Below are 110,700 nucleotides of genomic sequence, written 5' to 3'. Positions count from 1 at the left end.
GGCCGGCCGCGACGCGCTCCTGGGAGACCGCGAGCAGCGGACGCACATAGCCGTCCAGCTTGTCCTTCGGGCAGTGGTCGGTGTGCAGCGCGATGTTGACCGGGTACTTCTTGGCGACGACGTGCGCGAACTCGGCGAGCGCGACCGCGCCGGACACCATGTCCTTGTCGTACTGGCCACCCAGGAACTCGGCACCACCGGTGGAGATCTGGACGATGCCGTCGCTTTCCGCCTCGGCGAAGCCCCGCAGCGCGGCGTGCAGCGTCTGCGTCGAGGTCACGTTGATCGCCGGGTAGGCGAACTTGCCTGCCTTCGCCCGGTCGAGCATCTCGTTGTAGATCTCAGGGGATGCGATGGGCATCTGTCCGCTCCTTGTGATGTGCCGGTGAGGTGTGGGTGGCCCTGACCTAGGGGGAGTCCTGCGGCGACGTCATCGTCGTGGCCATCTTCCCAGACTCCGTCGGTTGCTCCACACGGTGCACGCGCGGACCACACGGACGGGGGGTGGGTGGTTTCACGTGAAACCACCCACGCGATCACCCCAGGTCAGATTCACTGGTCAGATCCGCTGGTCGGGTCAGCTCAGGCCCAGGTCGGCGAGCGAGTACGCCGGTACGTACCGCAGCCCGGCCTCCGCGATCGCGGGCGCGGCCCCCCGTTCGACGATCGTGGCGACCGCGACGACCTCGGCGCCCGCCTCACGCGCCGCCTCGACGGCGGTCAGCGGCGAGCCGCCGGTGGTGGAGGTGTCCTCGACCACCAGCACCCGGCGGCCCGCGATGTCCGGGCCCTCGATCCGCCGCTGGAGACCGTGGGTCTTCTGCGCCTTCCGGACGACGAAGGCGTCGAGTTTGCGGCCCCGCCCGGCGGCCGCGTGCAGCATGGACGTGGCCACCGGGTCGGCGCCCAGGGTCAGGCCGCCGACCGCGTCGTAGTCCAGGTCGGCCGTGGCGTCGAGCATGACCTGCCCGACCAGGGGCGCGGCCTCGGCGTCCAGGGTGATCCGGCGCAGGTCGATGTAGTAGTCGGCCTCCTTGCCGGAGGAGAGGGTCACCTTGCCGTGGACCACGGCCTTGTCCTTGATCTGTCGCAGCAGGGCGTCACGCGCTTCGCTCATGCGGACGAGCTTAGGCGGTGTCCGCACCCGCTCCCATCGGCCCCTACGCCAGCTCGCGCCAGCTCCACGTCATGGAGATCTCCAGCGGGTCGATGGGCGTGACCAGGCGGGGAAGGGTGTTGAGACCGTTCGGCGGCCCGGACTGCGGTTCGACGCACACCGCCTCCGCCTGCTCGTCGTAGACCACGACCCATTCGCTGCGGCTGGTGACCTTGAGTTCGAGCCGCCCCGGCCAGGTCAGCGTGACGTCCACGCCGTCCGGCATGCCGAAGCAGTCGTCCCACGGGCCGGGGCGCGGCGGGATGCGGCGGCCGGTGGGGAGGTGGTTCTCGCCGCGCTCCTCCTGCCACTCGGCGGCGAAGGACAGCTCGACCTCCGAGCCGCCCTCGCCCAGGTCGCGCAGGAACCACGGGTGCCATCCGGCCTGCGCCGGGAAGGAGTCGCCCTCGGTCTCGACGCTCATGGTGACGGTCAGCGCGTCCGCGGCGAGGTCGAAGGTCTGGGTGACCCGGCCCTCGTACGGCCACGGGTCGGCGAGGTCGTAGGTGAAGGCCGCGCTGTCAGGACCGGTGCGGACCGTGCGCCAGGCGAGGTCCCGGCCGGTGCCGTGGATCGCGTGCGGCGGGGAGTTGACGGGCAGCTGATGGCTCCGGCCGCCGTCGCGGAACCGGCCCAGCTCGACCCGGCCGCACCAGGGCACCATCGGGAACGACCCGTACCGCGGGCCCTGCCGCAGCACCTCCGTGCCACCGATGCGCAGCGAGCCGATGCGGCAGCCGTTGTCGGGCGAAACGGTCAGCTCGGCGTCCCCGACGGTGAGCCGGACGTCCTTGGTCTCCGTAGTCTCTTCGGTCACGCCCCGACCCTATGCGCAGCCGCTCGACGGCGGCGAGCCATCACGGAAGCGCATCCACTCCTCAGCGGCGGCTCAGCGGCGACGGCGCAGTACGCGCCGTCCGACGACGACCGCCGACGCGATCACCACGGCCGCGGCGGGCGCCGCCCAGCGCAGCGCGGCGCCGGTGTGCCCGGCCTCGGGCGCCGGTACGGGGGCGTAGCGGCCGCGGGGCGGGGCGTGGTCGACCTCCTCGGTCGAGCGGCCGATCATGGTGCGACGGGCGTGCGCGGCCTCGGCCGGGGGCTCGTCCTCGTCCAGCCCGCCCAGCTCGGCGAGGGCGCTGACGTCGTCCAGGTCCTCCACCTGTTCGACGACGTCGTCCAGGTCGCCGATGTCGTCCACGTCGACGTCCTCGGCCTCCTGATCCGCGTGGTCGTCGTCGCGCAGCGGCAGCTCCGCCTCCGCGAGGGGGTCGTGGTCGGCGGGCGGGGTGACCGGGGCCGCTTCGAGGCCGGAGGCCAGCGCCGCCCCGAAGCGGTCCAGCAGCCGGCGGGCCACCGTCTCGACGGCCTGCGCGTCGAATTCGGCCAGCCGCCCCTCGCTGCGCACGGTCCCGGAGCAGAGCAGCCCCGTACCGCCGCCGTCCACCGCCCGGACCGTCACGGTCAGCGCGACCTTCACCGAGCCGCCGCCCCGCGCCTCGGTGCCCTCGCCCTCGACCTCCACGGCACCGCCGCGCTCGGTGACGCGCAGCGCACCGCGGTAGGTGATGGTGGATCCGCCGATGCGCAGCCGCAGCCGCCCGGCCAGCGGGCCCGCGTCCTCGTCGGCGTCCTGTTGGAGCCCGGGGACGCAACGGGCGATGCGGTCGGGCTCCGAGAGCGCCTGCCGGACGGTGTCGACGGGAAACGGAACGAACACCTCATGCTCCATAGCTCAAAACACTACCCATCGCGCGTTGGCTGAGACCCGTTCCCACGCAACTTTCGCCCGGTCACTCCTCGTCACTCCCCATAGCGCGGACGCATGAGCGTCGAGGGCGGCAGATCCGGCTCCCGGCCCCGCTCGGCCGCGCGCCGCGCCGCGTCCAGCCGGGCCTGGGTGAGCGAGCGCGGGCGGGGGCCGTGCGGAGCGAGGGTCAGCGGGACCGGGGTGCGGGCCGCGAGCAGGAACCCCCAGTCGCGCGGCCCGTCGCCGGTCGGCCCGTCCGCCGTCGGCCCGCCGCCCGACGGGCGCGTCGTCACCACGTACGGCACCGTCCGCAGCCCCACCGACCGCATCGTCGCGTCCACCGTCCAGTACGCGCGGGGCCGCGGGCCCGCCTCCCCCGCGTGCACGGCGAGGCGGCCGCCGGGGGCCAGCACCCGTTCGGCCAGGCCGTAGAACTCCTGTGAGTACAGCTTGGCGCTGGAGGTGAGACCGGGGTCGGGCAGATCGGACACCACGACGTCGTACGCGGCGCTCCGCCGCAGCCAGTCGAAGGCGTCCGCGGTGACCACCCGCACCCGCGGATCGCGGTACGCGCCCGCGTTGAGGGCGGAGAGCGCGGGGTCGCGGCGGGCGAGCCGCACCACCTCGGGATCGCGCTCGACGACGGTCACCGAGCGGACCCCTCCGTACCGCAGCACCTCGCGGGCCGCGAGCCCGTCGCCGCCGCCCAGCACCAGCACCCGGCGGTGCGGTCCGGCCGCCATCGCCGGGTGGATCAGCGCCTCGTGGTAGCGCATCTCGTCGTGCCCGCTGACCTGGAGCCGCCCGTCGAGGAACAGCGACAGCGGCCGCCCGCGGGTGCGGCCGCCGGTCAGCACGACCTCCTGCACCCCGGTGCGCAGCGCGACGCGCACCTCAGGACCGTACACGGCCTGCCGGGCGGCCCGTTCGAAGGAGGGGGTGAGGACGGCGCCCGTGGCCAGCAGGGCGAGCACCAGGGCGTTGACGACGATCAGCGCCCACCGGGACCGCGCGCTGAGGTCGCGCCGGAACAGCCACAGCACCAGCGCCCCGCCCGCCACCGCGTTGACCGCGCCCGTCACCAGCGCGCCGGTCAGCTGGCCGAACGCGGGCAGCAGCAGAAACGGAAACGCGAGCCCGCCGACCAGCGCGCCCACGTAGTCGGCGGCGAACAGATCGGCGACCGCGCCGCCCGGGTCCTGCCGCCGCACCCGCTGGATGAGCGTCATCAGCAGCGGCACCTCGGCGCCGATGAGCACGCCGATCGCGAACGAGAAGCCGACCAGCGCGGAGCGCGACTGCCCGTACCACGCGAAGCACGCGTACAGCGCCATCGCGGAGCAGCCGCCGAGGAGCGCGAGCACCGCCTCGACGGCGCCGAAGCCGACCGCGGCGCGGCAGCGCAGCCGCTTGGCGAGCAGGGAGCCGACCCCCATGGCGAAGACCATCACCGACAGGACGACGGACGCCTGGGTGACCGAATCGCCCGCCAAGTAGGAGGCGAGGGCGACGAGTTCGAGTTCGTAGACCAGCCCGCAGGCGGCGCAGACGAAGACGGTGACGAGGATCAGGAAGCGGCCGAACCCGGCCCGCACGGGCAGCCGCACCGGACTCTCGGGCTCCGGCGCGGGCATGGGGAATTCGGTCACGAACGGAACGCTACGTTACAAATCACCCACGCCTTGTCACCCACAAGGGTGCACTGACTGCCGCTCATCCGTACACCGCATCATCCGCATCATCCGCTTCATCCGCACACCGGATCGGCGGGCGGCCGGAGCTCCATGGGTATGGACGCCACCCCCAGGCAGGTGCGGGTGGTCACCAGCCGCCCCTCCTGCGGATAGGCGTGCCAGGTGCGCCAGCCCACCGTGCCCTCGTGCCACTGCGCGAGCAGCGCGGTGAACGCGTGCGGGCTGCCGGGGAACGTCCCGGCCAGGCCGTGCGGATGGTCGGCGACCAGCGCCAGTAACTCCTGGGCCCGCCCGGCGAACGCACCCTGCGACAACTCCTCGACCCGCGCCGCGAATTCGTACTCACGGCCGTCGACGAGCGTGGAATACCCCAGCGGAAGCGGGGTGCTACTGCCGGACATGCAGGCCACGGTCTCCGAACAGCGCCCGTCCTCCGCCTCGAGGAGAACCTGGTGCGAGGCCCCGAGAAGCCTCAACTGCACGGCGAAGCCGTGCAGTCGGAGGTCGAGCACGGCCAGCGCCGGAAGCGGTTCCCGCCCCAGGGCCCAGGCCAGTTCGTCGGAACGGGTGTCGGTGTAGGCAGTCTTGAGGGTCGTGAGCATGGGTCGGCTCCGCAAGCACGCAGGGGAAAGGTGGGCCGGCTCGCCCCGCGGTGGTCCAGGGGTATGCGGATACGCCGGCTCGTGCCCACGTGGGGTCCGTAGGGCGGTGGTATACGGAATCATGAAATGGTCGGCGCCACATCGTTTTTACCCACCTTCGCCGGGTTTCCACCCCCTAGGGCGGTCCCCAGCTCAAGTGTTCAACACACGTGCGCCCGGCGCACGTTGCCGCGCCGGGCGCACATCGGGAAGCCGACCCCCCCTACGGCTCCCCGGAGGGCTGCTCAGGTGCCTCCCCCGCAGGACGTGTGACTCAGGCGCCTCCCCCGCAGCCACCGCCGCCACCGCCACCGCCGCCGCAGCCACCCCCGCCGCCGCAGCCGCTGCCACCTCCGCAGCCGCCACCGCCGTGGTGGCCCCCGCCACCACCGCAGCCGCCACCGCTCGACCCCCCGCTGCCGAGCCACCAGCCACCGCCGGCCGCCCCGCCGGACGACCCCGCCCGGTACGCCCCCCGGCGACCGCCGTACCGCTTCCTGGCCTTACCGGCGCTCAGCGCCGCCACCGCCCCGATCGCGAAGACCACGACGACGAACACGATGATGAAACCCATGGGGTCCTCACTCCTTCCATCCCCCGTAGCGAGCCCCCTACGGGGGTGTCTTGCCGGTCATGCCGGGCTCCCGCCTGACCGGCAAGACACCCCCTGGCGAGGTACCGCTCTGTCGTGTCTGCGGGGCTCCTGCCCGGGTTCGTCCCCCTCAAAAGCGGAGTTGAGGAAGTCCAGAGGTTCGACGGAGGATGGGCCCATGGGACGACCGCTGCTCAATCGCCGGCTGGCCGCATTCGGCACCACGATCTTCGCCGAGATGTCCGCCCTCGCCGTGCGCACTGGTGCCATCAACCTGGGCCAGGGCTTCCCCGACACCGACGGCCCCGAAGAGGTGCGCGAGGCCGCGGTGCGCGCCCTCCGCGACGGCCGCGGCAACCAGTACCCGCCCGGCCCCGGCATCCCGGAACTGCGCACCGCCGTCGCCGAGCACCAGCGGCGCTTCTACGGCCTGGAACGCGACCCCGACACCGAGGTGCTGGTCACCGCGGGCGCCACCGAGGCCATCGCCGCCTCGTTGCTGGCCCTGCTGGAGCCGGGCGACGAGGTGATCGCGCTGGAGCCGTACTACGACTCGTACGCGGCCTGCATCGCGATGGCGGGCGGCACCCGCGTCCCCGTCACCCTCCGCCCCCACGACGGCGCCTTCCGCCTCGACCTGGACGAGCTGCGCGCCGCGGTCACCGACCGCACCCGCCTCATCCTGCTCAACACCCCGCACAACCCCACCGGCAGCGTGCTCACCCACGACGAGCTGGCCGCCGTCGCCGCCCTCGCCGTCGAGCGCGATCTGCTGGTGATCACGGACGAGGTCTACGAACACCTCGTCTTCGGCACCGCCCACACCCCGCTCGCCGCCTTCCCCGGCATGCGCGAGCGCACCGTCAGCATCAGCAGCGCGGGCAAGACGTTCTCCTTCACCGGCTGGAAGGTCGGCTGAGTCATCCCCTCTTCATACACTCCCGCCATGGCGACGAAGACAGCGAAGCGACTGCCCATCACCCCCGGCACAGAGGCAGCGATCTACTGCCGGATATCCCACACCGATGACGACGACCAGACGGGCGTAGACCGACAGGAACGCATCTGCCGTGAGATCGCCGAACGGCTGGGGCTCGTCGTCCCCCCGTCCCTGGTCTTCGTGGACAACAACCGGTCGGCTTGGCGACGGGACCGGAAGCGGCCGGGGTGGGACACCATGCTCAAGGAGATGGAAGAGGGCGAGATCCGTCATCTGATCGCCTATCACCCGGACCGGCTGATGAGGCAGCCGAGGGATCTTGAGGAACTGCTGACGATCTCCGACAGCAACCGCATCACCTTGCACGGTGAGGCCAACCGACGCGATCTGTCCGACCCGGATGACCGCTTCATCCTCCGTATCGAGGTGGCCCACGCCTGCCGCTCCTCGGACGACACCTCACGCCGGTTGAAGGACACGATGGACGACCGGGCGAGGGCAGGCACCCCGCACACCGGCCGCCGCCGCTACGGCTACACCAAGAACGGCATGGAGGTCATCGAGGAGGAGGCGGAGATCGTGCGCGAGGTCTTCCGCCGCTTCCTGGCCGGAGAGTCGCCCCGCGCCATCGCCCGCGATCTCAATGAGCGCGAGGTGACGACCGCACTCGGGAAGTCGTGGGGGCCCGACACGGTACGAGCCCTGATTGATTCACGGCACGTCGCCGGTATCCGGATGTTCCGAGGCGAGGAACACGGCATCGGCAGCTGGCCCGCGATCATCGACCGGGGGCAGTGGGACGAGGCTCAGGAGAGGCGGAAGTTCCGCGCGGAGCAGTCAGCGGAGAAGAACAAGCGGACCCGCTACTACCTGCTGCGTGGCGTCGTCATGTGCACCTGCGGCCGGACCATGAGCGGAAATTCCGGGAGCGTCTACGAGTACCGCTGCACGCGGCGGGTGGCGGTCGACGGTACGGCGTGCAAGCGTACGATCGCGGCGGAGCCCTTGGAACGATTCGCCCGGGACGTCGCGATCAACGTCCTGTCGAAGCTCGACGTCAGCGGCCGGACACCCGCCACGACCACCCGCCCGGCCGCCGACGTGGAGGCGGACGAGAGGGACGACCGGAAGCTCAAGGACCTTTACGAGATGTGGGACGCCGACGAGATGCCGACCCGGGAGTACCGGCAGAAGCGACGCGAGATCGAGGCCCGGATGAGGGAGCGGCAGAAGCAGACCCGTATCCGGCCCGTGGTCGTGCTGGAGGGAGTCGCCGGGCCGAAGGCCGCAGAGAACTGGAAGCGGCTGGAGAAGAACGAGGACTACGCCCGCATCAACGCGATCTTCCGATTCCTGTTCGGGGGCATCGTCATCGGTCCGGCGTCCGGGGTTGGCAACTTCGACACAGACCGGATCAGCATCAAGCCGAACCCGCTGGACTGAGGACGAACGCCCCTCACGGGCCGAGGAGCTGCGCGAGACGTGCGGCACTCCTCGGCCCGACTCGTGTCGGGAACTTGGCGGCCTCCCTGCGCACGGCCGCCGCCCACTTTTCATCAGTCTCAGGCGCCCGACGCCTGCATACCGCGCTCCGTACAGGCTGGCTCATACGGCACCGCCGCCCGTACCCGCGACGTGCAGTTCTTCTCGCGCGATCTCGCGATTCCGCGCGTGGTCTTCTGCGACCCCAGCAGCGAGGAGCGCGGCACCCGGCGTGTGACCGGAACCGACGTAGCGCCAGTGGGCATCCGTGATCGTGTCGGGGTCGTCCGCGAGCTGAGCCCCGCTGGATTGGTGGTCGGCTCGTTCGGCGCGCAGTGCGGTGTAGGTCGTCGAGTAGGCCCGGGACTTGGTGAGGATGTGGCCCCGGTAGCCGAGCGTGTGAGCCCAGGCGCGCAGCCTCAGCGGCTCCAATTCGGCGAGGCCGCCCAGGCGCCAGCAAGCGCGCATGAGCGTTCGGACGTGGGCCGAGACGGGAGCCGCCCCGATCTCGTGGAAGCTGGCGACCTGGTGGTCGAGTCCCGCCCCGGTGTCGGTGGCTCCCTTGGTGACGTACTTGCCGACGTACGCGGCCACGGCGTCATCGGCCAGGCCCTCACCGCTACCGAAGGCACGGAGCGGCCGGGCGTCGAGTTCGGAGCCCCAGCGCAGTTGGTGTTCTCCCAGAGCCGCGCTGTGGGGCGTGTGGAGGTGTACGGCCGCCGCCGCAGTGCGCACTGCGGACGCGAGAACGTCAGCCGTTGCCCAGGCCGGTGGCGGATCGTCCGGCCCGTGTGCGCCGTCGAGGCGCACCACAGCATGGACGTGGACAGCGGCACGCTTTTGGTACTCGGCGACCTTGGCGTAGGAGATGCGCAGGCTGCGGCGTAGTGCGGTACGGGTGCGGCCGACGCGAGCGGCGAGGTGGTTGTAGAGGTTGTCTGTGAACGCCTTCCACAGCCGTCCCGCGTGCGCGTGCCACAGGACATGCCCGGGGTAGTCGTAGCAGCCGGGGCACAGCGGTTGGCCGGTGGCCGGGTCATCGGCGTCGTGGATGGCCGGGCAGCCGAGGGAACGGCCGTGATCGCATCGCCCGGCATCACGTCGCGGTCGGCAGCGCTGCCCGTCAGCAGTGGCACGGTGGACGGGCCCGAAGCTCGGGGCCGTGAGCGTGAGGAACAGTCGAGGCCGGTCCCGTACGTCGGCGGGGACGGTCTTGCCGCCGACGAGTCCGGCGCGCACCAGGTGGAAGGTGTCGCCTGCGTGGAGGCGGGAGCAGGGGGCGCAGACGGTTGCGCGGCGGTTGCGGCAGCGGATCAGGAGCCGTTCGCCGGGTTCGTTTCGGGTGTCGTAGTGGTGGAGGACTTCGCCGGTTGCTGCGTCTCGGGTGGTGGTGGAGCCGGTCAGGTGGATCGGGTGGGCGCAGCCGCCGGTAGCGGTGATCTGCTCCAGCCAGCGGCCGAAGCCTGCGTCTTGGACGAGGCGGATCAGGTCTTGGTCAACTTCGGAGAGCTGACGCAGGCGCGCCGCGCGGTCGAGCACGGCGCGCCTGTCAGCCGAGGTGATCTCGGCGGTGATGGTGGGGACCTCCCGGGGTGGGCCGCCGCAGCGGCACGAATGGTTGCGGTTGGGTGGGTGTCGTCCATGGCGATCACTCCCTTGGTTGGCGGGGTGGGTTGGGTGGGTCAGCGGATGGTTCCGGTGCCCCGGCAGCAGCGGCAGCGCCGCCGGTGGCCGGTGCGGGTCTTGGGGAAGCGCTCCCCCTTGCAGATGGGGCAGCGGACACGGCGCATGGTCACCTGGTGGGCCTCCCGAGGGTGGTCTAGCTGTTGTGGGTGAAGCCGGAGAGGAGCCAGTTCACGAGGCCGTCTGCGGTGAAGATGACGGGTGTCTGGCCCAGGTACATGCCGAACAGACCGATCAGCACCGCTTCCCACCAGCGCACCGCGCGGGAGCGGACCAGGAGCACGGTGGCGAGCCCGAAGAGCAGCGCCAGCGGGAGAGCCGCTTGCTCGCTCATACGTCATCCCCTCCGTTCAGGTCTTCCAGGGCGCGGACGATCCCGCGCAGGCGGGGTGCGAGCCCCGCGTATTCGGCCGCCGTCAACTGGGCATCCGTGGGGGTGGTCAGGTGGGACCGCCCGCGCATCCAGCCACCCAGCTCCCCGGTGGTGACCGCGACACCTTGTTCGGCCTCTCCGATGGACTGCGCGACCGCTACCGCGTCCTTGTTCAGATCGCCCAGAACCATCTCTGCGGTACCGGGGTCGTTGACGCGGTGGCAGACACGGCCGCTCAACTGGGCCCGCAGCGCCGTTACCCCCGGCCCGAGGTCGGAGCCGAACCGCTGTCCGGCCACCACCAGGTGCATCCCCAGTGCCGCACCGAGCTGCGCCAGGCGCAGGAGGTAGGTGGAGCACTGTTCGGCCTCTGCCCGCTGTTCCTTGCTCCCGCCTGTCAGGTACAGCTCGGCTATCTCGTCGACGATCACCACCACGGGCATCGGCCGCTGTTCCTCGGGCAGTTCCCAGATCGAACGGGCCCCGGCCGCCCGGCAGGTGCGCATGCGGTCCTGCATGTCGACCACCAGGGCCCCGAGTACCGCGATGGCCTCACTGCGGCAGGTGGCCAGGGCTGAGAGCCGCCGTTCGAACAGGCCCAGTTCCATGCCGCCCTTGCAGTCGACGCCGACCAGGGCAACAGGTTGCGGAGCGAGTTCGGTGATGAGCCGGGCGATCAGGGTGGACTTGCCCGACCGTGTGGCGCCGACGATCAGCCAGTGCGGTATCCGCCGGAAGTCCATCACCCAGGCGTGGCCTGTCTCCAACGTGCCGACCACCGCCGACAGTAATGACGCCGACACCTCACCTGTAGGCCGGTCCGGATGCTCCAGCGGATCACTGGCTGACGCGGTGATCAGCACGACGCCGCGTTCGGGAGAGACGATCCGCACCGCGTGCACCCGCCAGGCATGGGCTAGCGCGTCAGCCGCAGCGAGGAACGGTTCCGGGGTCTGCCCCGGGTGCAGTCGCACCAGCACCGACAGTCCATTCGGCGTGGGTTGGGGGAAAGACAAGCGCGGCACGCGGGTGCGCAGAGGCTCGCCCTTGACCGCCAGATCCCCCAGCAGGCGCCGATTGGGTTTGTGGGAAACGGTGAGGTCATTGAGGTGAGCGACCTTGCGCCAGGTGACCATCACCCGCAGCGCGGTACGCGGGAAGCCAATCAGGTACCAGTGCCAGTCCGGCCGCTGGTCTCGCAGTTGGGGGCCGATGACCGCCATCCAGGCCACCACCAGCAGCGCGACGATGAACAGGAGCGGACCCATCACGCACCACCGCCCTTGCCCGCCGACGCCGACGAGCCCGGAGCCGGTACGGGGGTGATAGCCGCTGCGCGGAAGCTGACGCCGTGGCGGTCGCCCATGGTCCAGGCGAACGCCTCCAGGCCCGTCACCCGCACCTCCGAGCCCTCCACAACGCCCTTGGGCTCACCGGATACGGCGATCTCGATCACCGACACGCGCCGCCCGTCCTGCCGCACCGTCACGGCGACGGTGTAGATCGTGTTGCCGTCCCGGTCCTTCTTGACCTCCTTGCTTTCGAAATCCGCGATCTTCGGTTCGGGCCCGACCGCGCACCGCAGTACGCCCAGCCGGGATGTGTCCACAGGGATGGACTGCATGGGTTGTGGGCCTCCTTGGCCAGTCGAGACGCCACACGTCACGTGACGTCACTCGTGCTTACGAGTCGCCAACTATGCATGCCTTGACGGCCGGAGGCAAGTACTTATGCTTACGAGTGACATCAGGTCACGTCAGAACTACCGACGACAGGTGACGAGGAGAGCCCGGCATGGGAGAGATCCAGCGCCCCGGAGCGCTGTACCAGCAGGTTGCCGCCGAAATCCGCAGCGGCATCGCGGCAGGCGAATACAAGCCCGGGGCCCCGCTCCCCTCAGAGGCCCAGCTCATCGAGCGCTACAAGGTCAGCCGCCCCACCGTCCGCAAGGCCATCGCTGCACTCCGCGCCGAAGGACTCATCGAGGTCATCCACGGCAAGGGCAGCTACGTCCGCGCCCTGCCCGCACCCGCCGTCACCATCGAGCGGACCATCACCCGCAGCGGCAAGACCTTCCACACCGGACACCAAGCGTGGGAGCGGGTCGAGGAACCGGCCATCTACCGCACCACGACCACGGCGACCACGGCCCCGCTGCTTGGACTCGACGAGGGGGAAGCGCTCTTCGGTGTCGACCGGTTGCTAGCCGACCCCGACACCGGCGCCCGCGCGCTCCACCGCGTACTGATCCCGTTCACCACCGCCGACCAGGCCGAACAACTGGCCCAGGCACCGGACACCGAGCCCGAGCAGATCTACGCCATCCTCACCGCAGCCGGACACGAACTCACCTGGCACGAGACCGTCAGCGCCCGCATGCCACTGCCCGACGAACGCAGCACCCTGGACACCCCCGACGCGACCCCGATCCTCCACACCGCCCGCGTCACACTCGGCACCGACGACCACCCGCTACTCCTCGAAGAACTCCGCGCCAGCGCCGACCACGCTCAACTTACCTACCGAATTACCGCCAGCGCAGCCTAGAAATCATCATCCAGAGACTTTTCCCTTAATGCGTGGGTCCTCCGCCAATCTACGCGGGAGGAGTGTTGAAGCAGACAGCTCGGCTGAGGCAAGCTGGTCGACTTGCAGCCCCCTCGCTGACGATAGATCGGCGTCGCTCAGCGTTGCTCCATCAAGGTTCGCATTTCCTAAGTCAGCTCCATTTAAGCGGGCCCCATCAAGTTCAGCTCCTCTCAGTCGAGCCTCATAAAGGCTAGCTCCTTCTAAAAATGCATGGAGCAAGCTCGCTTTATCTAGTCGGGCACCATCCAAATAGGCCCCTCGAAGCTGAATGTTGTCTAGCTCAGCCCCCTCTAAATGGGTGGCGAATAGTTGAGCCGCGTGCAGCTGCGCACCGTTTAAATCGGCCCCTTGCATCTGCGCGTTGTCCATTCGAGCTTTCGTTAGCTGAGCATCGCTAAGGTTTGCCTTCTTCAGCTGAGCGAAGTCCAAGTTCGCCTCCTGAAGTTGCGCACCACTCAAGTCGGCACCGTCCAGTCGGGCATTGGTCAAGTCCGCTCCGCGCAGGTTGGCGCGGGCAAGATTGATGCGGAATGTTTCTGGTCGCCGTGGGCGTCGGCATAAAACGGTAAGTGCGGCCTGGATGTGTTGCTCTAGGTCAATATTGCAAGGTTCTTTCTCGTTCGCGTCAAGTTGGTCAGGTTTAGCGCCGGAAGGAGGGTTGCGAATGTAAGCGGCAAGGACTTCCACAATGGCGGCATGGTCTCTCTCTGAGTCCCGCATGATCCGCTCCAGGGCATAAATACCGCCGATGCGTTGGGTCGGGTTGTCGGAACCAAGTAACTTGATGGCTTCAACATACCGATCAGTAAGCTGCCCTTCTCGGGTTAACTCGACGTCTCTGGCGTCCTTTTCTCGCGTATGCCTTAGGGTCTGGTGCGTGTAGTAAAGACCGACTCCAGCAACAACTCCTGCACCCATTGCGACCATCATGGTGCGAAATCCAGTTATGACGACGCCATCAGCAGGTTCAAGAGCTCGATCTCGTAGATGGCTACCGTCGAACCACCAGGGTCCGCGCCAAAGCAGCAGAAAGAACCCCAGCATGCCGATGGCAGCAGCGCTCCACGCTAAGCTTCTCTTCATGTACTCGTTGTAGCAGCCAGCCCTATCCGCTCGTACTGTGCTTCCCACACTCGGTGGCTGAAGACGGTGTCGAAACCTGTCTTCACTTACTCAAGGGCGCGCCTTGCGGCGCGCCGGGCGGTGTGGGCGCCCCGCCGGGCTGCGGCGTGGCCGCCGGTCCCGTCGGGCGCCCACCGCCCGCACTTCCGAGCGCGCCACGATCGCTCACGAGGAGCCGACCGCCGTACGGGCTGGTGCGTCGTGGCTGGGGCCGACGGCCTACGCGACTTTTAGGCAGCCACCACGGGGCGAGCCTCTAAGAACAGGGGGCCGATCGGTCGCAAACGCGGGCAGGATCACAGACCCGCCCGATTCGCCGGGCCAGCGTAAGGCCCCCTGTTCTCTCGCCCCGTGGCAGCTCCCGCCCAAAAGCCGCTACGGCCGGCGGCGTGCCCACAGCGCACCACCCAGGCACCGCACGCCCACCACCGGCCGCCCCGATCAGCTCGCCCTGCCCAGCCGGGCCGCCGCCACCCGAGCGAGCATCGCCACCTCACGCGCGCCCGCTGCCGACAGCTCTAGCCGCACGACTCCGGAGCCGTCCGCGCCCGAAGCGGCGCGCAAGCGCATCTCCGCCGTCTCCATGCCGACCAGCCTCAGCGCGTCGCCCAGCTCGGCCGTCGCTTCCCGCGCGTCTCGCCAGCCGCTCACGTAGTCCACTCCACGTACCCATATCCCCGCGTCCAGGTCTGCCGCTTCGCCGTCGAACCCGTCATCCCCCAGGCCGCACATTCGGTCAAGTCCCCTTCTCTGCAAGCCGTCTGACCATCAACATGCAGGGACGCCGTACGAGAACACGACGACGACCCCGGTACCATCGGCACCGGGGTTCGTGATCGATCCCCAGCCGGACCACCCCGTGAGCTGTCCAGGCAAGGGGGGTGGTCCGGTGTTGCTTCTTCGGTTGTTTGTGACCGAGCCGACCTCAGTACTGCTGTCGGCCACCCGGGTAACGGACCGGCTTTCGGCACTCCGGAGCGTTTGCTGGGGCAGGCTCGTCGCCGAGCGCGTAGCACAGGGCGGCGTGCAACTGCTCTGCCTCCACCACCGTCAGCACCAGCGAATCCAGGGACGCGCGGCCAGGGCGGAGGACTTGAAGAGGCAGTTCAAGCAGGCCGTCTTTCCTGCGGTGCAGGCCACGCCCCGGTGCGGGACCGACTTGCCAGCCTTCCGACCTCTCGCTCATCCGCCCGCCTCATTCGCCTGATTCGGTTCGTCGTCCTCGTCCTCTTCGGACAGGCCGAGGCGCCTGCCGCGACTTTCAGCGATCCGGAGCGCATCACGCAGCGCCTCGATCATGCGGTTCGAGAGAAAGCGCAGCTCTTCCACCTCTGCCTTGGGGTTGCCGAGCAGTTCGAGGGCATGACCCACGAGTTCGGTGGCCATGTTGAGCTGGAACGCTTCCATCTCGTCGGCGAGCCTCGACACGTGCCCGGTGCCTTCTTCGTCGGTCACGAGATAGGCGGGCTGTCCGTTCGTGCCGTTCCAGGGCAGCAGCCGCGGTTGCGCACTCACCGGACCACCACCATCCCGTGCGGCGGGCACACCAGCGCCACGCGAGGGGAGCCCTCACCGCCACGTACCTGCCGCCGCTCATGCGCCACGACGTACGGCCGGACGAGGGCGATCTCTTCCCCGCGCAACGTCGGCCGAGTCGACACCTGGCACACACGAGGAATGCGCAAGGTCGAGGCATCCCCGCAGGTCACCGGCGAGCTTGTCTTCACCGTGCGATGGCGCCCCTGACCGGGTCGTAGCACTCTCCTCAACGGTTCGAAGATCCTGCCGATACAGTTCCGCATGTCGACCTGCTTCCTCAGGTTGGCCACGCCCCGGGGCGCATGCCCGCGTCGCCGGGGTCCTGTGGCGGGTGTAAACCGGCTGAGTATTCATGCTGGTGACATGCGAAGCCCCCAACTTTCACACTTGCGTGAAAGCCGGGGGCTACTGCGGTGAAAGTGCTAGAGACCCACCCAAGCGGCCAAGTGATCAAGGGTGTCCGGAGTACGCCGGGACAGGTGGATCAGGCTCCTGATGGTCTCTCGTGCGCCTGAGTGATACCGCGTCTGCTGCGGAGCCAGCTTGCGCGCGGTGACGATGGACTTCAAGGCCGCTTCGTTACGGCCCGCCTCCATCTGAGCCCGTGCCTGATCCACGTAGAAATGAGCGGCACGGGACGCAGGCCAGTCCTTTGGTATCCGCACCTTCGCGGCCTCTCGCAGAGCCTCGCCATAGTGATGCATCTCGACATGGGCGGATACGGCGTGCAGCCTGACGTTCGTGGGACCAAAGGACAGCCAGTGCACGTCCGTGGCCTCACCCACCCGATCCGCGTAGGACTTGGCCTCTGCAAGGTGGGTCGTCACCGCGCCTTCGTCCTCGGCGCGGGCAGCGATGATGCTTGCCCCGAGGTGAAGCTGTCCGGCGACGGCCTGACTCTCTCGTGTCTGCGGAGCTGGCCCCAACAGCCCCTGTCCGGAGGCCACGAGCCGCTGACCAATGGTGTACTCGCCCTCTCGGAAGTAGACCAGCGCGCGCATGTACTGGCGCACTGCTGACAGCAACGGATCGGAAGCCCGCGACGCGGCCCACTCCATACGGTCCAGAGCCACGGTGGACAAGTCGTAATAGCCCAGCTTCACGGCCAGGTCGTGCGCGGTGCGGTAGGTACTCGACAGAGCGGCCCACAACTCGGACGACGGAGCCTGATACGCGGCTGTGGTGATCTCCGCCATCGTGCCGGGGAGATCAAGCGCAGCGTCATGGAGCTTCGTGGCCCGGACCTGCTGACACAGAGTCTGAGCAGCGGCGATGAGCTGAGGAGTGGGACGCGGCTTGATCGCCGGATCGGCCCCCAGGTCGTAGAGGTCGAGGGCTTCACGGATCGGGCGGACCAGCGAGGCCAACCGGTCCTGCTGCAGCTCGGTGACGTAGGGCTGGCCAGTCAGCGCGGTGACGTCGATGCACAGCGCTTTCGCCACAGCGGCCACCAAGTCGGGACTGGCGGGCTTGTGCCCGGATTCGACTTGGGTGAGGAGGCTGTAGGAGTAGGGGATCTTCTGAGTCAACCCACGTTGAGTCAGCCCAGCCCGTTTCCGGTGATGTGCGATCCGAGCGCCCGTGTGCTCGTCGTCGGGGAACGGCATACATGCCTCCCTTTCGTGACTCACTCAACGGAGACGCTACCCGCTCGGCCACGGCAGAAGACGACGAACGACGATCTCAACGCCGAGCGGGCGGGGGGTTTGCGCATGGAGGGTGCCACACGGTGGACTGCCCGCATGACCGCGAACCCTGTCCTCTACCTGTTCGGAAGCGCCGCCCCGCCGGTGCTGAACATCGCTGGCGTCATCGAACGAGCGCAGGCGGCCGACTGGGATGTCTGCCTCGGATTGACCCCCACGGCCGCACGCTGGCTTGACGACGAGCTGCCAGCCTTGGAGGAACTGACCGGACACCCGGTGCGCAGCCAGTACAAGCTGCCCCAGGAGCCGGACGCCTGGCCCCCGGCGGATGTCGCGGTGCTGGCGCCCGCCACCTTCAACACGATCAACCAGTGGGCCCTGGGGATCACCGAGAAGTTCATCGTGGGATTCGTGGCCGAGGCCATCGGCAAGGGCATCCCCACCGTGACCATGCCATGCGTCAACGCCGCCTACGTCCAGCACACGCAGTTCGACACCAGCGTTGCCACGCTACGAGCGATGGGCGTGCACGTGCTGTACGGGGAAGGCGGATTCGTACCCAACAAGCCGGGCCAGGGCCGACCGGAGAACTATCCGTGGCACCTAGCCCTTGAAGCGGCGGCGTCAGCCCTCAGTACCCGCACCCCCAGGCGGGCATGAACACGGGTTGACAGAGGCGAATCCCTCAGCGCGCAGCGAGCAACTTTTCCACAGCCGTGTGGATCGAATCCTCCCGCTTGCAGAAGGAGAACCGGACGAGCCACTCCGGAGCGTCAGCGCTCTGATAGAAGGCCGAGGTCGGGATGGCCACCACGCCTGCCCGCTCGGGCAGTTCACGGCAGAACGTCACGCCGTCCGCGTAGCCCCACGGCCGTACGTCCGCTTGGAGGAAATACCCGGCATCCGCCCGGTACGGGCGCAGTCCGGCCCGCGTCAGGCCGTCGCTCAGCAAATCCCGGTTGTGCCGCAGGGTCTCGCGCAGGGTCCCGGCCCACTCCTCCACCGAGCCGAGGGCATGCGCCAGCGCTTCCTGATACGGCGTCCCCGACGCGTAGGTGAGGAACTGCTTCGCCGCAGCGACCGCAGCGACCAGCGGAGCCGGACCGGAAACCCAACCGATCTTCCACCCCGTGACGCTGAACGTCTTGCCCGCCGAGGAGATCGTCAGCGTCCGCTCCCTCATGCCGGGCAGCGAGGCAATCGGGAGGTGGTCCAGGCCGTTGTACACCAGGTGTTCGTACACCTCATCCGTGACGACCGTCAGCGAGTGCTCCCGCGCCACCTCGGCGATCAAGGCCAGCTCATCGGCCGTGAACACCTTGCCCGTGGGATTGTGCGGCGTATTGAGAAGCAGGACCCGCGTCCGCGTCGTCACAGCCTCGCGCAGCGCGTCAGCGTCAAGGGCGAAGCCGTCACCGTCGCTCACCAGCGGCACGGCTACCAACCGAGCGCCAGCCAGCCGAGCATCCGCCGCATACGCGTCGTAGCAGGGGTCAAAGGCCAGGATCTCGTCACCCGGATCGCAGAGTGCAAGCAGAGCCGCAGCGAGCGCTTCCGTCGCGCCCGTAGTGATCAGCACCTCGCCTTGCGGGCGGTAGTCGAGGCCGTACCGGCGCAGCTGATGTTCCGCGACAGCCTCACGCAGCGCCGGGAAACCGGCGGCGGGCGGGTACTGGTTGTTACCCGATATCACCGCTACGACGACGCCCTTGAGCAAGGTCTCGGGGCTGCCGAGTTCCGGCACACCCTGCCCGAGGTTCACCGCCCCCGTACGGCGCGCCAGCTCCGTCATCTCCGTGAAGATCGACGTGCCCATGTCTCGCACCCGCGCCGCAGGAGCCCAGTCCGCCGTACCCACCATGCCGCGTACGTCAGCCGTCCCGCTCGTCCCCATGCGCCCCTGCTTTCCGTGCGTCCGTCCAGGAGGTTCGCCCCTCACGATAGGCGCAGACTGCCGGGCACCGGGCCTCTGGTCGCCAGCGCCATGCCATCACCCGAGGTCAGAGCACATGCGCAAGATGTGTGCGAACAGAGGTTGACCTGGGTGACCGCCACCCCGGAGCTGGTCACCGCGGTCCGCTCCGCCAAGCAGTACCTCACCTACGTCTCCGCGGGCCCCTTCCAGTACGCCGTCGCCGAGGCCCTGCGCCTCCCGGACGCCTACTTCGACACCCTCCGCGAGGAGATGCGCACCAAGCGCGACCTGCTGGCCGACGGCCTCACCGAAGCGGGCTTCACGGTCTTCCGCCCCTCGGGCACGTACTTCATCACCACCGACATCCGCCCCCTCGGCGAGAGCGACGGCTTCGCGTTCTGCCGCTCCCTCCCCGAACGCTGCGGCGTCGTGGCCGTCCCCAACGCCGTCTTCTACGACCACCAGTCCCAGGGCGCCCCCTTCGTGCGCTTCGCCTTCTGCAAGCGCGAAGACGTCCTCACCGACGCCGCCGCCCGGCTGAAGAGCCTGGCGCCCTGAGCCGCGCGGGGTCCGGCCGCGGCGGCCGGACCCCGCGCTGCCGCATGGGCGTGCGGCTATTCGGCGTCCCGCAGTGCGTCGGTCGGCCGTTGCCGCAGCGCGATACGGGTCGTCAGCACTCCGGTGACGAGCGCGAGCGCGCCCGCGCCGCCCACGATGAGGGCGATGGTGGGGCCCGGAAGAGAGGGGTAAGGGGAGCCGGTCAGGGCCCTGCTGAACGCCGTCAGGACCATCCCCGCCACCGTCGCCCCGACCAGGAGCGCCGCGAGCACGGTCACGGCGTTCTCGGCCCGCATCATGCGGGCCACTTGAGTCCGGGTCGAGCCGACGAGCCGCAGCAACGCGAACTCGCCCACCCGCTCCATGGTCGTCATCACCAGGGTGTTGACGACCGAGATCGACGTGAACACGGTCACGACGGTCAGCAGCAGGTAGGTGGCGGTCATCGAGGTCTCCTGCTGACGACGGGCCTCGGCCCGGTGCGCGGAGCGGCCCAGGACCTGCCAGGACGGATGGTCCCTGGTCAGGGCCGTCAGTCGATCAGCCACCTCTCCCTGCCGCCCCGGCAGGGCACGTACGTACACCGTGTCCAGGATGGACGGCTCACCGGGGAGACGGTGGGCGGCGGCCATGCGCCGCGGGACGACCAGCTCCCCGAAGCCCTGGTCCCGGGTGTAGACGGCGGCCACTCGGCAGCGTTCGGTGCGGTCGTCGTCCAGGGCCAGCCACACCGTGTCGCCCACCTCGGCATGGGCCTCGCGGGCCAGGGACCGGCTCAGCGCGATGTCGTGCGGTCCGAGCCGGTCGAGGCCACCGTGGACGGGGGCCAGGTCGAGCACCTGGTGCAGCGGGCCGTCCGTGACGGCCTGGGCGATGCCATGCGGGCCATCGCCCGTGGGGTCGTCGCTGGTGAGCACGGTGGCGTGGGTGCCCATGGTGCCGATGGCCGCGGCGACGCCCGGCAGTTCACCGACCGTCCCGGCGGCCGAGTCGGACAGGTCCTCCTGCCCTGTGGTCCGCACCAGATAGTCGGCGGCCAGCCGCTCGCGGTCCTGCCGCTCTTGTTCGTGCCACTTCATCTGCGGCACGAACAGGAGTACGGCCGCGAAGGCGACGGTGAGCGCGAGCGGGGTGGCGGCCGCGCCCAGCCGACGGTGTCCGACGCTCAGGTTCGCCCGGACCAGCGATCCGGTCACCGGCAGGAGTACCAGGCACGCGATGCCGAACACCGCGCCGGCGAGTTTCCCGATCCACGGGGCGAGCAGCCCCACCGCGATCATGAACACCATGACCATGCCGGCTGCGGTATCGGCGGCGTCGGACCCTCCCGAGTCGTCGATGGCCGTCAGTCCCCAGATGCCGCCGACCAGCGCTGCCAGCCCCAGCGAGGTACGTATCACGCCCACCCGCCGGGACGGCACCGCCGCTTCCCCCAGTGCCTGCACGGGTCGCACCCGGGAGGCCCGTCTGCCACTGCCCCGGACCGCGAGCTGGGCGGTCACCCAGCAGATCGCCACCGCGATCAACAGGCTCCAGGGGCCGAAGTCCAGGGGGAAGGCGTCCGGCACCCAGCCCTGGCCGACCATCCAGGCCCGCAGCGCGGCGGCGAGCAGGATGCCCGAACCGCATCCGGGGACCGCCGCCACGGCGGCGACCACGAACGCCTCGTACGCGATCAGTCGGCGCACCTGCCCGGGGGTCGCGCCGACGACGCGCAGCAGGGCGATTTCCCGGGTGCGCTGCTGGACCGAGAGGGAGAAGGTCCCGGCCACCGCGAAGGCCGAGACGAACAAGCAGATGAAGCCGAACGGTACGGCGAAGGACGTCGCCTCTTCCCCGCCCTGCGCCGGTGCCGCCCTCGCGCCCGCGTCGAAAAGTACCGCGAACGTCGTCACCAGGGCCTGGGCGCTCGCCATCGCCACGAAGGACCCGGCGAAGGAAGCCTTTCGGGTGCGCACGGACGACCAGGCCAGCCGAAGCAGCATGTCCTCACGCCTCCAGTCCGGCGCGCTGCGGTAATCGATCCGCTTCCGTTCCGGCGTGCTCGTTCATCTGCGGCCCTTCTCGCCTCACGTAGGTGGACATGGCAAGAGCCCGGCCGGGCGCCGTCGTCCTTGCGGGCGGCGCGCCAACCGGGCTCTGCCGTCTGTTGCCTGTTGTGCCTTGTGCCTGCTGTGCCTCTTGCGTGCTGTGGCTGTTCTCCGCCGACCGGGCCGGCTCAGGCCTCGTCGTCGCCCGGCTTCTCGTCGCCGGACTCGACGTCGGTCTCCAGGCCGAGCTGCTCGACCAGCCAGCGGTCGAACTCGATCGAAGCGCGCACCCAGCTGACCGTGCTGGATACGAAGTGCTCCAGGCTGACGCCGGTGCCGATCAGCATCTGCGCCTCACCGATCAACCGGACGGTGCCGTCGTCATTGGTGTGGCTGTAGACCTTGGGCCACAGAGTGCGGCGGTTCCAGTCGTCGATCACCTCGAGCAGCTGCGGCTTCACTTCGATGCCGTGGGCCCGGTCGTAGAACGTCCGGACGGAGAAGACCTGCTGCTCCTCCTCACCACGGAACATGAAGTACGTGCGGAACTGCTCCCACGGCGCCGCGAGGTCTCCCTCCTCGTCGACGACGTACTTCAGCTCCATCTGCTCCAGCAGCTGCTTGACCAGGTCCTGGTCGGGCAGCACGGGGCCGCTCGGACCCGCCGGTTCGGGCTCGGGCTGGCCCCCGAAATTCGGAATCGAGGACGGGTCGATGCTCACCGTGGATTTCCCTTCGTATGGATACCGCCATCCTCCCTCACATCGGCCCCCGCCGTGCAACCCCGGCCGTAGCTTTGCGCGATCAAGACGGAGCGGGGCGCATCACCGCGCCGGGCCCACCAGAAGGCCGTCCCCGGCGCGGTCGACGCGGACCGTGTCGCCGTCCCGGACCTCGCCGGAAAGGATCTCCCTGGCCAGCCGGTCGCCGATCGCGGTCTGCACCAGACGGCGCAGCGGGCGCGCCCCGTACGCCGGGTCGTTGCCCTCCTCGGCGAGCCAGGCCAGCGCCTCCGGGGTGACGTCCAGGGTCAGCCGCCGCTCGGCGAGGCGGCGGGCGAGGGCGGCGATCTGGAGCTCGGCGATGCGGGCCAGCTCGTCCTGGCTGAGGGCGGAGAAGACCACCAGGTCGTCCAGCCGGTTCAGGAACTCGGGCTTGAAGGAGGCCCGCACGGTCTCCAGGACGCTCTGCTTCTTCTCCTCCTCGCCGAGCAGCGGGTCCATCAGGTACTGGCTGCCCAGGTTGGAGGTGAGGACCAGGATGGTGTTGCGGAAGTCGACCGTCCGGCCCTGGCCGTCGGTGAGCCGTCCGTCGTCGAGGACCTGGAGCAGGATGTCGAAGACCTCGGGGTGGGCCTTCTCCACCTCGTCCAGCAGCACCACGCTGTACGGGCGGCGGCGCACCGCCTCGGTGAGCTGGCCGCCCTCCTCGTAGCCGACGTAGCCGGGCGGGGCGCCGACCAGCCGGGCGACGCTGTGCTTCTCGCCGTACTCGCTCATGTCGATGCGGACCATGGCCCGCTCGTCGTCGAAGAGGAAGTCGGCGAGCGCCTTGGCCAGCTCGGTCTTGCCGACGCCGGTGGGGCCGAGGAAGAGGAAGGAACCGGTGGGCCGGTCCGGGTCGGCGATCCCGGCCCGGGTGCGGCGCACGGCGTCGGAGACCGCCCGTACGGCCTCGGTCTGGCCGATCAGCCGCTTGCCCAGCTCGTCCTCCATGCGCAGCAGCTTCTGGGTCTCGCCCTCCAGCAGCCGCCCGGCCGGGATGCCGGTCCAGGAGGCGACCACATCGGCCACGTCGTCCGGGCCGACCTCCTCCTTGACCATGGTGCCGCGGTCCTCCTGCTGCACCTCCGCCTCGGCCTCCGACGCCTCGGCCAGCTCGCGCTCCAGGGCCGGGATCTCGCCGTACAGCAGCTTGGACGCGGTGCCGAAGTCGCCGTCGCGCTGGGCGCGCTCGGCCTGGCCGCGCAGTTCGTCCAGCTTCTCCTTCAGCTCACCGACCCGGTTGAGGCCCTGCTTCTCCTTCTCCCAGCGGGCCGTCAGCCCGCGCAGCTCCTCCTCCTTGTCGGCGAGGTCGCGGCGCAGCTTCTCCAGGCGCAGCTTGCTGGCCTCGTCGGTCTCCTTGGCGAGCGCCATCTCCTCCATCTTCATGCGGTCGACGGAGCGCTGGAGCTCGTCGATCTCCACGGGTGAGGAGTCGATCTCCATGCGGAGCCGGGAGGCCGCCTCGTCCACGAGGTCGATGGCCTTGTCGGGAAGGAAGCGGGAGGTGATGTACCGGTCGGAGAGGGTCGCGGCGGCCACCAGCGCGCCGTCCGCGATCTGCACCTTGTGGTGGGCCTCGTACCGGCCCTTGAGCCCGCGCAGGATCGCCACGGTGTCCTCGACGCTCGGCTCGGAGACCAGCACCTGCTGGAAGCGGCGCTCCAGCGCGGCGTCCTTCTCGATCCGCTCGCGGTACTCGTCCAGCGTGGTGGCGCCGACCATGCGCAGCTCACCGCGGGCCAGCATGGGCTTGAGCATGTTGCCCGCGTCCATGGCCGAGTCGCCGCCCGCGCCCGCGCCGACCACGGTGTGCAGTTCGTCGATGAAGGTGATGATCTGGCCGTCGCTGGACTTGATCTCGGCGAGGACCGTCTTCAGCCGCTCCTCGAACTCACCCCGGTACTTCGCGCCCGCGACCATCGCGCCGAGGTCGAGGGCGACCAGCCGCTTGTCGCGCAGGCTCTCGGGGACGTCGCCCTTGACGATGCGCTGGGCCAGCCCCTCCACCACGGCGGTCTTGCCGACGCCCGGGTCGCCGATCAGCACCGGGTTGTTCTTGGTGCGCCGCGAGAGCACCTGCACCACGCGCCGGATCTCCTGGTCCCGGCCGATGACCGGGTCGAGCTTGCCCTCGCGCGCGGCGGCGGTGAAGTCCGTACCGAACTTCTCCAGCGCCTTGTACGTGCCCTCCGGATCGGGAGTCGTCACCCGCTGTCCACCCCTGGCCTTCTCGAACGCGGCGAGCAGCGCCTTGGCACTCGCCCCCTGCTGGTCGAGCAGCTCCCCGGTCTGGCCGCCCTTGGCGGCGGTGCCGATCAGGAGGTGCTCGGTGGAGATGTAGTCGTCGCCGAGGTCCTTGGCGCGCTGCGCGGCGTCCACGAGGACCGCCTGGAGGTCCCGGCTGGCCTGCGGCGGGGCCACGGTGGAGCCCTGCACGCTGGGCAGCGCGGCGAGCAGCCGCTCGGCCCCGTTCCGCACCAGCGCCGCGTCGGTGTCGACGGCGGCCAGCAGGTCCATCACGTTCTCGTTGTCCCGCCCCTCCAGCAGGGCGAGCAGCAGATGGGCCGGGGTCAGATCGGCGTGCCCGGCGGACACCGCCCGGTCGTTGGCCGCGCTCAGCGCCGCCCGGCTCTTGTTGGTCAGCTCGGCGTCCACGTCCTGTGCTCCTCCTCGTCACGCAGCGGCACGCAATCCTGCCCGTAATCCTGCTCTGCACAACATCCGCAAAGTTGAGTCTATTCCACTCAACTGTGTCTCCGCCAGCGTTCTGGCCATAGGTTCCCCGTCATGGCTCTCGATCCTCGCAACCCGGACCCCGCGTACCTCGCCTTCTGGCGCGAACGCCATCTCTGCACCCTCACCACCCTCCGCCCCGACGGCACCCCGCACGTCGTCCCGGTCGGCGTCACCTACGACCCCGACGCCGGGCTCGCCCGCGTCATCGCGAGCGGCCACAGCCGCAAGGTCGCCCATGTCCGCTCGGCGGGCAAAGGCGCCGCGCGGGTCGCCGTCTGCCAGATGGCGGGCAAGCGGTGGGCCACGCTGGAGGGGATCGCGCGGGTCCGCACCGAACCCGAGCTGATCGCCGACGCGGAACGCCGCTACGCCGAACGCTACGAGCGGACCCCCCGCCCCAACCCGGCGCGCGTCCTGATCGAGATCACGCTCACCCGTGCGCTCGGCCGGGGGTGACGAGCCCCGCCCTCACCGCTGCTGGTGGTGCCCCCACGGGTGACGCACCCTGATCCAGATGTCGCGTGCCCTGCGCCCGGCCTCGCTGCGGCTCTCCGCCACCGCCGTACGGGCCTCCTGCTCGGTCTCCACCATCGGGCCCGAGCCGCGCAGCGGCTTCCCGGCCGTCTCGTACAGGTACAGGGCCGAGATCAGGCCGACCACCCCGGCCGCCATCAGGTAGTACGCGGGCACCAGCGGATCACCCGTCGACTCCACCAGCGACGACGCGATCAGCGGCGTCGTCCCGCCGAACAGCGACACGGAGAGGTTGAACGAGATCGACAGCGCGCCGTAGCGCAGCCGGGTCGGGAACAGCGCCGGAAGCGTGGACGCGCTGGTGCCCGCGAACATGACCAGCAGCAGCCCGAGCACCAGACAGCCGATCGCGGGCAGCAGGATGCCGCCCTCCTGGATCAGCAGGAACGCCGGGATCGCCAGCACGATCATGGCCCCGCTGCCGGCCAGGAACATCGGACGGCGCCCCCAGCGGTCGGAGGACCGTCCGACCACGGTGATCGTCAGCGCCACGACCACCATGGTGGCGAGCACCAGCAGCTGGGCGGTGGTGGCGTCCGCGCCGAGCGTGGAGGTCATGTACGTCGGCAGATAGGACGTCACCATGTAGTTGGTGACGTTGTAGAGCAGCACCAGACCCATGCAGATCAACACGGCCTGCCAGTGCCGGGTGAAGATCTCCTTCAGCCGCCCCTTGCCGGACTGCCGCGCGTCCTCCACCGGCGCGGTGCCGCCGTGGGCCGCCGCGGCCTTCGCCGCCTCCGCCGCCCGCTCGGCCTCCTGCTGGAACGCCGGGCTCTCCTCCAGCCGCAGCCGCATGTACAGGCCGATGATCCCGAGCGGCCCGGCGACCAGGAACGGAATCCGCCAGCCCCCGTCCACCATGCCGTCGTCCCCGAGCACGGCGGTGAGCACCGTCACCAGCCCGGAACCCAGCGAATAGCCGACGAACGTGCCGAAGTCCAGCCAGCTGCCCAGGAAGCCGCGCCGCCGGTCGGGCGCGAACTCCGCGATGTACGTGGTGGCCCCCGCGTACTCACCGCCGGTCGAGAAGCCCTGCACCACCCGGCACGACAGGAGCAGCAGCGGCGCGGCGAAGCCGATCGAGCCGTACCCGGGCAGCAGCCCCACCGCGAAGGTGCTGGCCGCCATCATGATCATGGTGGTGGACAGCACCCTGCGCCGCCCGATGCGGTCCCCCAGCGGCCCGAAGACCAGCCCGCCGAGCGGACGCACCAGAAAGGCGACCGCGAAGGTGGCGAACGTCGACACCACCTGCGCGGCCGGGGAACTGGACGGGAAGAAGACCTTGCCGAGGGTGACCGCGACGTACGCGTAGACGCCGAAGTCGAACCACTCCATGGTGTTGCCGACCGCGGTCGCCGTCACCGCCCGCCGCAGCCGCGGCCGGTCGACGACGGTGACGTCCTCGTAGGCGAGCGACCGCTTGCGGCGGCGGAGCAGCGTCCGCACCATGCGGTCGGTGCGTTCGCTGCCGCCGCCTCTGGCGGGGCGGCCGCCCTTGTGCGGTGGTGTGGAGCCGGTGCTCATCTCATCCCTGCCGACGGATCCGGGCTGCTACGCGTTACCGGCACCCCACCCGGCGAAACCCCGCCGTCAGGCTTCGGTGCGCTCCAGCCGCGCATAGGCCTCGGCCATCTCGCCGCCGGTGTCGTACACCACGCACTGCTCGTCACCGACCACCCACGCGTCGTGGCCGGGCGGCACCACGTACACGTCACCGGGGCCGACCTCGCCCTCGGCACCGTCGTCCAGGCGCACCCGCATCCGGCCCTTCATCACGATCCCGGTGTGGCGGACCTGGCAGCTCTCGGTCCCGGCCAGCGGCCGGATCGACTCCCGCCAGCGCCAGCCGGGCTCGAAGGTGCCCACGGCGAGGTCGTACCCCGTCAGGTGCAGGCTCTCCAGATGGCATCCGGGGAAGTCCCGCCGCTCATCCGGCTTGTCCAGCGTCTTGATCTCCAACATGGCGTACCTCCTCCCATACCTCCATGGTGCGCCTGGGGCGGGGCAAGGGCACACGGCGCCCACGGTGATCCCTCCGAACCGCACGGCGGGCAGAAAGCAGCACGACCCGCAGCACGATCACGACCCGGCCTGCGGAACCGGCGAAGGAACTGCGCTCTGTCGCCAGCCCTCGCCCCCTAAGTCAACTGCCGCCCCCTGTAGGGAGAAACGCTCTATTATCTCTCATCGACGGTGTCAACTGTGCAACGTAGCGCTAGGGAGACAGGGGGCGCGATGGGCCCGGAGATGGCCATGGACTTGGCGCGCACAGCTGGAGCGACGCTCGTCGGCGCGATGGCGACAGACGCCTGGAACCATACGCGGGACGGATTCGTCGCGTTGTGGCGGCGCGTTCATCCCGAACGCGCCGAAACCGTCGGGGCCGCACTTGAAGCCGGGCGTGCGGACCTGCTCACTGCACGTGAGAACGGTGATGAGCTGTCCGAGGAGGAACTGCGTGCGGAATGGCAAGGGCGCATAACAGACCCGTCGTCGCCGCCGCGCTCCGTGATCTCCTGGACGAACTGAACCCGGCACCCTCGGGCAGGAACGCGGATGTCGGAGAGGTCCGTATGACCGCCCGCTCAACCGGAAAGGGCCGCGTCTACCAGGCAGGTCGCGACCAGCACATCACCGAACGATGAGCCGTCCGCAGCCAGAAGGACAAGGGAAGCACCCCGCGGGTTCGGTGCGCAGCCATGGACGCGCATCCGGACACGGGCAAGTCAATCAAGCGGGTCGCGACCAGCAAATCGACCAGCGCACCGAACATCACCATCACTACCCGGTGAATCAGATCATGGTCTTCATCGGTGTGGTGTTGGTCGCCGTCGTTGCGGTGCTGGTGGTCAAGTTCACTGGGACTTCGACGGCAGGTGACGCAGAGGGCCAGCGATCAACACGCCCCAGTGACTCCGCACAGTCCTACAGCACATCCCCGCCGACGGGCGCCGCACCACCGGCAAACGCGTCAAAGTCTGCAGAATCGCCAAGTCCGCAGGCAGATACTCCTTTGTGGTCAGGCGGGATGAGACTGACCTTCATCAACCTCGACTCGGATCCACCGTCCGTGCTGTCGAGCAACACCGGAGCCAGCTTCTGGATCAACTACGACCAGACCGGCGATATTCGCGAAGACGATATATACGGACTCGGCGGTGGATTTTTCACAACCAAACCGACTGTCGCCCGCTGGGACAGTACCGAGAAGCCCACTCGGCAGCGGTGCTCGGATCTGATCACAACACAAGGCTCGGAGACCTTGCCGATCACCACTGGCAAGCGATATTGCGTCAAGTCCAGGAAGGGACGCATCGCCGCGGTCACCGCAGGAGCGTTCGACGAGGACAGCGGGAACTACGCCGGCAACATTACGGTGTGGGACGCTGCCCGCTGACAGCGGAGGCACTCCCTGAGCATGGTGAGAGGACTGGTGCGGTGGCCGACGCTCCGTTTTCGGGCCCCGATCCTGCCTAAGGGAGTGTCGGACGGCTGGAGTTGATGGGCGTGCCAGCTACGAAGCGGGCTGAACGCCGGCGAGCTGTGCCAGGGCGCCCCGGATGTCGCGGATCATCGCTCCGGGGCGCCGATACACGTCCCTCGCCGTGAACCGCAGAATCCGGCGCACTTCCCCGCACGACATCAGGTCGTTGAAGCGGGCCGTATCCCGCTGGTGCTGCGCCCTGCTGCCGTGCCACCGATAGCCCTCGATCTCCACCACCAGTCCCTGCTCCCGGAAGAAGAAGTCCGGGTACGCCCGGCGTCCCGTCGGGGTGGTGAGCAGCACCTGCGACTCGGGGCGTCGTACATCCGCAGTCGGGCAATCGTCTCCGCCGGTGACCCCGCCTTGGGGTCCGCCAGCGCCAGCCACTCCCGCGCCGCCCCCAGCCTCGCCAGCGGAACCGCGTCCCCCGTCCCCGTCATTCCCCCACAGCGCCGCAGGGGCCTGCTCCCGCGCTGAGCCTGTGGATAACGCGGATTGCGGTGGGTTCGCGCCGCCGGTGCGCCAACGGGATGGCGTATCGACGGCGCGAACCGACCGCAAACCCCCTGCTCACCCAGCCAGACCGTCCAACCTCCCCGCCTTGGCGGCCCGGATGAAGGCCGCGAGGGAGGGCGGGGTGGTGGCGAGGACGGTCCGGGGTGCGTCGCTCTCGCGCAGGCGTATGGCGCCATCGGTAGCGGCGAGTTCGACGCACTCGTTGCCCTGCGTTCCAGCGGAGTACGAGCTCTTCCGCCATGTCCCGGACGTCTGCACTTCTTCACAGCTCCTCTGCGATGCGGTGAATGAGGTCACGTGACTCTCTCACCGGCAGGGCAGCGGTCTCCATCATGGCGAAGACCCTCCGGTAGTCGTCCAACTGCTTCTCCTCGCCGGAGAAGACGCTGCCGTTCACCGTGTCGAACTGCACCGTGTCCAGCTGTCGCACCGGGCCCTCCGCGTACAGCATCGGCAGACCGGCACCGGCGAATCCCTCCTTCTCGAAGGAGATCACCCGCAGGCTCACACACGGTCGTGTGGATGCTTCCAGCAGCTGGTCAAGCTGTCCGCGCGCAACCTTGCGATCACCGACTTTGATGCGGAGAGCGGCTTCATGTACGACGGCGCGCGTCTCGGGTGGAGCATCACGGTCCAGGACTTGCTGTCGGCTCAGGCGAAAATCCACAGTCGCCTCAAGGAGCTCCGGCGACAACTCGTAGGGCGCGTTCACATGCAGTGCCCGCATGTAGTCCTCGGTCTGGAAGAGGCCCGGCACATGCACCATCTGGAACAGCTTGAGGCCCCGTGCATGATGCTCCAGCTCTGCGAGATCCAGCAGCACCGGGACGAGACGGCCCTGATACTTCGCCCACCACCCGCGCACCCGCTCAGCCGCCATCGCGGCAAGGGCATCGACCAAGGAGATGTCCGAGACGCCGTAGTGCGAGGTCAACAGCCGCACACGCTTCTCACCCGCCGCGACGCGCCCTGCCTCAAGGTGCGACATCGTGGCCTGGTCCATGCCGACGACGTCGGCCGCCTCACGCGCGGGTACGCCCGCCCGCTCGCGCAACTTCCTCAGCTCCGCGCCCAGTCGCTCCTGCCGAGCAGTTACGTGGTTTCTCCGCGGCATGAACCCCTCTTCCTCCTCAGGCTCTGCGGCGCCACTGTGTCACGGCTTGTCCCAATCGGGCGAACCTTCACGACACGGTTGCGCGGGACCATACTTGGACCCTACGTTACGTATCGCATCGCTCACCCAGCGAAGCATCCGGCCAACCGGAAGCGCACCGCCATGCCACGTCCAAGCGCGCCTCGGCGGCATGACACCGGTCGGCTCGCTCCATCACGCCCGCAGGAGGCCCGAATGCCCCTCACCACGCCACCCGTCGCCCCGTTCGAGTACTGCCTCCACATCCCCCACGACCCCCGGGCCGTCGGCGTGGCCAGAGCCTCCCTCCGTAGCGCGCTCACCGCCCACGAGCTGTCCGAACTCGTCGACCGGGCCGAGCTGTTGGCGAGCGAGATGCTCACCAACGCCATCGTGCACGCGGGCGGGGAGGCCGATCTGCGGCTGAAGTGGTCCGCCGAGACGTTGCGGATGACCGTCTGGGACTCCAGCGTGACCCCACCCGGCCTCCGGCCGCTCACGGCGGGGAGCGAGAGCGGCCGAGGGTTGCACCTGCTGCGGATGCTGGCCGACCGGTGGCACTACTACCCGCTGACGGGGGAGCTGTGGGGGCCCGCGTCCAAGGTCGTCTGGTGCGAGATCACCAGGAAGCCGCCCGCCGCGTGGGAGTAGGGCGCGGGGCTACGGGGCACTGAGGGCGACGCGGCGGAACTCGACGGACTCGATGGTGACGCCGGGGGCCGAGGCGCCGAGCAGCGGGGCGGCCGCGCGGGCGCACTGCTCGTCATCGAACGTCAGGATCGACATGCCGCGGCCGTCCACGGGCTCCAGCCACTGGCCGGAGACGAAGCCCGGCGCCGCGGTGAGCTGCGGCAGGATCTCGTTCATGAGCGCGGCGGCGGCCGCGGGTGCCTGGGCCGGGTCGATCGTGAGGGTGACGAGGACTGCGTACATCGGGGTCTCCTGCCGTGGAATGCTCCGTTCAGCAGATAGGACGGTCCGGCGGCCCGGAACTCATCGCGTGGCCAGGCGGCCGGAGACCGGTCGCCGGGCTGCGCGGTCAGGCGATCAGGTGCTCAGCGGTCGGACGAGCGGTACTCCGCCACTTCCCGGGCCTTCTCGGCGCGCGTCTTCGCCTCGCGCTCTGTCATCTTCGTGATGGCCCCGGCCCTGGCCTTCCGTGCGCGGGCCCGCTCCTGGGCCCGGGCTTCGGCACCGTTCTTGCCCGCCGCCACGGCCCTCGCCCGCTGCGCGCGGGCCTGCTTCTCAGCCGTCGAGGCGGTCCTCTTCCGCTGCGCGAGGGCCCGCTTCTGGGCCTCGGTGAGCGAGGGCGTGCGCGACTCGGCGGCGGCCTTGGCCTTCCGTGCCTCCGACCGCTTCGCCACGTCCTGGGTGGAGTGGGAGGTCGGGGCGGCGTTGGCCTGCGACTCCACTGCCAGGAGCAGGCCGCCGAGCGCGAGGGCACTGACCGTGGCGGTCTTGAGCTTCGTGGCTGTCTTGCTCGCCTTGCGGCGTCCGGCGTGGCGCATGGGGTTTCCTTCGCTGTGGGTCCGACTGGGACATGGCGAATACGCCGCACGGCGCCCCCGCGGCGACAGCCGATCCCGGTGATACAGGTCACAGCGGGGCGCTGTAGCGCGGAGCGGGCGCCGGTGCGTCGTCCCTTGCGGGGATTCGACGGGAAGAGGGGCGATGGGTGGGGCGGGAAGAGGAGTTCGACGTTTTCTACGCACGGGCCTATCCCAGGCTCGTCCGGCAGCTCTACGCGATGACCGGAGATCTCCCTGAGGCCCAGGACGTCGTCCAAGAGGCGTTCATCAGGGCCTGGGGCCGGTGGGAGCGGTTCTCGGGCGCCGCTTCACAGGAGGCGTGGATCCGCACCACTGCCCGGCGGCTCGCCGTATCCCGGTTCCGCCGCGTGCGGCGCGGCGTACAACTGCTGCAACGCCATCACGAACACCGGAACGTGGAAGGCCCCTCCCCCGAGCACGTCGCCCTCATGGACGCGCTCAAAACGCTTCCGAACAAGCAGAGAACCGTGATCGTTCTCTACCATCTGTGCGATCTGAGCGTCGAGCAGATCAGCGCCGAGACGGGCTGGCCGACGGGCAGCGTCAGGACGTGGCTGGTCCGTGGCCGGACGTCGCTCGCTCACTACCTTTCCCCCCTGCCGGACAAAGAGGTAGACCATGTCGGATGAGCGCCGGATCGAAGCCTGGTTCACCGAGAACGCGACGGCACTCGACGAGGTCCGGATCGAGCGGGCCCTTTCCGGGCGGGAAGTGCGGCGGCGAAGCGCCGGGCGGCGCAGGCGGCGCGTGCTCACCGCCGCTGTCGCGGCCGTCGCCGTGACGTCACTGGCGGGAGTCGTCGGCTGGAAGGCCATGCGGCCGGCACCCTCAGCGGTGGAGCCGGCCCGTCCGGGGGAAAGCCCTGACATGGAACGAGCCCAGGAGAAACTGCGCTCGTACTACGCCGCCCTGCCGGACGCCCTGGCCTCCCGGGAGCCGGCCTCGCGCGCGAAGCTGTCGAAGCTGATGGCCACGCACTTCACGCCGACCGCGCTGAGAGCCGAGGTGATCCGCAAGCGTACGGCGACGGCCAGCCCGGCGGCCACCTGCGGGCCGGTGGACGCGGACACCACCTTCACCGTCGGCGGCCTGCGCCGTACGGGCGCGGACACCATCCGTGCGCGCGTCACCAGCAGCGGCGGACCGGAAGCGATCGACGTCTCCTTCGACCTGCGCGTCATGAAGATCTCGAAGTGGAGTTGCCCGGACAAGTAGAACGGCCCGGCGACCGAAGAACGGTCGCCGGGCCTGTCACGCCGAAGATCAGGAGACGCTAGTCCCTGCGCTTGGGCTTGGGACGCCACACGACCAGCGCGCTGCCCTGGTGGACGTCCTGGTAGGGGACGAGGTCACGGCGGTACGAGGCGTGGACCTGGGCCTCACGCTGCTGCATCGCCGCGGCCGCGCCCTCGACGGCCGACTGGAGCTCGGCGACGCGCGACTGGAGCGCGGCGACCTGGTTCTCCAGTTCGATGATGCGCTTGATCCCGGCGAGGTTGATGCCCTCGTCCTGGGACAGCTGCTGCACCTGGCGCAGCAGCTCGATGTCGCGCGCGGAATACCGCCGGCCGCGGCCGGCGGTGCGGTCCGGGGAGACCAGACCCAGGCGGTCGTACTGACGCAGGGTCTGCGGATGCAGGCCGGAGAGCTGAGCGGCGACCGAGATGACGTACACCGGCGATTCGTCGGTCAGCTCGTACGGATTGCGGGATCGGCCGGGTCCCCTGCCTCCGAGGCCCCCTCGGCCGTGCGTCTCCATCGGGTCATGCTCCCTTCGCGGCCTGGAACAGCTCCGCCCGCGGGTCGTCGCCCGCGGTCGCCTCCCGGTAGGACTCCAGCGCCTCGCGAGCCGATTCGCTGAGGTCCTTCGGCACCGTCACCTCGACGGTGACCAGCAGGTCGCCGCGGGTGCCGTCCTTGCGCACCGCGCCCTTGCCGCGGGCGCGCATCGTCCGGCCGCCCGGCGTACCGGCCGGCAGCTTCAGGGTGACCGGCGGGCCGCCCAGCGTCGGGACCTTGATCTCGCCGCCGAGCGCCGCCTCCGGAAGGGTGACGGGGACGGTGACGGTCAGGTTGTCGCCGCGTCGGCCGAAGACCGGATGCGGGTCCACATGGACGATGACGTAGAGGTCACCGGCCGGACCGCCGGTCTCGCCCGGGGCGCCCTTGCCGCGCAGCCGGATCCGCTGCCCGTCGCTGACACCCGCGGGGATGCGGACCTGCATGGTGCGGGCGGAACGGGCCCGTCCGCTGCCCTTGCAGGTCTCGCACGGGTCCTGCGCGATCAGGCCGCGGCCCCGGCACTCCACGCACGGGTCGGTGAGCGAGAAGCCGCCCCCGCCGCCCCGGCTGACCTGACCGGTGCCGACGCAGGTCGGGCAGACCCGCGGGGTGCCGTTCTTGTCGCCGGTGCCGGAGCACGTCTTGCACGGGGCCTGGCTGGACATCCGCAGCGGAACGGTGGCCCCTTCGACGGCCTCGGTGAAGCTGAGCGTCACCTCGGACTCGATGTCCTGGCCGCGCCGCGGCTGGGTACGGGTGGCCCCACCGCGGTTGAAGAGACCGCCGAACACATCGCCGAGCCCGCCGCCGAAGCCGCCCGCGCCCGCCCCACCGGGGCCGCCCTGGGCGCCGCCGAAGAGGTCGCCCAGGTCGAAGTTGAAGCTTCCGGTGGAGCCCGCCCCGCCCGGCCCGGGGCGGAAGCCCCCGTTGCCGAACAGGGAGCGGGCCTCGTCGTACTCCTTGCGCCGCTTGGGGTCGCCGAGGATGTCGTTCGCCTCGGAGATCTCCTTGAAGCGCTCCTCGGCCTTGGCGTCGCCCTTGTTGGCGTCCGGATGGTACTCGCGGGCGAGCTTCCGGTACGCCTTCTTGATCTCCGCCTCGGTCGCGTCCTTGGGGACGCCGAGAACCTTGTAGTAGTCCTTCTCCACGAAGTCCTTGGTGCTCATCCCCGACGTCCCTCCTCTCCTGATGGTCCTGCAGTCACCGTCGCGTCAGCCCTCTTCCGGGCCACCGCTCTCCTCGTCCGGCGCCGTGCCGTCACCTTCGCCCGGGCCCTTGGGCGAGGCACCCGGCTGGGGCTCGGCGACCGCGACCCGCGCCGGGCGGATCGTTCGTTCGCCGATTCGATACCCCGGCTGGAGAATCTGCACGCACGTCGTCTCGGTGACGTCCGGTGCGTACGAGTGCATCAGCGCCTCGTGCACCAGCGGGTCGAAGGGCTCGCCCTCCTTGCCGAACTGCTGCAGGCCCAGCTTCGCCGCCACCGTCTCCAGCGATTCGGCGACGGACTTGAAGCCGCCGACGAGCTCGCCGTGCTCCCGCGCCCGGCCGATGTCGTCGAGCACGGGAAGCAGCTCGGTCAGGAGGTTCGCTACGGCGACCTCCTTGACCTGCACCCGGTCCCGCTCGACCCGGCGCCGGTAGTTCTGGTACTCGGCCTGAAGTCGCTGGAGGTCGGCGGTCCGCTCGTTGAGGGCGGTACGCACCTGGTCCAGCTGCGCCTGAATGGCTACCTGCTCGAGGTCCCCGGCCGGGGCACCCGGGCCCGCCTTGTCGGCGGACCCGGCGCCCTTCGCCGCGTCGTCGGGGGTCTGCGCGGCTTCGGAGGGGACGTCGGGCTGCTCCTCGAAGCCCGGGGTCTCCTCCGTCACGCGGCACCACCCTGGCCCTTGTCGGCCTTCTCGTCGTCGACGATCTCGGCGTCCACCACATCGTCGTCGGCCTTGGCCTGAGCGCCCTCGGCACCCGCCGCACCGGCGGCACCGGCCTCGCCCGCACCGGCCTCGGTGTTGGCGTACATGGCCTGGCCCAGCTTCTGGCTGACCGCGGCGACCTTCTCGGTCGCGGTGCGGATCTCGGCGGTGTCCTCGCCCTTGAGCTTCTCCTTGAGGTCGGTGACCGCTTCCTCGACCTCGGTCTTGACCTCGCCCGGGACCTTGTCCTCGTTGTCCTTGAGGAACTTCTCGGTCTGGTAGACCAGCTGCTCGGCCTGGTTGCGGGTCTCTGCGGCCTCGCGGCGCTTGTGGTCCTCCTCCGCGTACTGCTCGGCCTCGCGCATCATGCGGTCGATGTCGTCCTTCGGCAGCGCGGAGCCGCCGGTGACGGTCATCTTCTGCTCCTTGCCGGTGCCCAGGTCCTTCGCCGCGACGTGCATGATGCCGTTCGCGTCGATGTCGAAGGTGACCTCGATCTGCGGCACCCCGCGCGGGGCCGGCGGCAGCCCCGTCAGCTCGAACATCCCGAGCTTCTTGTTGTACGCGGCGATCTCGCGCTCGCCCTGGTAGACCTGGATCTGCACGGACGGCTGGTTGTCCTCGGCCGTCGTGAAGATCTCCGAGCGCTTGGTCGGAATGGTCGTGTTGCGCTCGATCAGCTTGGTCATGATGCCGCCCTTGGTCTCGATACCGAGGGACAGCGGGGTGACGTCCAGCAGCAGGACGTCCTTGACCTCACCCTTGAGCACACCGGCCTGGAGGGACGCGCCGATGGCGACGACCTCGTCCGGGTTGACGCCCTTGTTGGCGTCCTTGCCGCCGGTCAGCTCCTTGACGAGCTCCGCGACGGCGGGCATCCGGGTCGAGCCGCCGACCAGGACCACGTGGTCGATCTCGGACAGCGAGATGCCCGCGTCCTTGATGACGTTGTGGAACGGGGTCTTGCAGCGCTCCAGCAGGTCCGAGGTCAGCTGCTGGAACTGCGAGCGGCTGAGCTTCTCGTCCAGGTGCAGCGGGCCCTCGGCGGAGGCCGTGATGTAGGGCAGGTTGATGGTGGTCTCGGTCGAGCTGGACAGCTCGATCTTCGCCTTCTCAGCGGCCTCGCGGAGGCGCTGGAGAGCCATCTTGTCCTTGGACAGGTCCACGCCGTTGGCGTTGTTGAACTGCTTCACCAGGTAGTCGACGACGCGCTGGTCCCAGTCGTCACCACCGAGGTGGTTGTCACCGTTGGTGGCCTTGACCTCCACCACGCCGTCGCCGATCTCCAGCAGCGAGACGTCGAAGGTGCCGCCACCGAGGTCGAAGACCAGGATGGTCTGGTCGTCCTTCTCCAGCCCGTAGGCGAGCGCGGCGGCGGTAGGCTCGTTGACGATACGCAGGACGTTGAGGCCCGCGATCTCACCGGCTTCCTTGGTCGCCTGGCGCTCGGCGTCGTTGAAGTACGCCGGGACGGTGATGACCGCGTCAGCGACCTTCTCTCCCAGGTACGCCTCGGCATCCCGCTTCAGCTTCTGCAGGATGAAGGCGCTCATCTGCTGCGGGTTGAAGTCCTTGCCGTCGAGGTTGACCTTCCAGTCAGTGCCCATGTGGCGCTTGACCGACCGGATGGTCCTGTCGACGTTGGTCACCGCCTGGCGCTTGGCCACCTCGCCGACGAGTACCTCGCCGTTCTTGGCGAAGGCGACGACGGAAGGCGTGGTCCTGGCGCCCTCGGCGTTGGTGATGACGGTGGGCTCACCGCCTTCGAGAACACTGACGACGGAGTTCGTCGTACCCAGGTCGATGCCGACCGCACGTGCCATTTCGCAATCCTCCAGCTACAGCATTGAGTGGAACAGACTCAAGCGTGCATGATCAATTTTTCGCTGTCAACAGACCTGAGTCGTGACGACTCAACTTTTATATGAGCCTTACGCCCAAGGGGGCTCGTCAGGGGGTCGTCAGGGGGTCGCCAGGGGCCCGCCGGGCGATGCAAATCACCGGCCGGTCGACTACATGGGGGTGCACCCGGACGGGTAATGTCAGTCAAGACAAATTAAGTTACTGCTTAGTAATACCCACACTCGCAGGTTCGAGGAGCCTCCATGCAACTCGCCGCGATCATCGTGTCGCTGGTCCTCACCGCGGTCGGCGTTGCCCTGCTCGGCCGGGCCGTCGCGCAATTCGTACGGTTCTTCAGGCTCGGCGCGCCGGTCCCGGCGGGCACCCGGACCGACAACCCCTGGCAGCGCAGCGTGACGCTGGTCCGGGAGTTCCTCGCGCACACGCGGATGAACAAGTGGGGTGTCATCGGCATCGCCCACTGGTTCGTAGCGGTGGGCTTCCTGACCCTGCCGCCGACCATCATCAACGCCTACGGCCAGCTCTTCCAGGCGGACTGGACGCTGCCGATCGTCGGCGGCTTCCTCCCGTACGAGCTCTACATCGAGTTCATCGGCACGATGACCACGCTCGGCATCGCGACCCTGATGGTGATCCGGCTGCTGAACCTGCCCAGCCGGGCGGGCCGCAAGTCACGGTTCGCGGGGTCCACGGCCTGGCAGGCGTACTTCGTCGAGTACGTCATCCTCGTCATCGGCCTGGCCATCATGGCGCTGCGCGGCCTCGAGGGCGCCCTGCACGGCGTCGACCACTACGAAGCGGCGTACTTCGCCTCGTATCCGCTGGTGGCGCTCTTCAAGGGCCTCAGCCTGGGCACGCTCCAGAACCTGACCTACCTCTTCGCGATGATCAAGCTCGGCACGACCATGATCTGGATGATCGTGGTCAGCACGAACATCGACATGAGCATCGCCTGGCACCGCTTCCTCGCCTTCCCCAACATCTGGTTCAAGCGCGAGGCCGACGGGGACGTGGCGCTCGGCGCGCTCCAGCCGATGACCTCCGAGGGTCAGCCCATCGACTTCGAGGACCCGGACGAGGACGCCCAGTTCGGTGTCTCGCAGGTCGAGCACTTCTCCTGGAAGGGCATCCTCGACTTCTCCACCTGCACCGAATGCGGCCGCTGCCAGTCGCAGTGCCCCGCCTGGAACACCGGCAAGCCGCTCTCGCCGAAGCTGCTGGTCATGGCGCTGCGCGACCACAGCCACGCCAAGGCCCCGTACCTGCTCGCGGGCGGCGGCAAGGACGCCGAGGGCGAGGAGAAGGCGACCGAGGAGCAGCTCAAGGACGTACCCGCGAGCGCGCTGGCCGAGGCCGAGCGCCCGCTGATCGGCACCCTCGAGGAGAACGGGGTCATCGACCCGGACGTGCTGTGGTCCTGCACCACCTGCGGCGCCTGCGTCGAGCAGTGCCCGGTCGACATCGAGCACGTCGACCACATCGTCGACATGCGCCGCTACCAGGTCATGATCGAGTCGTCCTTCCCCAGCGAGGCCGGGACGATGCTGAAGAACCTGGAGAAGAAGGGCAACCCCTGGGGGCTGGCCAAGAAGCAGCGGCTGGCATGGACCAAGGAGGTCGAGTTCGAGGTCCCGGTCGTCGGCAAGGACGTCGAGGACCTGACCGAGGTCGACTACCTGTACTGGGTCGGCTGCGCCGGAGCCCTGGAGGACCGCGCCAAGAAGACCACCAAGGCCTTCGCGGAGCTGCTGCACATCGCGGGCGTCAAGTTCGCGATCATGGGTGGCGACGAGGCGTGCACCGGTGACTCGGCCCGCCGTCTGGGCAACGAGTTCCTGTTCCAGCAGCTCGCTCAGCAGAACGTCGAGATGCTGAACATGGCCTTCGGCGAGGATGCTGACGAGGGCGTCGTGGTCGAGAAGGCGAAGAAGAAGATCGTCGCGACCTGCCCCCACTGCTTCAACACCATCGCCAACGAATACCCCCAGCTGGGCGGCCACTTCGAGGTCATCCACCACACCCAGCTGCTCCAGCACCTCATCGACGAGGGCAAGCTCGTCCCCGTCACCCCGGTCGAGGGTCTGATCACCTACCACGACCCCTGCTACCTGGGCCGCCACAACAAGGTCTACACCCCGCCGCGCGAGATCATCGCCAAGGTGCCGGGCCTGCGGAACGAGGAGATGCACCGCCACAAGGAGCGCGGCTTCTGCTGCGGCGCGGGCGGCGCGCGCATGTGGATGGAGGAGCGGATCGGCAAGCGCATCAACAACGAGCGCGTCGACGAGGCCCTGTCGCTCAACCCCGACATCGTCTCCACAGCCTGCCCGTTCTGCCTGGTCATGCTGACGGACTCGGTCAACGGCAAGAAGAACGACGGCAAGGTCAGCGAGGCGCTCCAGGTCGTGGACGTGGCGCAGCTGCTGCTCGACTCGGTGAAGACCCCCGCCGAGCCGGAAGGCGACGGTGAGTCGGAGGAGGCCCCGGAGCCCGCACCGGTGAAGTAACCCGCTGAGCTGCGAACCGAGGCCCGCCCGCGCACCGCGCGGGCGGGCCTCGCGTTGTACTACTGCCGCTTGCCGTTCTTCGGCAGCGTCTGCTCCGTCCAGATGACCTTGCCCTCCGCCGTGTACCGGGTGCCCCACCGGTCGGCGAACTGCGAGACCAGGAACAGCCCGCGGCCGCCCTCGTCCGTCGTCGCCGCGTACCGCAGATGCGGTGAGGTGCTGCTGTTGTCGGACACCTCGCAGATCAGGCTGCGGTCGCACAGCAGCCGCACCCGGATCGGGCCGGTCGCGTAGCGGATCGCGTTGGTGATCAGCTCGCTGAGGATCAGCTCGGTCGTGAACGCCACGTCCCCCAGCTCCCACTGCGCGAGCTTCCCCGCCACCGCCGCCCGCATCCCGGAGACCTGCGAGGGGTCGGCCGGCACCTCCCAGTCGGCGATCCGCCCCGGCTCCAGCACCCTCGTACGGGCGACGATGAGCGCGATGTCGTCGCTGGGGCGCTCGGGCAGCAGCGCGTCCAGCACCGCCGTACAGGTCTCCTCCGGGGTGCGCCCGGGGTGGGTCAGGGCGTCGCCCAGCATCTCCAGCCCCGTCTCGATGTCCCGGTCGCGCTTCTCGATCAGCCCGTCCGTGTAGAGCACCAGATGGCTGCCCTCGGGCAGCTCCAGCTCCTCCGTCTCGAACGGCAGCCCGCCCAGGCCCAGCGGCGGGCCCGCGGGCAGATCCAGGAACTCCACCGTGCCGTCCGGGCTCACCACCGCGGGCGGCGGATGCCCTGCCCGGGCCATGGAGCAGCGCCGGGTCACCGGGTCGTAGATCGCGTACAGACAGGTGGCCCCGATGATCACCTCACCGCCGCCGTCGCCGTCCGCGAGGGCGCTGTGGCCCTCGTCCTGGTCGATGCGGGCGATCAGATCGTCCAGATGGGACAGGATCTCGTCGGGCGGCAGATCGAGGGTGGAGAAGTTGTGCACCGCGGTCCGCAGCCGCCCCATCGTGGCCGCCGCGTGCAGCCCGTGGCCGACGACGTCGCCGACCACGAGCGCCACCCGGGCGCCCGGGAGCGGGATGACGTCGAACCAGTCGCCGCCGACGCCCGATTCGGCGGGCAGATAGCGGTACGCCACGTCCAGCGCGTTCTGCTCGGGCAGCACCCGCGGCAGCAGGCTGCGCTGAAGGGTGACGGCCATGGTGTGCTCGCGGGTGTAGCGCCGGGCGTTGTCGATGCTGACGGCGGCCCGGGTGACCAGCTCCTCGGCGAGCGAGACGTCGTCATCCTCGAACGGCTCGGGCTTCTCCGCGCGCAGGAAGCTGGCCACGCCCAGCACCACGCCCCGGGCCCGCAGCGGGACCGTGATCATCGAGTGGATGCCACAGTCGACGATCTTCCGCGCCTGGTCGGGGTCCTGCTCCTGCCAGCCGCCGTGGTCGCTCAGCACCGGGACGACCGTGACGGCGCCGGTGCGGAAGCCATGGGCCTGCGGCGCGTTCGGCGTGAAGCGGATCAGCTTGCCGAGCGGGTAGAACGGCACGTCGTCGCGGATGCCGCTGAGCGCCGTACGCCGCAGGGGCGTGGGGCCGCCGTCCGCGCTCCCCCCGCCCCCCATGCCCTCGTGCGGCTCCTCGCCGCGCAGGACCGAGTCCGCGAGGTCGACGGAGACGTAGTCGGCGAAGCGGGCCACCGCGTACTCCGCGAGCTCCTGTGCGGTGCGCACCACGTCCAGGCTGGTGCCGATGGACACGCCCGCGTCGTACAGCAGCTTCAGGCGGTTGCGCGCCAGGTCGACCTTGCCGGTCAGCGCGCGCAGCTCGGTGGTGTCGCGCAGGGTCGCGACGCTGCCGGGCGGGCCGCCGTTGCGGTCGGTGGGGCGGTGGCTGACCGACAGCAGCCGCTCCCCTGCCGTGTGCACCTCGTCGGTGGCGGGGCGCCCGGAGACCAGCAGCTCGGCCGTGTACGGATCGAAGCCCAGCTCGGCGACGAGGCGGCCCTCGGCGTCCGGGGGCAGGGCGAAGAGACGGCGCGCCTCGTCGTTGGCCAGCACCAGGCGGCCGTCGCCGCTGACGATCAGCACGCCCTCGCGCACGGCGTGCAGCACCGCGTCGTGATGCTCGTACATCCGGGTCATCTCGGCCGGGTCCAGGCCGTGGGTCTGCCGCCGCAGCCGCCCGGTGACCAGCGCCGTGCCCACCGTGGCCAGGATGAGCGCGGCCGCGGCGGCGCCGAAGAGCAGCGGCAGCTGGTGGTTGGCAGCGCCGCTCACCTTCTTGATCGTGATCCCGGCCGAGACCAGGCCCACGACCTTCCCGCGGCTGTCGAAGACGGGCACCACGGAGCGCACGGAGAGGCCGAGGGTGCCGGTGAAGGTCTCCGTGACCGTGCGGCCCTTCACCGCGCCCTCGATGCTGCCCATGAAGTGCTTCCCGATCCGGTTCGGATTGGGGTGGGTGTAGCGGATCCCGTGGGGCGACATGGCCACGACGAAGTCGACGCCGGCACCCTTGCGGGCCCGCTCGGCGAGCGGCTGGAGCGCGGCGGTCGGATCGGGGCCGCGCATGGCGGCGGCGATGCCGGGCGCGTTCGCGAAGCTCTCGGCGACGGCCATCGAGCGGTTACGGGCCTCGCGCTCGCTGTCGTACCGGGACTGGAGGACGAGCGCCACCACGGCGGCCACGACCAGCAGCACCACGACGACCACTTGGAGGACGAAGACCTGGCCCGCGACCGTACGGAAGCCACGGACCGGACGGCGGCGCGAACGGCGGCCCCTGCGGCCCAGGAGCCCGCGCCCCTCGTACCGCTCGCGCGCCCGCCGCGCCGGGTCCATCCGGCGCCCCTCGCCCTCGTGCGGCGTGCCGTCGCGCCCGTTCCCCTCGCGCGCATTCCGCTGGCGGCGGGGGCCCTGATGGCCGCGCTGATTCCGCCAGTCGGTCATGGTCCGGGCCAAGGGGATCCGTGATCGACCGAAAAGTCCGGCCATGTCGTTATTTCTAGCACCCTCGTGCTGTGGCGGGCGAGCGGCATTCGCCGCTGCCGGCCGGCGACTCCCGTCCGACATCGCGCCTACACCCCGCTCGCACCCTCCAAGGGTCTCGGTACCTCACCCGTCACTGCTGCATCGTGCGATACGCACATGGCTGCCCCCGGTCGCCCGCTTCGAACATGTACCGATCCTGGCCGTGAAGTATCCCTTCTCACAACAAGGTTGCGGATCCCCGTGGATCCCTGTCGATCCCCTGTGGATGCCTACAGGATCATGCCCCACCCATGGGCAGGTAAATGTCCTGGACGGCCCTTGTACACCAAAGGTCATCTTTACAGTCAAGCGGACTGATCACTCCCGGAACCTCCCGAACCCCTCCGGACTCCGATCGGGTTGCCGCGAACACGCCCCATGGGTTAGGGGTGACCGATGACGCCCGCGCCTCGCCCCACGAGACCCCTCGGCCGCACCGCCCTCACGACCTTCGGGGTCTGGGCCGGTGTGCTCGCCCTGCTCAGCGGATGCGGAGCGGGCGCCTCCGACGACGGGCCACGGGAGCGGCGCGCGTCCTCGTCCGCGGCCTCGCCCTCATCCGCGACCGCCCCCGTCCCGCGCGGCAAGGGCAGCAAGCTGCCCGACGACGTCAACGGCGACGGCTACCCGGACCTCCAGCTTCCGGTCCCGCCCCGCAAGCGGGGCCTGCCCAGCCGGATCGCGTTCGTCCACGGCTCGGCCGACGGCCTCCGCCCCACCACCCGCACCGTCCTGCGCCGGGCCGACCTGGGCCTGCCCGCCGACGACGTCGCCGTCGCGGGCGCGACCGAGGTGGCCACCGCCGACCTCGACGGCGACGGCTACGCCGACGTCACCACCACCGGCGGCGAGCGGCTGAGTGCCGCCGAGGCCGAGCGCACCCGCGCCACGGTGCGGACCGCCCCGTACATCGCCTGGGGCAGCGCCGGCGGCCCGCCGCACGCCCGCTCCGCCGCCCGCGTGCAGCTCACCGGCCCCACCGACTCCGTCGACCCGGCGCGCCCCACCGTCGGCGACTTCAACGGCGACGGCCACCACGACCTGGCGGTGGTCCGCGCGGACCGCCGCTCGTTCCTCGTCCTGTACGGGCCGTTCGACCGCGCGGGACAGGCCGCCAGGACCGTGCCGTACCGCAGCCCGTTCCGCGGCGGGCACGCCGAGATCGGCGACCTCGTCGCCGACCGGATCCACGGCGACCGCCCCACCGACCTGGTCGTGCACGGGCTCAGCGCCGCCACCCAGTCCGGCTCCACCCTGCTGGACGCGGGCCCGCGGGGGCTGCGCCACACCGGCCGTACGCTGCGCAAGGGCAACTCGATCACCTTCGGCGACTTCAACGGCGACGGCCGCCGCGACCTCGCGGTCGGCGCCAGCGGCACCCGCGCCGACGAGGGCGGCGACGCGACCGAGAAGCCGGACATCGGCCGCACGGTCAGCGTCTACTACGGCACCGCCACCGGCCGCGTCGTCCGCTCCTCCCCCTCCCTCCCGGTGCCGGGCATGTCGGGGACGATGGTGGCCGCCGACACCGACGGCGACGGCTCCGACGAGCTGGCCGTCCCGCTCGGCTCCGGCGGCGCCGCGCTGCTGGCCCCGCGCCCCGGCCGTACCGCCGCCACCGCCCGTCCCACCCTCACCCGCACCGTCCCGGCCCGGATGGACGGCAAGGCCGTACGCCCCGACGAGCGCGCCGCCCGGCTCTACGGCGCGGCGGACTTCGATCACGACGGCAAGGACGAGATCGTGCTCGCCTGGGGCCCCGGCATCGCCTTCTCCCTGTACGGCGAGCGGCCCGAGCGCTGGTGGATCACCAACGGCGCCTCCGACAAGATCACCTTCTCCAGCAGGCCCTTCGCGGCGGCCCTCTAGCACCAACCCCCGTCGCAGCGGGGGGATAACCCCCCGGGGTCCCCCTAAGGGATGTCACAGCTCGGCAGCAATGCCGGGCCTGTCCCCCCGCTCCGGCACCCCACCCTCCGCGACCGGGTACGTTCGAATGGTGGCTGGATTCAGGATCGGACGCGGACGGGACTCCCACTCCGCGCAACAAGGGCAGCAGCAGCGACCGCAGCAGCCGCCGCACGGGTCGCAGGACCCGTACGGCCGCACGCAGCCGCAGTGGCAGCAGCCCGCTACCCAGGGAGAGCCGGAGTACTTCGGCAGCCAGGACCCGTACTACGGACCCGGCGGTGGCCAGGCCCCCGACCAGGGCTATGGCGACGGTGGCGGATACAGACCGGGCCCCGGCGGCCCTGGCGCGTACGCCGACAACAACTCCGGGCATACGCAGGCGTTCAGCGTGGGCGAGGCGCCCGACGCGTACGACCCGTACGGCCAGGGCCCCGGTTCGTACGACGACGGCGCCACCTACCGCGCCGGCTCCTCCACCGCCCCGCCCGCCGGGCCCCGGCTGCACTGGAAGCAGCTGCTCAGCGGCATCGTGCTGCGCCCTGCGCCCACGTTCTGGCAGATGCGCGACTACACGGTGTGGGGCCCGGCCCTCATCGTGACGTTCATCTACGGCCTGCTCGCGGTCTTCGGCTTCGACGACGCCCGCAAGGACGTCCTGAACGCCCCGATGGCCAACAGCATCCCGTGGATCCTCAGCGCGGGCGTCGCCGTCGTGATCAGCGCCCTGGTGCTCGGCGCGGTCACCCACACCGTCGCCCGCCAGCTCGGCGGCGACGGCACCTGGGGACCGACGATCGGCCTCTCCATGCTGATCATGTCGATCACCGACGCGCCGCGGCTGCTGTTCGCGCTCTTCCTGGGCGGCGACAGCCCCCTGGTGAAGGTGCTGGGCTGGGTGACCTGGCTGGCGGCGGGCGCGCTGTTCACGTCCATGGTCAGCAAGTCGCACGACCTGCCGTGGCAGAAGGCGCTGGGGGCGTCGGCGATCCAGCTGATCGCGCTGCTGTCGCTGCTGAAGCTGGGAACGCTGTAAGCAAGGGGCCCGTCACCGGGCCCCTCCGATTCTTCCCTTCTACGCGTCGAGAACCTGCCCGTCACGCCGCACGACGGGCGGCTCGACGCTCCAGGGGAAGTTGATCCACTGCTCGGTGCGCTTCCACACGTACTCGCACCGCACCAGCGACTGCGACTTCTCGTAGATCACGGCGCTGCGCACCTCCGCGACGGTCCCGAGGCAGAAGTCGCGGACCAGCTTCAGCGTCTTGCCGGTGTCGGCGACGTCGTCGGCGATCAGCACCTTCTTGTCGGAGAAGTCGATCGCGTTGGGGACGGGCGCGAGCATCACCGGCATGTCGAGCGTGGTGCCGACGCCCGTGTAGAACTCCACGTTCACCAGGTGGATGTTCTTGCAGTCCAGCGCGTACGCCAGCCCGCCCGCGACGAAGACGCCGCCGCGGGCTATGGACAGCACGATGTCCGGCTCGTACCCGTCGTCCGCGATGGCCTGCGCCAGCTCGCGGACGGCCTCGCCGAAGCGCCCGTACGAAAGATTCTCGCGCTCCTCAGCCACCGCTGATCACACCTTCGTCCGATGGAAGTTCTGGAACGAACGCGAAGGCGTGGGCCCGCGCTGCCCCTGGTAGCGCGAGCCGTACCGCGCCGAGCCGTACGGATGCTCGGCGGGCGAGGTCAGCCGGAACATGCACAGCTGCCCGATCTTCATCCCCGGCCACAGCTTTATCGGCAGCGTCGCCACGTTCGACAGCTCGAGCGTCACATGCCCCGAGAACCCCGGGTCGATGAAACCGGCCGTCGAGTGCGTCAGCAGCCCAAGCCGACCGAGGCTCGACTTCCCCTCCAGCCGCGAGGCGATGTCCACCGGAAGCGTGACCACCTCGTACGTGGAGGCGAGCACGAACTCCCCCGGATGCAGGATGAACGCCTCATCCCCCTCCGGCTCCACCAGCCGCGTCAGATCCGGCTGCTCGACCGCCGGGTCGATATGCGGATAGCGGTGGTTCTCGAACACCCGGAAGAACCGGTCCAACCTCACGTCGATGCTCGACGGCTGCACCATCGACGGGTCATACGGATCGATCCGCACCCGTCCGGCGTCGATCTCCGTCCGGATGTCCTTGTCTGAGAGAAGCACGGAACGAGGATACGCAAACCACCCCCACCGCATGGCGCGGGCCCGGTCCGATGGACCGGGCCCGCGCCCACGATCTTCGTTCGACTACCCCAACTACCCGCTGTTCCTACCGCTCCTCGCGCGCCACCGGCACCGACTGCCGGAGCCTGGCGCAACGCGGACACCGCAGCAGCCGCCCAGGACCGATGCGGTCGACCGTGAGGTGCCGCATCGGGAACGAAGCGGTGCTGAACACATGCCCTTCGGCACAACGGACGACGGTGCGCTCCATTGAGTCCCTTCCCCAAAAACGTGGACGACGCGGACGACAAAAGCCACATTAGGGGATCAACCGCACGCCGTTCCAAGCGGCACTCCGCACCCCCACGGTACGCCCCAACTCCCGCACCCCCACAGCACCTTCCCCCACTCCAGCCACCTGACATCACCCCCGAAAAGCGCGAAAACCCCACAGCGCATGCACTGGGGGTCAACCATGGGGTAAGGTGAGCGACGATGCGGCACCGAGAGATCGGGCCTCACGCGCGGGTGTAGTTTAATGGTAGAACATGAGCTTCCCAAGCTCAGAGCGCGAGTTCGATTCTCGTCACCCGCTCCATAACGAAGGCCCAGGTCACAGACCCGGGCCTTCTTTGTTGTCTAGACCTCTCGGAGGCCGCCGTGCCCTCCGCGTGCCCTAACTGGCGCGCAAAACACCGCCGAAGGGCACGGCGCGACCCTCCACAGGGTGACGCATGCATGCCAATCTCACAGAGTGAGATGCATTTTCTGTGACCTGCGCCACCCCCTGCCGCATCGGCGTGCTGTTGCGCCCGCAAAGCGCCAGTCGTTCCGCGCTCCGTGGTCAGGCGACCCGATGACGCAGCCCCTTACCCACCGAAACACCATCAACGATCACCCTGACAGGCCTAGCGTGACGGTCCATGACCGCTGCTGCACCGGCCGGAGCCGCTCTCCTGCCATCCCTCCATCGCCTGCAACTGCGCTTCAACTCCAGCGCCTCGCTCGTCGCGATGGACGCTGACGACGACCCCGCGACGCTTGAGTGGAGCTGCCGCGCCGTGCTGCCCCTGTGGAACGCCGACGACGAAGAAGAGGCGGCCGCCAACCAACGGCTTTTGGCTCAGGACGTGTCGCTGTCTCGCACCGCTCACGACGACAGTACGGAGTTGACCGTCTTCTCCATGTCCGGCCTCACACTGGACCTCTGGCGCATCGGCCGCATCTACGACTCGCTGGACTCACGCGACGCCGACTACGAGCATTTCGCCGGGCTCTTCGACTCGTCAGGGGACTTGGGTCTTCACCCGGATCTGGACGAGTGCTTGGTCACAGGCACACAGGTGGTCATCATCGACCGAGCCCGGATCGCGCCGGCGTGGCGCGGTCTCGGCGGAGTCGGGCGCCTGCTTATCGCTCGTATGCTCCGCTGGACATCCGTGCACGCCGCCCTCGTGGCAACTCACCCCTTCCCCATCGACATCCCCGTTGACGAACGCGACGACGAGGCCCGGGTGCTTCGGGGGAAGGCTGCAGTTCAGCGCACGTGGGAATCGTTGGGCTTCGAACCGTTTCGCGAGGACCTGTGGATCATGAAGCCACATCTACGAGACCACGAAGACGCAGTGCAACGGCTGGAGGCCACACTCACACCCCACCTCAGCCCCTTCAGAGTCTGAGGGCAATTGAACGAGGGGCCTGCGGCGGACAATCGGCTCTACCCCACTCGACACCGCGTCCACCAAGTGCGCGCCAAGGCCCTGCGCCTCTTACGCGGGCGACGAAGACACGTATCAGCAGTTGGACCGACAACTCACGGCGCACTCTTGAGACGGCAGAGGACCCCCGCTTGATGGCAAGGGGTCCTCTGCTCTGGTGGATGATCGTCAGTGGTTGGCTGTGAGCTCGCCGCTGAGTTTGCCGTGGAGGTGGGCGCTGGGGTCGTTCAGGCCGGTGATCTCGACGGTCTTGCCACGCTGGGCGTACTTGGTCTCGATGGCGTCGAGGGCGGCGACGGAGGAAGCGTCCCAGATGTGGGCGGCGGACAGGTCGATGACGACCTTCTTCGGGTCGGTGGCGTAGTCGAACTGTCCGACGAGGTCGTTGGAGGAGGCGAAGAACAGCTCGCCGGTGACCCGGTACACCACCGCGGTGTGGTCGGGGTCGGTGACGGCGGTGACCTCGGCGAGGTGGGCGACGCGCTTGGCGAAGACGACGATGGCGGTGATCGAGCCGACGACGACGCCGATGGCCAGGTTGTGGGTGGCGACGACGACCGCGACGGTGATCGCCATGACGGCGATCTCCCCGCCGGGCATCCGCTTGAGGGTCTTGGGGGCGATGGAATGCCAGTCGAAGGTGGTGAACGACACCATGACCATGACGGCGACCAGAGCTGCCATGGGGATGTCGGAGACGACGGGTCCGAAGACGATGCACAGCACCATCAGGAAGGAGCCCGCCAGGAACGTCGACAGGCGGGTGCGGGCGCCGGAGACCTTCACGTTGATCATCGTCTGGCCGATCATGGCGCAGCCGCCCATGCCGCCGAGGAAGCCGGTGACGATGTTGGCGATGCCCTGGCCGATGGACTCGCGGGTCTTGTTGGAGTGGGTGTCGGTGATGTCGTCGACCAGCTTGGCCGTCATCAGCGACTCCATCAGACCGACCAGCGCCATCGCGAAGGCGTAGGGCGCGATGGTGGTCAGCGTGTCCAGGGTGAACGGCACGTCGGGCAGGCCGGGCACTGGCAGAGAGGAGGGCAGGTCTCCCTTGTCTCCGACGGTGGGGACCGCGATCGCGGCGGCCACTGTGATGACGGTGAGGATCACGATCGACACCAGCGGGGCCGGGATCACCGTGGTGACCTTCGGGAAGAACACCATCAGTACCAGCCCGGCCGCGATCAGCGGGTAGACGGCCCAGGGCACATCCGTCATCTCCGGCACCTGGGCCATGAAGATCAGGATGGCGAGAGAGTTGACGAAGCCGACCATCACCGAGCGGGGCACGAACCGCATCAGCTTCGCCACCCCCAGCGCACCCAGCGCGATCTGGAAGACACCGGCGAGGATCACCGTGGCGACCAGGTAGCCCAGGCCGTGTTCACGGTTCATCGGCGCGATCACGAGAGCTACGGCGCCGGTCGCGGCGGAGATCATCGCCCGGCGCCCGCCGACCAGCGAGATGGTGACGGCCATGGTGAAGGAGGCGAACAGACCGATGGCCGGGTCGACCCCTGCGATGATCGAGAACGAGATCGCCTCGGGGATCAGCGCGAGCGCGACCACCAGGCCGCCCAGGACCTCGGTACGCCAGACCTTCGGATCGGTCAGCCAATCGGGCTTCAGACCACGCAGGCGCGCGGCGGGGGACACAGTGGAACCAGACAAGGGGTAAGAACCTCGTGCTCGGGCACGCCCCTTTTTCAGCAAGGCTGGGCGTGCGGGGAACGGTGCGGAGAGCCGGGCCGGCCTCCGCGCACGACCGCGTGCAGGCGCGGGCCGGAAGTCGGAGAGGGGAGCGGGGCCGTGGCGCGATGGTGCGGCGGGGCTCACGTCCAGCGGCGGGGCGTCATCACGGCGGGCAGGGCGCGGCGGCGGGCGTCATGGGCTCGCACACGCGGTTCTCCTGCAAGAATCCGATCTCCGCCGGGGGCGCCATCGGCCCCGGCACGGCAACAGCGGGGCAGCCAGGGGCCGCCCGCGCCGCCAGTAACTCTACCCTAACGTTAGGGTAGAGATTGGGAGGGGGTCGCGACCGGATGCGGCCCGCGGAGTTGAGAAGGGCCAGAGGATCACAGGCGTGGACGGCAAGCACATGCAGATCGGTGAGGTCGCCGCGCGGACGGAGTTGTCCCTGCGCACCATCCGGCACTACGAGGAGACCGGTCTCGTGGTTCCCTCCGCCCGCTCCCAGGGCGGCTTCCGCCTCTACACCGAGGCCGACGTCGCCCGCCTGATGGTCATCCGGCGCATGAAGCCGCTCGGCTTCACCCTGGATCAGATGCGCGACCTGCTGGAGGCCACCGACCGCCTCGACTCCGGTGCGCAGTTGCCGCCCGGTGAGCGGGAGGATCTGCTGGAGCGGGTGAACGGTTTCCACGAGGCCGCGCAGCAGCGGGTGGCTGACCTGCGGACCCAGCTGTCGCGGGCGGAGGACTTCGCCGCCACACTGAGCGAGCGCCTCACCTCGGCACAGCATTCCCGGTGATGAGGCTTCAACGCGTTGCCAAGGCGCGGTGGCATCCACCCTCGGTCTCACCTCTCGGCGGGTAGGCCGAACAGCCCGGCGAGGTGATGGCGCAGCACGGCTTCCGCCGCCTCCGGGGCGCGTTGGCCGACCAGCACGCTGGTGCCCAGACCATGGCTCATGACCAGCAGACGCGCTGCCTCGACAGATACGTCCAAATCGGCGGCCAACTCGCCGTCACGCTGGGCTTGCCGCAGGACGTCCGTGAGTTGCCGCTCCAGGCGGTTGGGACCTTCGATGAACGGCTGCGCGGCCAGGTCCGGATCGGTCATCGCCAGTACCGCGTACGAGGTCCACACCAGGTGGAAGGCACGGCTGGGTTCGTCAGTGGGCAGGGCCTCGGCGCAGAAGGCCGCGATGAAGGCGTGCGCGGTCGTCGGCTGCGGCAGGTCGGCCAGCCGGGCCGACCATCGTTCGTGACTCTGCTGTTCCAGCCGTTCCAGTGCCGCGTGCATCAGCTTCGCCTTGGAGTCGAAGTAGTACTGCACCAGGTTCAGCGACATACCCGCCTCCGCCGCGACGGCCCGCATCGTCACCGCATGCAGCCCCTCGGCCGCGGCCACCCGGACCAGCGCATCGGTGATCTGCGCGCGGCGCTCGGCGTGATCGACCCGCTTCGGCACCCCGCCCTCCTTCCTGTCTCCGCCCCAGATTTTCATAGTACCGCTGTACGATAAAAAATCGCGACGGCGGTGACGACGGGAGGGTCATGGGATTCCGTGCGACACATGGAGGCAGTGGCACACCGGACACCGCGCCCCAACCAGCTACGGGCCACGGGAACTCAGCGGTGCTGTGGCTCGCGTGCGCGGCCCAGTTCATGGTGGTGCTGGACGTCTCGGTGGTGAACGTAGCGCTGCCCTCGATCCAGGACGCCCTGGGGTTCGACGCGGTGGGGTTGCAGTGGGTCGTCGGCGGCTACGCGCTGGTCTTCGCCGGATTCCTGCTGCTCGGCGGGCGCCTGGCGGACCTATACGGCCGCCGCCGGGTCTTCCTGTGGGGGCTGGCACTGTTCGCCACCTCCAGCCTGGTGGGCGGAGTGGCCACCACACCAGGGCTGTTGATCGCGATGCGGGCCGTGCAAGGGCTGGGTGCCGCGGTGCTGGCTCCGGCCACGCTGACAATCCTGACCACTACCTTCGCCGAAGGGCCGTACCGCACCCGGGCGCTGGCCACCTGGACCGCGGTCAGCTCCGCCGGAGGAGCCGCGGGCAATCTGATCGGCGGCGTCCTGACCGACACCCTCACCTGGCGGTCGATCCTGCTGATCAACGTCCCCATCGGCGCGGTGGCCCTGTTCGCCGCAGCGCGGTTGCTGCCCGCCGACCGCGCCCGCGGCGAGGCCGGGAAGCTCGACCTGCCGGGGGCGGTGCTGGCGACGCTCGGCGTGGGCGCGCTCGTCCACGGCGTCACCCAGGCCGGCATGCACGGCTGGGATGCGCCGACAGCCCTGATCGGCCTCGCCGTCGGCGTTGCCGCACTGGCCGCGTTCGTGGCGGTCGAAGACCGTTACGCGACAGCTCCGTTGCTACCGCCGCGCCTGGTGCAGATGCGCCCCGTCTGGGCGGGCAACGCGGTGATGCTGCTGGCCGGAGCCTGCTTCATCCCCATGTGGTACTTCCTGTCGCTCTACATGCAGGACGAGCAGTACTACGGCGCGCTGACCACGGGGGCGGGATTCCTGCCACACACCTTGGTCGGCATCGCCGCCGCCCGCCTGGCCCCCGCCGTCATGCGGCGCATCGGCGCTCGGACGCTGATCGTGGGCAGCGCGCTGCTGTCCGCGGCCGGGTTCCTGTGGCAAAGCCGGATCGAAACGGGCAGCGGCTACCTGGACGGCATGCTCGGGCCCGCGGTCATCATGTCCGCCGGGATGGGCCTGCTGATCACCCCCATCACCACCATCGTCACCTCCGGCATCCCCGCGCAGGACGCCGGGGCGGCCTCGGGGCTGATGAACGCGACCCGACAGATCGGCGGCGCCCTCGGCCTGGCCACCCTGGTCACCCTCGCCTCAACCACTGCCGATACGACCGCCTCCTACCGGGCAGTGTTCCTGGCCATCACGGCCATGTGCGCGGGCGTCGCCGCACTGGCATTAACGCTGCCCGCCCCACACGACCAAGACGAGCGGTGACCCGAAAACAAGCTAACGCTTCACAAACAGGCGCCCTTCCAAGGGTTGATGTTCTTGAATACCAAGGCTTAGCTTTCTATTTGTGGATAGTGACGCAGGCAGTCAAGCGAACACAGATCTCCTGCTGGCCGAGTCGTTGAGGTGGGGGGTCTCCCGACTGGCGTCCCGGCTCCGCGCCGAGCAGCCGGGAAGCAGCCGGACGCTGACACGGCTGGCGGCTTCGGTGCTGGCCAACCTTCGGCACAGCGGCGCGTTGACGCCCTCCGAACTGGCCGCCATCGAAGGTATGCAGGTGCAGTCCCTGACCCGAGTGCTCAACGAGTTGGAGGAGCAGGGTCGTATCCACCGCTCGCGCAGCGAGGTGGATGCGCGCCGCCAGAACATCGCGATCACGGATGCGGGGCGGGAAGCGCTGAAAGAGCACGTCCGAGACGGCAATAGATGGCTGGCGGAGGCGCTGAGGCAGACGCTGTCGCCTGCCGAGCGCGGCGTGTTGCAGATCGCCGCCGGACTGCTGGAGCAGGTGGCCGCGGCCGAAGTCGCCACTGAACCGCGTGACAGGCTGGCGCACGCATCCGCGGACGCGGAGGGGGCGGCTCCCCCGCTATGACCGTTCACCGCACCGAGAACGCGGCCCGACCTCGTCACACTCCTGGCGTCGCGGCCCCACAACGGGCACGGCTGCTCCTGGTATTGGCCGGGCTGAGTGCGGCCAGTCCGCTGGCGACCGACATGTACGTTCCCGGGCTTCCGGACCTGGCCCGTTCACTGGGGGCCGACGCCTCGGGCGCGCAGATGTCCCTGACCGGCTTCCTGGCGGGCATCATCGCCGGACAGCTCGTCCTGGGACCGCTCAGTGACGCGGTAGGGCGCCGCCCGGTCCTCGTCTCGGGGACCGCGCTGTTCACCCTCTTCTCCGTCGTGTGCGCCGTGGCCCCGACCTTGGCCGTACTGAACGCGGCGCGGGTCGGGCAGGGCTTCTCGGGAGCGGCCGGGATCGTCATCGCCCGCGCGGTCGTCGCCGACCTGTTCGACGACGGTGAACTCGCCACAGTCTTCTCCCGGTTAGGAGCGATCAGCGCCACGGCCCCGGTCCTGGCCCCGCTGGCCGGGGGAGCCATCCTGCTGATGGTGTCCTGGCGTTACGTCTTCGCGGCGCTCGCCCTCATCGGCCTGCTCCTCGTCCTGGGCGTACTGCGCTGGGTCCCGGAATCCCATCCGCCACACGCGCGCCTGACCGGAGGACTGGCCGCCAGCCTTCGCACCATCGGACAGGTCGCCGCCCAGCGAACCGTCATCGCCCCGGTACTGACTCTGGCCTTCGGCGGGGCATCGGTCTTCGCCTACATCGCCGGGACCACCTTCGTCTTCCAGGACATCTACCACCTCGCGCCGGCCCTCGCCAGCCTCGTCTACGGCGTCAACGCCATCGGCAACATGGCCGGCAGCCTGGCCTGCGGGCGGTTGGCCAAACGCTGGTCCGCCGAAACCCTCCTCATCGCCAGCGCCGTGCTGGCGATGGCAGGCCCAGCAGCCCTGCTGCTCGTCCAGGTGACCGTCGGCAGCACCATGCCCGTGACGTGGTTGTGTCTCCTGCTCTCCCTCACCGCGTTCGGGGTCTTCTTCCCCACCGTGGTCACCATCGCCCAACGCCGCGGGCGCACAGCGCCCGGAGCCACTTCCGCCCTCCTGGGCGGCGGCCAGTTCCTCTTCGGGGCGGCCGCCTCCCCGCTGGTCGGGCTGTTCGGCACCCACAGCCCCGCACCGATGGCAGCAGTGATGACCGTCTGCCTCGCCCTGGCCACCCTCGCGGCCACTGCCACCCGGCTGACGCACCAGCCCTGAGCGAAGGGCAGGCGAGCTGGGGCGCATCGACTCGCCCCAGCCCCGCACTTAGCCGTCAGGCTTCCCGCGCCTGCGGTGGCCGGGACAACGCCCTGTCGCGCGCCGCGCGCACCCTCGCGTCGATGCCCTCCGCGACCTCCTGCTGCCGCTCGTCGTCGGAGTGCTGGTAGATCAGCGCGGCCTTCTCCGACGACTGCCCCGCCCGGACCATCGTGTCCTTGAGCGTTGCCCCGGACTGGGTGGAGAGGGTGTGGCCGGTGTGGCGGAGGTCGTAGAAGCGGAAGTCCTCCGGCAGCCCAACCTTGGCACGGGCCCTGCGCCACTTGCGGCCGAAGGAGGAGCGCCGGAACGGGGCGCCCTTCTCGCCGACGAACAGCAGGCCGTTGAACTCCTTCTCGGCGAACCAGTCGAGGTGGCGCTTCACCTCGATGGAGAGGAAGCCGGGCAGGTAGATGGTGCGCACACCAGCGTCCGACTTCGTGTCGCCCTCGACCCGGCGGCCGGTGGTCAGCTCAGGTGCCGCTTCCCGTACCCGCGCGGCGAGAGGGTCGAGCGTGACGTCGGGCCGCCGGAGGGCCGCCTGCTCCTCCGGGCGCATGGGGCCGTAGGCGCCGAAGTACACCATCAGCCGCCATCGCGGCCCCACGGCGTCGGCGAGCGCGTCGACCTGCTCGACGGTTGCGGTCGGCCGTTCCTTGGCCTTCTCGGTACCGGCGCCCCTGATCCGGCAGGGGTTGCGGCGGATCAGCTCGTCGTCGGCCGCGGTCTCCATGATGGCCTTGAGTAGCCGGTAGGACTTGGCGACCGTCGTCGCACCCGTCACCGTGAGCCGCTCGGCTCGCCAGCTCCGGACACCAGGCGGCGTGATCTCGTCCAGGTCCATGTCCCCGAAGGCGGGCAGGACGTGCAGCCGCAGGAGCCTGCGGTACAGCTCATCCGTGGTGTCGGAGAGGCCGCGCTCCTCCACCCACGTCAGCGCGTACGCCTCGAAGTTCACGGCCCCGACATCCGGATCGACCCAGAGATTGCGCTCGATGTCGGCCTGGGTCAGCGTGAGCCAGGTCTGCGCGTCGGTCTTGGAGGCGAAAGTCTCCGGCGCCTTCCGCCGGGCCCCGTCCGGCGCCCAGTACCGGGCCTGCCATCGGCCCGAGGGCAGTTGGCGCACCGTGCCGAATTCGCGCCGTCGCTGCGGCTTGCGTCCCGCCATCAGGCCACCCTCCGGTAGCGCGAGCGCATGTCGCGGCGGGATGCGACGGTGTGGGCCTCGATGTACTCGGCCAGAACGCTCTCGGGGATGCGGACGGGCTTGCCCATCTTGACGTAGCGGATACGCCGCTCGGCGATGAGCCGCCGCACGAAGCGCACGCCGGTGCCGAGCCGCTCGGCCGTCTCTTCCACGGTGAGCAGGCGGTCAGATGTGTTCACCTCCGTTCCGGTGCGCCCGGTCTGCTGGGAGGCATGGGGTATTGCGTGTCGGCGCAAGGGGAGTGAGTCCTCTCATGGCAGGCGTGGGTGCGGCAACACCGGCCTGCCGGTTCGGTCGATCGTGAGGGATGGCGGTTGCGAGGGGAGCCGGGGCTAGGACTGAGGAGCGGAGTCGTCCTGCTCGGCCTCGTGTTCGTGGACCGGGGGCCCGTAGGTCTCCATCAGGTGGCTGGCGCTGGCCTGGGCGATGGCGTTGGACACCATGACTTCCGCTTCCTCGCGGATGTCGGGGTGCTCGGCGAGGTAGGCGTCCAGGGCATCACGTGCGCGCGCGTGCTCGGCGTTGGCGCGCTGGCTCTCGCGGAAGGTGTCGGCCACGGCATCGATCAGTTCCATGGCGCGTGCCTTGGCGGCGAGTTGCGGGGGCCCGACGAAGTTGCGCAGTTCGAGGCCGAAGACCTCCGCGAATCCGATGGCCTCGTCGAGGTTGATGCGGCGCTTGCGGTTCTCGATGCGCCAGACCGCGGACGGGTTCATCTCGAAGCCGGCCTCCGGTGAGCAACGAGCTGCCTGACGTACCAGCGCTCTTCCGCACCTGGTGCGACGACGAGGTGCAGCAGGAAGCCGCGCTCCCTCAACTTGCCACAGGCAGGCCCTTCAGGCTCACTGCCGCCGACCACACCGGGCACTACTCGCTGACCGTCTGGCCCGTAACGCTCCCGGCTCCGCAGGAGGACACGCTCGGTGCCACGGCAGCGAACCCCATATGCCCCCGCTCCGGCCGCCGACGCCACCGGAAGCCTCGCCATGCGGCGAGGAAGGCACGTTGGTGGCCGGGGCGGGTCACGGGTCCCGTCTCCGCTGTGTGAACTGGAGGCTCCCCCGACCTCGCAAGGGCAGGTCGACAGCGCGAGGCGGGACCCGCACGAAATCACCCCTAGGAGAGGCGCGTTGGCAGGCCCCCTGGATGACAGCGACGAGGTGTTCGACCTGGTCGGCGCCATCACCACCAGCGCCAGCACCAGCGATGACCAGCGCGTCCGCGCGCCCAACGAAACGAGGGACAGATGACCGTTACTGCGACGCCACCAGCACGAAGTCGCAGCACTACGAACCCGCTTCGAAGCCGTCCGGCCGTCCGCCGCTTCCTGGAAGGCCCGGCACTCACCCCCTCGGACCTGTCCATGGTGCTGCTCGTCACCGAGCAGCAGGCCGACCGCCCCATGCCGACCGTCACGGTCCCGCAGATCCCCGCAGCGATGCGCGAGGCGCGATTACACGGCATCCGATCGGTCAAGATCTTCGCCGAATCCACCCGACGCGACGCCACAGGCAAGATCTCGCTCGTACCCGACGCGCTCATGGCCCGGGCCGTCCGCACCGCGAAGGACGCGGAACCGGACCTCGCGGTCATGACAGAGACGTGTCTCTGCTCGTACACCGACTCCGGACTCTGCTACGTCACCGACGTACACGGCCGCCCGGACATCCCCGCCACCATCGACGTCACCGCCCGGCAAGCCGTCGCACACGCGGCGGCAGGAGCCGACATCGTAGGCCCGGCCTCCATGGTGCTCGGCACTACGCAAGGCGCCCGCACCGCGCTGAACGACGAAGGCTTCAGCAGCGTTTCCGTCATGCCACACGTGATCTTCTGGAGCAGCCTCTACGACGGCTTCCGCCGCACCATGGGCGCCACACCCAAGGCAGGCATCGACCGGGAGTTCCAGATCAACCCCGGCAAGCCCGAGCAGTTCATCGACGCGGCACTCCAGCTCGTCCAGGACGGTGCCGACATGCTCCTGCTGGAGCCCGCCATGTTCACCGCCGACGTGCTGACCCGCCTGAAGCAGCACACCCGGGCACCGCTCTTCCCGTTCTCGGTGTCCGGCGAGTACACCGCGCTCTCGTCCCTCGACCCCAAGACCGGCAAACGAGACGTGCGCAGGCTCATCGAACTCTTCACCATGCTCAAGCGAGCCGGAGCCGACGCCAGCGTGACGTACGCGGCGCTGGACATCGCCCGGCAGCTCAGCGGCTAAACCGCAGTCTCGGCCCGTATCTCGCCGAGGATAGAACGCGCGCCCTGGCCGATCAGCTCTCCGGCCAGGGCCTCCCCGAGCTTTTCCGGCTCGCCGAACGGTCCGGAAAGCGAGCCGGAAACCTGCCGTGTCCCGTCGAGCGACGTCACCTGCGCATAAAGCGAAAGAGATCCATCCGTGCGGACCTCCGCATATGCTCCCACAGGCACACTGCATCCACCGTGCAATTCGGCAAGCAATGCGCGCTCGGCCCGCACCTGGGCGTAAACCACGAGATCCCCCGACGTGGACAGGATCTCTTGAATCGCTGCGTTGCCCTCGCGCACCTGAACCCCCAGGGCCCCTTGCCCGGGCGACGGCGGAAAGAGATCGATTGGCAGAATCTCTCCGATAGCGTCATCCAACCCGAGACGACGAAGTCCCGCGACCGCCAGAACCACAGCGTCAAGCCCCATGGTCTCGATCTTCTTCAGTCGCGGCGGGACATTACCCCGAATCGGCACGACCTCAATATCCGGCCGCACCGCCAGCAGCTGGGCGATACGCCGCGGAGCGCCCGTACCTACCCGCGCACCCTTGCGCAGCCCGACGAGCGTGGACCCACACAACGCGTCACGGGCATCTTCCCGTCGCGGCGGGGGCATCAGAATGAGGCCCGTCGGATTCGCCGTAGGAAGGTCCTTCAGAGAGTGGATGACCACATCCACGTCTCCGCGAGCCAACGCGGCTTCCTGCTTCGTACTGAATGCGCTGCCACCGCTAACAGCAGAGACATCCGAGAGCAGCGACTTCCGGTCCCTGTCGCCGCCTTCGAGGATCACTCGGTGGGTGAAGGTAACCTCAGGGAAACGCTCGCGCAGGGGAGCAAGATATTCACGTACCTGCACCTTGGCCAGATTACTTGCACGCGAGCCTACGAAGTACGTATCCACGACGATCAACTCCCGACAAGCGATAGACCGTCAAGTCATCGTACTCGCTGAGAGCACACCATTATGCCGACCCATTGTCGGGACCATCGACGCTGACTTCTTTCCTGAAACTTCCCGACGCTGGCCACCGAAGCCAACGAAACCGAGTTCTACAACGCCGCCACACCCCGGCCTCCCGCTCTTTCCGCTGTTGCTTCACATCGCGTCATCCGGGGACTGCTCACGCAGGTGCTGCTGGAACAGCAGGCCGTAGCGATCGATCCGCCACAGCTGGGCGAACACGACCATGACGGTGCCCAAGGTGAGCGGCCACATGTTCAAGGCCACCAGCCCCCAGGCGATCAACGCGAAGCCGACGAGGCCAGATGCGATCAGCCAGTTGAGGGTCGTCTGGTGCTCGGCGGGAACCTTGCCGTCGACGTGCAGCCGCTCACCGTAGATGCCCCTGGCGGCCCAGCCGGTGGGCTCCACCGGCTCGAACAGCCGCACGTTGAGCCAGAGCCAGACAACGACCGCGACGACAGCGGTCAGGCACCACCAGCCGAGCCATTGCCGACTCCACACAGCCAGCTCGAAGGCCGGGATGGCGGCGAAACGCGTCCACACGCTCCACGGGTTGGCGTGCCTCTTCCAGGTCTCGTCGGACATCCCGTGGACGGCGGCTGCGGCATTCTTACCGGTCACGTGTGAGTCCTTTCCGCTCGGCGCTTTCGGCGTCTTCGGGACGCGACCCTCGGACCGCGCTCGTGGCCGCGACTATATGAAACTTTCAGAGAACTTTGAACACTCTGAGCATGAGGAGGTGCCGGTTAAGGTGTTGGCATGGGCGACAACGAGCAGCTGCGGGACATCGCGGAGAAGCTGGCGCTGATCCTCGCGCAGGGCGGGATGCAGAAGACCACCGCGCGGGTGATGACCTCCCTGCTGTTCAGTCGGCAGGAGACGATGACCGCCGCCGACCTGTGCGAGGAGTTGCAGGTCAGCTCCGGATCGGTGTCCGGCGCGGTGAAGCAGCTCACCCAGAGCGGCCTGTTGGAGCGGGTCCCGGCGCCAGGCAGCCGTCGGGACCATTACCGCTTCCCGGACGGCGCCTGGGCGCGGCTGATGTCGCAGCAGAACCAGCTGCTGGCCACCATGGGCGAAGTCGCCGAGCAGGGCCTCGCAGCGGCCGGTGACCCGGCCACCCCGGCCGGGCGGCGGCTGGCGGAGATGCGGGACTTCTACGCGTTCATGCTGCGCGAACTGCCCCCGCTGATCGACCGGTGGCGTACGGACTTCACAGCGCGTCGATCGGCCGGGTGAGTACCCACTGGGGCCGTGAACGCCCACTCACAGTCCGAAGTTCGTGTCCCCGCTCATCAACGCTGCCACCATCGTCACGATCGTCTCCGGGTGTTCTTCCACCACGAGGTGCCCCGCACCGGGCACGGATTTCACCACGACGCCGAGGTGGCGGGAAGCGGGCGGAGCCAGCCGGGACGGCGGCAGGAAAACATCATGCTCGCCGGTGGCCACCACGTTGGTAACCCGCTGGGCTCGGGCCAGTACCCGAGCGGAGAGGGGCGCGGGCGCCAGGCTGGAGCGGCAGGACCGGGCCAGGAGAGTCATCCAGCTGACGAGTTCGGCCGACGGTTGCCGGCCTGCACCATGCATCTGCCGCAGTAGCGCCGCGCTGCGGGCTTCAGTGGGGCGCGCGAGCCAGGGCAGGCTGGCCGCCAGGACCCGACCGGTGACCTTGAGCCGGGTCAGGCCGGCAGGAGAGACCACGACCCGCCCGATGAGCTGCGGGACGTCGCAGGCCATCGCGATGGCGCCACCAAGTGAATGGCCCACCAGGACAGTCGGCCCCGGGCTGATCTCGTCCAGCACCTCCTGGAGCCACTGCCCGTACCGGGGCAGCCGGTGCCGCCCGGGACGGTCGCCGGTGCTGAGTCCCGGCTGACCGGGAACATCGACGACGCAGATGGGCCAACGCGCCGCCAGCGCGGTCACCAGCGGCAGACTGGTGGCCGCGTTGAAGTTGGTACCGGGGACTACCACCACGCGGGGTGTGGACTGCTGCGGACCGGCGTCCTCTCCCGTGGTGGCGACATGGGTCCGGCCGACGCGGGTGGCCAACACCATGGTTCTGTGGGGTACCGGCCACTGTGAGAGCCGATCGGCACACCACCTCTCGACGTCCCGATGAGCAGCAGCACTTTTATAGATGGCCGTCACCCCAGCACTGTCTCAGACGACCGACACTCCCCAGCGGAACGGGCTCATCGCTTCCGGTCGCTCACGGCCGCAGCGACCGTCACCGCGGTGCCGACGAGGAGCGGCAGGGGCATCGCCACGAGGAGCCATGCGGGCACGTCCGGGTCCGGCGTGGAACGCCAGAGCATTCCGCAACCCGCGAGGAACGAGATACCGACGCAGGTATTGAGCAGCAACAGGGCTCGTGCGATCCGGCGTGCCGAGTCCCGGCTGCCGGGACTGTTGAGCAGGGACGATGTCGCCTGTGCGGCAGCGAATGGTTCGGCGGTGGCGTGCGACAACTCATCGCGCGGTGTCAGTCGCAGGGTCAGCTCCGCAGAGCCGGCCATCAGCACCGTCACTCCCGCATACACGAAGACCAGCACGAACGCGCTGCCGATCGACTTGTCCGTCCAGGCGTCCACTCCATCGACCCCGATGTGTTTCGGTATCCGCCCCGGTAGGTGTGGGTAGCGGAGCGCGCCCCACGTCGACAGCACGACGAGCAGGACGGCGTTGGGAAGCAACCACAGCCGGACAGACGAGGAAAAGAGCACCATAAGACCGATCATCTGATGGGGGCTTGAGGGTGGAAAGGGCGCCCAGCACGGTGACGGCCTGCGGGTGCTTGTGGCCTGAAGGCGATGATGGGGGGATGTCCGCCAGCCCACGTGCCCAGTCGTTCGATGGGGCCGCTGCCCAGTACGCGGCGAGTCGACCGTCCTATCCGGCCGCGCTCTTCGACCACGTCGAGGAATTCGTGGGCCATCGCCTGGCCGGTGCCCGGGTCGCCGATGTCGGAGCGGGCACCGGAATCGCCACCGCGCTGCTGCGGGAGCGGGGCGCCGATGTGATCGCTGTCGAGCCCGGCGAGGCCATGGCCGCCACGTTCCGCCAAGCGCTTCCGGACGTGCCGATCGTGAGAGGGGACGGCAACGCCCTGCCGCTTGCCGAGGCTTCCCGCGACCTCATCGCGTACGCACAGTCCTGGCAGTGGACCGATACCGCCCGTTCCGTCCCGGAAGCGTTGCGGGTCCTGCGTCCGGGCGGGGCGCTCGCGATCTGGTGGAACACCACGGCCTTCGACGTTCCGTGGATCCGCGAGCAGCACGAGCGCATCGCCCACCACTGCGGGGTGAAACCGAGATCCACGGTGCGCCCCACCGACAGTGACGCCATCCGGCTGGCGGGCCTGACGGGACTGCGGGTCGCTCGCTGCCAAGTGCGCTGGAACCGCACGGTCTTCCTGGACCTGCATCTCGCCAATATCGGCAGCCGTTCGGCGTTCCTCGTCCTTGATCGGGCCGACCGTCATGCCTTTTTCGCCGATGAGCGTGAGCGGCTGAGCCGGGCTTTCCCCGACGAGGCGGTGGAAGAGACCTACGTGGTTGATCTCCTGGTGGCGGCCCGCCCCTGACGTTGCGCGGCGGAAGCGGGACGGCATGAGTGGCGCCCGATGAACGGCGGGCACGCGGCGTCGGGACCGGGACGATAGAAAGGGCGTATGTCCCACCCTTCTCCAGCCTCCGAATCCGATGCCGAGGCGATGGTCACCGCCCTGCTGACCGCGTCCCGGTTGCTCGTCGCCGTCTCCGCCCGGTCCTTGGCCGCGGTAGAGGAAACCCTGACGTTGCCGCAGTTCCGGATGCTGGTCGTTCTCGACGGCCGGGGACCGCTGAGCCTCTCCGGGCTGGCCGGGGAGCTGGGAGTGCAGCCGTCGACGGCCATGCGCATGATCGACCGGCTGGCCGCGGCAGGCATGGTCGCGCGGGGTGTCTCCGCCGAAGACCGGCGCACCAGTGTGATCTCGCTCACCAAGGAGGGTCGGCGGATCGTGAACGAGGCCACGGGCCGACGGCGGCGGGAGATCGCGCGCATCGTCGATGAGATGCCGCCCGGCAAGCGGCGCCATCTCATCGAAGCGCTGCGGGCGTTCACGGAAGCGGGCGGCGAGCCCTCGGTGGAGGGCGGCCCGCAGGCACACGCGAGCTGGTGATCCCCCGGGGGCGGTTCCAGCGCGCGTACGGCACGCTTCGCAGCCGCCCTTCGCTCCTGACCCGGCCGGTGCCGTCTGTGCGGCACACCCATTCTTTTGCATAATGCAAAGATGGGTAGTGAAACGATCGGTCTCCGGCGAACGCCGTCCCCTTCCGCGCGAGCAGGTGCCCGGCTGCTGAGCAGCGCGGGCCAGAGGCAGGGAGGGGTGATCGCGCTCGCGCTGATGGTGGGGTGCGGTGCCGGGCTGGGAGCGATCGCCTTCCGGTGGCTGATCCAGACCTTCACCCGGCTGCTGTCGGGCCACGCCGACTACTCGGCCGCCGGTCACGCCGCCCATCCCGGACTGCCGTGGCTCGGCCCGTGGTTCGTGGTGCTGGCGCCGGTGGTCGGCGGGCTGCTGTACGGGCCGCTGGTGCAGCGCTTCGCCAAGGAGGCGCGCGGGCACGGCGTACCGGAGGTGATGTACGCCGTCGCCCATCGCGGGGGACGGATCGCCCCGCAGGTCGCGGTGGTCAAGGCGCTGGCCTCGGCGCTGTGCATGGGGTCGGGCGGCTCGGTGGGCCGGGAGGGGCCGATCGTGCAGATCGGCTCGGCGCTGGGCTCGACCGTCGGGGGCCTGCTGCGGATGCCGGAGGACCGTCGGCGGCTGCTGGTCGCCTGCGGCGCGGCGGGCGGGATCGCCGCCACCTTCAACGCCCCGCTGGCCGGGGTGTTCTTCGCCATGGAGCTGATCCTGCGGGACTTCGCCGTGGAGTCCTTCGGCGCCGTGGTCCTCTCCAGCGTCACCGCGAGCGTCATCGGCCGGGCGGCGCTGGGGGACGAGGCGTTCCTGACACTGCCCGCCTTCCACGTCGCCCACCCCGCGCAGTACCTGCTGTTCGCCCTGCTCGGAGTGGTCGCGGGCGCGGTCGGCGTGGCGTTCACCCGGGTGCTGTACCTGATCGAGGACGCCTGCGACTGGGCCTGGCGCGGCCCGGAGTGGCTGCGCCCGGCGGTCGGCGGGCTGCTGCTGGGCGGTCTGCTGCTGGCGCTGCCCCAGATGTACGGGGTGGGGTACCCGGTACTGGAGAACGCCATCGAGGGAAAGTACGCCGTCGGTCTCCTGGTGCTCCTGCTGGTCGGCAAGGTCGTCGCGACCAGCCTGACCATCGGCATCGGCGGATCGGGCGGGGTGTTCGCGCCCAGCCTCTTCCTCGGCGCGATGGCCGGGACCGCGTTCGGCGCCACGGCCCACCAGCTGCTGCCCGGCACCGCGGGCGCGGTGGGCGCCTACGGGCTGGTCGGCATGGGCGCGGCCTTCGCCGGCTCGGCCCGGGCCCCGATCACGGCGGTGATCGTGCTGTTCGAGCTGACCGGAGAGTACTCCATCATCCTGCCGATGATGCTCGCCATCGTCCTGGCCACGCTCACCAGCCGCCTGCTGTCACGCGACACCATCTACACCCTCAAACTGCGCCGCCGCGGCATCGACCTGGACGGCGCGCGGCTGGGCTCCCCGCTGGCCGGTGCGAGCGTCCGCGACGTGATGGAGGAACTCCCCGCCACGTTGTCCGGCGACCTGCCGCTGGAGGACGCCACCGACGTGATCGCCCGCTCCGGACACGGGGTCCTGCCCGTCACCGGCCGGAACGGGCGGTACGCGGGTGTGGTCACCGCCCGCGCCGTGGCCGAAGCGCTCACCGAGCGGGACCCGTCCCTGGACGCGCACGCTACCCCGCGCACCATCGCCGGCCTCGCCGAACAGCCCCCTGCGGTGACCGCCGGTGCCCCGCTGAGCGGGGCTTTGCACACCCTGGTCACCGCCGACGGCGCCGGGCTTCCCGTCCTGGACGCGGACACCGGCGAACCGGTCGGCTGGCTCACCCACCAGACGGTGCTGAGCGCCCTCCACGCACCCGCCCACCCGGCCGGGTCGCCTCGCTGACCGCCCTCAGCGCCGCGCGGGCGGGGGGTCGGGGAGGACTCGGACGAAGGGGATGTGGGTGCGTCCGATGCGGTGGTAGTCCTCCGCGCTGCCGTCGGTCTCCAGACCGCACATGCGCATCAGGCCGCGGGCCAGGCGCGGATGCCGCAGGGCGTAGGTGGCCATCAGGCGCCCGGATTCCTCCGGCCCCAGCGGCTCGGCGACCGCGGACATCCGGCGCCGACCGACCTGGACGGTGACGTACGGCGTGCGCTGGATGTTGCGGTACCACTGCGCTCCCGGGCCGAACCCGGAGGCGAGGTGATAGGCGCCGGTCTTCGGATCACGGCCGGTCACCTCCAGGACGACCTGCCGCGGCAGACCACTGGTGCGGCCCGTATGGGTGAGCAGCAGCATCCGGCCGCCCAGCAGCCACCCCAGGTGCCAGCGGTAGAGCAGGACCGGCGCCCGGAACACCACCCTGCGCAGCCCGGAGGGCGGGGGCACCCGCGTGCGTCGGACTGCCATCGATCGGCCTCCTCCCGTACGCGGCCGAGCCGACGACCGCCCCGCGCCGCCGCCAGGGAAGCGGGGAGCGTAGTGGATCGGAGAGGCCCCGGCCATCGGTTTCGCGCACCTTGGCAAAGTGCAATTTTTGCACTGTCTAAAGACTAGCGTTCTGCGTGCCCACGACACAGGCGTCCGTCTCCCATGAACGGACGCTCCCCGATCCAGGAGGCACCATGACCGCGCACGCCCGGTCGGCACACGGCCGCTCACGCAACCTCACCCTCGCGGGCGTCCTGCTCGTCGCCCTGGCCGTCGTGGCCGGAGCGATCGTATGGGGCACCCGGAGCGAAGCGAACGCCACCGAGAACGCCTCGGCGAACTTCCCCAGCGCCCAGCCGGCCGCCCCCGGCGACGTGGTCACCACGGCCGGTCCCGTGAGCAAGCTGGACATGGAGTTCCTGATGAAGGTGCGGCAGGCCAACCTGTGGGAGGCCCCGGCCGGCCGGCTCGCCCAGACCCACGCCACCAGCGAGGCCGTCAAACGGGCCGGGATGCACGTCATGGACGGGCACTCCAAGCTCGACGAGTTCGTCCGCAACACCGCCGAGGCGCTGAACGTCTCCCTCCCGGACGAGGCCAGCGCCGAGCAGCAGGGCTTCGTCCGCACCCTGGAGAACGCCCAGGGCGAGGACTTCGACAAGAAGTTCGCCAACATCCTCCGCGGCACCCACGGCAAGATCTTCGTCACCATCGCCCAGGTCCGCGCCAGCACCAAGAACTCCCTGATGCGCCGCTTCGCCTCCGAGGTCAACCTCACCGTCCTGGACCACCAGAACGTCCTTGACGACTCCGGCCTGATCGACGACGCGACGTACGACGACATCGCCTCCAGCTTCTGACGCCCGAGCAGGCCCACCCCACGGCTGTCTCGTCAGGTGCCGAGGTCTTCGATGACCTCCCTCACCTGGCGATTCAGCGAGAGGGCCCACCGCGTCGACAACGGCGCCAGCCGGGCGACAGCCGCTCCCAGCCACTCCGGGTCCCCCAGGCGGTGCAGCGCCCTCGCTTCGGACGTCTTCCGGAACAGTTCTTTCACCAGGTAGACGTGGTTGCCCGTGTACGGGCGCTCGTGATGGGTGTAGTTCACCGACCAGGGCTCGTACGGACGGCGGACGAGCCCGCCAACGGAGCAGCCGCTGGGGCCGGTATCCATGTGGTGGCTGCCGCCGAGCACGCCCAGCACGCCCATGGTGCGGGTGGCGTGCCACGACTTGAAGGCGGCTCGGATATGCAGCTCCATGAACCTGGCCCACGGGATGGTGGAGAGTGGTTCCGGCACTCCGGGCTCGTGGTGCTCCATGCCCTCGGGGGTGAGGACCAGGTACGAGCCGCCCTCCCGCTTCGGGTCGCCGATGATCCAGCGGTCCCCGACCAGTTCCAGTGGGCCCAGGTACTCCGTCATGATCCCCCATTGGTCGTGTGTTCGCCCGAGCGGCGCCGGTCCGCGGGTGTTCCCACGGGGGCCGCGCACCTCGGGAAGGCGGTCCGAGGGCGACGGCCCACGACCTGTTCGCGGAGGGGCCCGGCGGGCTGGAGGCGGTGGTTCAGCCGCCGCTGGAGCCTGACGCCGACCCAGCCCGCCCCCGCCACCGCCGGCAGCACGGCGATGCGCAGCCAGGGCCGGTCGGGCAGCGCGTCCCCGGCGAGCGCGACGCCCCAGGCCAGCGCGATACCGGTCACGACCACGGCGGTGAACGGTGGACCGGCGGTGTCGGCGCGGGCTCCGTCTCCCCCGCGAGCCCCGACGCCGACACCGCCGGTCCACCGCACCAGCCGGTATCCGGCAACGACGAGGAGCGCGACGCCGAACAGGACGGCCAGCAGCCCAGGCGCGGTACGCAAGAACTCAGCCACAGCGCCTCCCCCGATGCCCCGTCTTTCCGTCTCCCCGTCTCGGTGCGGGCTCATCGTGGCACCGCGGCTCCGAGCCGCGCATTGCCGGAACCCGGCAATCTTTACGCGTTGCTGACGGCCTGGAAACGCCGGAACCGAACGGGCCGGGCGGCACCTACAGGGGGTTCGCCGGCCACCCCAGCAGCCGGGCCCCCATCGCCGCCGTCTCCAGGGTGAAGCGCTGCAACGCGTCGCCCGGGTCGTAACCGGTCAGGTCCTTGATGCGCGCCAGCCGGTAGGAAAGCGTGCGGACACCGATGTTCAGCCGCCTGGCCGCCTCGGCGTTGACGTAGGCCGCCGCCGCGCACGCGGTGAGCGTCTCCACGAGCGGCCCGGCTCCGCCCCGGGCCTGCGCGAGCGGGCCGAGCACCGTACGCACCAGGTCGGACATGGCAGCACGGTCCCGCAGGAGCACCGGAAAGACCAGCAGGTCGGCGGCGCGCAGAACGGGACCGGGCAGCTCAAGACGGTCGGCGAGTTCCAAGGCGTCCAGGGCCTCCTCGTAACTGCGCACCACGCCACCGGCCCCCGGGTGCTCACGGCCGACGGCCACCCGCCGCGCCCCTGCCTGCCCGCTGCCGGGACCGTGCACCCAGCCGATGAAGGCGTCCAGGATCGCGCGCTCACGCTCACCGCCGGCCGCGACGCACACCAGCCGCCCGTCCTTCGTCGTCAGCAGCACATCGTGCTCGCCGAACCGGGCGATCACCTCCCGCTCGACCCGCCGCACGACCGGATGGACGACGTCATACGGCTCCTCGCCCTCGGCGACCGCCACGGCATGGCTCCGTGCCAGCCGCAGTCCGAACCGCTTCGCCCGCTCGGCCAGCCGCCCCAGGTCGCTGCGCCCGTACAGCAGATCGTCGACGAACTCCCGGCGCGCCGCCTCCTCCTGCCGCACCGCCAGGCGCTGCGCCCGCTCGTGCCCCTCGCCGAGGGCGGCGACGGCGGTGTCCACCGCGCCGAGCAACGCGTCGGCGGTACGGACCCTCACCGCCGCGTCGGCCCCCCGGACCGCACCGGGCAGCGAACCCCACAGCCTGCGGGTCTCGCCCAGGTACAGCGTGATCAGTTGCCGCAGGCCGTATCCGGCCTCGGCCGCCCGCTCCCCCAGTTCGCGCAGTTCGTCCAGCTCGGAGCGGCGCAGCAGCCGACCGGTATCGGAGACATCGACGAGCATCCGCTCGTAGCCGCCGAGGAAGTCGGCGGGCATCCGGTCCTGTCTCATCGGTCCGCTCCCTGTGGTTCGTGGGTTCCGGTGGGTCCGTGACGCGTACGGTCAGCTCAGGGCGAAGTACCGCAGCCACAGGTATCCGGCGCACAGGGTCACGGTCACGGCGGTGACGACCAGGCCGTACCGGGTGAACTGCCAGAAGGAGATGGGCTGCCGGTTGCGTTCGGCGATGCCCAGCACGACGACGTTGGCGGAGGCGCCGATGGCGGTGGCGTTGCCGCCCAGGTCGGCGCCCAGCGCGAGGGCCCACCACAGCACGTGGACCCCGTCGCCACCGAAGCCGTGGGCCAGGTCGGCGGTGATGGGGGCCATGGTGGCGACGTACGGGATGTTGTCGACGACCCCCGACAGCACGGCCGAGCCGAACAGCAGCAGCATCGTGGCGCCGAGTTCGCTGCCGCCGGTGGCGTCGGCCAGCGCGCGGGATACCTCCCCGATGACGCCGGTCTCGATGAGCGAGCCGACCATGATGAACAGCCCGGCGAAGAACGCCAGCGTCGGCCACTCCACCTCCTTCAGTGCCTCGCCGGTCTCCACCTTCGAGATGGCGATCAGCAGCCCGGCGCCGAGCAGGGCGACCACGCTCGGCGCGTAGTGCAGCACCGGATGCGCCACGAACCCGAGGACGACCAGGACCAGGACCCCCAGGCCCTGGTACAGCAGCCGGTGGTCGCGGATGGCCTCGCGCTCCTCCAGCGCCATCACCTCGGCGGCGCGCTCCTCGTCGTACACCAGCGCCTTGCGGAACATCACCCGGCACAGCAGCACGAGCACGACGGTCAGCAGCGCGGCGATCGGTGCCAGGTGAACCAGGAAGTCGTTGAAGGTCAGCCCGCCCCGGCTGGCGATGATGATGTTCGGCGGGTCACCGACGAGCGTCGCGGTGCCACCGATGTTGGACGCCAGCACCTCCGCGATCAGGAACGGCGCCGCGGGCAGCGCGAGGCGTTCGCACACCAGCAGGGTGACCGGGGCGACCAGGAGGACGGTGGTGACGTTGTCCAGCAGTGCGGAGGCGGAGGCGGTGATGACTATCAGCATGGTCATCACGCGGAAGGGCTTGCCGCGGGCGCGCTTGGCCGCCCAGATCGCCAGGTATTCGAACAGACCGGTCTGCCGCAGGACTCCGACGATCGCCATCATGCCGAGCAGCAGGAAGACGACGTTCCAGTCGATCCCGGAGTGCTCGTCGAAGAAGGCGGCCTTGTCGTCGGTGGCACCGATGGCGAGCATGGCCGCCGCCCCGGCCAGGGCGGCGGCCGTGCGGTGCACGCGCTCGCTGATGATCGCCACGTAGGCGACGACGAAAACGGCGATCGCCGCCCAGCTGTGCCAGTCACTCATGGGGCTCCGCAGGTCCGAGGAGTCGATGGAGGAGCTGCGAGGCGGTGATCACCCCGAGCAGGTACAGGCCCGCCTTGTCCCGGTCGGCCACCGCCACCAGCGGGCTGCGCACGCGTGCCATCAACGCGGCCACCTCCAGCGCGGTGTCGTCGGGGGCGGCGATCGGTGGCCGGGCCGCGTCGTCGGACAGCAGGTCACTCACCCGGCGGCCGCGCAGTGCCTCACACAGCCGGTCGGCGTGGTTCTCGTCGACGACCGCCGCCAGCGCCGGATCCTCGACCACATAGGCCGGGACCAGCGCCTTCACCACCTGGGAGGCGGGCAGGATCGCCTTCGGCTCCCCGTCCCCGTCCAGGACCAGCAGCCCCGGCAGTTGGCGCTCGGCCAGGAGGCGGGCGGCCTCCAGCGCGTCGTCGTCGACGCGGACCGACTCGTACTCCACGGCCAGATCACGTGCGCGCATCGCCGTCCTCCTTCACCCGGGGCGCCGACGGGACGCCCTCGACCGTGCGCTTCTCCCTCTCCACATCGTCGTCGTCCGGGATGCCCACGAGGTCCTCGACGTCGAAGAGGCGGGCGACCGGCACATCCGTACTGCTGTGAGCGGCGATCGAGAACGCGATGCACACCGCGATCAGGGTGTACGCCTCCGCACCCTGCGGGATGCCGGACTGGAGCACGAGCAGGCCGTAGACGACGGAGGCGAAGCCCTTGGGGCCGAACCAGGCCGCGGCCAGCTTCTCCCGCCGCGTGAAGCGGGTACCGATCAGCGAGACCAGCAACGACGCCGGGCGCACCAGAACGATGGCCAGCACCACGGCCACGTACCCGCCGACCGGCAGATCCCCGAACAACCGAGGCGTCAGCAGCGCCCCGAACACCAGCAGCGCCGCGAACTTGCTCAGCTCCGCCACCGCCTCGCCCAGCGACTCGAACGCACGGCCGGAGTCCGGCGCGACGGAGGCGAGCACCGCTCCCGCCGAGAAAGCGGCCAGATAGGGGTTGGCGTGGGTCAGATGGCATGCGGCGTAAAGGATCACACCGGTCGCCAGCGGCAGCAGCGGCTGGAGCTTCGGCTCGGCGCCGAGCACCGGGAGCCGTACCAGTCCGTTCACCAGCAGCGGCAGCGCGGCGCCCAGCGCCAGGCCGCCGACCAGCTCCGCGGCGATCACCGACGGCGACGCCTGCGCCTCCCCCGAGGTCGGACCGGCAGCGGCGATCAGCAACAGGACGACCGGCAGCGCCAGCCCGTCGTTGATCCCGCTCTCCACGTTCAGCAGCTGCCGCAGCCGCGCCGGGACCTCCTTGCGCCCCACGATCGCCGAGGCGAACACCGGGTCGGTCGGCGCCAGCACCGCGCCGACCAGGAACGACGTCGTCCAGTCCAGCCCCACCAGAAAGTGGGTGATCAGCGACATCCCCACGAACGCCAGCGGCATGCCAAGACCCAGCGCACGCGCCGGATTCCGCCAGGCGCCGCGCAACGCCGGGAACGAGACATGCATGCCGTCGGTGAACAGCACCGCGAACAGCGCCAGATCGGCCGTGATCGCCACGATCGGGCTGTCCGCCGTGATGTGGATGAGGCCCAACGCCCCGTCGCCGACGAGCGCGCCCGCGACGAGGAAGAGCAGCGAGGTGGAGAGAACCGAGCGGGCCGCCAGCCCCGAAACCAGGACCGCGATGAGAAGCGCCACGCCGAACACCGCGATGAGCACCATGAGTACCGTCCCCGATCGGTGAAGAGAGCTATCCCCTACCGCCGACCAGGCTTCCCGGCACACCGCACGGCACCTTACACGATCTTTACGCGCCCCCTACGGAACGTTGATGCCCGCTGTCCGCACCACGCGGCCACCCGCGCGGGATCCCGCCGCCTGCCTCGCAATGTCTCGCGCGCGCCTTGGAGTAACGAGTGGGGTCAGGGTGGTGTGAGGGTGTCGAGTTGTGCGGCGAGGTCGGGGTGGGCGGCCAGGTGAGGGCGGGTGGCGTTGAGGGGACGGATGAGTTCGGCGGGGTCGTCGTGGGCGAGGGCGGCGTGGAGCTGGCTGAGCGGGAGGCGGGCCGTGGTGGGCAGGTCGGTGAGGGCGGTGATCTGGCCGGCGATGCGGCGCAGGTCGGCCGCGTTGCGGCGGGCCCAGGTAGTGGTGGTGCGTTCGGCGGCGCGGCGTTCGCGGGTGGCCTGGACGCGTTGTTCGCCGGTGGTTCCGGCGGGACCGGGCCGGTTGCGCAGGTAGCGGCGTTCGGCGGCCTGGCGGCTGGCGACGCCGAGGGGGTGGGCGAGGTCCGCCCAGCTGGCACCCGCCTCTCGAGCGGTTTCGATCAGGCCGGATTCCCATCCGGCGAGCTGCTCGCGTACCTGCCGCAGCAGCAGAAGCGAGGCCAGGGCCTGCTCGGGGCCGACGTCGTGAGTGTCGGCAGTGCCGGGGACCTCGTGGCGGGCGGCGTGCAGGGCGTCGTCTATGGCATGCAGGGCCGCCGCGGCGGTGAGGAACGACGCCGGGCTCTGTGTGCCGGCGCTGGACGATGCCGGCTGGTCGGCCGGGGTCATGGGCACCTCCCTCAGGTAGTCATCCTCTGGACGACACCAGGTTTGTCATCCATTGGATGACATGCTACAACAGAAGCAGTGAGGCGCATTGGCAGCAACTGCCCGAACCTTCCTGGAGGTGTTTTCCGATGTTGATGCGCACCGACCCCTTCCGTGAGCTCGACCGGCTGACGCAGCAGCTGATGGGACCGGCCACCTGGTCCCGGCCGTCCCCGATGCCGATGGACGCCTACCGCGAGGGCGACCAGTACGTGGTGGCCTTCGACATCCCCGGCGTCAGCGCGGACGCGATCGACATCGACGTCGAACGCAACATGCTGACCGTCAAGGCCGAGCGCCGGCCCGTGACAAAGACCGACGACGTGCAGATGGAGCTGTCCGAGCGGCCGCTGGGCGCCTTCTCCCGCCAGATCGCGCTCGCCGACACCCTCGACACCGAGCACATCCAGGCCGACTACGACGCGGGCGTGCTCACCCTGCGCATCCCGATCGCCGAGCGCGCCAAGCCCCGCAAGGTCACCGTCGGCGTCGGTGCCGGCCGCAAGGAGATCTCCGGCTGAACCGGACGGACAAGGGCTGAACAGCGGCGGAGGACGGGTATCTGATCTCCCCCCTCGCCCGTCCTCCGCGCCCCATGGGCCGAGGAAGGGGGTGACGGCCGAAGTGGCTGTGCGACGCGAAGCGTTCCTCGACCATGTGAAGGAACGCGGCGAATACGGCACTCGGCAGGAGACCGAACGCGCGGCCCGCGTGGTGCTGGCCCTGCTGGGCGCACACCTGGTCGGCGAGGTACGCGCCCAGCTGGCGGCGCGTCTGCCGGAAGACTTCGCCCTGATCCTCCTCAACCCGCTGCAGAGCGCCGAGCCGCTCCCCCCGGAGCGGTTCGTGCGGGCGACCGCGGCCTGGATCGAAGGGGCCACCGAACAGACCGCGGCCTGGGACGTCAGCGCTGTCCTGTCCACGGTCGCCGACAGCGCCGACGACGACCTCCTCGGCGAGATCCTGCTCCAGCTCCCCGCAGGCTACGACCTCCTCTTCGGCCGCCCCCGACCCATCTGACCACCCACCCCGGTGACCACACACGGGCCACCACGACCCTGGTGACAGAAAGGCAACCACCGCAGTGATGTCCGACCAGAGCGCACCGCTCCAGCAGCCCTGCACAAGGGCGTACGCGCACATGCTGGAAAAGGTCCGCTACGACGGCGCCTACCCCACCCGCGAGAAGGCCGAGGAAGCCGTCCGCCTCGTCCTCGCGGGACTGGGACGTCAGCTGACCGGCGACGAACGCGTCGAACTGGCCGCCCGCCTCCCCCTCGAAGCCGCACGCATCCTCACCGCCCAGATCCCCGACACCCAGCCCCTGGGTGGCTGGGCCTTCGTCAAGGACCTCGCCACCCGCACCGGCGCCTCCCTGGCCACCACCCGCTGGGACACCGGAACCGTCTTCTCCGCCGTCGCGGCCTACGCCGGCCCCGAACTCATCACCCGCATCCTGCGCCAGCTCACCTCCGGCTACGCGCTGCTGTTCGGCCGCGCCGAACTCACCCCCGCCGCGTAGACGAGGACATGCGTGCTCGGGGCGGGCGCGCGACGACCGCCGCGTCGCCGTCCGCCCCGCGCACCGGACCATGCGAGGTGACCGCCGTTGCCTGCCCGACCGCCCGCATCGACCTGCTGGCAGGCACGGTCGAGCGCATCGGGGCGCCGGTAAATAAGGGACCCCGGCTGATCTACCGGCACCGGCCTCGCTCGCACCCCACCATGACCAACCACGCTTTCAAGCTCAGCAGTCATGCCCCAGCCGTGCCCTTCAAGGCGGTGCACAGAGGTCGATGAAGGCACGATCAGACCCACCCACTGAGGCACAGAGGCCGCGTTTTACCTGATCAGCGGCCTACAACCATGGTCAGCACCGGTGATTCCCAAGCTCAGAGCGCGAGTTCGATTCTCGTCACCCGCTCCACCACAAAGCCCCAGGCCAGCGGCCCGGGGCTTCTTTGTTGCCCCGACTGCCCTACACGCCGTGCACCGGATTCGCACCAGAACATGTGGTGCTCCTCAGGGAACGCTCACCGCACCCGGGGTGTGAGAAGCTCCACCGCTTGCTCCCACCGGAACCGGTCGCGGCCTCGTCCCGCCTTCGGCTGGTGTGGTTCGTAGTCGGCGATGAGTACTCCCATCTCGCGCAGCCGTTCCAGGCTCTGCCGGTAGGCGGGGTGTGCGGCCTGGGCGGCGTTGAGGTAAGGCAGGGCGGCGATTGGGGTGCCCATGCCGTACGCCTCGCACAGGATGCCCACGGCCAGGGTGTCCGCGATCCCGGCAGCCCACTTGTTGATCGTGTTGAACGTTGCCGGGGCGACGGCGATCGCGTCCGGAGGCGGGAGGGGCCGCGGGGCGCCGGGGGAGCGCCAAGCGGAGCGGATCGGATAGCCGGTCCGGACCTCGACCGCTTGGGCGTCGATGAAGCCGAGGCCCTGCGGCGTGGCGATCACGCCCACGTCCCAGCCCCGCTCCTGCGCCGCGTTGATCAGCTTGCCGACGTCATCGGCGATCTCGGCTGCACAGACGACGACGTACAGGAACGGCTTTTTCCGCTCACTCACGCAGGGACTCCCAGTCTTCGGCTGAAGTGGTGCAGTTCGGGCAAGGTTCGACGGCGGTCACGGGCCACATCGTTGGCTTCGCTCGGCCGCTCCTGCGTGGCCGCAGTCAGGAGGAAGTGAACTCGTACTGCAACTCGTAGAGGTGACCGGCCTTGGCCATCACCGTGGCTTCGATGGGGCGTTCGTCGTCGCTGTACACCACCCGCAACGTACGCAGCACCGGCAGGTTCCCGGGCAGACCAAGCACCGTGTACTGCTCCTGGGTCGGCACGCGGGCGGAGACCTTGTCGACGCTGAGGCGGGGCGGGTAGCCCAGTTCCGCGAGGAGGGCCGGGGTGCCGCCCTTGATCTTGCGGCGGTCCATCATCGCCGTCCCGCGCGCCAGTTCCAGCGGGTAGTAGGACTTCACCAGCTCCACCGGCTCGTCATCCATGAGCAGCACCTGCGTCCGCAACAGCGCCGTGCCGTCCTCTGGGAGCCGCAGCGCCTCGGCGACATCGGCGGGCGGCCGAGCCTCGGTGACGTCGAGGAGCCGGCTGCTCCCGCGCGTCTGGTGACTGGCGGCCTCGCTGATCCACCGATACGGCTGACCGGGCGCGGCCGGGGCCATGTACGAGGCGGGGCGCATGGTGCGCTGCCGATGTTCCCGTACGGTGACGGCCGCTCCGGCGCGGCCGACCGCCAGGCCCTCGTCCTTCAGCAGCTGAAGCGCCTTCTGGACGGTCGCATTCGACGCGCTGAACCGCTCCTTGAGCTGCGCGGTCGAGGGCAGGTTCGCGCCGGGGCGGAGGTCGCCCGACATGATTTCGTCCCGTAGGTCGGCGGCGATCCGCTCGTGCAGCGACCGCCGGTCGACGGCGTCGTGTTCGGCCTTGGGCACGGTCATCCCATCGTGAGTTCGTAGCGCAGACGCTGCCGGTGGGCGGGCATGGTGATCAGGTCGGCCTGGATGGCTCGCTCGTCCCCGTCGAGGACCACTCGCTCCAGCCGCAGCACGGGCTCGTCGGCGGCCGTCCGCAAAAGCTCGCGCTCTTCCTCATCCGGCATCAGGGCCGTCACATCCTCCTGCACCCGCCGCCCCACGTACCCGAGTTCAGTGAGCAGGGCCACGGCCCCGCCACGGATCTTCGCGGTGCCCGCGAGCGCGGTCCCTGCCGCGATATCGGCCGGGTAGTACGAGTCGGTCAGCTCGCACGGCTGCTCGTCCAGGTACATGATCCGTCGCCGCACGACGACCCGATCCCCCTCCGCAAGCCCCAGCAGCCGGGCCACCGCCTCGGGAGCGGGCACTTTCCCCGCCCCCACGATCCGCTGCGTGCCCCGACGCCCTCGCGCCGCGGTCTCCTGCTCCCACACATCCCCCTGCCCTCCGGCAGCCGGCCGCAGATAAGGCATCGAGGAACTGATCCACGCGTCGCCAGGCACCGAACCCCTCCTCAAGCTTGATCGGACTCGCCAACTTTGCCGCTTTACACAGTAAGCGACCCCATGGCCACCGCCTTGAGACTACCTTGCCATCTTTCGCGAATAGCAATAAAGTTACCTCAATCTCACAGTACGCTCTGAGGCGGTGACCGGCCGTGCACTTGACGGGCCAACAGTTGTTCACGCGGCGTAAGCCCTCCATCCAGGCAAGCCGACAGTTCGTGACCCGAACACTCTCCGAGTGGGGCTACGTCGATCGCTTAGACGAGATCGAGCTGTGCGTCTCGGAACTCGCGACCAACGCCCTCCTACACGGCGTCCCGCCCGGCCGGCTGTTCCGGGTGCGCATCGAGGCCACCGAGGAGGAGGTACGCATCGAGGTACGCGACTCCGGCTCCGGCCGCCCCATTTCCCAAGCCCCGCACCTCGACAGCGAACACGGCCGCGGCCTGCTCCTCGTCGCCGAACTCGCCGACGCCTGGGGCGACATCGAACACACCGTGGGCAAGACGGTCTGGTTCACCGTGAAGTCGACGCCGACCACAGGTCACGCCGAATGACACCGCGCCCTGACGACAACAACAGCCGGGACCTGGACCAGCTCCACCGCGCCGAGATCACCGTGGCCATGAACTGGGTGATCCGCACCTGCCTGGACATAGTCCGCGAGTGCAGCCACAAGACGTTCTGGTCCCCCACGGGCACCACACCGACCACGGACGACCTCATCCACTCGGCCCGCACCGACGTGCTCAGCAGGCTCCGCCACCAGATCGACGGGGCCGAGTCCATCATCACCAAGGCCGAGCACGAACGCGCCAAGCGCAAGCTGTCGGATCCCAGCTGATGGTTGACGTTCTGGTCTCGGGTGATGCTTGACGGTGGGCCTAGACAACATAGGGAGCCCTATGGGGCTTGTTCGCTTTCACGTTACGGACCGGGACGTCGGTCGTGCGCCGGATGACCCGGATCTGGCTGTCCAGCTCAACGGTGATCGTCGTGTCCGACACGTGCACGGTCACGGTCTGGCCTGCGTAGGGGCGGCCGAGCGAAATCGTCTGGCGGCAGACCATGACCGTGCCCACCTTGCTGACCCGCCGCTGCACACGCACGGGCTCGATGCCCGGACGCGGCGGCGGTCCGGCCGGACGCAGGCCCCGCAGTCGGCGGACTTCCTCGCTGGTCAGCGGGTTGGGCCGCACCCGCAGCAGTTCCCGCGAGGACGGATCGAAGAACGACAGTGTCTCGTCGTCGATCCGGATACCCACCTGGCGTCCTCCAAGGATCTCCGCCGCCAGCACCTGGTGCCCGCCCAGGCCCACCAGGCCACTGTTGTTCACGACCCGGTCCACCTCGAACGCAGCCCCGTCGCCGGCAGGCAGCGGGGCCGGTCCGGCCGCACGTCCGCCCCGGGCGGCCAGCCACCCCAGATCCGCCACCGACAGGTGGGCAGGTCCACAGACTGCCCGACGCGCCGCAAGCTTACGGGGCCATGATCACTCGCCCCAAAGCAGCTCCAGCCCAAAGTCGCTCCACCGACCTTCAGGTGAGCGGAAAGCCCCAACGGAGGGCCTCATTCTCGATTTCTATTTGCTCCTGATCCAATTCGGCCTTTCGGGCGGGATCTAGGTTTTGCACATTAAGCATGGCTTGTACGGAGGCGTAGCGGATTTTAGCCTTCTTGCGCCGGCTCACGAGTTCTAGAGTCACGAGAATCCACTCGAAGAGCGCCGAGAGCAGGACTGCAATCAGTGGAGCCAGGTACAGAAATACTTTGCCCGCTATCTTATCTTGGTAGCTTTCGCCAACAAAAGCGGCTAGGCCGACGCCAGCACCAGCCCCGGCGAGCGACGCCTTGAGTGCGTCAGCGTTAAACGGCGTTGGAACGGCTGGTCCAGTCTGAGTGATGCCGTTCCGTTGCGGGGGAATCGTCACGAATCACGTCCCGCAGGCCTACTGTCGTACTCATTCAGGAATTCGTCAAACCGGGCCGCCTCGCTTGCGTTGGCTAGATCGAGGTTCACAGAATGAGCATCGCGTCCTTTCGCTTCGAAGGTTACTTTGTGGCTAGCGATATCGACCTGCACAGAGTTCAATCGGCGCAATTGCAGCAGTTGCCTAAATGCGCGCCAACCGACTGGAATGAACGAGGCAATAACACCGGCCAACACGCCAGCAATTTCGGCTTCCATCGACCGACCTCCCCCCCCCTGATTCAGCGTGGCTCCCGTGTTCGCGTAAGCGTCAACTAATCATCATACCTACCCAGTTGCCCAGTGGCAGACACTTCCAAGTGATCGTTTAACGCGTCTCTACGACAGGCGTTGCCACGGGATATCGATGGGGACCGAGCAGTCCGCCGGTCAGCCAGTGCGACTGGGGAAGCTGGTCGAGGGCTACGGTGATGTGACTAAGGGTGGTCCCGCAATGGATCTCCAGCGGACCTAGTAGCACGCGAGTCGCCTGCAACAACCAGACCTCCTGGGCCGTCCCTGGGCCGCCCGAAGCCGACCAACGCTGACAGTCGGCACCCGAGGGTGACCACCCCCACCCCGCTCTGACCTGGGCCCCCGCCGATGATCTGCCACACTGGACGTGTTATGCCTGCACCCGGAGAACTGCCTTAGGTCAGACCCTAGCTGCACTGAAATGGGTCGTTTGGTACGCGAAGCGGGCTGAACCTCGCTACGTTCGTCGCATGCACGCAGAGAACGCGATGCCCCAAGACCACGACTGCACCGAACGTGGTTGCATGATCGACCACAGCAACCCCCAGGTGAAGGTCGAATGGCACGTGTCCGACGATCCGAACCCGGCGGCCTACCACAGGCTGCTAGAGCTCCTCTTCGCGCCGAGGCCCGACGATGAGGACAGCACCACCGAGCGACATCACACGTAATACTCGGTTGATCAACGCGGCAACACTGGTAGTCACCGCGCGAGGAGCCGTGCCAGATACGTGCCAGAACGAGCGGTAGACCACGGTCAACAGCGGACACCAGGAGCCCTTACCCAAGATCGCTAAAGGTATCGTTTACTCAGGTCAGCGGGATGATCAACCGTAATGGGCCGGTGATTCCCAAGCTCAGAGCGCGAGTTCGATTCTCGTCACCCGCTCCACCTCAAAGCCCCAGGTCACAGACCCGGACCTTGTTTGCTGCCCAGGACGATCAACGGCCACCTTGCCCGCTCCATGCCAGGTAGCTGCCGCGCATGTCCGGCGGCCGCGTTCACTCCCCCGTGCCCCGACGGGCGCTGCCGATGCACTCGACAGTGCCGATCGGGCATGCCGGACCCATGAGCAGGTATGCAGCGGCGAAGCCCTACGTGCTGCCGGAGTCGCTCGACGAGCTGGGCGGACCGACGGCCTGCAGTGTCACGCTGCCGCGCTGCTCGTGGCGCGGAAGCTCGCTCCCGACGCGTCGGTACCGCACAGGAGTCGTCGGCTTTGATCTCGAAGATGTTCTCGTCAAGGACGGCATCGGTCAGGTCTGCCCCCTCATATCGGTGTCGATCAGCGAGGCAGTCGAAATCCCCCAGCTAGGCGCCTTTTCGGAGCCGATCCGCCCACTTCGCACATGTCTCCGCATCAATAGCAAAAAACAGCTCAGGGGTAGAAATCTCAAAAAGGAATTGAAGCAGCAGGTCTTCATATTCCTCGTCGACACCAATCGGATCCAGTGAATGGATGGCTTCCGCCCATTCCGTAAATTCTGGCCCCGTAATTTCACCGGAAATACATTTCCGGACGGCATTGATTGCACTGGCGCGGCCGAAAATCACAACCTCATCGATATGACCTCGACTTACCGAGCGCGCGGCCGGAATGAGGTCGTCGACGCGACCCTCCAAGTTAACCAGATCCAGAAGGGCCTGGACTTCCTCGCGATTCACCTACCACACCTTCCTCACTTAGGCTTCACATGGACCACATTCCCATCAGGGTCCCACGTTGTCTTATAGGCGTCGATCGTCTCTCCGCCCACATCTACAACCTTCGTATATACAGCGTAAGAACCCGGAACTATACCTGGCACCTTGTAGTTGAACTCGGCAGACCCATCTGAGGATTTCTTGACAGTTGGAATCTCGGCACCAGCAGGGGCCCCCTTAACGAACCTCTTGAGATTTTTCAACTGGGCTTCATTCAAATCCCCCTTATCTTGAATTCTGTCAAACTTTTGACCGCGAGTTAGCTTGGGGCATTCTGACTCCAAGCCCAGTGCGTCGATCCAAGTGTACGGGTTTTCGATATAAGCGTGATGATTGAAAGCCGGCTCGAGCCCCAGCGGGTCCGGCGTGACGTACCTGGCTGTTTCCGGGTCGTAGTGGCGGAAGTAGTTGTAGTGGAGTCCGGTTTCGGGATCGGCGTATTGGCCGGGGAAGCGGAGGGGGCAGTCGGTGGCGGAGGGTGGGGTGGGGAGGGGGATGCCCCAGAGGGTGGTGCGGGATTGCCAGGCCAGTTCGCCGTCTGGGGTGACCAGTTCGGTGGGGGTGCCGACCAAGTCGGTGATGACGGCGTGGAAGCGGGGGGTGCCCAGGTCACGGTTGGTCTGGGTGAGGGGACGGTGGGTGCCTGGGGTGTAGTCCCAGGTTGTGTGGGTGCCGTCCGGGGTGGACTGTTCCGCCAGGCGGGTGTCCTCCCAGGTGAAGTGCAGGGCGTCGGCCGCTGTGCCGTCGTCGGTGAGGCGGTGTTTGGATATGCGGCGGCCCAGGGGGTCGTACGTGTAGTGCCAGTGCTCGCCCTCGGGAGTGGTCGCGTCGGTGAGGCGGTCCTCGGTGTTCCAGGTATAGGTCCAGGTGCGGGTCTGGCCGTTGAGGAGCTTGCGGGTGCGGCGGGTGAGGCGGCCTTGGGCGTCGTGTTCGTAGGTGGTGCGCCCGGCGCGGTGGAGGATCGTGCCGGCGAACGTCCGGTCGCCGGGGGCTTCGTGGTCCGGGGCCGTGGCGTGGGTGAGGTTGCCCGCCGCGTCGTAGGCGTAGGTCTCGGTCCAGCCGTGGGCGTGGACGGCGGTGACCCGGCCGACCGGGTCGAGGTCGAAGCGGCGGGTGCCGGAGGTGAGTTCGCGGATCTCGGTGAGGTAGCCGTCCGCGCGGTACGCGTACGAGCGGTGCTGGAGGAGGCGGTCGGCGGCTTCCGGGGCGCGGGTGAGGGTCTGGGCGGTGAGGCGGTCGGAGGTGTCCCAGGTCTGGGTGAGGGTGACGTCGTTGCCCAGGTGGCGTTCGGTTTCTCGGCCTGCCGCGTCGTAGGTGAAGGACAGGGCGCCTGCGCCGTTGTCGAGGTGGGTGGGGCGGCCTGCGGGGTCGTAGGTCCAACGGGAGAGAAGTCCGCCCGGGGTGGTGCGGTCGGTGCGGCGGCCGACAGCGTCGTAGGCGTAGGTCGTGGTGCGGCCGTTGACCGTTTCTGACAGGACGCGGCCCAGGGCGTCCCGCTCGATGCTCAGCTCGGCGTCCGCGTTGGTCGCTTCAAGGAGGTGGCCTGCGGCGTTGTGCGCATACCTCGTGATCTCGCCCGCGTCGCTGCGTTGTTCGGTGGTGCGGCCGAGGTCGTCACGGGTGAAGTGCAGGGTTTCGCCGACGCCGTTGGTGCGGGAGAGCAGGTTTCCGGCCGCGTCGTGAGTGTAGGCGAGGGTACGGCCGTTGAAGTCGGTCTCGGCGGTGAGGCGGCCCGCCGCGTCATAGGTGTAGTCCCAGGTCAGGCCCTGGGGGTTGGTCACGGTGGTGAGGCGTAGCTCGGTGTCGTAGGTGAAGGCGTAGTGGGCGCCGTCGGGGTCGGTGCGGGTGGCGAGGAGGTCGAAGTGGGTGTGGGTGTGGGAGGTGGTGTGGCCCGCGGCGTCGGTGTGGGTGACGAGGTTGCCCTCGCCGTCCCACTCCCAGGTTTCGCGGGTGCCGTCGGGGTTCTCGCGCCAGGCGGGCTGGCCTTCGATGGTCCAGCCGTGGCGGGTGGTGTTGCCGAGGGGGTCGGTGAGTGCGGTGGGGCGACCGTGGGGGCCCCGCTGGACGTGGGTGGTGTGGCCGAGGGGGTCGGTGAGGGCGGTCGGGAGGCCGGCCGGGTTCGGCGTGACGGTCGTCGTGTGACCCAGAGGGTCGGTGATCCCGGTGAGGTGTCCCGCGTCGTTGTAGGTGTAGCGGGTTACCGCGCCTGTGGGGTCCGTGGTGGAGGTGCGGTTGCCCCGGTCGTCATAGGTGTGGCGCCACACGCCGCCGTTCGGGTCGCGGATCTCCAGCGGGAGGCAGTCGTCGTCGTGGACGGCGGTGAGGGCGGTGCCGTCCGCGCGTTCGATCCGGGTGGGATTGCCGAGGTCGTCGTAGGTGTAACGGGTGGTGTGGCCCAGGGGGTCGGTGACGGCCACGGGGTGGCGGTTGGTCTCGTCCCACTCGGTTCGGGTCGTGTGGCCGAGGTTGTCCGTCTCCGAGACGATCTTGTACGCCTCGTTGTAGACGTACACCGACTCGTGGCCAAGGGAGTCGGTGTAGCGGGTGGTGCGCGCTGCCTCGTCGTAGCGGAAGCGTCCCGAGAAGGTGCCGTCGGGGCCGACGGTGCGCAGGACCCGGCCTCGATGGTCGTAGACGTAGCCGAACGCGGTGCCGTTACGGTCTTCCCAAGCGGTGATGCGGTGCTGGTCGTCGTAGCGGAAGCGGAGCGGGTCGCCCGTGGAATTGATGATCTGCGCGAGATTGCCCGCCGCATCGTAGGCGTACGAGACGAGAGTGGTGCTGCGCTCTCCGTCCTGGCCGTGAAGCAGACGAAGGCGGGTGATGCGCAGCAGCTCGGGATCGGTGTCCACGGCTATGCGATAGCCGCCCGAGTGCGTGACCTCGTGCGGTGCGCCCTTCGCGTCGTAGGCGAAGGTGATGCGGTTGCCCGCCCGGTCGGTGATCGCTGAGAGGGCCAGCTCCGATCCGCCGGTGGGCAGCGGGGTGAAGTGCAGCGTGCGGTTGCGCTCGGGGGCGCTGATCGTCATGGTGCTGTCCGGCTTGCCGTCCCAGGACAGCGGCCAGCGGGGTCCGCTGGTGGGGAGGGTGGGCACGTCGGGTTCGGGGACGGGGTAGGTCAGAACCATGCCGTCGTCGGCGATGTAGACGACGCCCTTGTCGTCCAGCTCCAGCCGTTGGTCCAACGTCCCGGCCCAGGTGGGGCCGAACCAGCCGCCGCACGGGTGCCCCGATACGTAGTGCCGCTCCAGCACGAGCGGGAGGGCACCGGGCAGTTCGACGTCCGTCGCCGAGGTGAACATTTCCCCTGTGGCGGCGTCCACCGGCTCGTTGAGGCCGCACTTCTCGCCTTTGCACTTGTCGTGCTTGTGCGGCTCGCTGTCCGCGCGTTCGCGCCCGCTGCCGTCCCGGCGCAGTGCCCGCTCGCGGCCGGCCAGTCGTTTGGCGGCGTCCTTGGCGGCAGAGGCGCCCTTGCGCGCGACGGACCCGCCGCCGGTGGCCAGTGCGAGCAGCAGGTCGGGGGTCAGCTGGCCGGCGGCGCGGGCGGGATTGCGCTGCCATTCGTCCCAGTTGACGGCGGCTTTGGCGAACTCCTTGGGATGTTCCTGCGCGTAGACGACGCCGTCGGCCATTCCGGCAAGTTGCATGGACCAGCCGCCGAAACCGTCTTCGACCAGGTATTCGCCATGCTTGTACAAGCCGCGCGCGGTGTCCCACGCCCCGTAGAGGTAGTTCTGTCCCTTTTCATAGACGCGGTCCCAGCCCTTGGGCGCGTCAGGGGCTTTCTCCGCCGCCGCCTCCAGCTTCTTCTTGGAGGTGTCGACGACGTCTTGAAGTTCCTTCTCCAGGATGTCCAGACGGCGATAGCAGTCCTGGAGCGCGGTGGAGCCGGGGTCTTCGGTTGGTGGCTTGTCCGGAAGGTTGTCGTCCTTGCGGTCCACGGCCGCGTTGTATTTCTCAACCTGATCGGCGTGCTTTGTGGACGCGGCACGGGCGGCGTCCGCATCCGCGATGATCGGTTTGAGCCGCTTATGGACGGACCGCAGCTTGTCGGCATAGGCGTCCAGGGCACTGGCTGCGGATTTGAAGTACTTGCGTGCCGCCTTCAGCTCCCTTGGGAGCGCTTTGACGGCGCCTTCAAAGCTCTCGGCGGCTTCGCCCGTCCACGGCATACGGACGAGGACAGCCAGCTTGTCGTTGCCGTCACCGAACGCTTCCGCATAGGCGCGGAGCTTGACGACGAGGTCATCGATCTTGCTGGGGCTGCCGATGATGACATCGCTGGGCTTGGCGTTCGGCGGTATGCGCTCGGTGGCACCGGGTGAGGCGCCCTCTGTCGCGTCCTTCGAGGTCATGCAATGGGCCCCCGATTGTCATCGCTCTCCCAATCGATGACATGGTCCTTCCCGACGCGGTGGATCCGAGGCGTCTTCTCCGGCTTCGGCTCTTCGTCCCACTGCTGCTGGAGGCTCTTCGGCGCGGAGTCGAATTCGCCCCGGTACCCTTCATCCCAAACCTGCAGACCGTGGTCGCCGACGGGAAGTTTGGCCATGTTGTCCTCGGTCGGGGAGAAGTCCTTGATGTGCAGCAAGTCGGCCATGACGTAGGCGGAGAGAACCTGCCGCAAGGTCTCAAGGATCTCGTCAGTGTGCTGGGCGATGCGGCCCATACCGTAGCCCCACTTGGAGAGCACCTCCTTGGCGGGCTTCTCGATATCGATCGTGGCCGCGAAGTCGATATCCCCGGCCATCGCCTTCCAGTCGTCCTTGATCTTGCGGGCCGCTACGACGGACTCCTCCAGCGGCTTCATGACCTTGCGGACCCCGGATATCTCCACCGCGTACCCCGCACCGGGCGCCGGGTCATTCCCGCCGGGTGTGCCCTTGCCGCTTCCGTCATCCCCCGCCACGTCTACTCGCCCCGTGTCTCGGCTGTCTCGTGTGCCGCTCCAGCGGCATCCGCCGACACGTCGGCCATTACCGCGTCCAGCACGAATGGACGCGGACCCAGCGGATCGACCAGCGCTCTGACCCCCTCCGGCAGCTGCTCCATCAGGTCCTCGGCGGTGGTGGATGCCCACTCACATGCGCCCGCGAACAGGGCAAGCCCCTCCCAGGAAGTGAAGACCGCCACCACCGGCCCCTCCACCGTCTCCGAGACGAAGAAGCCGGGTTGCTCGGGCCGCCGGAAATAGAGCCGCGCGGAGCGCAGTTGCGCGAGGCGTTCCGCTGGAGTCATATGCGCGACGGCCTCTTGGCGTACCAGGTCACGCAGCGACATGCCATCCCCCCTTCCCATCGCGCCACCGTACGCATTGCAGCCAACATGCTGGCACAGCCGTGTGACCTTTTCGGCCAACACCCTGGGACACCGCTACATGACGAAGTTCAGCAACGGGGCTCAGTTGCCAGTGAGGTGAGGTTCCAGACTTCGGGCCGGTGATGTGGTCCGGCGTGGCGAAGATCGTCGTCCCGCTGCAGAGCGGCAGGACCTCCGCGACCTACTAACTCGTCACCGCCCCCAGAGTCTCCGAACCACCCCAAAATAGCTACTCATCGTGACCAAAGCCGTGGAGCCCCAGCAGATGCACGACACATCAACATGCGGGCATACCAGTTCCAAGGCCGGGCTCAAAAGCTCCGAGCTGCTGATGGGAGGCTCGTCAACACACGACACCACCCCCGCCACGGCGGACGCGGCATGTCCGGTTGCGTGTGCACGGTCAGCCTGTGGCCATGAACGGCGCGCATGCGCAGACCGCTGTCATCAGGCGAAACCGGCGACGATCAGCGATACCGAATCCCGTCGTGCCCCATCCGTGCCCTACGGGGCGGTAAGCAGCGGTAAATGCAGGCGCGGCCATGCCCGCCCTTCAGGATCCTGCTGGTGCATTTTTGCTGGTCAGCAGCATACAGCCACCACAAGCATCGGTGATTCCCAAGCTCAGAGCGCGAGTTCGATTCTCGTCACCCGCTCCACAGCAAAGGCCCAGGTCACAGACCCGGGCCTTGTTTGTCACTCAGTCCAACCCCCTCTTCACCGACGGCACATTGCCCTATACGTGCCCTGCTGATGGGGCACGTATAGGGCGCGAACCCTGGAGCACGCACCGAGAACGGCATCTCGGCAGAGTCACCCGCGGCCTCGTGACCTGCTCTTCGGCGGTAGCTCCGGCATCGACAGCGGCGAGGTGCCCTGAGCCTGGCGTTTCCTTTCCGTCATGGGCCAATGCGGCGGCGGTCTGGAAAAGTTCGCGGGCGGCCGTTCATCAGGGGGGACGGCGGTGCCTTACGGGGCGTCAGGCGGCCGAGGCCGGGTGCACCGTAAAGAGGCGTCAGGACGTGCCGCGGCGTTCCGGGCCTGTCTGCGGGTCTTCCTCGGCGGTCGGGCGGGCCCGGCCGGTGCCGGTGTCGATGAGGATCTGCTTGGCCGGTGCGAGGTTGTCGGCGCGGACGGACCGGGCCATCGCGGTGCGCGCCGCGTCGGGCGTCGCGTGCGGAGGGATCACCAGCAGGGAGAAGAGATCTTGATCGTTTCGGGTGATGAGGATGGTGTCGTCACCCACGGGGAACGAGTCGATGTGCACGATGCGGTCGTCGATGATCAGTCGTGTCGGCAGTTCTTCCCAGGCGTCGGAGTCCAGGCCGACCCGCACGACGGGCCCGAGGTACTCGGTCAGCGCGGTGACCAGGGCGGGAAGCTCGGCGCCGATGTCGCGCGAACGCGGCCACCACGCACCATCGAGGATGCCCTCACGGGTATGTGTCGTCGCCAACCGCAGCAGGGCTGTTCCCGGTCTCACAGCATGCTGGATCGCGTCCGGCAGAAGACTCACTTCACGTGGGGTGTCGGCGTCGGACATGGTCTGCTCACCCTCTACGGGGTTCGGTGGACCCCGGGTTTCACCGTACTCCGGGAGCCCACTCACAGGCTCGGCCGCGCCCTGCGGATCCGGACCCGGATCACTCGGGGGCTCGGCGGGGCCACGCCCCGGAGTAGGGTGAAAACACCGGGAGCATTTCGTACACCCGCCTCCACGCAGGTGTCGTTTTCGGCGAGCAACAACACCGGGACGTCAAGACGCGCCCGGGGACGGGTCCGCGCCATGACCATGGCCATCGACCGTACGACCACCAATGAGCGCGTGCCCTCGCCACCGGTTCGCTTGTCGCTGACCCCGTCCAGCCCGGTTCCAGGTGCTCTGGACGGTGCGTGGTGGCCTCGCTCCCGCGATCTCCACCGCGAGCTGCCGGCCCTGACGGACGTGCTGGACGCACACTGGGGCCGGGTCACTCGCGTCTCCGTGAACCCGGCCCATTGGCCCGCGCTCCCGCGCAAGGTGCCTGTGACCGGGCACACGGTGAAGGTGGGCTGGTTCACCGATGAGCAGGACCCGCACAAGTTGATTCTGCTCTCCTACACCGCAGGCCGCTGGGACCTTCTGGTGATCCCGCCGGAGACGAGTGCGGCAGCCGCCGCCCGGCTGATGGCCTCCGCAGCCACCGTCGGCAGCCTCGTCACCGCCAGCGGTCTGATGGCGAGCGAGACCGCCATCCGCGACGCCCGGGACGATCTCAGCCGGGAGGAGGAGTGGGAGACCGATGGCGGGCCGCCTCAGTGGCGGCCGGAGGCCGAACCCGACCGGAGCCCTGAGCTTCACCGGACTCCTGAGCTCCAAGGGAGGTGAGGATGTGGAGACCGTCATCACGGTGTCCGTGATCATCGGCATGATCATGCTCGGAGTGCTGCTGATCCACCTGCTCAACGGCCAGCACAGCGAGCGGATCGCAGCCTTCCACTACAGCGATGCCCTGCCGGGGGTCGGCCGACGGAGCCGGAAGAGCCGACGGCCGGCAAGTCCGGCCGGAGGGCGCGAAGCGAGGCCCCACGCCCAGCGGCACGTCTTCCTGATGAACGGGGTCACCACGCAGCCACCGGAATCACCCCCGGCAGGGCGCGCCGAGGTGCGTATCGTCGCCGCGTCCCCCGAGGTCGCCCGTCAGGTCGCAGAGGTACTCCGTCGTTGTTTCGACGGCACCGAACAGCGGAGCTACCCCGCCGGCGCGGAAGGCGGCACCCGCCTCCATCTCACCGTGGACACCACGCACACGGCAGAGCCGGCGCGGTCCTGGCTGGTAGCAAGCCGGTCCTCCGGGCAGGACGCCACGCAGACGGACGAAGTCTGAAGGGATGCCCGCCGGCAGGCCCAAAAAGTCCCTCGTGCCGGAAAGATGCACCTGGCATAGCATGGTGAATGGGCCGGTTCACTCTCACGTGCAACCGACCCGAAAGGGCGGCCTCGGTGTTTCTGCGCCGGGGCCGTTGTGGGGAGAGCCTCGACTCCGGGGTGGCGGAGACAGCACGATCACAGTGCGGCAAGGAGCACAAATGCTCACCTCTGTGTGAGGGCGGTGCGGCGAAACGAGGTCGCCATGACAGAAGGTGAAGAGGACTTCCGCAAAGTCACGGTGGATCGGTCGGAGGGATTCGGTGAGCGGCTGCTGGGCGTGCTGCTGGACCGGGCTCACGAGATGCCGCCCCAGCTGATCGCGCCGCTGGTCGCGGAGGAAGTGGGCAGGATCGGCGGACGGGACGTCTCGATCCTCCTTCAGGACTACGACCAGCTGATACTGGCTCCCCTGCCGGGCATGAGACTCGTGGTCGGGGAGCCCGAGCGGATCGACGATTCCCAGGCCGGCAGGGCCTTTCTGAGCGCGACGACGGTGGAACAGCCACAGGCCGATGGCGTACGGGTGTTCCTGCCGCTGCTGGACGGCAGCGACGAGGTGGGGTACTGGCCGTCACCCTGAGCAGCGTCGATGACGACGACCGGCGGTTGCTGCGGCGCCTCGCCGGCCTGGTCGCCGACATGCTGGTCACCAAGAACAGCTATACCGATCAGTTCTTCCGGGCACGGCGCCGTGAGTCGATGAGCCTGGCCGCGGAGATCCAATGGTCACTGCTGTCCCCGCTGACCATGATCACACCGCAGGTCGCGGTGGCCGGAATCCTCGAGCCCGCCTACGACGTCGCGGGGGACAGCTTCGACTACGCCCTGAACGACAACATCCTGCACATGGCCGTCATCGATGCCATGGGCCACGGGCTGGACGCCGCCGTACTGGCCACCGTCGCCATCGGCGCCTACCGGCACGCCAGACGCGCCGATGTCGGGCTCGCCGAGCTGTACATGTTCATGGACAAGGCCATCGACGAGCAGTTCGGGCCCGACCACTTCGTCACGGCACAGATGATGCGCCTCGATATCGGAACCGGCCACCTGCAATGGGTCAACGCCGGTCACCCGGCGCCGCTGCTGATCCGCGACCACCGCGTCCTCCAGCCGCTGGAGAGCCCGGGCACCCTGCCCGTCGGCTTCGGCGGCGCCAACCCGCAGATCAGCGAGCAGGCGCTGGCCCGGGGCGACCGGATCCTCTTCTTCACCGACGGTCTCGTCGAGGAGCACCGCACCGGCGAAGAGCAGTTCGGCGAGGAGCGCCTGCGCGACTTCGTGGACCGCGCGGGGTGCGTGGGCGAAGGCGTACAAGAGATGGTGCGCGGCCTGTCCCACGCCCTGATGCGAGAACGGGGCGGGGTCACCACCGACGACGCGACCCTCTTCCTGGTCGAGTGGTGCGGGGGCTCCGCCGACCAGCTCGTCACGGTAGAGGTATGACCAGCATGTTCGCCCCTGGTGCTCGGGCTTGCGTCTGCAAGGCCGGCCTCGGACCGGGGTGGCCTCGCAGGCGACGCAGCCGCTGAACCGGCGGAAATGAAGAACGTGCCGCCATCCGCCGGCCTCGTGCCCTCTCCATGCCCTTCGCAGCGGTCAGCAGCGGTCATGGACGGGGCGATCAAGTCCACCCCCACACGCCCTGCCGGACACGTTTCACCTGGTCATCCGCACCACAGCCGCGAGAGCGTCGTTGATTCCCAAGCTCAGAGCGCGAGTTCGATTCTCGTCACCCGCTCCAGCACAAAGCCCCAGGCCAGCGGCCCGGGGCTTCTTTGCTGTCCGGCCCCCAAGCACCTCGCACCAGATCCGCACCAGAAGCCACCCCGGAACACCATCACACGGACACGCATACTGAAGTATGCTTGCTACATGTCCAGCACGACGCGCATCACCGTCACCCTGCCTACCGAGCAGGTCGACGAGTTGAGGAAGCTGACTGACAACGTCTCCGGCTACGTGGCCGAGGCAGTGGCCCGCCAGATCAGGCACCAGCTCCTCGGTGAGGACTTGCGCCGCCACCAGGAGGAGCACGGCGCCTTCACCGACGAGGAACTGGCCGAGGCCCGCGCCAAGATCCTCGGGCCCACCGGCCAGGCCCACCACACGGACGCCGCGTGACCCATATCGAGACGGTCGTCCTGGATTCACAAGGACTGTCCGCGTGGATCGCGCAGGACCGCGAACTCCTCGCGATGCTCCAGGTCTTCCACGAGATGGGGGCCGACACGGTGGTCGGCGCGAACACCATCGTGGAGGTCAGCCACAAGCGGATGAACTTCCCACGCCTGAACTGGACACTGTCACGCGTCAAAGTGGAACCGGTCACCACACACACAGCCAGAGCAGCAGCCGAACTCCTCAAGACGGCAGGACTGCACGGCCACAAATACGCGATCGACGCAACCGTCGCAGAAGCAGCCCTCCGCCAACCGGCCCCGGTAGCGCTCCTCACTTCCGACACGGACGACATGGCCAAACTCTGCGGCGACCGCGTACGTCTCATCGCACTGTAACGACGTCCGGGCACCAGCCCCTGACCGCGTCCCCGCCTACCAGGCATCAGCCATCAACTGATCCAGGACACACGTCAAGCGCCAGCGGTGAGTTACCACCTTCTCCACAGGTTGGACGGCGAGCCGCACGTGTTGAAAGTCGCGGTGGGGACGGCGGCGGTCGGGCTCGCGCACACGGTGCAAGCGCGCGCCGCCCGGCGCTGAGCCTGGGCCGCGACGACGACGTGTTCGACCTGATCGGCGCCATGTGAGCGTGCTGCGCCGGCGTCGGATACGCGGGCTCCCGCCGGCCGCACCGGCGGGTGTACTGCCCGTGCGGCCTTGCGGGGCGGGACGGTGTGGTCAGTGGCCGGCTGTGAGTTCGCCGCTGAGTTTGGCGTGGAGGTGGGCGCTGGGTTCGTTCAGGCCGGTGATCTCGACGGTCTTGCCACGCTGGGCGTACTTGGTCTCGATCGCGTCGAGGGCCGCGACGGAGGAGGCGTCCCACACGTGGGCGGCGGACAGGTCGATCACGACCTTGTCGGGGTCGGTGGCGTAATCGAACTGTCCCACCAGGTCGTTGGAGGAGGCGAAGAACAACTCGCCGGTGACCCGGTACACCACCGTGGCGTGGTCGGGGTCGGTCACGGCGGTGACCTCGGCGAGGCGGGCGACGCGCCTGGCGAAGACGACCATGGCGGTGACCGAGCCGACGACGACACCGATGGCCAGGTTGTGGGTGGCCACGACGACCGCGACGGTGACGGCCATGACGGCGATCTCCCCGGCGGGCATCCGCTTGAGGGTCTTCGGGGCGATGGAGTGCCAGTCGAAGGTGGTGAACGACACCATGACCATGACGGCGACCAGGGCGGCCATGGGGATGCCGGAGACGACCGGGCCGAAGACGACGCACAGCACCATCAGGAAGGAGCCCGCCAGGAACGTGGACAGGCGGGTGCGGGCGCCGGAGACCTTCACGTTGATCATCGTCTGGCCGATCATGGCGCAGCCGCCCATGCCGCCGAAGAGGCCGGTGACGATGTTGGCGATGCCCTGACCGATGGACTCGCGGGTCTTGCTGGAGCGGGTGTCGGTGATCTCGTCGACCAGTTTGGCGGTCATCAGCGACTCCATCAGGCCGACCAGCGCCATCGCGAAGGCGTACGGGGCGATGGTGGTGAGGGTGTCCAGGGTGAAGGGGACGTCGGGCAGGCCGGGCACCGGCAGGGAGGACGGTAGGTCTCCCTTGTCTCCGACGGTGGGGACCGCGATCCCGGCCCCGACCGTGACGACGGTGAGGATGACGATCGACACCAGCGGGGCCGGGACCACGGTGGTGACCTTCGGGAAGAACACCATCAGCACCAGACCGCCGACGAGCAGCGGATAGACGGCCCAGGGCACATCGGTCAGCTCGGGGAGCTGGGCCATGAAGATCAGGACGGCGAGGGAGTTGACGAAGCCGACCATCACCGAGCGGGGGACGAACCGCATCAGCTTCGCCACCCCCAGCGCGCCCAGCGCGATCTGGAACACCCCGGCGAGGATCACGGTGGCGACCAGGTAGCCCAGCCCGTGTTCGCGGTTCATCGGCGCGGTCACGAGCGCGACGGCGCCGGTCGCGGCGGAGATCATCGCCCGGCGCCCGCCGACGATCGAGATGGTGACGGCCATGGTGAAGGAGGCGAACAGGCCGATGGCCGGGTCCACTCCGGCGATGACCGAGAACGAGATCGCCTCGGGGATCAGCGCGAGCCCGACCACCAGCCCGCCCAGGATCTCGGTGCGCCAGACCGTCGGATCGTTCAGCCAGTCGGGCTTGAGGGCGCGCAGGCGGGCGGCCGGGGACACAGCGGAACCAGACAAGGGGAGTAAGAACCTCGTGCTCAGGCACGCCGCCTTTTCAGCAAGGCCGGGGCGTGCGGGGACGGCGCGGAGGCCGGACCGGCACCCGCGGACGGTCGCGTGCAGACGCGGACCGGTAGTCGAAGACGGGACGGATCGGAAGCGCGGATGCGGCCGGCCTCACGTCCAGGGGCAAGGCGTCACGGCGGGCAGGCCGCGGCGGCGGGCGGCATGGGCTCGCGCACGCGGTTCTCCTGCAAGAATCGAATCTTCGCCGGAGGCGCCATCGGCCCCGGCACGGCAACGGCAGGGCAGCACTGCGCGGCCCTTGCCACCAGAAACCCTACCCTAACGTTAGGGTAGGGATCAGCCGGGGACGAGAAGGGCCAAGGGATCACGGGCGTGGACGGCAAGCACATGCAGATCGGCGAAGTCGCCGCGCGGACCGAGCTGTCCCTGCGCACCATCCGGCACTACGAGGAGACCGGGCTCGTCGTCCCCTCCGCCCGCTCCCAGGGCGGCTTCCGCCTCTACACCGAGGCCGATGTCGCCCGTCTGATGGTCATCCGCCGCATGAAACCGCTCGGCTTCACCCTGGATCAGATGCGCGACCTGCTGGAGGCCACCGACCGCCTCGACTCCGGCGCCGAGCTGCCGCCCGGCGAACGGGAGGAACTGCTGGGCCGCGTACGCGGCTTCGAGGAGGCCGCGCAGCAGCGGGTGGCCGACCTGCGGACCCAACTGGCGCGCGCGGAAGAGTTCGCCGCAACGCTGGGCAAGCGCCTCACCTCGGCGCAGCGATCCTGACGACAGGGCTTCAGCCCGTCGATCGAGATCAAGGACAGCATGGAGTCGGCCACGCCAGCCCGGTCCGGCAGGTGGCGCATCATGCTGATACTTCGGCGGACAGACCGAAAAGCCCGGTGAGGTGATGGCGCCCCCTCCAGCCGCGGCCACGCGGACCAGCGCATCGGTGCCCGGTCGGCCGCCCGGCCATGCCGCTCACCGCCGCGTTCCAGGGACTGACCGCCCTGGCATTGAGCGGGGCGTTCTCCACCGAGCAAATCGAGGAGGGCCTGGCTGAGACGACCGCGGTCCTCGCGCTCGTCTCCTCCCTGGTGATGTCCTACCTTCTGAGCGGGCAGCGACTGCCGGAGAACCACCTGGCCGACCGTCCCGGATACGCCGAGTACACCGCCCGGGCCAGCGGCTTCTTCCCGCTGCCACCGCGCCGGGACGCACGCGAGGGAAGGACGGGACGATGACCAGGGCGTACGCACCCCACCGGCCGCTGGTCGTGCACACCGATCCCGCCGGGCCACGGGCCGCGGTGGTGCTGCTGCACGGAGGGAGGGCGGACGGCGTCGCCCCGCCCCCGCCGCTCAACCTGCCGGCCCTGCGGATGCGTCCCTTCCGCTCGGTGCTGTCCCGGGCACTGGGCGAAGACGGGCTGTTGCTCGCCTCCGTGCGCTACCGGTGCCAGGGATGGAACGGGCACCGCGCGGACGCCGCGCATGACGCCCGCGACGCCCTCGAAGAACTCGCTCGGCTCGCCCCCGACGTCCCGGTCGTCCTCGTCGGCCACTCCATGGGCGGACGCGCGGCGCTCCTGGCCGGAGGGCACCCCTCGGTGCTGGGCGTCGTCGCCCTCGCGCCGTGGTGTCCCCCGGGTGAGCCCGTCGCCCAGCTGCGCGGCAGGACCGTCGCCCTCCTGCACGACGAGCGGGACCGGATCACCGAGGCCGAAGGCTCCTGGCAGCTGGCCGGGCGGGCCCGCTCCGAAGGAGCCGAGGCCCACACGGTCACGATGCGACGCGGCGGCCACACCATGCTCCGCGACGCCCGCCGCTGGCACCGGCTCACCGCGGACCTCACCGCGGCCATCCTGGGCCGGACCCCGCTGCCGCCCCACGGCACCACGTGCGGCTGCCTCGCGGGTCTTCCCACCCGCGAGGCAGCCACCGGCCCCGGCGCAGACCCGCCGGGCAAGGCACCCTGAGCTGTTCGTCACTGGCGCCCGTCGCTCCGCAACAGAGGATCACTTCGCGCGGGCAGCGCGTCGGCGGACCCGCCGCTCATGCGCAGCCGCTCGGCCAGGAGGGGCAGCCCGACGACGACGATCAGCCAGACCTGCACGTAAAGCCTGTCGCCCTCCATCGCCAGCGGGTGGGCCGCGGCCGTCAGCAGGCCCGTACCGCCCACGGCGAGCAGGCAGAGCGCGATGGGCACCGACCGGCTCATCACGCCCCAGGCACCCAGCACCAGGAGGAAGAGCAGGGAGGGAGCCAACGCCTCTCTCTGCAGCCACTGCCACCAGTAGTTGACGTCGAGCCGGATCAGCAGCCGCCAGGGGTGGGTGACTTCGGAATACGTCCAGTGGAGGGAGAAGGTGTCCTGGAGCGAAGCCTCCAGTCCGGGCAACCGGAGCACCCTGCTCATCGCGAAGGCGACCAGGGACTCGAAGAGCGAGACGACGAGCAGGCAGCGCGTGCCCTTGTGCCGGGCCTGTGGAACGAACATCAGCGCCATGGCGCTCGCCGCCACCAGGCACGGCCCCACCAGGGCGAAGCTCGAGTACTTGACCGCGAAACCCAGCGCGAAGGCCCCCGCGGACAGCAGGGCCCCCGCCGCCCACCGCCCCTGGTACAGCCACACCGCACCGAGCAGCATGGCCACCATGAGGGCAAGCACCGGCCCCTCCGTCATGGGCCGGCTGCCCCAAAGCCCGATGGGCGTGACGTAGTACAGGCACTGACCGAGCCATGCCGCCGAGGGCGGTGCGCGCAGCGCGCGCAGGAGCACCAGGACCAACAGCCCTCCGAGCGCCGTGAACCCCAGGGCGACGATCGTCAGCCCCGCCTTGGCCCCCAGGAGCCAGACGAACGGCGCGGCCATCAGCGGATAGGCGGGACGGGCGTGAAAGAGCGCCTCGTACCGCGGATCGCTGGGGTTGAGACCCTTCGCATACTGAGCCAGGCACTCCTGGAAGTCCTGGCGGCGCACCGGGGACCGGAACGCGATCTGGTGCAGCATGCGGTTTCGCTGAAGCATGGCCGCGGTGTCCGCGCAGTAGGCCCGCAACGCCTTGTCCTGGGCTTCCCGGTGGGGAGCGCCCAAGAACTCGTACGCCGAGCGGGCGTAGCGGTATGAGTCGTTGGCGAAGCGCGTGCCGGGATAAGCGAAGACGTGCAACAACACGAAGACGGCGACCGTCAGTAACGGGACGATCTTGTGTATTCGACCCATGACGCCACCCTAAATGCACACAAACAGGGCAACATCTTCGGATCGTCCACCAGGGTCTTCCTGCGGATCATGGCGGCGACCGCGCTCGTGTCACCCGGCAGGCATGATGGCCCTGTGGGGCATCTTCCTGTCGACGTGCGTGCATCGCTCCGGTTGTTCGCCTTCTACCTCGCGAACGGCACGATTGACGTCGACCTCCTCGACGGCATCGATTACCGGCCCGCGCTCTTCCGGTTCGGCTCTGCCCTGGAGCAGGTTTTCGCGATCTACGGCAACGTACTGGAGGTCGACGAGAACGGGTGTGTGCTCAACGACGGAGAGGCGCAGTACCGCGCCGCCCAGTGGATCCGCGCCCATTGCGACCCGAGCTACCAGGTCGAGCCACCGTTCCAGGCATGGGAAACCGAACTCCACGGGCCTTGAACGGCCGGCTCACGAGGTCGTCACCCGCTCCGCCCCGCCGCTTGGCGGGCAGGGGGCGGTGCGGCCTGGGCCAGGTCGTGTTCGAGGGCGTCCAGGGCGCGGCGGGCTGCCGTGATGCGCTCCAGCAGCACGCGTTGGTCCTCCGGTTCGGGAGGGGTCCGCGGGCCTGGCGCGGGGTCCTCCTGGGCAGGGGCGGTATGGCGGTCGTCTGGTCGTGCTGCTCCGGCATCCTGCTGCCCTGCTCCTCGGCTCATACGGCGCTTCGCGACCAACCCGGCTGGAAGGAGACCTTGTTGGGCGATGACTCTTCAGGAGAGACTTCTACAGCACTGTAGATTGTCATGCGGAGGGCAGATCCGATGTTCGGCTTGAGCGAGCTGGCCGTGTTCCTCGTCGTCGCCATCGTGCTTCTCGGGATCAAGAAGCTGCCCGAGCTGACGCGTTCGGCGGGCAAGGCGGCCCGCATCTTCCGGAGCGAGACCAAGACGCTCACGAAGCGGGACTCCCAGGACGCGGCCCCCGGGCACGTGGTTTCCGGCACCGTCGTCGACCGGGACGAGCCCTCGCCGCGCTCCTGAGGCATCGGGAGCGGTGCGGTCGACGCCACCCGCGGGCGTCAATTGCGCAACCTTTAAACTGTCGGCATGGAGACGACCGGCATGACGGAATGGGAGACCGCGGTGCTCACCGGCGGCCCCGCGGACGGGCTGCGGATGAAGGTCGCCGGCCGCCCGCGCGTGATCCAGGTGACCCACCCCTGTGAGGTGGAGGCCGCGCCGCACGGTGTGCGCGCGGAAGCGGTGTACGTCTACCGCCGCCACCACGACGTGACCAGCGAACCGCTGCGTTACGGCTTCGACATCGCCAGCCCCTGAAGCTCAGGGGCTCAGGGGAGCGGGTCACCCTTGGCGGGAGGCGCCGGTTCGGCCTGCGCGCCGGCGCCGTCGTCCCTCATGGCCCTGGCCTCGTTCTTGAGGATGCGCATCGACCTGCCCAGCCCGCGGGCGACGTCGGGCAGCTTCTTCGAGCCGAACAGCACGATGATCGCGATGGCCACGATCAGCAGGTGCCAGGGCTCCAGTCCGTTGCGGAGCATTCCGTCCAACCCTTCTCTGCAATCTTTGCTAGATTGCGCAACTGTACAACTACGGGACGGGGTCAGGCGTCCCCTCCGCATGAGCCGGACGGATGAGGGCCCACGACGGATGAGGGCCTACGGATGACCACCACCAGCAAGCAGGCCGTCCCCTCACGCGCCCGACGCCGCCGCAAGCACGGCCCGCTGCGGATGGTGCTGCTCATCGTCCTGGCGGTGGCGGTACTCGGGACGGCCGGGCTGGGCTGGATCTACCTCAAGCTGAACGGCGACATCGATGTCTTCGACGGGGACGGCCTGTCCAAGAATCGCCCCGAGGCCGGTTCGTCCAAGGGCACGAACGTCCTGGTCATCGGCTCGGACGCGCGCACCGGCGGGAACAGCGCACTGGGCGGCGGCAGCAAGGACGACATAGGCCGCTCCGACACGGCGTTCCTGCTGCACGTCTACGCCGACCACGAGCACGCGATCGCGGTGTCCATCCCGCGCGACATGCTCGTCACCATCCCGTCGTGCAAGCTGCCCGACGGCACCTGGACCAAGCCCCAGGCCGACACGATGTTCAACGCGGCCTTCTCGGTCGGGCAGACGGAGAAGGGCAACCCGGCCTGCACGCAGAACACCGTGGAGGAGCTCACCGGCCTGCGCGTCGACCACACGGTCGTCGTCGACTTCAAGGGGTTCGCCAGCCTCACGGACGTGGTGGGCGGGGTGAAGGTGTGCCTGCCGGGCGACGTCTACGAGAAGGATCTCAGCCCCAGCCGCACCACCCGCGGCAGCCTGCTGTTCAAGAAGGGCGAGCAGAACGTCTCGGGGCAGAGGGCCCTGGACTACGTCCGCCTCCGGCACGGCATCGGCGACGGCTCCGACATAGGGCGGATCAAGCGCCAGCAGGCGTTCGTCTCCAGCCTCCTCAAGAAGATCAAGAGCGACGGGTTCACGCCGACGAAACTGCTGCCGCTCGCCGACGCCGCCACCAAGTCCATGACGGTCGACCCGGGCCTGGGCTCGGCGCAGAAGCTGATCTCGTTCGCGATGTCACTCAAGGACGTCGACCTGCACAACACCAAGTTCGTCACCCTCCCCTGGCGTTACCAGGGCTCGCGCGTCGCGCTCCGCGAGCCGGACGCGTCCGACCTGTGGGCCGCCCTCAAGGCCGACCGCACGGTCGACGGTCACGACGCCAGCGGCAAGAAGCGCACCGGCGCGGCGTCCGCCTCCGCATCCGCCTCCGCGTCGCCGAGCCCCGGCGAGAACGTCTCCGGGGACGGTATCGATGTCGCGGTCTACAACGGCACGACCACCGGCGGCCTGGCATCCACGGCTGCCGCCACCCTCACCGACCACGGCTTCACGGTCACCGGCACCGCCAACGCGAGCAGCCAGGAGCACGCCACCACAGTCGTCCAGTACGGCGTGGGCAAGCAGAGCCAGGCCGAGACGGTCGCCGAGCTCTTCCCCGGCGCCCGGCTGGAGTCGATCGGCGGATCAGGCATCAACGTGGTCGTGGGTGCTTCCTACGCCGACAAGGGTCCCTCGGCCACGTCGACCGCCGTCCCCGGTTCCGTGGCGGACGACGCCCGCTCCGCCGACGACGACCCGTGCTCCGACCTGTCGTACGGGGCCGGTGGCTGACGGGCCCCGGGCTACGCACACCGTCGTTCGTGACGCGCCCTCGCCGCCAGCAGCGCGGCGGCATACAGCACCAGGACCGCCGCGAGCAGCGGGTAGTACACGCCCGGCAGCGCGGTCAGGCCGAGCAGCGGGCCGAGCGGGGAAGGCGGGAGCAGCACGCCGATGACGGCCAGCGCCGCCGCGGCGCAGGCGATCGGGCCTGGTCCGCGCCCCTCGGCGCCGCGGCGGCCGAGGGGCAGAAGCAGCATCACCAGGGCCTGGGTGAGCAGGTTCTCGGTGAACCAGCCCGAGTGGAACACCGCCTTGTCGTCCCCCGTGCCCGGTCCGTGCAGGGCGAGCGCGAGGACGCCGAAGGTGGCGAGGTCGGCGACGGCGTTGAGCACCCCGAACCCGGTGATGAACGGCAGCAGGTCGCGCGGGCGCAGCACGGTCGGGCGGCGCAGCACCGAGGGGTGCGGGCGGTCGTGGGCGAAGGCGAGCTGGGCCGCGTCGAAGCACAGGTTCTGGGTCAGGACCTGGGTCGGCAGCATCGGCAGGAAGGGCAGGAGCAGTCCCGCGGCGAGCATCGCGATGACGTTGCCGAGGTTCGAGGACAGCGTGACGCGCAGATACGTGGCGATGTTGCCGCTCGCGTGCCGTCCCGCGCCGATGGCGTGGGCGATCGCGGTCAGGTCCTTGTCGGCGAGCACCACGTCGGCGCCCTCGCGGGCCACGTCGGCGGCGTTGCGCGGGGCGATGCCGACGTCGGCGGTGCGCAGGGCGGGCAGGTCGTTCACCCCGTCGCCGAGGAAGCCCACGGTGTGCCCGGCGGCCCGCAGGGCACGCGCGATGCGGGCCTTGTGCTCGGGGGTGCAGCGGGCGAAGACGGTCGTACGGACGGCGAGGTCGCGGAGTTCGGCGTCGGTGAGGCCGTCGAGGCGGTCGGCGGTGAGCACCCCGTCCTCGGTGACGGGAATGCCGAGGTCGCGGCAGGCCCGGACGGCGGTGCCCGGGTGGTCGCCGGTGAGGATCTTGACGCTGACGCCCTGCCCCGTGAGGACTTCCAGCGCGTCGGCGGCGGTGGGAGCGAGCGCGTCCCGCAGGGTGATCAGGCCGCGGAAGCCGAGGCCGCGTTCGTCGGCCGGGGTGTAGTCACGGGCGCGCGCCGGGCGTTCGGCGGTGGCGACCGCCAGGACGCGCAGACCGTCGTCGGCCTGCCGGTCGGCGAGGCCTCGGAGCCGCTCGCGCTCGTCCTCGGACAGGGCGCAGCGCTGGAGGACGGCCTCGACGTCCCCCTTGACGACCAGGGTGTCGCGGCCGAGGCGGCCGGGGGTGCGGACAACGGCGGTGGCGAGACGGCGGAGCGGGTCGAAGGGGAGGGCCGCGGTCCCGTCGTACGCCATGAGCGCGTCCTCGTCGGCCGCGTCCAGGATCGCCTCGTCGAGGGCGTCGGGTGTCGGCAGGTCGGCGAGTTGCAGGGTCCACCAGGCGTTCACGGCGGCCCAGCGCAGGACCTCGGGGTCGTCCCGGCCGTCCGGGCCGAGCGAGCGGTGGACGACCGACCGGTCCTGGGTGAGGGTGCCGGTCTTGTCCAGACACAGCACGTCCACGGCGCCGATGTCGTGCAGCGCGGGCAGCCGCTTGACGATCACCCCGTGGGCCCGGGCCAGGAGCGACGCGCCGCGCGCCAGGCAGGTGGTGACGAGGACCGGCAGCATCTCGGGCGTCAGCCCGACGGCCACCGCGACCGCGAACGGCAGCGTCTCCAGACCGCGCCCGCGCAACGCCGCGTTGGCCATGAGGACCAGCGGCGGCGTGAGCAGCATGAACCGGATCAGGGCCCAGGAGATGCCGTGTACGGAACGGTCGAAGTCGCTCGTCTCCCGCCGGCCGGCGGAGCGGCCGTGTGCGGCGGCGAACCGCGTGTGCGCCCCGGTCGCGGTGACGATCGCGACGGCGCTGCCGGAGGCGACGCTGCTGCCCTGGAAGCACATCTGCGGCTGCTCGAACACCTCCCGGCCGGTCCCGCGGGGAAGGTCGTCCGCGCACTTCGCGACGGGGGCCGACTCGCCCGTCAGCGCGGCCTGGTGCACGGTCAGGCCGCTCGCCCGCAGCAGACGTACGTCCGCGAGGACCAGGTCCCCCGGGCCGAGGCGCACCACGTCGCCGGGTACCAGCTCGTCCGCCGGGACCTCGCGCGCGGTCGGCGCGCCGTCCTCGTCGGTGCGCCGCAGCACGGTGGCGGTGGTGGCGACCAGCTCGCGCAGCGCGACCATGGACCGGTCGGCCCGGTGCTCCCCGGAAGCCCTCAGTACGCAGCTCACCACGACCAGCAGGAGGATCACCGCGGCGGTGCCCCAGGCGAAGACGGCCGCCGAGACCAGCCCGAGGCACCCCAGCACCGCCGTGAACGGGTCGCGCAGGCTGCGGACGAACAGCCGCGGCCACGAGGGGTCGTGCCGGTCCGGGAGCGTGTTCTCCCCGAACCGGGCCAGGCGCTCCTCGGCCCGCGCTTCCGTCAGGCCGCGCGGTCCGCTGTCGAGGCTGCGCAGCACCTCGAGCATGGTCGGCGCGGAGGATTCCCCGCGATGTCCGTCGACGACACCCTGGTCGCTCCCGGGCGCCGGCGCGGCCACGGGATCAGGGTGCTCTGCGGCGTTCTGCTCCGAAGCCGCGGCAGTGTCAGTCACCGGTCCCGCGCAGTCGGTGTACCGGTGCGGAGGCTTGCTGGGAGCGTGCGGTGAGCTGCCCGACCATCACGCGCACCACGGTCACGATGTCGGGGTCGTCGACGTAATAGACCTGCCGTCGGCCCTCACGGCGGGAGCGCACGAGCCCGGCGAGCTTCAGCTTGGCCAGGTGCTGGCTGACCGCGGGCAGCGCACCGCCCACCCGGTCGGCGAGATGGGACACATCGCTCTCGCCCTGGGACAGGGTCCACATCAGGTGCAGCCGGGCCGACGAGGCGAGCAGCCCGAACGCGGCGGCCGCCTCCGCCAGAACCTCGGCGGACGGGTCCGCGTAGCCACCCACGTTCTCCGCCACAGTCTCTCCCGTCCCGCCCACATCACAGCCGACGCACATGCGCCCACCAAGTGTAGGTGCCCGGCCCCTCCGTCCCTGCGCTGCCGACGGTTCCAGTTCCCGGATTGCGCAATGCCGCCGCTGACCGCGCACCTGCTCGACCACGTGCCCACCGACCGTGCGGGCGTCGCCGGCGGAATCCTCAACACCGCGCGCCAGATCGGCGGTGCGCTGGCCGTCGCCGTCTTCGGCGCCCTGCTGGCGGACCACGCGAGCTTCCTGCACGGCCTGCGCACCAGCCTGATCATCACCGCCGTCGTGCTGGTGGCGGCCACCGCGGCCACCCCGCTGCTGGGGCGGCGGCACGGCATCGCCCCCTGACGGAGACGTGGCCGCGGTGCGTCCGGCCCGACGAGCCGGAACCGTTTGGCGGCACCCAGAGTGAGATTGTGATCACCTGTCGTTACAAATGAATCGTCATATGCCGCTTCACTTCAGCATTGAGGAAGGCGTAGCAATGAAGATCATTTTGCGCACCGGTGGCGTGATATCCGCGGTCGGCGTGGGACTGACCCTCGCGGCGGTACCGACCGGACCGGCCAGTGCCGCCCCGGAGACCCAGGTGCGGTGCAACGACATTCCCGGCCTGATCAGCGCGATCAACGACGCCAACACCAGCGGTGGCCGGATCAGACTGGCGTCGCACTGCACGTACACGCTGACCGCCGCCGACAACCCGGACGACGGCCTTCCGGAGATCACCGGCAATGTGACCATCTCCGGCCGCGACACCACCATTCGCCGCGACCCGGATGCGACGGACTCTTTCCGCATCTTCCATGTGGTGGACGGCGGCGTCCTCACCCTGAAGTCGCTCACGGTCAGCGGCGGCATCAGCCTGACCTTCGGCGGCGGCATCGCGAACGAGGGGGGCACGCTGAACCTGGACGACTCGGCCGTCAAGGGCAATCGCGCCGTCACCGGTGGCGGCATCGAAAACGACGGCGGAGAGCTCAACCTCGACCGCACCACCGTCGAGCGCAACACCGCGGCCAACTTCGGCGGCGGAATCAACAACGACGTAAACGGCACGATGACGATGAAGAGCGGGGCCCTGCTCAACAACCGGGCAGTCACCAACAACGGTGGCGGGCTGGAGAACAGAGTGGGCACCGCGACCCTGGAGTCCGTGTCGATCAGGGGCAACTCCGCCATTTTCGGCGGCGGCCTCCGCAATGTGAACCTCTCCACCCTGAACCTGAAGTCGACCACGGTCAGGGACAACATCGCCGAGCGGGGCGCGGGCCTGGCCAACAACGCCAGTACCGCCACGCTGGTCAGAAGCCTGGTCACCCGGAACATCGCGATCACCGCCGGTGGCGGCATCTACATCGAGGGAGACGCCGACACCACGCTCACCGACACCAGGGTCGTCAACAACAGGCCGGACAACTGCGCGCCCGAGGGCAGCGTCCCCGGCTGCACCAACCCCACCACCACCGTCGCCCCGCCGGCGTCGCACGACTCCCTCGTACCCGACCCCGACGCCGACCTCGAACAGCCCAAGTGAGCCACCGGGGCTGAAACGCACCACCTGCCCGACGGACAAGGCCCGGATCACCGACCCGGGCCTTGTTTCGTGCCCTATGCTTCTACACGCGTGTAGAAATACGGCATCACGCGCGCACTCACCCATTCTCCACACTCGCGCCCCGGGAGGGCAGGCATGGCTTCCATCGACCTCGACAAGGTGCTGGACAAGGCATGGGCCGACAAGGAGTTGGCGGAAATTCTCGCCGCTCCCGTATCGGCGCTCAAGGGCGTCTCCGACCGGCAGGGCGGCCTGTTGGAGGAGGCGTTCGGGATCACGACGGTCAAGGATCTGGCCGATCTGAAGTTCGCCCGCTGGGCCTCGGCCCTGGCCGCGCTCGACACCACCAGCAAGTAACCACAGGCGCACACAAGCAACCACAGGCGCATACGCACATAAGGAGTGGACGCCACCATGGTGTTCAAACGACTGCTCGGCTCACTCGGCGTCGGCGGGCCCACCGTGGACACCGTGCTGGAGGCGGGTCCGGTACGTCCCGGTGGGCCGCTGAGCGGGCAGGTCCACCTTCAGGGCGGCAAGGCGGATTTCGAGATCGAGGCCATCACCCTGGATCTCGTCGCGCGGGTCGAGGCCGAGCACGGGGACGAGGAGCGCGAAGGCGTCGTCGTCTTCGACCACTTCACGGTGGGCGGCGGATTCCGGCTCGGCGAGGGCGAGCAGCGCAGCCTGCCGTTCACCATCCACCTGCCGTGGGAGACGCCCGTCACCGAGCTGTACGGGCAGCCGCTGGGCATCGTGCTCGGGGTGCGTACCGGTCTCGAGGTGGCGGGCGCGAAGGACAAGGGCGACCTGGACCAGCTGACGGTGGGTCCGCTGCCCGCCCAGGAGGCCGTCCTGGAGGCGCTGGGGCAGCTCGGCTTCGGCTTCAAGTCCGCCGATCTGGAGCTGGGCCACGTCGGCGGTACGGGGCAGCGGTTGCCGTTCTACCAGGAGATCGAGCTCTCGCCCGCCCCGCAGTTCGCCCACGCCCTCAACGAGCTGGAGGTGACCTTCCTCGCGAACCCCGGCGGTCTCGACGTCGTCCTGGAGGCCGACAAGCGCGGCGGACTGTTCTCCGGAGGGCATGACGTCCTCACCCGCTTCACCGTCGGGCACGACGGCGTAGAGCAGCGCGACTGGAACGCGGAGGTCGACGCCTGGGTCCGGCAACTCGTCGAGCACCACGGCTCACATGGGTCCCACGGGTCCTACGGGTCCCATGGTTACGAGGGGACCTACGACCACGGCCACCACGACCACGGCCACAGCCACGGCCACGGGGAGCGGCGGTCCGGGCCCAGCACGGGGGCCATCGTCGGCGGTGTCGCGGCGGGCGTCGCGGTCGGCGTCGTCGGCGGCATGGTCGCGGCGGAGGTCGTCGACGAGATCGGCGACGCCTTCGAGGACGAAGACGAGGACTGAACCCCTCGGCCCACGGCCACTCTGCTAACTTCTACAGTGTTGTAGAAATAAGCCTGGGCCGGAACACGTCCGGCCCGGGCCCCTGACGACACGTTCGGAGTTGGTCATGGCCCTGTGGGACCGCATCAAGGAATCCGCATCGACGATGCAGAGCCAGCTGCTCGCCAAGAAGAACGACCTCAAGAGCGGCGCGTTCCGCGACGCCAGCATGGCGATGTGCGCCCTGGTGGCGGCGGCGGACGGCTCGATCGACCCGTCCGAGCGGCAGCGCGTCGCCCAGCTGATCGCCACCAACGAGGTGTTGCAGAACTTCCCCGCCGACGAACTGCGGTCGCGGTTCGACGACTACCTCGACAAGCTCACGGCGGACTTCGACTTCGGCAAGGTCAGCGTCCTCCAGGAGGTGGCCAAGGCGAAGAAGAAGCCCGCCGAGGCCCGCGCCGTCGTCCAGATCGGCATCGTCATCGGCGGCGCCGACGGCGACTTCGACAAGACCGAGCGGGCCGTGGTCCGCGAAGCCTGCTTCACCCTGGACCTGGACCCCGCCGAATTCGACGTGTAGAGCGCGGCAGCCCCATGGGGCCCGTCACAGCGGGGTCGCGGACTGGAGGACCCGGATCAGGGCGATCGCCGCGTTCGCCGAGGACAGCGCGGACGCGGCCGATCCGCCGGCGGCGACCCAGGCGGCCACGCCCGCCGCCGTGGCGGCCGGCGGCCAGTGACGGGCGGACGGCACCGGGCCCAGCAGCGCGGCCACCCGGCGCGGTACGGGTCCTGGCGCGGCGAAACCGGCCAGCGTCGGGGCGGGACTGCCACGGGAGACCAGCGCGGCCTTGCCGACCGCCCGGGCCACGACCCTACGGTCCGCCACCGCACCCGCCGCCTCCTCGTCCGCCCACCGCTCGGCGCAGTAGGCGACCGTGCCCCGCAGCGGGCGCAGCAGGGGGTTGGCCCGCGCCGCCAACTGGGCGGCCAGCAGATAGCGGTGGTGCCGTCCGGCGAGATGGGCCTGCTCATGGGCGATCAGGGCACGCCGCTCGGAGGCGTTCAGACAGGCGAGCATCGCGGTGGAGACGACGATCCGGCCGGGCCTGCCGGACGCGGCGGGCAGCGCGTACGCGTACGCCTCGTCGTCGGGCAGGGTGGTGACCGGCTCGTCGGGCAGCCCGGCGACCGCGTCCTGGGCGAGCCGCCGCGCCCGGCGGTGCCGCCGTACCGTAGCGGCGCAGCCGACGGCCACGGGGACGAGCGCGACGATGGCCGCCTTCCCGGCCACCTCGTCGAACGGCACCGCGGCCCGCACCTCGGGATCCGACCAGCCGTCCGGCAGCGGGTTGCCCGGCAGCTGGGCCGTGCCGACGACCACCAGCAGCACCAGGCACAGCGTGGAGGACACCGCGAGGACGCCTCCCACCAGCGACAACAGGCGGGTGGCGCTGCGCGGATGGAGATAGTGCTCGGCAAGCCGGGTGATCGGCAGTGCCGTTAAGGGCAGGACAAGGGGGAGAAAGACGAACACACCCAACGCGCTCAGTCTCCCTCCGCTTCGTTCAACAGGTCTTCGTTCAACAGGTCTTCGTTCAACACGTCGGTCAGCAGGTCACGCAGCAGCCGCTCGTCGTCGGCCGTCAGGCTTGTGACGAAGCTGGCCAGCACCGCGCCCCGGTCGTCCTGGCCGTCCAGGACCCGGCGCATGCGCAGCGCCGCGAGCCCCGCCTCGTCCGACTGGGCCTGCCAGACGAACGACCGGCCCACCCGCTCCCGGGTCACGGCCTGCTTCGCCTGGAGCCGGGACAGGATGGTCATGACGGTGGTGTAGGCGAGGTCGCCGTCCAGCCGCTCCTGCACCCAGGCGGCCGTCACGGGGCCCTCGGCCTGCTGGAGCACGGCCAGCACCTGCGCCTCCAGCTCGCCCTGCCCGCGCCGGCGCGGATGCGGGTCGCCCTTGCCCTGGTCTCCGCCCCGGTCTTCGTCCGGGTCTCTGTCCTGGTCTCTCAATGCCATCTCCCTCCGCCACGCCGCTCACAACCAGCCGTCTGGTGACGGTACAGGGTCGGCGACGCCCCTCCGCCCACCCACTTACTTCTACAGTGCTGTAGATTTTCTCTCGTCCGGACCCAATCGCTTCAGATCGCTTCAGATCGCTTCAGGAGGATGTCGTGGGAGTTTCCCTGTCCAAAGGCGGCAACGTCTCGCTCAGCAAGGAGGCGCCGGGCCTGACCGCGGTCCTGGTCGGCCTGGGCTGGGACGTACGGACGACCACCGGCGCCGACTACGACCTCGACGCCAGCGCCCTGCTGTGCGACGAGGCCGGGAAGGTCGTCTCCGACCGGCACTTCGTCTTCTACAACAACCTCACCAGCCCCGACGGTTCGGTCGAGCACACCGGCGACAACCTCACCGGTGAGGGCGAGGGCGACGACGAGTCGGTCAAGGTGAACCTCGCGTCGGTGCCCGCCGACGTCACCCGGATCGTCTTTCCCGTCTCCATCCACGACGCCCAGAGCCGTGGCCAGAGCTTCGGCCAGGTCCGTAACGCCTTCATCCGGGTGGTCAACCAGGCCGACAACGCCGAACTCGCCCGCTACGACCTCAGCGAGGACGCCGCGACCGAGACCGCGATGGTCTTCGGCGAGCTGTACCGCAACGGCGCGGAGTGGAAGTTCCGCGCGGTCGGCCAGGGGTACGCCTCGGGCCTCGCGGGCATCGCCTCCGACTTCGGCGTCAACCTCTGACCACCGACATGGACGGCACCTCGCCCGCGTTACGGCCGGAGGACGAACCCGACTTCGAGCGGGTGCTGCGGCAGGCGCTGCACACCCCGGAGATCCGCGCCGCGCTGCGGCGGCACGGCGGCTCCGCCGGGGGTGTGGCGGCCGAGCGGCTACGGGCCCGGGCGCGCGCCGAGCGCCCGGCCATCGCCGCGGCAGCCGCCCCGGAGTACCGCGCCTTTCTGCGGCTGCGCGCGGCGGGGGCGGCCGACACGCCTACCGGCGGGGTGCCGTCCGCCGCGCCGTCCGCAGTGGCTTCCGCAGTGGCGGGCGTGCGCGGGCTGCTGCCCGCGTTCGCGGTCCTGGTGCCCGTGCTGGCCGCGGCCGCGACCGCCGTCTTCCTGCTCCTCGGCTACGTGCTGGGGCTCGGCCGCTCGGGGAGCGAGCTGGGCGACGCGCTGCTGACCGCGGGGCAGACCGCCGCCGTGATCACGGCGGTGACGACGGCGGGCGGGGTGGCCTGGCTGCTCATCACCGCCGCCCGCCACCGCACCCCGGCGCCCGGCCCGCGTGATGGCGTCGCGGGCGCGGGCGGCGCGGCCGAGGCCCGCGAGACATGGCGGCGGACCCTCCTCGAACGCGGCGTCCTGCCCTTCCTGCGCGAGCAGCTCCACCAGGCCGCCGCGCCGAGCCCCCGCCCACGTCTCGGCTACTCCAGCCCGGACTACGCGGGCCCCGAATACACCGGCCCCGGCTTCACCGGGCCGACGTCCCCATCGAAGCGCTGAGAGAGGAAGCAGATGACCGTGAATCTGGCCAAGGGCCAGCAGATCAGCCTGAGCAAGCCCGACGGTGGAGCGCTCAGCGCGGTGCGCATGGGCCTGGGATGGCAGGCCGCGCCCCGCAAGGGCTTCTTCGCGCGCATGACCGCCCGCGACATCGACCTCGACGCCTCGGCGGTGCTGTTCTCCGGGCGGGGCGCCGTCGACGTGGTCTTCTTCCAGCACCTGACCAGCGACGACGGCTCCGTACGCCACACCGGCGACAACCTGGTCGGCGGCAGCGGCAAGGGCGCCGACGACGAGTCGATCCTGCTCGA

General features: G+C 69.4%; 116 protein-coding genes, 1 tRNA gene and 4 pseudogenes (2 of these 121 only partly in view). 52 read left to right on the top strand and 69 right to left on the bottom strand.

Features of this window, described 5'->3' with window-relative positions; translation table 11 throughout:
• From fbaA to ACH4TL_RS16850, 7 genes are all read right to left on the bottom strand, one after another.
• Positions 1–361, bottom strand: the 5' portion of a protein-coding gene (gene fbaA, locus ACH4TL_RS16880; RefSeq protein ID WP_398314665.1) for a class II fructose-bisphosphate aldolase. The gene continues 662 nt to the left of window position 1, outside the view; only the first 361 of its 1,023 coding nucleotides appear in the window; its start codon is at positions 359–361; its stop codon lies beyond the left edge, outside the window.
• Positions 362–577: 216 nt separating this feature from the next.
• A complete protein-coding gene (gene pyrE, locus ACH4TL_RS16875; RefSeq protein ID WP_398314664.1) occupies positions 578–1,117 on the bottom strand; it encodes an orotate phosphoribosyltransferase in 540 nt (179 codons plus the stop codon).
• A gap of 43 nt (positions 1,118–1,160) precedes the next feature.
• Positions 1,161–1,973, bottom strand: a complete 813-nt coding sequence (locus ACH4TL_RS16870) for an aldose 1-epimerase (RefSeq protein ID WP_398314663.1) — start codon at positions 1,971–1,973, stop codon at positions 1,161–1,163.
• Between the two features lie 72 nt (positions 1,974–2,045).
• Entirely contained in the window at positions 2,046–2,888 is an 843-nt protein-coding gene (locus ACH4TL_RS16865) for an SRPBCC domain-containing protein (protein ID WP_398314662.1), read from the bottom strand.
• Positions 2,889–2,959: 71 nt separating this feature from the next.
• Positions 2,960–4,540 carry a polyamine aminopropyltransferase gene (locus tag ACH4TL_RS16860; protein ID WP_398314935.1) on the bottom strand — a complete coding sequence of 527 codons (1,581 nt, stop codon included), beginning with the start codon at positions 4,538–4,540 and terminating at the stop codon, positions 2,960–2,962.
• A gap of 113 nt (positions 4,541–4,653) precedes the next feature.
• Entirely contained in the window at positions 4,654–5,202 is a 549-nt protein-coding gene (locus tag ACH4TL_RS16855) for a DUF2617 family protein (protein WP_398314661.1), read from the bottom strand.
• Positions 5,203–5,515: 313 nt separating this feature from the next.
• Complete coding sequence (locus ACH4TL_RS16850; RefSeq protein WP_398314660.1) at positions 5,516–5,815, bottom strand: hypothetical protein; 300 nt, start codon at positions 5,813–5,815, stop codon at positions 5,516–5,518.
• Between the two features lie 196 nt (positions 5,816–6,011).
• Here ACH4TL_RS16850 and ACH4TL_RS16845 point away from each other — a divergent pair.
• Positions 6,012–6,749: pseudogene (locus ACH4TL_RS16845) on the top strand (aminotransferase class I/II-fold pyridoxal phosphate-dependent enzyme); the annotation flags it as partial.
• Between the two features lie 30 nt (positions 6,750–6,779).
• The gene (locus ACH4TL_RS16840) at positions 6,780–8,216 is read left to right on the top strand and encodes a recombinase family protein (protein ID WP_398314659.1); all 1,437 of its coding nucleotides are present in this window, start codon (positions 6,780–6,782) and stop codon (positions 8,214–8,216) included.
• A gap of 162 nt (positions 8,217–8,378) precedes the next feature.
• Here the strand turns inward: ACH4TL_RS16840 and ACH4TL_RS16835 are convergent, their stop codons facing one another.
• From ACH4TL_RS16835 to ACH4TL_RS16820, 4 genes are all read right to left on the bottom strand, one after another.
• The gene (locus ACH4TL_RS16835) at positions 8,379–9,794 is read right to left on the bottom strand and encodes a replication initiator (RefSeq protein WP_398314658.1); all 1,416 of its coding nucleotides are present in this window, start codon (positions 9,792–9,794) and stop codon (positions 8,379–8,381) included.
• Between the two features lie 280 nt (positions 9,795–10,074).
• The gene (locus ACH4TL_RS16830) at positions 10,075–10,272 is read right to left on the bottom strand and encodes a hypothetical protein (RefSeq protein WP_361486214.1); all 198 of its coding nucleotides are present in this window, start codon (positions 10,270–10,272) and stop codon (positions 10,075–10,077) included.
• The gene (locus tag ACH4TL_RS16825) at positions 10,269–11,579 is read right to left on the bottom strand and encodes an FtsK/SpoIIIE domain-containing protein (RefSeq protein ID WP_398314657.1); all 1,311 of its coding nucleotides are present in this window, start codon (positions 11,577–11,579) and stop codon (positions 10,269–10,271) included. Before ACH4TL_RS16825 ends, ACH4TL_RS16830 begins: the two co-directional genes overlap by 4 nt.
• Positions 11,579–11,935, bottom strand: a complete 357-nt coding sequence (locus tag ACH4TL_RS16820; RefSeq protein ID WP_398314656.1) for a hypothetical protein — start codon at positions 11,933–11,935, stop codon at positions 11,579–11,581. Before ACH4TL_RS16820 ends, ACH4TL_RS16825 begins: the two co-directional genes overlap by 1 nt.
• A 170-nt stretch (positions 11,936–12,105) precedes the next feature.
• Here ACH4TL_RS16820 and ACH4TL_RS16815 point away from each other — a divergent pair, with 170 nt between their 5' ends.
• On the top strand, positions 12,106–12,858 hold the full coding sequence (locus ACH4TL_RS16815) for a GntR family transcriptional regulator (RefSeq protein ID WP_398314655.1): 753 nt from the start codon (positions 12,106–12,108) through the stop codon (positions 12,856–12,858).
• A gap of 6 nt (positions 12,859–12,864) precedes the next feature.
• On the opposite strand, the gene ACH4TL_RS16810 is transcribed toward ACH4TL_RS16815, so the two are convergent.
• The 4 genes from ACH4TL_RS16810 to ACH4TL_RS16795 all read right to left on the bottom strand — a co-directional run bounded on the left by ACH4TL_RS16810 (position 12,865) and on the right by ACH4TL_RS16795 (position 17,168).
• Entirely contained in the window at positions 12,865–13,983 is a 1,119-nt protein-coding gene (locus ACH4TL_RS16810) for a pentapeptide repeat-containing protein (RefSeq protein WP_398314654.1), read from the bottom strand.
• A 480-nt stretch (positions 13,984–14,463) separates the two neighbouring features.
• Positions 14,464–14,673, bottom strand: coding sequence for a hypothetical protein (locus ACH4TL_RS16805; RefSeq protein WP_398314653.1), 210 nt, complete (start codon positions 14,671–14,673; stop codon positions 14,464–14,466).
• Between the two features lie 531 nt (positions 14,674–15,204).
• A complete protein-coding gene (locus ACH4TL_RS16800) occupies positions 15,205–15,537 on the bottom strand; it encodes a hypothetical protein (protein ID WP_398314652.1) in 333 nt (110 codons plus the stop codon).
• Positions 15,538–15,983: 446 nt separating this feature from the next.
• A complete protein-coding gene (locus ACH4TL_RS16795; protein ID WP_398314651.1) occupies positions 15,984–17,168 on the bottom strand; it encodes a helix-turn-helix domain-containing protein in 1,185 nt (394 codons plus the stop codon).
• 135 nt (positions 17,169–17,303) lie between these two features.
• Here ACH4TL_RS16795 and ACH4TL_RS16790 point away from each other — a divergent pair, with 135 nt between their 5' ends.
• A complete protein-coding gene (locus ACH4TL_RS16790; RefSeq protein WP_398314650.1) occupies positions 17,304–17,867 on the top strand; it encodes a flavoprotein in 564 nt (187 codons plus the stop codon).
• Positions 17,868–17,892: 25 nt separating this feature from the next.
• Here the strand turns inward: ACH4TL_RS16790 and ACH4TL_RS16785 are convergent, their stop codons facing one another.
• The gene (locus ACH4TL_RS16785; RefSeq protein WP_398314649.1) at positions 17,893–19,023 is read right to left on the bottom strand and encodes an aminotransferase class I/II-fold pyridoxal phosphate-dependent enzyme; all 1,131 of its coding nucleotides are present in this window, start codon (positions 19,021–19,023) and stop codon (positions 17,893–17,895) included.
• A gap of 216 nt (positions 19,024–19,239) precedes the next feature.
• Here ACH4TL_RS16785 and ACH4TL_RS16780 point away from each other — a divergent pair.
• Positions 19,240–19,680 (top strand): annotated as a pseudogene (locus ACH4TL_RS16780) (aminotransferase class I/II-fold pyridoxal phosphate-dependent enzyme); the annotation flags it as partial.
• A gap of 56 nt (positions 19,681–19,736) precedes the next feature.
• On the opposite strand, the gene ACH4TL_RS16775 reads toward ACH4TL_RS16780, so the two are convergent.
• The 3 genes from ACH4TL_RS16775 to clpB all read right to left on the bottom strand — a co-directional run bounded on the left by ACH4TL_RS16775 (position 19,737) and on the right by clpB (position 25,129).
• Entirely contained in the window at positions 19,737–21,665 is a 1,929-nt protein-coding gene (locus tag ACH4TL_RS16775; protein ID WP_398314648.1) for an FtsX-like permease family protein, read from the bottom strand.
• A 233-nt stretch (positions 21,666–21,898) separates the two neighbouring features.
• Positions 21,899–22,432, bottom strand: a complete 534-nt coding sequence (locus tag ACH4TL_RS16770; protein WP_398314647.1) for a YbjN domain-containing protein — start codon at positions 22,430–22,432, stop codon at positions 21,899–21,901.
• 102 nt (positions 22,433–22,534) lie between these two features.
• Positions 22,535–25,129, bottom strand: a complete 2,595-nt coding sequence (clpB, locus tag ACH4TL_RS16765; RefSeq protein WP_398314646.1) for an ATP-dependent chaperone ClpB — start codon at positions 25,127–25,129, stop codon at positions 22,535–22,537.
• Between the two features lie 132 nt (positions 25,130–25,261).
• Here clpB and ACH4TL_RS16760 point away from each other — a divergent pair, with 132 nt between their 5' ends.
• Positions 25,262–25,666: a pyridoxamine 5'-phosphate oxidase family protein gene (locus tag ACH4TL_RS16760; protein ID WP_398314645.1), complete on the top strand. Its 405-nt coding sequence runs from the start codon at positions 25,262–25,264 to the stop codon at positions 25,664–25,666.
• A 12-nt stretch (positions 25,667–25,678) separates the two neighbouring features.
• On the opposite strand, the gene proP is transcribed toward ACH4TL_RS16760, so the two are convergent.
• Both proP and ACH4TL_RS16750 read right to left on the bottom strand, forming a co-directional pair.
• A complete protein-coding gene (gene proP, locus ACH4TL_RS16755) occupies positions 25,679–27,199 on the bottom strand; it encodes a glycine betaine/L-proline transporter ProP (protein ID WP_398314933.1) in 1,521 nt (506 codons plus the stop codon).
• 141 nt (positions 27,200–27,340) lie between these two features.
• On the bottom strand, positions 27,341–27,712 hold the full coding sequence (locus ACH4TL_RS16750) for a cupin domain-containing protein (RefSeq protein ID WP_398314644.1): 372 nt from the start codon (positions 27,710–27,712) through the stop codon (positions 27,341–27,343).
• A 273-nt stretch (positions 27,713–27,985) separates the two neighbouring features.
• On the opposite strand from ACH4TL_RS16750, the gene ACH4TL_RS16745 reads away from it, so the two are divergent.
• Positions 27,986–28,279, top strand: a complete 294-nt coding sequence (locus ACH4TL_RS16745; protein WP_398314643.1) for a hypothetical protein — start codon at positions 27,986–27,988, stop codon at positions 28,277–28,279.
• 112 nt (positions 28,280–28,391) lie between these two features.
• A complete protein-coding gene (locus ACH4TL_RS16740) occupies positions 28,392–29,147 on the top strand; it encodes a hypothetical protein (protein ID WP_398314642.1) in 756 nt (251 codons plus the stop codon).
• 117 nt (positions 29,148–29,264) lie between these two features.
• Here the strand turns inward: ACH4TL_RS16740 and ACH4TL_RS16735 are convergent, their stop codons facing one another.
• The 3 genes from ACH4TL_RS16735 to ACH4TL_RS16725 form a co-directional block, all read right to left on the bottom strand.
• Entirely contained in the window at positions 29,265–29,537 is a 273-nt protein-coding gene (locus ACH4TL_RS16735; protein WP_398314641.1) for a DUF559 domain-containing protein, read from the bottom strand.
• Between the two features lie 267 nt (positions 29,538–29,804).
• Complete coding sequence (locus tag ACH4TL_RS16730) at positions 29,805–30,008, bottom strand: DUF397 domain-containing protein (protein WP_398314640.1); 204 nt, start codon at positions 30,006–30,008, stop codon at positions 29,805–29,807.
• Positions 30,009–30,012: 4 nt separating this feature from the next.
• Positions 30,013–30,864, bottom strand: a complete 852-nt coding sequence (locus ACH4TL_RS16725) for a helix-turn-helix domain-containing protein (protein WP_398314639.1) — start codon at positions 30,862–30,864, stop codon at positions 30,013–30,015.
• 234 nt (positions 30,865–31,098) lie between these two features.
• Here ACH4TL_RS16725 and ACH4TL_RS16720 point away from each other — a divergent pair, with 234 nt between their 5' ends.
• Complete coding sequence (locus ACH4TL_RS16720) at positions 31,099–31,533, top strand: ATP-binding protein (RefSeq protein WP_398314638.1); 435 nt, start codon at positions 31,099–31,101, stop codon at positions 31,531–31,533.
• 9 nt (positions 31,534–31,542) lie between these two features.
• Here ACH4TL_RS16720 and ACH4TL_RS16715 read toward each other — a convergent pair whose 3' ends face one another.
• Both ACH4TL_RS16715 and ACH4TL_RS16710 read right to left on the bottom strand, forming a co-directional pair.
• Complete coding sequence (locus ACH4TL_RS16715) at positions 31,543–31,815, bottom strand: hypothetical protein (protein ID WP_398314637.1); 273 nt, start codon at positions 31,813–31,815, stop codon at positions 31,543–31,545.
• Between the two features lie 122 nt (positions 31,816–31,937).
• Positions 31,938–32,390, bottom strand: a complete 453-nt coding sequence (locus tag ACH4TL_RS16710; protein WP_398314636.1) for a hypothetical protein — start codon at positions 32,388–32,390, stop codon at positions 31,938–31,940.
• Between the two features lie 167 nt (positions 32,391–32,557).
• Between ACH4TL_RS16710 and ACH4TL_RS16705 the strand changes: the two genes are divergently transcribed.
• Both ACH4TL_RS16705 and ACH4TL_RS16700 read left to right on the top strand, forming a co-directional pair.
• Positions 32,558–33,061 (top strand): SigE family RNA polymerase sigma factor, encoded by a 504-nt coding sequence (locus tag ACH4TL_RS16705; RefSeq protein ID WP_398314635.1) that lies wholly within the window; start codon positions 32,558–32,560, stop codon positions 33,059–33,061.
• Positions 33,051–33,647, top strand: a complete 597-nt coding sequence (locus tag ACH4TL_RS16700; protein WP_398314634.1) for a hypothetical protein — start codon at positions 33,051–33,053, stop codon at positions 33,645–33,647. Before ACH4TL_RS16705 ends, ACH4TL_RS16700 begins: the two co-directional genes overlap by 11 nt.
• 58 nt (positions 33,648–33,705) lie before the next feature.
• On the opposite strand, the gene ACH4TL_RS16695 is transcribed toward ACH4TL_RS16700, so the two are convergent.
• The 4 genes from ACH4TL_RS16695 to dnaK are packed head-to-tail and all read right to left on the bottom strand — an operon-like array spanning position 33,706 to position 37,950.
• Positions 33,706–34,191 carry a heat shock protein transcriptional repressor HspR gene (locus tag ACH4TL_RS16695; RefSeq protein ID WP_398314633.1) on the bottom strand — a complete coding sequence of 162 codons (486 nt, stop codon included), beginning with the start codon at positions 34,189–34,191 and terminating at the stop codon, positions 33,706–33,708.
• Between the two features lie 4 nt (positions 34,192–34,195).
• Positions 34,196–35,380, bottom strand: coding sequence for a molecular chaperone DnaJ (dnaJ, locus tag ACH4TL_RS16690; protein WP_398314632.1), 1,185 nt, complete (start codon positions 35,378–35,380; stop codon positions 34,196–34,198).
• A gap of 45 nt (positions 35,381–35,425) precedes the next feature.
• Complete coding sequence (grpE, locus tag ACH4TL_RS16685; protein WP_398314631.1) at positions 35,426–36,085, bottom strand: nucleotide exchange factor GrpE; 660 nt, start codon at positions 36,083–36,085, stop codon at positions 35,426–35,428.
• Entirely contained in the window at positions 36,082–37,950 is a 1,869-nt protein-coding gene (gene dnaK / locus ACH4TL_RS16680) for a molecular chaperone DnaK (RefSeq protein WP_398314630.1), read from the bottom strand. The genes grpE and dnaK overlap by 4 nt, the downstream gene beginning before the upstream one ends.
• 282 nt (positions 37,951–38,232) lie before the next feature.
• Here dnaK and ACH4TL_RS16675 point away from each other — a divergent pair, with 282 nt between their 5' ends.
• On the top strand, positions 38,233–40,497 hold the full coding sequence (locus tag ACH4TL_RS16675; protein ID WP_398314629.1) for a (Fe-S)-binding protein: 2,265 nt from the start codon (positions 38,233–38,235) through the stop codon (positions 40,495–40,497).
• 59 nt (positions 40,498–40,556) lie between these two features.
• Here the strand turns inward: ACH4TL_RS16675 and ACH4TL_RS16670 are convergent, their stop codons facing one another.
• Positions 40,557–43,322: a SpoIIE family protein phosphatase gene (locus ACH4TL_RS16670; protein WP_398314931.1), complete on the bottom strand. Its 2,766-nt coding sequence runs from the start codon at positions 43,320–43,322 to the stop codon at positions 40,557–40,559.
• 585 nt (positions 43,323–43,907) lie between these two features.
• On the opposite strand from ACH4TL_RS16670, the gene ACH4TL_RS16665 reads away from it, so the two are divergent.
• Entirely contained in the window at positions 43,908–45,380 is a 1,473-nt protein-coding gene (locus ACH4TL_RS16665; protein ID WP_398314628.1) for an FG-GAP repeat domain-containing protein, read from the top strand.
• Between the two features lie 127 nt (positions 45,381–45,507).
• Entirely contained in the window at positions 45,508–46,455 is a 948-nt protein-coding gene (locus ACH4TL_RS16660; RefSeq protein ID WP_398314627.1) for a Yip1 family protein, read from the top strand.
• Between the two features lie 39 nt (positions 46,456–46,494).
• Here ACH4TL_RS16660 and ACH4TL_RS16655 read toward each other — a convergent pair whose 3' ends face one another.
• The 3 genes from ACH4TL_RS16655 to ACH4TL_RS16645 all read right to left on the bottom strand — a co-directional run bounded on the left by ACH4TL_RS16655 (position 46,495) and on the right by ACH4TL_RS16645 (position 47,845).
• Entirely contained in the window at positions 46,495–46,992 is a 498-nt protein-coding gene (locus ACH4TL_RS16655) for a phosphoribosyltransferase (RefSeq protein ID WP_398314626.1), read from the bottom strand.
• A gap of 6 nt (positions 46,993–46,998) precedes the next feature.
• Positions 46,999–47,574: a dCTP deaminase gene (gene dcd, locus ACH4TL_RS16650; protein WP_398314625.1), complete on the bottom strand. Its 576-nt coding sequence runs from the start codon at positions 47,572–47,574 to the stop codon at positions 46,999–47,001.
• Between the two features lie 106 nt (positions 47,575–47,680).
• Positions 47,681–47,845, bottom strand: coding sequence for a hypothetical protein (locus tag ACH4TL_RS16645; protein ID WP_398314624.1), 165 nt, complete (start codon positions 47,843–47,845; stop codon positions 47,681–47,683).
• Between the two features lie 253 nt (positions 47,846–48,098).
• Here ACH4TL_RS16645 and ACH4TL_RS16640 point away from each other — a divergent pair.
• A tRNA-Gly gene (locus ACH4TL_RS16640) sits at positions 48,099–48,172 on the top strand.
• Between the two features lie 325 nt (positions 48,173–48,497).
• A complete protein-coding gene (locus ACH4TL_RS16635) occupies positions 48,498–49,253 on the top strand; it encodes a hypothetical protein (RefSeq protein WP_398314623.1) in 756 nt (251 codons plus the stop codon).
• A gap of 207 nt (positions 49,254–49,460) precedes the next feature.
• On the opposite strand, the gene ACH4TL_RS16630 is transcribed toward ACH4TL_RS16635, so the two are convergent.
• Positions 49,461–50,951, bottom strand: coding sequence for a SulP family inorganic anion transporter (locus tag ACH4TL_RS16630; protein ID WP_398314929.1), 1,491 nt, complete (start codon positions 50,949–50,951; stop codon positions 49,461–49,463).
• 427 nt (positions 50,952–51,378) lie between these two features.
• Here ACH4TL_RS16630 and ACH4TL_RS16625 point away from each other — a divergent pair, with 427 nt between their 5' ends.
• The gene (locus ACH4TL_RS16625; protein ID WP_398314622.1) at positions 51,379–51,786 is read left to right on the top strand and encodes a MerR family transcriptional regulator; all 408 of its coding nucleotides are present in this window, start codon (positions 51,379–51,381) and stop codon (positions 51,784–51,786) included.
• A 47-nt stretch (positions 51,787–51,833) separates the two neighbouring features.
• Here ACH4TL_RS16625 and ACH4TL_RS16620 read toward each other — a convergent pair whose 3' ends face one another.
• Positions 51,834–52,448, bottom strand: a complete 615-nt coding sequence (locus ACH4TL_RS16620) for a TetR/AcrR family transcriptional regulator (RefSeq protein WP_398314621.1) — start codon at positions 52,446–52,448, stop codon at positions 51,834–51,836.
• A 167-nt stretch (positions 52,449–52,615) separates the two neighbouring features.
• Between ACH4TL_RS16620 and ACH4TL_RS16615 the strand changes: the two genes are divergently transcribed.
• The 3 genes from ACH4TL_RS16615 to ACH4TL_RS16605 all read left to right on the top strand — a co-directional run bounded on the left by ACH4TL_RS16615 (position 52,616) and on the right by ACH4TL_RS16605 (position 55,807).
• Positions 52,616–53,962, top strand: a complete 1,347-nt coding sequence (locus ACH4TL_RS16615) for an MFS transporter (RefSeq protein ID WP_398314620.1) — start codon at positions 52,616–52,618, stop codon at positions 53,960–53,962.
• A gap of 82 nt (positions 53,963–54,044) precedes the next feature.
• Positions 54,045–54,572 carry a MarR family winged helix-turn-helix transcriptional regulator gene (locus ACH4TL_RS16610; protein ID WP_385448497.1) on the top strand — a complete coding sequence of 176 codons (528 nt, stop codon included), beginning with the start codon at positions 54,045–54,047 and terminating at the stop codon, positions 54,570–54,572.
• On the top strand, positions 54,569–55,807 hold the full coding sequence (locus tag ACH4TL_RS16605) for a multidrug effflux MFS transporter (protein WP_398314619.1): 1,239 nt from the start codon (positions 54,569–54,571) through the stop codon (positions 55,805–55,807). The genes ACH4TL_RS16610 and ACH4TL_RS16605 overlap by 4 nt, the downstream gene beginning before the upstream one ends.
• 55 nt (positions 55,808–55,862) lie before the next feature.
• Here the strand turns inward: ACH4TL_RS16605 and ACH4TL_RS16600 are convergent, their stop codons facing one another.
• The 3 genes and pseudogenes from ACH4TL_RS16600 to ACH4TL_RS16590 form a co-directional block, all read right to left on the bottom strand.
• Positions 55,863–57,014 (bottom strand): tyrosine-type recombinase/integrase, encoded by a 1,152-nt coding sequence (locus ACH4TL_RS16600; protein WP_398314618.1) that lies wholly within the window; start codon positions 57,012–57,014, stop codon positions 55,863–55,865.
• Positions 57,014–57,232, bottom strand: a complete 219-nt coding sequence (locus tag ACH4TL_RS16595; RefSeq protein WP_037954151.1) for a helix-turn-helix domain-containing protein — start codon at positions 57,230–57,232, stop codon at positions 57,014–57,016. The genes ACH4TL_RS16600 and ACH4TL_RS16595 overlap by 1 nt, the downstream gene beginning before the upstream one ends.
• 153 nt (positions 57,233–57,385) lie before the next feature.
• Positions 57,386–57,784: pseudogene (locus ACH4TL_RS16590) on the bottom strand (transcriptional regulator); the annotation flags it as partial.
• Positions 57,785–58,299: 515 nt separating this feature from the next.
• On the opposite strand from ACH4TL_RS16590, the gene ACH4TL_RS16585 reads away from it, so the two are divergent.
• On the top strand, positions 58,300–59,274 hold the full coding sequence (locus ACH4TL_RS16585; protein ID WP_398314617.1) for a hypothetical protein: 975 nt from the start codon (positions 58,300–58,302) through the stop codon (positions 59,272–59,274).
• Here ACH4TL_RS16585 and hemC read toward each other — a convergent pair.
• Together hemC and ACH4TL_RS16575 are read right to left on the bottom strand one after the other, a co-directional pair.
• Positions 59,271–60,206: a hydroxymethylbilane synthase gene (gene hemC, locus ACH4TL_RS16580; RefSeq protein WP_398314616.1), complete on the bottom strand. Its 936-nt coding sequence runs from the start codon at positions 60,204–60,206 to the stop codon at positions 59,271–59,273. The genes ACH4TL_RS16585 and hemC overlap by 4 nt on opposite strands.
• A 195-nt stretch (positions 60,207–60,401) precedes the next feature.
• Positions 60,402–60,890: a DUF6653 family protein gene (locus ACH4TL_RS16575; RefSeq protein WP_398314615.1), complete on the bottom strand. Its 489-nt coding sequence runs from the start codon at positions 60,888–60,890 to the stop codon at positions 60,402–60,404.
• Positions 60,891–61,028: 138 nt separating this feature from the next.
• Here ACH4TL_RS16575 and ACH4TL_RS16570 point away from each other — a divergent pair, with 138 nt between their 5' ends.
• Positions 61,029–61,508, top strand: a complete 480-nt coding sequence (locus ACH4TL_RS16570; protein ID WP_398314614.1) for a GbsR/MarR family transcriptional regulator — start codon at positions 61,029–61,031, stop codon at positions 61,506–61,508.
• A 27-nt stretch (positions 61,509–61,535) separates the two neighbouring features.
• Here ACH4TL_RS16570 and ACH4TL_RS16565 read toward each other — a convergent pair whose 3' ends face one another.
• Complete coding sequence (locus ACH4TL_RS16565; protein ID WP_398314613.1) at positions 61,536–62,330, bottom strand: alpha/beta fold hydrolase; 795 nt, start codon at positions 62,328–62,330, stop codon at positions 61,536–61,538.
• 137 nt (positions 62,331–62,467) lie between these two features.
• Positions 62,468–62,998, bottom strand: coding sequence for a DUF1648 domain-containing protein (locus tag ACH4TL_RS16560; RefSeq protein ID WP_398314927.1), 531 nt, complete (start codon positions 62,996–62,998; stop codon positions 62,468–62,470).
• 98 nt (positions 62,999–63,096) lie between these two features.
• On the opposite strand from ACH4TL_RS16560, the gene ACH4TL_RS16555 reads away from it, so the two are divergent.
• The 3 genes from ACH4TL_RS16555 to ACH4TL_RS16545 all read left to right on the top strand — a co-directional run bounded on the left by ACH4TL_RS16555 (position 63,097) and on the right by ACH4TL_RS16545 (position 66,363).
• The gene (locus tag ACH4TL_RS16555) at positions 63,097–63,858 is read left to right on the top strand and encodes a class I SAM-dependent methyltransferase (RefSeq protein WP_398314612.1); all 762 of its coding nucleotides are present in this window, start codon (positions 63,097–63,099) and stop codon (positions 63,856–63,858) included.
• 87 nt (positions 63,859–63,945) lie between these two features.
• Positions 63,946–64,437: a MarR family winged helix-turn-helix transcriptional regulator gene (locus ACH4TL_RS16550; protein WP_398314611.1), complete on the top strand. Its 492-nt coding sequence runs from the start codon at positions 63,946–63,948 to the stop codon at positions 64,435–64,437.
• Positions 64,438–64,647: 210 nt separating this feature from the next.
• Positions 64,648–66,363, top strand: a complete 1,716-nt coding sequence (locus ACH4TL_RS16545) for a chloride channel protein (RefSeq protein WP_398314925.1) — start codon at positions 64,648–64,650, stop codon at positions 66,361–66,363.
• Positions 66,364–66,369: 6 nt separating this feature from the next.
• On the opposite strand, the gene ACH4TL_RS16540 is transcribed toward ACH4TL_RS16545, so the two are convergent.
• Positions 66,370–66,870, bottom strand: a complete 501-nt coding sequence (locus ACH4TL_RS16540; protein WP_398314610.1) for a nitroreductase family deazaflavin-dependent oxidoreductase — start codon at positions 66,868–66,870, stop codon at positions 66,370–66,372.
• Between the two features lie 215 nt (positions 66,871–67,085).
• Here ACH4TL_RS16540 and ACH4TL_RS16535 point away from each other — a divergent pair, with 215 nt between their 5' ends.
• A complete protein-coding gene (locus ACH4TL_RS16535) occupies positions 67,086–67,751 on the top strand; it encodes a DUF4142 domain-containing protein (RefSeq protein ID WP_398314609.1) in 666 nt (221 codons plus the stop codon).
• A gap of 32 nt (positions 67,752–67,783) precedes the next feature.
• On the opposite strand, the gene ACH4TL_RS16530 is transcribed toward ACH4TL_RS16535, so the two are convergent.
• The 7 genes from ACH4TL_RS16530 to ACH4TL_RS16500 form a co-directional block, all read right to left on the bottom strand.
• Entirely contained in the window at positions 67,784–68,314 is a 531-nt protein-coding gene (locus ACH4TL_RS16530) for a hypothetical protein (RefSeq protein ID WP_398314608.1), read from the bottom strand.
• Complete coding sequence (locus ACH4TL_RS16525) at positions 68,311–68,766, bottom strand: hypothetical protein (protein WP_398314607.1); 456 nt, start codon at positions 68,764–68,766, stop codon at positions 68,311–68,313. Before ACH4TL_RS16525 ends, ACH4TL_RS16530 begins: the two co-directional genes overlap by 4 nt.
• 154 nt (positions 68,767–68,920) lie before the next feature.
• Positions 68,921–70,033, bottom strand: a complete 1,113-nt coding sequence (locus tag ACH4TL_RS16520) for a PucR family transcriptional regulator (protein ID WP_398314606.1) — start codon at positions 70,031–70,033, stop codon at positions 68,921–68,923.
• Between the two features lie 51 nt (positions 70,034–70,084).
• The gene (locus ACH4TL_RS16515) at positions 70,085–71,383 is read right to left on the bottom strand and encodes an ArsB/NhaD family transporter (protein WP_398314605.1); all 1,299 of its coding nucleotides are present in this window, start codon (positions 71,381–71,383) and stop codon (positions 70,085–70,087) included.
• Entirely contained in the window at positions 71,376–71,846 is a 471-nt protein-coding gene (locus ACH4TL_RS16510) for a CBS domain-containing protein (RefSeq protein WP_398314604.1), read from the bottom strand. The genes ACH4TL_RS16515 and ACH4TL_RS16510 overlap by 8 nt, the downstream gene beginning before the upstream one ends.
• Complete coding sequence (locus tag ACH4TL_RS16505) at positions 71,833–73,104, bottom strand: cation:proton antiporter (RefSeq protein WP_398314603.1); 1,272 nt, start codon at positions 73,102–73,104, stop codon at positions 71,833–71,835. Before ACH4TL_RS16505 ends, ACH4TL_RS16510 begins: the two co-directional genes overlap by 14 nt.
• Positions 73,105–73,304: 200 nt before the next feature.
• On the bottom strand, positions 73,305–73,934 hold the full coding sequence (locus ACH4TL_RS16500) for a type III effector protein (protein WP_398314602.1): 630 nt from the start codon (positions 73,932–73,934) through the stop codon (positions 73,305–73,307).
• A 128-nt stretch (positions 73,935–74,062) separates the two neighbouring features.
• Here ACH4TL_RS16500 and ACH4TL_RS16495 point away from each other — a divergent pair, with 128 nt between their 5' ends.
• From ACH4TL_RS16495 to ACH4TL_RS16485, 3 genes are all read left to right on the top strand, one after another.
• Positions 74,063–74,494: an Hsp20/alpha crystallin family protein gene (locus ACH4TL_RS16495; protein ID WP_398314601.1), complete on the top strand. Its 432-nt coding sequence runs from the start codon at positions 74,063–74,065 to the stop codon at positions 74,492–74,494.
• A 103-nt stretch (positions 74,495–74,597) separates the two neighbouring features.
• Positions 74,598–74,993, top strand: coding sequence for a DUF2267 domain-containing protein (locus ACH4TL_RS16490; RefSeq protein ID WP_398314600.1), 396 nt, complete (start codon positions 74,598–74,600; stop codon positions 74,991–74,993).
• Between the two features lie 67 nt (positions 74,994–75,060).
• The gene (locus tag ACH4TL_RS16485; RefSeq protein ID WP_398314599.1) at positions 75,061–75,495 is read left to right on the top strand and encodes a DUF2267 domain-containing protein; all 435 of its coding nucleotides are present in this window, start codon (positions 75,061–75,063) and stop codon (positions 75,493–75,495) included.
• 511 nt (positions 75,496–76,006) lie between these two features.
• Here ACH4TL_RS16485 and ACH4TL_RS16480 read toward each other — a convergent pair.
• From ACH4TL_RS16480 to ACH4TL_RS16470, 3 genes are all read right to left on the bottom strand, one after another.
• Positions 76,007–76,540 carry a flavoprotein gene (locus ACH4TL_RS16480; protein WP_398314598.1) on the bottom strand — a complete coding sequence of 178 codons (534 nt, stop codon included), beginning with the start codon at positions 76,538–76,540 and terminating at the stop codon, positions 76,007–76,009.
• A 106-nt stretch (positions 76,541–76,646) separates the two neighbouring features.
• A complete protein-coding gene (locus ACH4TL_RS16475) occupies positions 76,647–77,426 on the bottom strand; it encodes a GntR family transcriptional regulator (protein ID WP_398314597.1) in 780 nt (259 codons plus the stop codon).
• Positions 77,423–77,965, bottom strand: a complete 543-nt coding sequence (locus tag ACH4TL_RS16470; protein WP_398314596.1) for a GntR family transcriptional regulator — start codon at positions 77,963–77,965, stop codon at positions 77,423–77,425. The genes ACH4TL_RS16475 and ACH4TL_RS16470 overlap by 4 nt, the downstream gene beginning before the upstream one ends.
• Positions 77,966–78,126: 161 nt before the next feature.
• On the opposite strand from ACH4TL_RS16470, the gene ACH4TL_RS16465 reads away from it, so the two are divergent.
• Positions 78,127–78,525 carry an ATP-binding protein gene (locus ACH4TL_RS16465; RefSeq protein ID WP_398314923.1) on the top strand — a complete coding sequence of 133 codons (399 nt, stop codon included), beginning with the start codon at positions 78,127–78,129 and terminating at the stop codon, positions 78,523–78,525.
• Positions 78,522–78,812 (top strand): hypothetical protein, encoded by a 291-nt coding sequence (locus tag ACH4TL_RS16460; RefSeq protein ID WP_398314594.1) that lies wholly within the window; start codon positions 78,522–78,524, stop codon positions 78,810–78,812. Before ACH4TL_RS16465 ends, ACH4TL_RS16460 begins: the two co-directional genes overlap by 4 nt.
• 40 nt (positions 78,813–78,852) lie before the next feature.
• On the opposite strand, the gene ACH4TL_RS16455 is transcribed toward ACH4TL_RS16460, so the two are convergent.
• The 3 genes from ACH4TL_RS16455 to ACH4TL_RS16445 all read right to left on the bottom strand — a co-directional run bounded on the left by ACH4TL_RS16455 (position 78,853) and on the right by ACH4TL_RS16445 (position 80,157).
• Complete coding sequence (locus ACH4TL_RS16455) at positions 78,853–79,305, bottom strand: hypothetical protein (protein ID WP_398314592.1); 453 nt, start codon at positions 79,303–79,305, stop codon at positions 78,853–78,855.
• Positions 79,306–79,507: 202 nt separating this feature from the next.
• Entirely contained in the window at positions 79,508–79,900 is a 393-nt protein-coding gene (locus tag ACH4TL_RS16450) for a hypothetical protein (RefSeq protein WP_398314590.1), read from the bottom strand.
• Positions 79,897–80,157 (bottom strand): hypothetical protein, encoded by a 261-nt coding sequence (locus ACH4TL_RS16445; protein WP_398314588.1) that lies wholly within the window; start codon positions 80,155–80,157, stop codon positions 79,897–79,899. The genes ACH4TL_RS16450 and ACH4TL_RS16445 overlap by 4 nt, the downstream gene beginning before the upstream one ends.
• 506 nt (positions 80,158–80,663) lie before the next feature.
• On the opposite strand from ACH4TL_RS16445, the gene ACH4TL_RS16440 reads away from it, so the two are divergent.
• The gene (locus ACH4TL_RS16440; protein ID WP_398314586.1) at positions 80,664–80,864 is read left to right on the top strand and encodes a hypothetical protein; all 201 of its coding nucleotides are present in this window, start codon (positions 80,664–80,666) and stop codon (positions 80,862–80,864) included.
• A gap of 641 nt (positions 80,865–81,505) precedes the next feature.
• On the opposite strand, the gene ACH4TL_RS16435 is transcribed toward ACH4TL_RS16440, so the two are convergent.
• From ACH4TL_RS16435 to ACH4TL_RS16415, 5 genes are all read right to left on the bottom strand, one after another.
• Entirely contained in the window at positions 81,506–81,859 is a 354-nt protein-coding gene (locus ACH4TL_RS16435; RefSeq protein ID WP_398314585.1) for a hypothetical protein, read from the bottom strand.
• Positions 81,860–81,873: 14 nt separating this feature from the next.
• Complete coding sequence (locus ACH4TL_RS16430) at positions 81,874–86,253, bottom strand: DUF6531 domain-containing protein (RefSeq protein WP_398314583.1); 4,380 nt, start codon at positions 86,251–86,253, stop codon at positions 81,874–81,876.
• Entirely contained in the window at positions 86,250–86,807 is a 558-nt protein-coding gene (locus ACH4TL_RS16425) for a hypothetical protein (protein WP_398314581.1), read from the bottom strand. The genes ACH4TL_RS16430 and ACH4TL_RS16425 overlap by 4 nt, the downstream gene beginning before the upstream one ends.
• A gap of 2 nt (positions 86,808–86,809) precedes the next feature.
• Positions 86,810–87,178, bottom strand: a complete 369-nt coding sequence (locus ACH4TL_RS16420) for an SseB family protein (protein WP_398314579.1) — start codon at positions 87,176–87,178, stop codon at positions 86,810–86,812.
• A 1,054-nt stretch (positions 87,179–88,232) separates the two neighbouring features.
• Positions 88,233–88,760 carry a DUF5994 family protein gene (locus tag ACH4TL_RS16415; protein WP_398314577.1) on the bottom strand — a complete coding sequence of 176 codons (528 nt, stop codon included), beginning with the start codon at positions 88,758–88,760 and terminating at the stop codon, positions 88,233–88,235.
• Between ACH4TL_RS16415 and ACH4TL_RS16410 the strand changes: the two genes are divergently transcribed.
• The 5 genes and pseudogenes from ACH4TL_RS16410 to ACH4TL_RS16390 all read left to right on the top strand — a co-directional run bounded on the left by ACH4TL_RS16410 (position 88,659) and on the right by ACH4TL_RS16390 (position 92,647).
• Positions 88,659–89,585, top strand: a complete 927-nt coding sequence (locus ACH4TL_RS16410; RefSeq protein WP_398425261.1) for a DUF5994 family protein — start codon at positions 88,659–88,661, stop codon at positions 89,583–89,585. The two genes, ACH4TL_RS16415 and ACH4TL_RS16410, sit on opposite strands and share 102 nt — an antisense overlap.
• Positions 89,586–89,808: 223 nt before the next feature.
• Positions 89,809–90,084, top strand: a complete 276-nt coding sequence (locus ACH4TL_RS16405; protein WP_398314921.1) for a hypothetical protein — start codon at positions 89,809–89,811, stop codon at positions 90,082–90,084.
• Positions 90,085–90,330: 246 nt separating this feature from the next.
• Positions 90,331–91,574, top strand: a pseudogene (locus tag ACH4TL_RS16400) (PP2C family protein-serine/threonine phosphatase).
• A 429-nt stretch (positions 91,575–92,003) separates the two neighbouring features.
• Complete coding sequence (locus ACH4TL_RS16395) at positions 92,004–92,252, top strand: hypothetical protein (RefSeq protein WP_398314573.1); 249 nt, start codon at positions 92,004–92,006, stop codon at positions 92,250–92,252.
• Positions 92,249–92,647 carry a DNA-binding protein gene (locus ACH4TL_RS16390; protein WP_398314571.1) on the top strand — a complete coding sequence of 133 codons (399 nt, stop codon included), beginning with the start codon at positions 92,249–92,251 and terminating at the stop codon, positions 92,645–92,647. The genes ACH4TL_RS16395 and ACH4TL_RS16390 overlap by 4 nt, the downstream gene beginning before the upstream one ends.
• A gap of 342 nt (positions 92,648–92,989) precedes the next feature.
• Here ACH4TL_RS16390 and ACH4TL_RS16385 read toward each other — a convergent pair whose 3' ends face one another.
• Positions 92,990–94,480 (bottom strand): SulP family inorganic anion transporter, encoded by a 1,491-nt coding sequence (locus ACH4TL_RS16385; protein WP_398314919.1) that lies wholly within the window; start codon positions 94,478–94,480, stop codon positions 92,990–92,992.
• A 396-nt stretch (positions 94,481–94,876) separates the two neighbouring features.
• Here ACH4TL_RS16385 and ACH4TL_RS16380 point away from each other — a divergent pair, with 396 nt between their 5' ends.
• The 3 genes from ACH4TL_RS16380 (at position 94,877) to ACH4TL_RS16370 (ending at position 96,473) form a co-directional block, all read left to right on the top strand.
• A complete protein-coding gene (locus tag ACH4TL_RS16380; RefSeq protein ID WP_398314569.1) occupies positions 94,877–95,281 on the top strand; it encodes a MerR family transcriptional regulator in 405 nt (134 codons plus the stop codon).
• 188 nt (positions 95,282–95,469) lie between these two features.
• Positions 95,470–95,739: a hypothetical protein gene (locus ACH4TL_RS16375; RefSeq protein WP_398314567.1), complete on the top strand. Its 270-nt coding sequence runs from the start codon at positions 95,470–95,472 to the stop codon at positions 95,737–95,739.
• On the top strand, positions 95,736–96,473 hold the full coding sequence (locus tag ACH4TL_RS16370; RefSeq protein WP_398314565.1) for an alpha/beta hydrolase: 738 nt from the start codon (positions 95,736–95,738) through the stop codon (positions 96,471–96,473). The genes ACH4TL_RS16375 and ACH4TL_RS16370 overlap by 4 nt, the downstream gene beginning before the upstream one ends.
• Positions 96,474–96,481: 8 nt before the next feature.
• Here the strand turns inward: ACH4TL_RS16370 and ACH4TL_RS16365 are convergent, their stop codons facing one another.
• A complete protein-coding gene (locus ACH4TL_RS16365) occupies positions 96,482–97,720 on the bottom strand; it encodes a hypothetical protein (protein ID WP_398314563.1) in 1,239 nt (412 codons plus the stop codon).
• Between the two features lie 69 nt (positions 97,721–97,789).
• Between ACH4TL_RS16365 and ACH4TL_RS16360 the strand changes: the two genes are divergently transcribed.
• The 3 genes from ACH4TL_RS16360 (at position 97,790) to ACH4TL_RS16350 (ending at position 99,018) form a co-directional block, all read left to right on the top strand.
• Positions 97,790–98,143, top strand: a complete 354-nt coding sequence (locus tag ACH4TL_RS16360) for a hypothetical protein (protein ID WP_398314561.1) — start codon at positions 97,790–97,792, stop codon at positions 98,141–98,143.
• 359 nt (positions 98,144–98,502) lie between these two features.
• Positions 98,503–98,721 (top strand): twin-arginine translocase TatA/TatE family subunit, encoded by a 219-nt coding sequence (locus ACH4TL_RS16355; protein WP_398314559.1) that lies wholly within the window; start codon positions 98,503–98,505, stop codon positions 98,719–98,721.
• Positions 98,722–98,787: 66 nt separating this feature from the next.
• On the top strand, positions 98,788–99,018 hold the full coding sequence (locus tag ACH4TL_RS16350; RefSeq protein ID WP_398314557.1) for a hypothetical protein: 231 nt from the start codon (positions 98,788–98,790) through the stop codon (positions 99,016–99,018).
• 11 nt (positions 99,019–99,029) lie between these two features.
• On the opposite strand, the gene tatA is transcribed toward ACH4TL_RS16350, so the two are convergent.
• Positions 99,030–99,239, bottom strand: coding sequence for a Sec-independent protein translocase subunit TatA (gene tatA / locus ACH4TL_RS16345; protein ID WP_398314555.1), 210 nt, complete (start codon positions 99,237–99,239; stop codon positions 99,030–99,032).
• Positions 99,240–99,362: 123 nt separating this feature from the next.
• On the opposite strand from tatA, the gene ACH4TL_RS16340 reads away from it, so the two are divergent.
• Positions 99,363–100,874 (top strand): LCP family protein, encoded by a 1,512-nt coding sequence (locus tag ACH4TL_RS16340; RefSeq protein WP_398314553.1) that lies wholly within the window; start codon positions 99,363–99,365, stop codon positions 100,872–100,874.
• 11 nt (positions 100,875–100,885) lie between these two features.
• Here ACH4TL_RS16340 and mgtA read toward each other — a convergent pair whose 3' ends face one another.
• Positions 100,886–103,543, bottom strand: a complete 2,658-nt coding sequence (gene mgtA, locus ACH4TL_RS16335; protein ID WP_398314551.1) for a magnesium-translocating P-type ATPase — start codon at positions 103,541–103,543, stop codon at positions 100,886–100,888.
• A complete protein-coding gene (locus ACH4TL_RS16330; protein ID WP_398314549.1) occupies positions 103,536–103,898 on the bottom strand; it encodes an ArsR/SmtB family transcription factor in 363 nt (120 codons plus the stop codon). The genes mgtA and ACH4TL_RS16330 overlap by 8 nt, the downstream gene beginning before the upstream one ends.
• A 111-nt stretch (positions 103,899–104,009) precedes the next feature.
• On the opposite strand from ACH4TL_RS16330, the gene ACH4TL_RS16325 reads away from it, so the two are divergent.
• The 5 genes from ACH4TL_RS16325 to ACH4TL_RS16305 all read left to right on the top strand — a co-directional run bounded on the left by ACH4TL_RS16325 (position 104,010) and on the right by ACH4TL_RS16305 (position 107,452).
• Positions 104,010–104,258, top strand: coding sequence for a hypothetical protein (locus ACH4TL_RS16325; RefSeq protein WP_398314547.1), 249 nt, complete (start codon positions 104,010–104,012; stop codon positions 104,256–104,258).
• A 136-nt stretch (positions 104,259–104,394) separates the two neighbouring features.
• Positions 104,395–105,447, top strand: coding sequence for a right-handed parallel beta-helix repeat-containing protein (locus ACH4TL_RS16320; protein WP_398314545.1), 1,053 nt, complete (start codon positions 104,395–104,397; stop codon positions 105,445–105,447).
• Positions 105,448–105,603: 156 nt separating this feature from the next.
• The gene (locus ACH4TL_RS16315) at positions 105,604–105,825 is read left to right on the top strand and encodes a hypothetical protein (protein ID WP_398314543.1); all 222 of its coding nucleotides are present in this window, start codon (positions 105,604–105,606) and stop codon (positions 105,823–105,825) included.
• Positions 105,826–105,882: 57 nt separating this feature from the next.
• On the top strand, positions 105,883–106,890 hold the full coding sequence (locus ACH4TL_RS16310; protein WP_398314542.1) for a sporulation protein: 1,008 nt from the start codon (positions 105,883–105,885) through the stop codon (positions 106,888–106,890).
• Positions 106,891–106,996: 106 nt separating this feature from the next.
• Positions 106,997–107,452 carry a tellurite resistance TerB family protein gene (locus ACH4TL_RS16305; RefSeq protein ID WP_398314540.1) on the top strand — a complete coding sequence of 152 codons (456 nt, stop codon included), beginning with the start codon at positions 106,997–106,999 and terminating at the stop codon, positions 107,450–107,452.
• Between the two features lie 24 nt (positions 107,453–107,476).
• On the opposite strand, the gene ACH4TL_RS16300 is transcribed toward ACH4TL_RS16305, so the two are convergent.
• Both ACH4TL_RS16300 and ACH4TL_RS16295 read right to left on the bottom strand, forming a co-directional pair.
• A complete protein-coding gene (locus ACH4TL_RS16300) occupies positions 107,477–108,415 on the bottom strand; it encodes a M56 family metallopeptidase (RefSeq protein ID WP_398314538.1) in 939 nt (312 codons plus the stop codon).
• A 5-nt stretch (positions 108,416–108,420) separates the two neighbouring features.
• Positions 108,421–108,894 carry a BlaI/MecI/CopY family transcriptional regulator gene (locus tag ACH4TL_RS16295; RefSeq protein ID WP_398314536.1) on the bottom strand — a complete coding sequence of 158 codons (474 nt, stop codon included), beginning with the start codon at positions 108,892–108,894 and terminating at the stop codon, positions 108,421–108,423.
• Positions 108,895–109,049: 155 nt separating this feature from the next.
• Here ACH4TL_RS16295 and ACH4TL_RS16290 point away from each other — a divergent pair, with 155 nt between their 5' ends.
• The 3 genes in view from ACH4TL_RS16290 to ACH4TL_RS16280 are tightly spaced (at most 12 nt apart) and all read left to right on the top strand, a layout consistent with a single transcriptional unit that may run on beyond the window.
• The gene (locus ACH4TL_RS16290; RefSeq protein ID WP_398314534.1) at positions 109,050–109,625 is read left to right on the top strand and encodes a TerD family protein; all 576 of its coding nucleotides are present in this window, start codon (positions 109,050–109,052) and stop codon (positions 109,623–109,625) included.
• A gap of 8 nt (positions 109,626–109,633) precedes the next feature.
• The gene (locus ACH4TL_RS16285) at positions 109,634–110,389 is read left to right on the top strand and encodes a hypothetical protein (RefSeq protein WP_398314532.1); all 756 of its coding nucleotides are present in this window, start codon (positions 109,634–109,636) and stop codon (positions 110,387–110,389) included.
• A 12-nt stretch (positions 110,390–110,401) separates the two neighbouring features.
• Positions 110,402–110,700 carry the 5' portion of a TerD family protein gene (locus ACH4TL_RS16280; RefSeq protein ID WP_398314530.1) on the top strand. Its footprint extends 283 nt past the window's final position, so 299 of the gene's 582 nt are visible here — the first part of the coding sequence; the start codon lies at positions 110,402–110,404; its stop codon lies off the right edge, out of view.

The sequence above is a fragment of the Streptomyces sp. NPDC021115 genome (assembly GCF_044333065.1).
Lineage (GTDB): Bacteria > Actinomycetota > Actinomycetes > Streptomycetales > Streptomycetaceae > Streptomyces.
The sequence above is the reverse complement of the archived record's forward strand: the minus strand, read 5'-3'. Positions and strand labels throughout refer to the sequence as shown.

Coding starts and splice junctions, on each gene's coding strand:
- pyrE (WP_398314664.1), bottom strand. CDS start 1,117: ATGAGCGAAGCGCGTGACGCCCTGCTGCGACAGATCAAGGACAAGGCC.
- ACH4TL_RS16865 (WP_398314662.1), bottom strand. CDS start 2,888: ATGGAGCATGAGGTGTTCGTTCCGTTTCCCGTCGACACCGTCCGGCAG.
- ACH4TL_RS16860 (WP_398314935.1), bottom strand. CDS start 4,540: ATGCCCGCGCCGGAGCCCGAGAGTCCGGTGCGGCTGCCCGTGCGGGCC.
- ACH4TL_RS16855 (WP_398314661.1), bottom strand. CDS start 5,202: ATGCTCACGACCCTCAAGACTGCCTACACCGACACCCGTTCCGACGAA.
- ACH4TL_RS16850 (WP_398314660.1), bottom strand. CDS start 5,815: ATGGGTTTCATCATCGTGTTCGTCGTCGTGGTCTTCGCGATCGGGGCG.
- ACH4TL_RS16840 (WP_398314659.1), top strand. CDS start 6,780: ATGGCGACGAAGACAGCGAAGCGACTGCCCATCACCCCCGGCACAGAG.
- ACH4TL_RS16830 (WP_361486214.1), bottom strand. CDS start 10,272: ATGAGCGAGCAAGCGGCTCTCCCGCTGGCGCTGCTCTTCGGGCTCGCC.
- ACH4TL_RS16825 (WP_398314657.1), bottom strand. CDS start 11,579: ATGGGTCCGCTCCTGTTCATCGTCGCGCTGCTGGTGGTGGCCTGGATG.
- ACH4TL_RS16820 (WP_398314656.1), bottom strand. CDS start 11,935: ATGCAGTCCATCCCTGTGGACACATCCCGGCTGGGCGTACTGCGGTGC.
- ACH4TL_RS16815 (WP_398314655.1), top strand. CDS start 12,106: ATGGGAGAGATCCAGCGCCCCGGAGCGCTGTACCAGCAGGTTGCCGCC.
- ACH4TL_RS16810 (WP_398314654.1), bottom strand. CDS start 13,983: ATGAAGAGAAGCTTAGCGTGGAGCGCTGCTGCCATCGGCATGCTGGGG.
- ACH4TL_RS16795 (WP_398314651.1), bottom strand. CDS start 17,168: ATGCCGTTCCCCGACGACGAGCACACGGGCGCTCGGATCGCACATCAC.
- ACH4TL_RS16790 (WP_398314650.1), top strand. CDS start 17,304: ATGACCGCGAACCCTGTCCTCTACCTGTTCGGAAGCGCCGCCCCGCCG.
- ACH4TL_RS16785 (WP_398314649.1), bottom strand. CDS start 19,023: ATGGGCACGTCGATCTTCACGGAGATGACGGAGCTGGCGCGCCGTACG.
- ACH4TL_RS16775 (WP_398314648.1), bottom strand. CDS start 21,665: ATGCTGCTTCGGCTGGCCTGGTCGTCCGTGCGCACCCGAAAGGCTTCC.
- ACH4TL_RS16760 (WP_398314645.1), top strand. CDS start 25,262: ATGGCTCTCGATCCTCGCAACCCGGACCCCGCGTACCTCGCCTTCTGG.
- proP (WP_398314933.1), bottom strand. CDS start 27,199: ATGGTGCGGACGCTGCTCCGCCGCCGCAAGCGGTCGCTCGCCTACGAG.
- ACH4TL_RS16750 (WP_398314644.1), bottom strand. CDS start 27,712: ATGTTGGAGATCAAGACGCTGGACAAGCCGGATGAGCGGCGGGACTTC.
- ACH4TL_RS16745 (WP_398314643.1), top strand. CDS start 27,986: ATGGGCCCGGAGATGGCCATGGACTTGGCGCGCACAGCTGGAGCGACG.
- ACH4TL_RS16740 (WP_398314642.1), top strand. CDS start 28,392: ATGAGCCGTCCGCAGCCAGAAGGACAAGGGAAGCACCCCGCGGGTTCG.
- ACH4TL_RS16725 (WP_398314639.1), bottom strand. CDS start 30,864: ATGCCGCGGAGAAACCACGTAACTGCTCGGCAGGAGCGACTGGGCGCG.
- ACH4TL_RS16720 (WP_398314638.1), top strand. CDS start 31,099: ATGCCCCTCACCACGCCACCCGTCGCCCCGTTCGAGTACTGCCTCCAC.
- ACH4TL_RS16715 (WP_398314637.1), bottom strand. CDS start 31,815: ATGTACGCAGTCCTCGTCACCCTCACGATCGACCCGGCCCAGGCACCC.
- ACH4TL_RS16710 (WP_398314636.1), bottom strand. CDS start 32,390: ATGCGCCACGCCGGACGCCGCAAGGCGAGCAAGACAGCCACGAAGCTC.
- ACH4TL_RS16700 (WP_398314634.1), top strand. CDS start 33,051: ATGTCGGATGAGCGCCGGATCGAAGCCTGGTTCACCGAGAACGCGACG.
- ACH4TL_RS16695 (WP_398314633.1), bottom strand. CDS start 34,191: ATGGAGACGCACGGCCGAGGGGGCCTCGGAGGCAGGGGACCCGGCCGA.
- dnaJ (WP_398314632.1), bottom strand. CDS start 35,380: ATGAGCACCAAGGACTTCGTGGAGAAGGACTACTACAAGGTTCTCGGC.
- dnaK (WP_398314630.1), bottom strand. CDS start 37,950: ATGGCACGTGCGGTCGGCATCGACCTGGGTACGACGAACTCCGTCGTC.
- ACH4TL_RS16675 (WP_398314629.1), top strand. CDS start 38,233: ATGCAACTCGCCGCGATCATCGTGTCGCTGGTCCTCACCGCGGTCGGC.
- ACH4TL_RS16670 (WP_398314931.1), bottom strand. CDS start 43,322: ATGGACCCGGCGCGGCGGGCGCGCGAGCGGTACGAGGGGCGCGGGCTC.
- ACH4TL_RS16665 (WP_398314628.1), top strand. CDS start 43,908: ATGACGCCCGCGCCTCGCCCCACGAGACCCCTCGGCCGCACCGCCCTC.
- ACH4TL_RS16660 (WP_398314627.1), top strand. CDS start 45,508: ATGGTGGCTGGATTCAGGATCGGACGCGGACGGGACTCCCACTCCGCG.
- ACH4TL_RS16645 (WP_398314624.1), bottom strand. CDS start 47,845: ATGGAGCGCACCGTCGTCCGTTGTGCCGAAGGGCATGTGTTCAGCACC.
- ACH4TL_RS16635 (WP_398314623.1), top strand. CDS start 48,498: ATGACCGCTGCTGCACCGGCCGGAGCCGCTCTCCTGCCATCCCTCCAT.
- ACH4TL_RS16605 (WP_398314619.1), top strand. CDS start 54,569: ATGACCGTTCACCGCACCGAGAACGCGGCCCGACCTCGTCACACTCCT.
- ACH4TL_RS16600 (WP_398314618.1), bottom strand. CDS start 57,014: ATGGCGGGACGCAAGCCGCAGCGACGGCGCGAATTCGGCACGGTGCGC.
- ACH4TL_RS16585 (WP_398314617.1), top strand. CDS start 58,300: ATGACCGTTACTGCGACGCCACCAGCACGAAGTCGCAGCACTACGAAC.
- ACH4TL_RS16570 (WP_398314614.1), top strand. CDS start 61,029: ATGGGCGACAACGAGCAGCTGCGGGACATCGCGGAGAAGCTGGCGCTG.
- ACH4TL_RS16565 (WP_398314613.1), bottom strand. CDS start 62,330: ATGGTGTTGGCCACCCGCGTCGGCCGGACCCATGTCGCCACCACGGGA.
- ACH4TL_RS16555 (WP_398314612.1), top strand. CDS start 63,097: ATGTCCGCCAGCCCACGTGCCCAGTCGTTCGATGGGGCCGCTGCCCAG.
- ACH4TL_RS16550 (WP_398314611.1), top strand. CDS start 63,946: ATGTCCCACCCTTCTCCAGCCTCCGAATCCGATGCCGAGGCGATGGTC.
- ACH4TL_RS16540 (WP_398314610.1), bottom strand. CDS start 66,870: ATGGCAGTCCGACGCACGCGGGTGCCCCCGCCCTCCGGGCTGCGCAGG.
- ACH4TL_RS16535 (WP_398314609.1), top strand. CDS start 67,086: ATGACCGCGCACGCCCGGTCGGCACACGGCCGCTCACGCAACCTCACC.
- ACH4TL_RS16530 (WP_398314608.1), bottom strand. CDS start 68,314: ATGACGGAGTACCTGGGCCCACTGGAACTGGTCGGGGACCGCTGGATC.
- ACH4TL_RS16520 (WP_398314606.1), bottom strand. CDS start 70,033: ATGAGACAGGACCGGATGCCCGCCGACTTCCTCGGCGGCTACGAGCGG.
- ACH4TL_RS16515 (WP_398314605.1), bottom strand. CDS start 71,383: ATGAGTGACTGGCACAGCTGGGCGGCGATCGCCGTTTTCGTCGTCGCC.
- ACH4TL_RS16510 (WP_398314604.1), bottom strand. CDS start 71,846: ATGCGCGCACGTGATCTGGCCGTGGAGTACGAGTCGGTCCGCGTCGAC.
- ACH4TL_RS16505 (WP_398314603.1), bottom strand. CDS start 73,104: ATGGTGCTCATCGCGGTGTTCGGCGTGGCGCTTCTCATCGCGGTCCTG.
- ACH4TL_RS16500 (WP_398314602.1), bottom strand. CDS start 73,934: ATGACCCCGGCCGACCAGCCGGCATCGTCCAGCGCCGGCACACAGAGC.
- ACH4TL_RS16495 (WP_398314601.1), top strand. CDS start 74,063: ATGTTGATGCGCACCGACCCCTTCCGTGAGCTCGACCGGCTGACGCAG.
- ACH4TL_RS16485 (WP_398314599.1), top strand. CDS start 75,061: ATGTCCGACCAGAGCGCACCGCTCCAGCAGCCCTGCACAAGGGCGTAC.
- ACH4TL_RS16475 (WP_398314597.1), bottom strand. CDS start 77,426: ATGACCGTGCCCAAGGCCGAACACGACGCCGTCGACCGGCGGTCGCTG.
- ACH4TL_RS16460 (WP_398314594.1), top strand. CDS start 78,522: ATGACACCGCGCCCTGACGACAACAACAGCCGGGACCTGGACCAGCTC.
- ACH4TL_RS16445 (WP_398314588.1), bottom strand. CDS start 80,157: ATGGAAGCCGAAATTGCTGGCGTGTTGGCCGGTGTTATTGCCTCGTTC.
- ACH4TL_RS16440 (WP_398314586.1), top strand. CDS start 80,664: ATGCACGCAGAGAACGCGATGCCCCAAGACCACGACTGCACCGAACGT.
- ACH4TL_RS16430 (WP_398314583.1), bottom strand. CDS start 86,253: ATGACCTCGAAGGACGCGACAGAGGGCGCCTCACCCGGTGCCACCGAG.
- ACH4TL_RS16420 (WP_398314579.1), bottom strand. CDS start 87,178: ATGTCGCTGCGTGACCTGGTACGCCAAGAGGCCGTCGCGCATATGACT.
- ACH4TL_RS16410 (WP_398425261.1), top strand. CDS start 88,659: ATGTGTCGTCGCCAACCGCAGCAGGGCTGTTCCCGGTCTCACAGCATG.
- ACH4TL_RS16415 (WP_398314577.1), bottom strand. CDS start 88,760: ATGTCCGACGCCGACACCCCACGTGAAGTGAGTCTTCTGCCGGACGCG.
- ACH4TL_RS16405 (WP_398314921.1), top strand. CDS start 89,809: ATGAACGGGGTCACCACGCAGCCACCGGAATCACCCCCGGCAGGGCGC.
- ACH4TL_RS16395 (WP_398314573.1), top strand. CDS start 92,004: ATGTCCAGCACGACGCGCATCACCGTCACCCTGCCTACCGAGCAGGTC.
- ACH4TL_RS16375 (WP_398314567.1), top strand. CDS start 95,470: ATGCCGCTCACCGCCGCGTTCCAGGGACTGACCGCCCTGGCATTGAGC.
- ACH4TL_RS16370 (WP_398314565.1), top strand. CDS start 95,736: ATGACCAGGGCGTACGCACCCCACCGGCCGCTGGTCGTGCACACCGAT.
- ACH4TL_RS16365 (WP_398314563.1), bottom strand. CDS start 97,720: ATGGGTCGAATACACAAGATCGTCCCGTTACTGACGGTCGCCGTCTTC.
- ACH4TL_RS16360 (WP_398314561.1), top strand. CDS start 97,790: ATGGCGGCGACCGCGCTCGTGTCACCCGGCAGGCATGATGGCCCTGTG.
- ACH4TL_RS16355 (WP_398314559.1), top strand. CDS start 98,503: ATGTTCGGCTTGAGCGAGCTGGCCGTGTTCCTCGTCGTCGCCATCGTG.
- ACH4TL_RS16350 (WP_398314557.1), top strand. CDS start 98,788: ATGGAGACGACCGGCATGACGGAATGGGAGACCGCGGTGCTCACCGGC.
- tatA (WP_398314555.1), bottom strand. CDS start 99,239: ATGCTCCGCAACGGACTGGAGCCCTGGCACCTGCTGATCGTGGCCATC.
- ACH4TL_RS16340 (WP_398314553.1), top strand. CDS start 99,363: ATGACCACCACCAGCAAGCAGGCCGTCCCCTCACGCGCCCGACGCCGC.
- ACH4TL_RS16325 (WP_398314547.1), top strand. CDS start 104,010: ATGCCGCCGCTGACCGCGCACCTGCTCGACCACGTGCCCACCGACCGT.
- ACH4TL_RS16320 (WP_398314545.1), top strand. CDS start 104,395: ATGAAGATCATTTTGCGCACCGGTGGCGTGATATCCGCGGTCGGCGTG.
- ACH4TL_RS16315 (WP_398314543.1), top strand. CDS start 105,604: ATGGCTTCCATCGACCTCGACAAGGTGCTGGACAAGGCATGGGCCGAC.
- ACH4TL_RS16310 (WP_398314542.1), top strand. CDS start 105,883: ATGGTGTTCAAACGACTGCTCGGCTCACTCGGCGTCGGCGGGCCCACC.
- ACH4TL_RS16305 (WP_398314540.1), top strand. CDS start 106,997: ATGGCCCTGTGGGACCGCATCAAGGAATCCGCATCGACGATGCAGAGC.
- ACH4TL_RS16295 (WP_398314536.1), bottom strand. CDS start 108,894: ATGGCATTGAGAGACCAGGACAGAGACCCGGACGAAGACCGGGGCGGA.
- ACH4TL_RS16285 (WP_398314532.1), top strand. CDS start 109,634: ATGGACGGCACCTCGCCCGCGTTACGGCCGGAGGACGAACCCGACTTC.